Raw genomic sequence first — 104676 nt, forward strand, 5'->3', positions numbered from 1 at the left:
GATCATACGACCATTCTCAAGGTGTGGACCTTCGAGGTCAACGCTCTCTGAGTTGGGTTCAATGATATTGGCTGCCACATCGCCGGTGATGTCGAGAATCTGTTTGTAGTTCTCGATGGCATCGTTGTAATCGACGGGTGCGTCCTCGAACTTGGCTTTGTCTTCGTAGTTTTTCTCCTTGAGTTCTACGATACGCTCCATCAACGGGTGGTTGAGGTGGAACGCGATTTCGGGGTGATCACTATAATAGTTTGCCATATTTTTTTGTTTTGTGGGAATTAAGGGGAAGTTAAGGGGAAGTTATCACTCCCTACGGTCGTTCGGGAAGTTAAGGGACAACACCTTTCTTCCTTGATCTACTATTTATAACTACATTCCTTCTTTCTTAAGAGCATTATTGTTAACGAAAGCTTCGCAATATGAATTGAGAAATTTACTTGTCGTTACAAGGCCAGTATGGAGTTCTTCAAATTCAATTTGCGAGATGTAATCTAAATCTCTAGATAAGATAATGTAATCTCTACATTCCTCAAGACTTCCTTGCGAAATGTTGAAGAAACGGAGTTTGTCAGCTTTGCTAAGTTTCTTATAGCCTTCTGCAATGTTTGCTTCGATAGACACAGCTGCTCTTCTGAACTGAGATGTCAGTCCAAAAATCTCATCTTTTGGAAAATGTCTCGTTACTCGATAAACGAACAAAACAAAAGCATGAGCCTTCTGCCAAGCTATGATATTTTCAAAACTATACGCCATAAAAGCTATTGTCTCTTAACTTCTCTAACTTCCCTTAACTTCTTTAAATTCCCAAATTATTTATTTCGAATTTTGCTTGTAATACTTAATGAGCTTCGGCACTACCTCCTCGACATTGCCCACGATGACGTAGTCGGCAATCTTGTTGATGGGTGCGTCTGGGTCGTTGTTGACGCTGATGATGATGCCTGAATCCTGCATACCAGCGATGTGCTGGATCTGACCAGAGATACCACAGGCAATATATACCTTGGGGTGTACGGTGACACCGGTCTGACCGATCTGACGGTCGTGGTCTATCCATCCGGCATCGACAGCGGCACGTGATCCTCCTACTTCGCCATGGAGTACTTTTGCCAACTGGAAGAGTTGGTCGAAGCCTTCCTTAGATCCTACGCCATATCCTCCGGCTACTACGATAGGTGCGCCTTTGAGGTTGTGCTTGGCTGCCTCTACGTGGTGGTCGAGCACCTTTACGACGAAGGCTTCTGGAGCTACGTATTTTGATACTTCAGGATATACGACCTCGTTCTTGGCCTGTCCGTCGTAGAGGGCTTTCTGCATCACACCGCTACGAACGGTTGCCATCTGTGGACGGTGTTCGGGGTTGACGATGGTGGCTACGATGTTACCACCGAAAGCGGGACGAATCTGATAGAGCAGGTTGTCGAAGGTCTTGCCAGACTTTTTGTCTTCAAACGAACCGATTTCCAGTTCGGTACAGTCGGCAGTCAGTCCGCTGGTGAGTGATGATGACACGCGGGGACCGAGGTCGCGACCGATGACTGTTGCACCCATGAGGCAAATCTGCGGCTGTTCCTCTTTGAAGAGGTTGACCATGATATCGGTGTGGGGAGCTGAGGTGTAGGGGAAGAGTCCTTCGCCATCGAACACGAACAGCTTGTCAACACCATAGGGGAGGATCTGGTCCTCTACCTTACCCTTGATACCGGTGCCGGCAACCACAGCGTGGAGCTCTACACCGAGTTCATTGGCGAGCTTGCGACCTTTGGTCAGCAGTTCCTGAGATACTTCCTGTACCTGCGTACCTTCTATCTCAACATATACAAATACATTATTCATATCTCTTATCCAATAATCTTTTCGTCCAACAATTCCTTGATCATTCCTTCGATGTCGGCATCTGAAGCGGTCAGGGTCTTTGACTCTTTGGCTTGGAACACGATGTTCTTCACTGCCTTCACCTTGGTGGGTGATCCTGAAAGACCACACTGCTCTACGTCGCCGTCAACATCTGCCACACCCCACTGGTTGAGGTTGAGGTAGGGGCGCTCTTCATAGAGGTAGTCGTAGGGAGTGCCTTCCTTGGGGCGCTCCATAGGACAGGTGGCGCGTTTGTACTTCATCACCAGTTTGGCATTCTGCGGACGGCAGGGTGCTGCACTTCCGTTGACGGTGATGACAACAGGCAGGGGAGCTTCTACGGTCTCCACACCTCCGTCGATGATGCGGCGGATGGTGGCCTTTCCATTTTCTACTTTCAGAATCTCTTCAGCGTAGGTGACTTGGTTGAGTCCCAGTTTCTGGGCAACCTGCGGGCCTACCTGTGCGGTGTCGCCATCGATAGCCTGACGACCACCGAGTACGATATCCACATCGCCAATCTTCTTGATGGCGGTGGCCAAAGCGTAAGAAGTAGCAAGGGTATCGGCACCAGCGAAGAGGCGGTCGGTGAGAACCCAACCGGTATCGGCGCCACGGTAAAGTCCCTGACGGACAATTTCTCCTGCACGTGGAGGACCCATGGTGAGGATTCCAACTGTTGAGCCTGGGTTTTGTTCCTTCAGACGAAGGGCTTGTTCCAGGGCGTTCAAATCTTCGGGATTGAAGATAGCAGGCAAGGCGGCGCGGTTTACGGTACCTTCTGCGGTCATTGCGTCCTTACCCACATTTCGGGTGTCTGGCACTTGTTTTGCCAGAACGACAATCTTTAAAGCCATATAAATTTTGAGTTATTGAAATTTCGAAATCGGGTGCAAAGGTAATCTTTTTTTGGTATGTAGCCAAATAAAATGCACAAAAACCGACGTTTTGTGCACAAATGGCGATTTTTGTGCAATGTCTGTGATTTTTCGAGTTGGTATATATAAATAGGTGTGGGATATTAAAAAAGGTAGGTTCTGGGAGAACCTACCTTGTGGATATAATGATTGACTATCATGTTGCTATTACAAAGAGAACTTGTAGCCAACGGTAATCTGGAATACGCTATGCTTTGAATCGACATCGTCAACAATCTTTGTAACACCCCAGTTGTAGCGAGCGTCAAACACGATATTCTGATACTGATAAGAGAGGCCTACAGGAATAGAAAGGTCAACGCTTTTGACACCATCCTCAACTTCTACCTCTTTTGATCCTCCAGATCCTTTAAATTTCGCCTTTGAAGAGAGCTTGAAACCAGGCTGTACACCGAGTTTCACAGCAAATCCTTTTGCTACATAGAAATTGGCAAGGATAGGAACGTTCAGGAAATCGAGTTTCCAAGTGCAATCATCATCAATAATGGTAGTTTTAACACCCTGCATGGAATAAAGGACACCAGCGCTCAAGCCGATATTGTCTGTTAGTCCATACTCAAATTCTGCACCGGCAGCCAAACCAATACGGGGGTCGGCATCGTCGGCATCTGTGATGTTGGCGATGTTGACACCAACCTTAGGCTGGATAGTGAGCTGACCTACTTCATTTTGTGCAAAGGTAGCTGCTGATACCATCATTGCTACTACGGCTAAAAATAACTTCTTCATAATTGTACTGAAATTAAATTAATAATAGGGTTTATTATTTGGCTTGTTACACTGTTTCATGTCTTATCACGGAACAAAAGTATGAAAAAATGTCAATATATCCAAGGAAAAAAAATATGAAAAACAAAGAAATAGCGAAAAAATGTGGCGATTCGACGATTTTGTCGGGACATCGGAACATCGGGTCATCGGAATTTAAACGGAATTTATACGGAAACATAATCTTTAACTAAAATCTCAAACAAAATGCGCTCGAGTACCTCGCAATCCGTGTGCGGCATTACTTTTTTGGTATGTAGCCAAATAAAATGCACAAAAACCGACGTTTTGTGCACAAATGGCGATTTTTGTGCAATGTCTGTGATTTTTCGAGTTGGTATATATAAATAGGTGTGGGATATTAAAAAAGGTAGGTTCTGGGAGAACCTACCTTGTGGATATAATGATTGACTATCATGTTGCTATTACAAAGAGAACTTGTAGCCAACGGTAATCTGGAATACGCTATGCTTTGAATCGGCATCTTCAATAATCTTTGTAACACCCCAGTTGTAGCGAGCGTCAAACACGATATTCTGATACTGATAAGAGAGGCCTACAGGAATAGAAAGGTCAACGCTTTTGACACCATCAACATCTACCTCTTTTGATGCTCCAGGTTCTTTAAATTTCGCCTTTGAAGAGAGCTTGAAACCAGGCTGTACACCGAGTTTTAGAGCCAATCCTTTAGCTACATAGAAATTGGCAAGGATAGGAACGTTCAAATAATCGAGTTTCCAAGTGCAATCAGCATCAACAATGGTAGTTTTAAGACCCTGCATGGAATAAAGGACACCAGCGCTCAAACCGATATTGTCTGTTATTCCATACTCAAATTCTGCACCGGCAGCCAAACCAATACGGGGATCGGCGTCGTCGGCATCTGTGATGTTGGCGATGTTGACACCAACCTTAGGCTGGATAGTGAGCTGACCTACTTCATTTTGTGCAAAGGTAGCTGCTGATATCATCATTGCTACTACGGCTAAAAATAACTTCTTCATAATTGTACTGAAATTAAATTAATAATAGGGTTTATTATTTGGCTTGTTACACTGTTTCATGTCTTATCACGGAACAAAAGTATGAAAAAATGTCAATATATCCAAGGAAAAAAATATGAAAAACAAAGAAATAGCGAAAAAATGTGGTGATTCGACGATTTTGTCGGGTCATCGGAACATCGGATCATCGGAATTTAGACGGAATTTATACGGATGTTTTTGGGGGATTGCGCGAGCGCAAGAAATCTTTGAAGGAAATCTTTAATGAAATATGGTCTTTGGCCAGAAATAATAATCTTTAAATAAAAATCGTTGACCAAAATGCGCTCGAGTACCTCGCAATCCGTGTGCGGCATTAAAAAATGTGGGGTTTTGTTTTGTACTTCGCTGTTTTATTCGTAATTTCGCATTTTGAAGGTTATGATAGACAGAGCGACGATAGACAAAATCATGGACGCCACCAATATTGTGGATGTGGTGAGCGAGTTTGTTAGCTTGCGCAAAGCGGGAGTTAACTATAAGGGATTGTGTCCCTTCCACGACGATAAGACACCGTCGTTTATGGTGTCGCCATCGAAACAGATTTGCCATTGCTTTGCCTGCGGAGAGGGCGGTAACGCGATCAACTTCCTGATGAAGCATGAGCAGATCACCTATCCTGAAGCGTTGCGGTGGCTTGCCAAGAAATATAATATCGAGGTGGAGGAACGCGAACTGACTGCCGAGGAACAGAAAGAGCAGGGTGACCGCGAGTCGATGTTCATCGTCAATGAATGGGCATGTCAGTATTTCCATACCATCCTGCAACAGGATGTGGATGGCATGGCTATCGGTAAACAGTATTTCCGCAGCCGTGGCATCCGCGACGATATCATCAGTAAGTTTAAGTTGGGCTTTGCCCTCACCAAGCGTGATGCGCTGTTGGAGGAGGCACGCCGCAAAGGTTATAAGGATGAGTATCTGGTGAAGACCGGCCTGTGCTACACTGGTGAACATGGCACCTACGACCGCTTTGCGGGTCGCGCCATCTTCCCTTGGTTTAATGTGAGTGGTAAGGTGGTGGCTTTTGGCGGTCGCAAGCTCGATGCAGCCACCAAGGGTGTGCAACAGAAATATGTGAACTCACCCGATTCGGAAATCTACCATAAAGACCACGAGCTCTATGGCATCTATCAAGCCAAGAAAGCCATTGTCAAGTGTGACTGCGTCTATATGGTGGAAGGCTATACCGACGTGATTGCCATGCACCAATGTGGATTGGAGAATGTGGTGGCCAACTCCGGTACGGCACTCTCCATCTATCAGATTCGTATGTTGCACCGCTTCACGCAGAATATCGTACTGCTCTACGACGGTGATGCTGCCGGAATCCATGCAGCCATGCGCGGTACGGATATGTTGTTGCAGGAAGGCATGAATGTGAAGGTGTTGCTGTTGCCCGATGGCGACGACCCCGATTCGTTCTCGCGCAAACATACTGCCGAGGAGTTTCGCAAGTATATCGACGACCACCAGACCGACTTCATACAGTTTAAGACCGACCTGTTGCTGAAAGGAGTGAACGACCCCTTGCGCCGTGCAGAAGCCATCAACTCCATCGTGCGTTCGGTGAGTGTGATACCCGATTCCATTGTGCGTTCCACGTATCTGACCGATTGTTCGCGCCGCTTGGGTGTGGATGAGCGTACGCTGATCACGCAAACCAATAAGTTTATAGCGCAAGAGCGCGAGAAACCCACGACGGAACGCCCGCAGGATGTGCTGGCGCCTGATGCGCAGACCACCTCAGCCAATGATGTAGCCTTTGCCGTTCAGGTGAACGCCACAGCCGAGGTGGAGCGTCTGTTGATACAACAGGTGGTGCGCCACGGTGAAGAGATTATCTTCGATGACCTGGAGACAGAAGACGGTCAGACGGTCAGCATGAATGTGGCGCAATATGTGGATTATGAGTTTGGCTGCGACGAACTCTCGTTTGCCGAACCCCTCTATAATACGATACTGCACGAAGCCGTAGAGCACTCAGCCAATGCCGGTTTTCGTGCCGAAGCCTATTTCACCCAGCATCCCGATGTGAACATCAGCCAGTTGGCAACGCGTCTTGCTATCGACAACTATCAGTTGGGTCGGGGTTTTGAGATGAAACACAGCGGACATACCTTGCGCCAACGGGTGCAGCATCTGATGCTCGACTACCGTTATATCATCGTGGGTGAGCGGTTGAAAACCATCAACCAGCAACTCAAGACCTCGGCAGGCGATATGGAGAAGATGCGCGAACTGATGAAGGCGTATATGGACACCAGCAAGATCTACCAGGAACTGGGGCGGCAGTTGGGACGCAACTAAAAGAGACACGGGCATGATGACATTCTCCATCTTCTATCTGACATTGATGCTGCTGCTGACGATAGCCGTTATCGCAGCAGGCTTTATCGCTATCTTCCATGTATTGCTCGACAACCGTCAGCCGGTGAAGACCATGGCATGGATTATGGTAATCATCTTCTTGCCAGTAGTGGGATTGCTGTTTTATGTATTCTTCGGTGTGAACCATCGGCGTGCAAGGGTCATCAGTCAACGGTCAATGAATCAGTTGACGAAACGTTCGATGCTGGAGTTTGTAGGTCAGCAGAATCTGCGTGTTGCCGACCGCCATAAACAGTTGGTCGATCTGTTTGTCAACCAGTCGTTCTCATTGCCCTTCAAAGACAACCGCATCGACATCATCACCGAGGGCGAAGCCTTCTTCCGCCAGTTGATTGACGATATCAACCGTGCCACCCATCATATTCATATCTGCATGTATATCTTCGAAGACGACAGTCTCGGCAGACAGATCCTCGACGCCCTGCGAGCAAGAGCCAAGGCAGGTGTGAAGGTGCGTGTCATCTATGATGATGTAGGGTGTTGGCGCGTGAAGAATCGGTTCTATGAGGAGATGCGCGAGTCGGGCATAGAAGTCGTTTCGTTCCTTCCCGTTCGCTTCCCGTTGTTCACCAGTAAGGTCAACTACCGCAACCACCGTAAGATAGTGGTGATAGACGGACGGGTGGGGTATATCGGCGGCATGAATATTGCCGAACGCTATGTGAAAGGCATCCACGGTATGGCTTGGCGCGACACGATGTTGCGCATTGTGGGAAGTGGCGTCTATGCCTTGCAACGAGCATTTCTGGTGGATTGGTATTTTGTAGATCGCACCCTTATCAGCGACCGCAGCTATTATCCCTCGCTGGACGATGCCAGTCTGTCCAACAACTGTTTGATGCAGGTGGTGACGAGTGCGCCCACCTCTCTCTATCCAGAGATTATGCAGGGTTATGTGCGTATCATCCTGGCAGCCCGTCGCTATGTTTATATCGAGACTCCTTATTTCATGCCCAACGAACCCGTGCTCTTTGCGCTCAAGACCGCAGCCACGGCAGGTGTCGATGTGCGTTTGCTGTGTCCGTATAAAGCCGATGCGAGGTTAGTGGAGTGGGCATCACGATCCTATCTGCGTGAAGTGGAAGAAGCCGGTGTGAAGGTCAGTCTCTATCAAGGCGGTTTCCTGCACGCCAAGATGTTGGTGTGTGATGATGCGTTGACATCGTGCGGTTCCACCAATGTTGACTTCCGGTCTTTTGAAAACAATTTCGAAGCCAATGCCTTCATCTATGACGAAGGCACCGCCTTGCGCATGAAGCGTATCTTCCTGCGTGATGAAGAGCAGTCGGTGGCATGGGCAGACCTCCCCAGGCGCGTACATCCAAAGTTTGGCGTGCGTTTGTGGGAGAGTATCACTCGGTTGTTTTCGCCGTTGCTCTGAACAGTGTGAAATTGACGCTGCCGTACTGTCGGTGTTCAATGAAGTTGGGGTGTTCGGAAAAGTCATGGTCTTTGCCATGTTCAAAGACGAAGATGCCATCCTCTTTCAGTATGCCTTTCTGCAAGACGAGGTCAGGAATCTGTGGCAGTTCCTTGAGTGCATAAGGAGGATCGGCAAAGATGAAATCATACTGTTGGCGGCATGATTTCACGAAGCGGAACACATCGCCACGGATGGGAATACATGCCTTGGTATTGAGTTTCTTCAGGCACTCCTGTATGAAACGATGGTGGTCACGATCCATTTCCACGCTGACCACCGTCTGGCAGCCACGCGACACGAGTTCGAGGGAAATGCTTCCTGTGCCCGAAAAGAGGTCGAGTGCCTCCGCCCCATCGAAATCAACATACTGCGTGAGTACGTTGAAGATATTCTCTTTGGCAAAATCGGTAGTGGGTCGCGCTTTAAACGAGCGCGGAATGTCGAAGTGACGTCCCTTGTATATTCCTGTAATAATTCTCATCTTCCTTTTACGAATAATGTCATGAGGTCATAAGGCATTCCTTCTATCTGCGTCACGGCAGAACGGTTGAAATCGCCAGTGGGTAGGATGACATAGGCGCGCTGCACATATTTCTTCAGTTCCTCAATCAGCCATTGTTGTTCGGGAATATCGCCTACGAGAAATATTTCGTCGTGGCCCACCTTCATGCCCAGTTGTTTCCAAACGGAGAGCAGGTAGTAAAGGGCATCGTGCGCATCGCGTCCGTCGAAGGCATTGCAGAACTTAAAGCGGTTTTGTCCATAGCAGAACACATCCATGCGCTGGTCGTGGAAGTAGCAGTAGAGTTTAGCTTTCGTGCCCATGTAACTCCTTTGGTGCAGGTGTCTCCATACGGGAGCCACCGCCGCCATGTATCTTGCTTCGGGGTAGTGGTCGGCGATGACGCTCTTCAGATTTCTGTTGATGGCAAAGAGCACCACGCAGTTGAGGTCGTCCATCACCGTATATCCCACACAATCCTGTTCGTGATTGGTGAAGGCGTGTCGGAACAATATTTCCTTTTCCTGTTCTTTAAACTGTTCGGTAGGAACGGTGAGTGTCGGTGCCACCACCGATACCAGTACGTGTTGGTATTTATCGTTTAGAATTTCTTCATCGCGGAACGCCTCACGAAGGTTTGCCGATAGTGAGATGCCGCTTTTCAGTGGGTAGGGGCTGAAAGAAATCTGTCCGTTGCCGCTGTCTAAAACAGAGAACGACAATGACTTACGGCTCACTCTGATGATGAGTCGTTTACGTGAAACGGGTTGGCTATAGTCGTGCATCTTGCCAGTGGTTTTAGTTGCTGACGATGCTTAGCAGGCATAGTATTGCCAGTATCAGGGCTGCCAAGCCCAGTATTGCATTCGTCGATCTATTAGACATATTCATTGCAAAGGTAGTGCAAACCGAGCGAAATGCAAAAGAAAAACCCGTTTTTCTTTTCATTTCCGAGGTGCCGCCTACCTACGGGCTTTACCCAAAGGTACGATTAAGTGAGAGAAAAACCAAATAAATTTTGTTTTTTCCGAGCGTGAGTACCTTTGGATGGTTGACGTCAAAGGTGCGGATTATTGGATTTGTTTGGTTGCCTACGGCAAGAAATCTTTGGAGGAAATCTTTTTTTAAGATGTTGCTTCGCAAGAAATATTTTAGGGAGATAGCAATCTTAAATAGATTTCTGGACCGTTTAGGTCCTTAGATTTTACATAAAGATTTCCTCCAAGATTTCTTGCCGACAGGCAACACCAAATATAATCTTTAACTAAAATCCTTACTAAAATACACTCGATACAATGCTTTAGTGAAGATGTAACGGCCGTGCATCATCTGCACTTCTATCCAATTTTGCAAACTATCTGGCTGCATATCTTGTAATCTATAACATAATAGAGACAAAAAATGTCCCCTTTGGCTTCTCTGATGCAAAATTATATGAATTCTACGTATCTACAGCATACAGAACGAATTTTTTATAGGAATTTAACTTGTACACCGCGTGATGCAAGGAAAAAACACTTTTGCCAACGTTAATCATCCCAAAATGCTTTTCTATTTCTGCAATATTTCGTAACTTTGACCACCGTATGATCATCGACGAACTGATTTACCGCATCAGACATAACTTCTGTCATGTGCCAACCGCCGAACAAGAGCAAGCCATAGGGCAGTTTGCTTCCTTCATGACCAACCGTCGTGAAGAGGCTGTCATGGTGTTGCGCGGTTCGGCAGGAACAGGTAAGACCACTCTTGCCGCAGCCATTGTGAAGACCATGGCAGAACTGCAACAGCGGATGGTGTTGCTTGCTCCAACAGGTCGTGCCGCCAAGGTTTTCTCGCTCTATTCGGGCCATTCAGCCTATACCATCCATCGTCGCATCTATCGGCAGCAGTCGTTGGAAGGGGCATTCTGCCTCAATTACAATAACACACAAGATACGCTGTTCATCGTGGATGAGGCTTCGATGATAGCCAACGCATCGACCTATGGCGATACACCCTTTGCACAAGGTCAACTGTTGGACGACTTGATTCGCTTCGTCTATAACGGGCGCAACTGTCGGTTGATGCTCATCGGCGACCGCGCCCAGTTGCCACCAGTGGGCGAAGACGAGAGTCCAGCACTGGTGGGCGATATCCTGCGAGGCTACGGACTGCATGTCAGCGAGTGTGATCTCAACGAAGTGTTGCGACAGAGTCAGGATTCAGGCATCCTCTACAATGCCACAACCATCCGTCGGATGTTTGATGCCATGGAGGAATATGGCGACGTATCGTTGCCGAAGGTACGCTTCGAAGGCTTTGACGATATCCGCTTGGTGATGGGCGACGAACTCATAGAAACATTGGCAGGAAGCTATTCGGAGGTAGGACTCGACGAGACCATGGTCATCACCCGATCCAACAAGCGTGCCAATATCTACAACCAAGGCATTCGCAATATGGTGCTCGGACGGGAGGATGAACTGACCACTGGCGACCAGTTGATGATTGTGAAAAACAATTATTACTGGAAACTGCCCACCACCGGACAGGCTACCGATGCCAGCGAAACCTTTATTGCCAATGGCGACAGGGCAGAGGTGCGTCGTGTGCGCAACATCCGAAAGCTCTATGGCTTTCGCTTTGCTGATGTGACGTTGGCATTTCCCGATTATGACGATGCCGAAGTGACAGCCACCATACTGCTCGACACGCTGACATCAGAAGCTCCCGCACTGACCCGCGACCAACAGGAACAACTCTTCCAACAGGTGATGGCAGACTATGCCGACATTCCCACCAAGCAGGAACGCTTCAAGCAGCTCAAGCAAGACCCTTATTATAATGCGCTACAGGTGAAGTTTGCCTATGCCGCCACCTGCCATAAGGCACAGGGAGGACAGTGGGCACACGTCTATGTGGATCAGGGATATATGACCGATGAGATGCTCACTCCCGATTATATCCACTGGCTCTATACCGCCTTTACCCGTGCGTCGGAGCGCCTCTATTTAGTCAACTGGCCCAAGACGCAGACCGACAATACGCATCAAAACCCTCAAGAAACAGCCCCATGATATATCTCAACGACCATTTAGACCAACTCGATGTGGAGCACGCCCTGTCACTCCTGTCGGAACAGCGCCGCCAACAGGTTTTAGCTTTCAAGCACGACCTTGGACGTCGCACTTGTGTGGCAGCCTATCTGCTGTTGTGCGAGGGACTGCAACGGGAGTTTGGCATCATGGAGCCGCCCGTGTTCTCTTATGGCGAACACGGCAAACCGTTTATCGTGGGGCATCCAGACATCTGTTTCAATATGAGTCATTGTCGTGAGGCAGCCATCTGTGTGATCGATTCCCGTCCTGTGGGCGTCGATATCGAGTCGATGCGCGGCTATCGTGAGGCATTGGTGCGCCACACCATGAGTGATGACGAGCTGCTGCAGATCGGACAATCAGCCAATCCGGAACTGGAGTTTGTGCGCCTGTGGACGATGAAAGAGGCGGTGCAGAAGCGTTCGGGCGAAGGCATCCGCAGCGATATGAAGTCTGTGCTCGATGGTGCGGGCAGGGTAGATACCGTGGTTAGCGCTGACCTGCGCTATGTGTATTCGGTGGCGTATAGTGATCAGTGAAAACAATATTATAGATAAAGATATGAAGACAATGAAACAATTATTATTGGCGGTGATGGTGATGATGACCGCTTCGGTACAAGCACAACAGACAGAAGAGGGAGACCTCGATGCCAAGTATGCCACAGAATTGGTGAAGGTGGGTAGTGTGGCACCCGATTTCACGATGCAGACCATCGATGGAAAACCGTTCTCCCTGTCGGAACTGAAGGGTCGTGTGGTAGTGCTCGACTTCTGGGCATCATGGTGTCCCGACTGTAGAAAGGAAGCTCCTGCCGTTGTAGAACTCTATAAGAAATATAGCGACAAGGGTGTTGCTTTTGTCGGTGTGTCGATGGATACCAATGTTGAGGCGTGGCGTGCAGCGTGCGAGAAATACGGCATTACGTATCCTCAGGTGTCGGAGTTGAAGAAGTTTCATGATACCGATATCTCTAAGGCTTATGGTGTGAAGTGGATTCCTTCTATTGTCGTGATTGATCAAGATGGTAAAGTGGCGCTTGCTACTGTTGTGACGGAACGACTCGCCAGTTATCTGGAGGCGCTCCGGTAACTTTTTATCACACGGAAATCACGGAAAGATTTTATCCACGGAAGACACGGAGAACACGGAAATCACAGAAAAAAGGATTTTGGTTAAAGATTATTTTTAAGATTTTCGTTAAGATTTACACCATAGGTTATTTTTGTCGTGACTCAGCATAGTGAAAGCGCGCTCTCACTCTGTCTTCGCTACTCCAAAAATTCGAGCATCTCCGATGCGATCCCTATAAAAATTCTTCCCAAAAGCGAGGTATTCGAGCGCATTTTGTTTAAGATTTTCGTTAAAGATTTTATTTGGCGCCAACAAGGTTTCTACTTTTGTCCTTACAGGACGTAGGTTAGGAATGTGCATTGTGTCCGCAGGGCGTTGCCCTGGGCTAAGGAAACCATTGGGCTTTCAGCCCGTTGTCCTTTGCCTTCGATGCTTCAGAATTGCTGTGTGAATTTCATTCGTGCAATACATGGGATATAACAACGAGCGACGCACCGTGAGTCAACTACTCGCGGCGCGTCGCTTTATGATGTGGATGGAAACAGGCAATTAGAGTTTTGCCAATTCCACAACCTTGTCGATAGCAGCATTCAGACCGTCGGTATTCTTACCACCGGCAGAAGCGAAGTGAGGCTGGCCGCCACCGCCACCCTGTATGAGTTTGGCAGCTTCGCGAATCATCTGTCCAGCGTGGAGACCCTGCTCCTTCACCATATCGTCGCTCATCATGATGCTCAGCATGGGTTTGTCGGCACTGATGGTACCAATGACACAAAGCAGATGTGAGGGAACGGCTTCACGAATCTTGAATACCAAGTCTTTGGCAGACTGAGCGTCGAGAGGCAATACTGCCTTGATGAGCGTCACTCCGTTGAGCACCTGAGCCTTCTCCACGAGTTTGTCTTTGGTGCGCTCTACGGCTTGTGCCTTAAACTGCTCGATATCCTTCTTCATGGTGTCGTGCTCATCAATATACTTCTTGATGACACCCTGCAGATCCTTTGCATTGTTGAAGAATGCACGTACAGCCTTCAGTGTGTCTTCCAACTGATAGAGCATTTCCTCGCAGTCCTTACCAGTCTTAGCCTCGATACGACGGATGCCGGCAGCCACGCTGCTCTCGGTCAGTATCTTGAAGAAGCCGATGCGACCTGTTGAAGTGGCGTGGATACCACCGCAGAACTCGCATGAAGGACCGAAGCGCACTACGCGAACCTTGTCGCCATACTTCTCGCCGAAGAGGGCGATGGCACCCAGTTGCTTGGCTTCCTCAAACGGAACGTCGCGATGCTCATCGATATGGATGTCCTGACGAATCATGTCGTTGACGATACGCTCCACCTGACGCAGTTCTTCATCGGTCACTTTCTGGAAGTGAGAGAAGTCGAAGCGCAGGGTATCGGCGCTGACATACGATCCCTTCTGCTCTACATGGTCGCCCAATACCTGGCGGAGGGCATAGTCGAGCAAGTGGGTTGCCGTATGGTTGGCAGCAGAAGCGTCGCGCTTGTCGGTATCTACACAAGCCATAAATTCGGCAGTGGGATCCTTAGGCAACTGCTTCACGATATGGATGCTCTGGTTGTTTTCGCGCTTGGTATCGATGATTTCGATGGTTTCAGCCTCGTTGACGAGTACACCGCAGTCACCTACCTGTCCACCCATCTCTCCGTAGAAAGGAGTGTAGTCGAGCACGAGTTCATAGAATTCGTTTTTCTTCTGTGTCACCTTGCGGTAGCGCAGGATATGACAGTTGTATTCGGTATAGTCGTAGCCCACAAACTGCTGTTCGCCAGCCATGAGTTCGGTCCAGTCGGAGTTTTCCACAGCGGCAGCGTTGCGTGCGCGATCTTTCTGTTTCTGCATTTCAGCGTTAAACTGTTCCTCATCCACCGAGAATCCGTTTTCGCGGCAAATCAGTTCGGTGAGGTCGAGTGGGAATCCGTAGGTGTCGAACAGTCGGAATGCCTGAACGCCATCCAATTGATTTTTACCCTCAGCCTTGAGTTTCTCCATAGCATCGCCAATCATCGAGATGCCCTTTTCCAGTGTGCGCAGGAAAGAGTCTTCCTCCTCCTTGATCACCTTGGTGATGAGTTGTTGCTGGGCTTTCAGTTCGGGGAAAGCGTCACCCATTTCGTGCACCAGTGTAGGCACGAGCTTGTAGATGAATCCCTCTTTCTGTCCCAGGAAGGTGTATGCATAGCGCACGGCACGGCGCAGGATGCGGCGGATGACATATCCTGCCTTTGCATTGGAGGGCAGTTGACCGTCGGCTATAGAGAATGCCACGGCGCGCAGATGGTCTGCACAGACGCGCATGGCGATGTTGATTTCGTTCTGCTCCTTGCTGATGGGGTTGGCAGTCTCTTCCTCAAAGGTGAAATATTTCAGTCCTGTCAGGTCTTGCTCAGCCTTGATGATGGGCTGGAACACGTCGGTATCGTAGTTAGAGTGCTTGCCCTGCATCATGCGCACCAGTCGCTCAAAGCCCATACCCGTATCGATCACGTTCATGGAGAGCTTTTCGAGTGAACCGTCAGCCTTGCGGTTGAACTGCATGAACACGAGATTCCATATTTCAATCACCTGTGGATCGTCCTGATTGACCAGTTCGCGACCAGTTTTTCCGCTGGCAGCTTTCTGTTCTGGAGTTCGCGAGTCAACGTGGATTTCCGAGCATGGACCACATGGTCCCGTATCGCCCATCTCCCAGAAGTTGTCGTGCTTATTACCATTGATGATATGGTCTTCTGGCACGTGCTTCGCCCAATATTTTGCTGCTTCTTCGTCGCGTGGGATATTCTCCTCAGGTGAACCTTCAAACACGGTCACATAGAGGTCTTCTGGATTCAGTTTGAGCACACTGACAAGGTATTCCCATGCCATATCGATAGCGCCTTCTTTGAAATAGTCGCCAAACGACCAGTTACCAAGCATTTCAAACATGGTGTGGTGGTAGGTGTCGTGACCCACTTCCTCAAGGTCGTTATGCTTTCCGCTGACGCGCAGACACTTCTGAGTATCGGCACGGCGGCGTGGTTCGGGCTCTCTTGTGCCCAGGATAATGTCTTTCCACTGGTTCATTCCAGCATTGGTGAACATCAGTGTGGGGTCATCCTTGATGACCATCGGAGCCGATGGCACGATGGTATGTCCGTGCTGTTCGAAGAATTTCTTGTACGACTCTCTGATTTCGTTCGCTGTCATCATTGTCTTTTCTACAAAGTTTATCCCCCATCTGCCACATAGTGGCGGATGGAGGCATTGGTTATGTTTTGTTATTATATATTCTTCATCGTTGTCTTATAACTTGCCATCGGTTCAATGGGCAAATTCCCCGTTGTATGGCCTTGCACAGGTTGAAGCCTTTGCCTACCGATGCCACATGGCTATGAGCCACATGGTTATATATTATGCAAAATTACGGAATTTTTCTCCAACTGAAAGTTGGTGCAATACAAAATTATATATAATTAACAGTTACGCACGTTCATTTTTTCGTGTTAATTAAGGTTAATGGTGTGGAAATTTTCAACAATGGCAGATATCCCCCTCGTTTGTCCGCAGAAAAGCCATGATTGTCTTCTTGTTTGCGGACTATTGTTGACGGTGTTGCGGTCGTCGGTATAATATGTTGAGAAACAGATGTTTCATATAAACATGCAGCAGATGCGAATGCAAAGTAAATTGATTTGCTCAGTAAAACAAATTGATTTCCTTTGCAAAGTAAATTGATTTGCTCGGCAAAACAAATTGATTTGCTGAGAAGAGCAACTTTCGTTTGAGACGTGAAGCAGTTCTTTAGTGCACGAAAATCATCGTGACAGTAGGGCAAAATCATTGAAATTGCCGAGTAAATTCATTGAATTTGCTGACCAAATTCAATGAGATTGCTGACCAAATTCAATGAATTTGCAAAACAGCGCACTATCCTTTTGACTATCATGCACTTGCAACGGCCTTGTTTTGCTGGTCACGAAACAGCGATGGCGATACGCCATATTTGCGCTTGAAGGCAGTGCAGAAGTGGCTTTGGTGCTCGTAACCCAGTTGATAGCCGATGGTAGAAACGGGTTCGTCGGTATTGCACAGCAGTTGCACAGCCATTTCCATGCGCAGATTAAACAGGTAGCCGAACACGGTAGTGCCAAACGACTGCTTGAAACATTTCTTCAGCGTACATTCGTTGGTGCCCACGAGAAGTGCCAAGCGGTGGAGACTGGGCATGCGCTGATAGTTGTGATGGATGAAAGTGCGGGCGTTGTCCATTTGGATTTGAAGTGTTGAGGTCATCATTGTTGCTTTTGGAATTAATGGTTTGTTGTTTTCTTAGACGTTGTCCCTCCATCGGTTGGAAGAACACGCTGCAAAGTTATGTCAACTCCGAAAACCAAGCAACAATGCGGCGCGACGGGTCTGTGACCTGCCTTGCAGTCACGCAATAGTCACGTTGTTTGCCATGAAAATCCTCTATGTCACAGCAATTTTTCTCTTGTTGCAAAAGCATTATGATGGTCGGTTGTTGGTCAGTTGGTGGTCGAATGGTGGTCGAAACGCGTCAGGATAAAGTCATCGAACACCCATTAAGTCACTGTTTCTCTGTCGGTTAAGCGGTATTGGTGGTCGAGTGGTCGATTTTTTCGACATCGCGTGTGCCTGTATGCGCACGTGTGCGCGTATGTGTGCGAGAAATAATAAGGTCTTTATCTCTCTCCGCTCCTATAGATTTCCGCCAACTGCCACAACGAAAATGCGCCAACTGTCACAACGAAAATGCGCCAACTGCCACAACGAAAAAGCGCCAACTGCCACAATATGGAGGTAAAATAACAAGATTTAACGATTATATGGTGCTGATATACAATTAAATATCGTATATTTGCATCAGAATATATAAAAGCTATAAAAATGAAAGAATATAAGGCGAGAATTGCAGACAAAATATTAGCAGAAAAGTTGGAAGCGATGGGTGCAGTGCTTATCGAAGGACCCAAGTATTGCGGTAAGACGACATTAGCATCTCAGCAAGCTAACAGTATATTGTCTATGTCTGATCCCGACACCCTACAACAGAATATGGCCATGGCAGAAACCAATATCAAACTGTTGCTCCGTGGCGACACTCCACGACTTATTGACGAATGGCAGATAGCACCAAGGTTTTGGGATGCGGTGAGAAATGAAGTGGATCAGCGTGATGAAGATGGGCAGTTTATCCTGACAGGGTCTGCTGTGCCTCCAAACTTCGATGAGATATTTCATACTGGTACAGGACGTTTTGCTTGGCTCAAACTTCGTACCATGAGTCTTTGGGAGTCTGGTGACTCTACTGGTGAGGTAAGTCTTGCAAGACTGTTTGCCAACGATGCGGAAGATTATTTTGTGGAAGGCATCAATCAGATAGATTTAGAGCGTTTGGCTTATCTTACATGTCGTGGCGGTTGGCCAAAGGCACTGAATAAGAAGACAGAAAAGGCAGCACTCCAGCAGGCAATCGAATATTTTGAGGCTGTTACAAGCTTTGATATTTCTCGTGTCGATGATGTCAATCGCGACAGTGAATTGGCACGACGGATTATGCGATCGTATGCACGGAACCAAGGCAGTCAGGCTACTGCAGGAACTATATTGGCTGATATTATAAGTAATGAAAGTTCTGAGATCAGTGAGAATACCATCTATTCATATCTGAAGGCCTTGAAGAAAATTTTTGTGATAGAAGATTCTGTTGCGTGGAATCCTAATCTGCGAAGTAAGGCTGCTATTCGTACATCCGATACCAAGTATTTCACAGACCCTTCGATAGCTACTGCTGCATTAGGTCTTGGCCCCAACGATTTGGTGAATGACTTGAATACATTTGGTTTGATCTTTGAGACATTGTGTGTCAGAGATCTGCGTGTCTATGCCGATGCCATTGGCGGCACAGTATTTCATTATAGAGATAAAAATGGTTTGGAGTGTGATGCTGTCATCCATTTGCGTAATGGAAAGTATGGATTGGTAGAGATAAAGCTTGGTGGCGACAAGTTGATAGAAGAGGGTGCGAAGACCCTTACTGCTCTTGCAGACAAGATTGATACGACAAAGATGAAAATACCTTCGTTTAAGATGGTGCTGACAGGAGTGGGGCAATATGCCTTTCAGCGTCCGCAAGACGGGGTGTATGTAGTGCCAATAGGCTGTTTGAAGGATTGACAAAACCTGATCGGTCTTTGGAGTAAATTCAAAGCGGGACATTCCTAAAGGTAGTAGGAGTGTCCCGCTTTGTATGATATGGGTTCAAAACAGCCATTTGATAGACAAGGAAACAAAGTTGTTTCCTTCAAATGCAAAGGATGAATAAAAACAAAAAAAGTGGACGGGCACATGCCTCGTCGGCATCTCCCGTCCACCAATCATAGTGAGAGTGTGTTTTGTTAGGTGTTTATATTCTATCCATTTATTTCAGTGGTCTTAGAATATTCTTCAATACTGCAGGACGTGCATACTCGCCGTTAGGCAGCTGAATGGCACAACCATTCTTATTCGCATACTTGGCAGTGTTGCCCTCAGGATTACTCATCAAGTAAGGCTTGCCGAATGCAAGCAGAGAACCAAGATTGTTGGCAGTGGTAAATGCATTAGCTTTCATGACCTGGAACAACCAAGTGTCGATCTGGTGAGTGACGTTATTGTAGGTCCAGGTACCAGCCCAGTCGATGATGGTTACTACATCACCTGATTTCTGCTTTTTTGCATAAACAGTACCCGTCGATGCAGCGTCGGTAACTGTAGCAGTTGACCAAATCATATGGTCTCCTCCGAAGGAGTTACCCCATGCCAGATACAGGTAGAGAGTTGTTCCTCCGGCACCCCATTCTCCCAGATAGGTACCGCAGTTGGCTGTTTGCACAGTTCTGGCAGTCTTGTTGACGGTCAGAGGAATAGTATAGGCACCGAAGTTAGTGAATGGTTTGATGATGATACCCTTATCGGTGACAAGGGCAGGTAAATAGTACCATCCTTCCTTTTCTACGTCGTAGAACAGGAATTTGTATGTTCCTGGGAACTGATCGGCAAAGTCGAGCTGGCTCACATAGAGTGTCTTCTCTGATTTACCTGACTTCACGGCAACCTCACCTACACGGCGCTTAGTAGCGTTGGCAGCAACCGAAACCTTGATCACATTGCCGGTGATGCTGGCGGTAATCCAGTCAGCCTTGCTCTCCACGGTGACAGGTTTGCTGTGGGAAACGGTAACAGTCTTGCTGCCGGCAGCGTTGCTCAGTATGCTGGCAACATTGGTGGAGAGGCTGAACTTCATGGCAGCCTGGTTTACGAAGAGGGTATCTTCCAGTACACCGCTGGTCACCAAGATCTTACCCTGACGGGCAACGGCATAGTCGTTTGATGCAACTTCAACCTTGATAGAATCGCTCTTTGCGTTAACCGAAGCCTTAACCCAGTCGGACAGGCTCTTTACCGTAACTGAACCGACAGCCTTTGCGATAGCTACATTGTAAGAAGCGTCGAGGTCGGTGGCTGCGAGTTCATTGCTTTCCAGTGCGAGCATACCGCCAGTCTGTACGATACTTACCAGATAGGTGTCACCGTTGGCAGCCTTTACATCAATGTGTGAGGCACGTGACTCGCGGGTAGGGTTGGCTGTTGCACTTGCAGTCAGCACGTTGCCGTTGATAGTGGCGGTGAGCCAGTCAGCAGCCGAAGCAACTGTCAGTCCTTCGCCAGTGAGGGTAATATCTACCGAACCGCCAGCGGCAGGAATAGTCGTTTCCGATTTTTCCACCTGAATGGTGTTGACTTTCTCTGTGAAGTCGTCGTCGCCGCAGGAAGCCAGCGTGAGGCTTCCTATGGCAAAGACGATCAGACTATATATCTTTTTCATACGCTTATAAGTCTATATTATGTGATTTAATATTAATGCTTTCCCGGATAGAGCACAGGGTCCTTCACCAGTTTGATGACATTCTTCGCATTGTTCTGGTCAGTCAATGTCATTACGGTAGGATTGTTAACATCGTCAGTACTCAGCTTGAAAGTAGAGAGGAATGGTGTGTAAGCATCTTTGAAGTTACAGTGGAGATCATAGTATATACTGTAACCTACGTAACCGTTGAGATCGAAGGTGATGACATCTGGTTCGTTTATTGGAGCATCAACAGCGAATGCTGCAACACCGTAGTATGTACCTCCGCTGAGGAAATAGAAACCATAGTTTCCTTTATAGGTTCCGATGTAGCAGTAGTTCACGTCTTCACCTTCGCTATCCTTACAACCATCAATGAATGACTGCAAACCAGGACCAGCTACTTCACCTATATTGCTCAGAGCAAGATACCAGTTGCCTCTCTGGAAGATATCGCTCAGATCCTTTGATAAGCTAAAGGTCTTCGACTCGTCGTTGGAGACTACGATGGTGTTGGCTGTCAGTACATCGTTGACGGTAGCAGTATCTTTTGCGTTGATGCCTTTGAGTGTATCGCCAAAGAGTTCGATAGGTTCGCTGAAGAGAACACCCTTGTCGGTAGAAGTATAGGGAACAGTCAGTGAGGCTACTTCGCCCTTATCATCTACATATTTCACTGAGTATTCGCTTGAACCAGGATAGAACTTAGCCCTTTTGTCGCCAACAGTATAGGCAAGAATACCTGCGTTGGTCAGACTCTCAGCTATCTTAGATGCAGCATCGAAGTATTCAGCTACGGGACGGGTCAGACGCTCAAGAACGATGGTGTTGTTGAACTTCTTACCTTTGAGGGTAATGGTGTTCTGATCCTCGCTGATGTTCATGATGACAAACTCATAGTCGGCTTCCCATCCGTCAACATCTGTTGGAGCGCCGCTTCCAGCGGGGTCACCATAGATATGGAGCAGATCATTGTAGGTATCGAAAGCGAGTACAGGACCCTGGTCGCGCGTAATCTTATAAGTAGAAACTACTGACTTGTAGGAACCGTCTTTGTTTGTTGCAGTTTCGTTGTACATCTGTACCTTACCGTCGGTAAACTTCATGGCAAGGTTCAAACCGCCATAAGCATATTCCCGACCAGCATAGTAGTGCATGACCCAACCTTCCTGTGAGCTGGTCAACACTTCCTTGGCATTGGCAACTGCTTCGTTGATACGCTCTGCAGCCGACTTGTCGAAAATCTCGTCGTCATCGTGCAGACAAGACTGAAGTGACAGTCCTGCTACGGCAAACATGATATAGAAAAATATTTTCTTCATAGCGTTGTCTTTACTTTAAGTGTTCGAAATCAAGTTTCTTGTATTCCACAGCACGACGCTGAACTACGGCACGCAACTCTTCAAGGTCGATGTTCCAGTTCTGGCGCATATAGGTGCGGATGTGAGCCAGTTTCTGTTCGATGATGGCCTGTCCTTCTTCGCCGGCTTTCACCATCTTGGAATTCCATAGCGCATCATTGTTGGTCAGATACTGTGAGTAGAGCTCTGCATAGTCTTCAGCAGGTTCACTCATCGCATAGTTGCGGATGAAACCGAGTGGCAGTGCCTGTATGTCGGTGTTGTACTGATACCAGTCACCGCTGACATAGTTACCTTCTGAGATGAGGTCAAACGAAGTATCGTATGGCTTCTTCTGGTTCAGAATGTGCTGGAACTCATGGTGCAGAGTGGTGAAGTACCACTGGTTCAGTGCTTCATAGTCGTCAAGCTTGATTGCAGAACCCAGGTTGTTCACATTGTAGAGGGTAATTTTGTAACCGCCCTCGGCAGTACCCATCACAACGGTTCCGTTGTTTTCAATGGCAAGTGAACCGATGAACTGCAGTACACGTGGGGTGTTGGCCTTCACAAAGTCAGGACCTGCTACCTCAGCGTATGCGTCATACCAAAGGTATTTCACAATCATGGCCAGCTTAGCACACTTGGCAGAGTCTGCTGGGGTCAGTGTGTATTTGTGGTCAATCTCGGTATCCTTCATGCGGTAGAGCACCTCTACGTTGTAAGGATAGGTGAAGTTTTCCAGCAACCACTGCTCAAAGGCATCGGGCTTGGCTTCGTCGTTCACAAAGATGCTGTTGCCGGAAGGCTGGTCACCGTCTGAACATGCCGTGAAGCTGAGTGCTGCAACAACGGCAAACAGGATGAAATATATCTTTTTCATTGTGTTCTTGATTTAGTGTGTCGTTACTTTTTAATCTCGTAGATAAAACCAGAGTCCTGCATCATGTTACCGCCCTGGTCTTTCACTGTAATACGGTCGTTAGGCTCCAAACCAGAGGTGATTACATCCTGAGGCAGCTGGATGGCACGACGTGGATCGTCAACAGTGAGTGAGTCGGTTACAGCAGAGATAGTGTAACTTGTGTTGGTCTGGCGACGGTAAATCACAATACCGTAACGTTTCACGTCCTGCATACGGTATCCTTCGCCGACTTCCATGATACGACGCAAGTGAAGAATGGCCTGAAGCAGTGCTTCCTGGTCTGAACCCTCGGCATCGATGGTATAGACGGGTTTTACGAAGTGCTTCTTAACGGTGGCTTTCTTTGGAGTGTAATAGTCAACACCATTGTAGAAGTCAACGATTTGCTTCAAGGTGAAGGTCTTCGGATAGTTCTGATAAATCTTCATGATGGTGTTGTAGTCATCAACGGCTTTCTGCAGTTCGCCACTCAGCGCATAAGCCTCGGCGCGCTCTAACAGAAGTTGCTCAGTGGTGAATACGGCATACTCAGCATGGGCAAATCCGATACCAGCCTGAAGGTCGGTGTATTCAAACTCATAGGGCACCTTGCGATGGAATAGGTTTGCCAATGCGGTGTTACTCCATACACGCTGTTTGAAAGTAGAGTTGGCTGCGCCGAACGGACCCTTAGAGGCAATATCCTCATCGTAGGTGATACGGTAGCTATGAGCATATTTCTCACCGTATAAGTAAGGACCAGAGATGGCTCCCCATTCTGAATATACGGTCTGGAGCAGGAAGTTACACTTCTCGTCGGCAGATACCCAAGCCTCAGGACGAATCTGTTGGTTCATGTTAAGAGCTGCGTAGGCATCCCAATCGCGAGCTTTGGCAGTAGGATCGGCGCCCAATACTTCTGTTGCATAGGTGATGGCCTTGGCGAAGTCGCCCTTGTAAAGATAGAAACGAGCGGCAAATGCTTTGGCGGCATCGGTATTGAAGTGGAACTTAGGTTTGCTGTAGTTGCTGCTAACCAAAGGAAGACCACGCTGCAAATCCTTATCAATCTGACCATAGAGATCCTCCATAGTGCCACGAGTATATACTGTTCCTACTACCTTTTCTGGATGTGTAGGATAAGGCAGACCCAAATCTGTTGAAGCAGTAGCAGGATTGTAAGCCTTACAGAAAACGGTAGAGAGCTGGAACATGGCATAAGCACGGCAGAGCAGAGCCTCACCCAACTGTTCGCTATACTCAGCAGGGCTGCCCTTTCCCTCAATCAGGTCAATGGCAGCATTGGCAGAAGCAATGGCGAGGTAATGACGGTTCCAAAGTTCCTGAGGTGATTCATCTTCACCTGTTTCAGTGATGTCTTCCCATTTGTAAGCCTGAGCCTGAAAACGTGATGCTTCTGACCATGAAGGGTTGACACAGTCATCGGTATTGTCTGAATACATCTCCAGCAGATAGGCAGGGTGTGAGCTGGGGTAAGCACTTACCAATAGATTGCTGACATCGCTTGGAGTCTGAAGCTCCATACGGTTGTCGGGTAACTTGTCGAGCCAATCGTCACACGATGTCAAGGTAAGGCCCAGTGCAATGATTGAAAATCCTATATATTTTTTCATATTGTTGTTCTTTTGTTTGTTTCGTTATTCCATTACCTTGATTAGAAGCCAACTTTAAGAGTTGCAGTGAACTGCTTGGGCACAGGAGCTGATACACCACCAGAGCGGAAGAACTCAGGATCCTGACCGTTCAACTTCTTGTCGGCATAGATGAGGAAGAGGTTGGTGGCCTGCAACTTCAGAGAGAGGTTGGTCAGAGGCTTAATCCAATTCTTGGGGAAATCATACTGCAGAGAGATTTCCTTCATGCGGATGAAGTCACCCTTGGCAATGCGTACATCTGAGTAGTTGTAGGCATTGTAACCATAACGCAACTGTGAGTTGTTGGTGTACTGTGCATAACTCAAGATGACAGGTACGTTGGTCTTCTTCTCGTCGCCAGGAACCATCCAGCGGTTTTTGAACTCCTTGGTCATAGAACTCAGGTCGTTATAAGTGGCTGAGAATACAGGATCGAGGCGAACTACATTACCAAATGAGTAGGTGATGAAGAGGTTCAGGGTGAAACCTTTATATTTGAAGAGGTTGCCCAAAGAACCCTGTACGGTAGGATCGGTAGGACCTTCATACTTCAGGTAATCAACCTTGTCGCGCTCCTGGAAGTTGATGTTGTCGGTGGTGATTTCTCCTGCTTCGTTGTAGAAAGTAGGAAGACCGTTTTCATCAAGTCCTGCGAAGGGGATAGAGAACAGTGAACGTACGGGATAACCTACGCGGCGTCCACCGAAGTTGGTGATCATATCAATCACACGGTCCTGGCTTGCCAAATTGGTAATTTTGGTCTTGGTGTGAGAATAAACCAAAGAGGTGATCCAGCTGAAGTCCTTCAACTTGATGTTGGTAGAAGAAATAGAGAGTTCCTCACCATGTGATTTCATGTCGGCTGCGTTGGCCCAGCGGATAATCTGACCACCGATACCCTGTGTGGCAACAGGACCGATTTCATCATAGTTCTTACGAGTATAGATATCAAACGATACGTTGATGCGGTCGTTTAAGAAACCTGCTTCAACACCGAAGTTGAACTCGTTCTTCTTCTCATAAGTCAATTCGCTGTTCTCAAGGTCTGAAAGCTGGATACCAGTTTCCTTATCGCTGGTGAAGATGCGGTAGGGGTTGAAAGCCTTGAATACGTTGGTTGAACTTGTATAAGATGTGGGAGGAGGTGTGGCGGTCAGAGAGTAGCTGGCCTTCAGTTTCAAGTGGGAAATGGTTGGCTCCCATGCTTTGAAGAATTTCTCCTGGTCAACATTCCATGAACCTGCAATGTTCCAAGTCGGTGTCCAACGAGCAGAACGGCTCTTACCCATGGCGTTTGAACCTTCATAACGAACGGTTCCGTTCAACACATAACGGTTGTCGTAACCATAGGTGGCGTTGGCGAAGAAGGCTGCCGAACGTGAGTTGGTGTTTGAAAGTGAATAGTAGTCGGTGTTCTCTTCCAAGCTCTTCTTGAAGAACTGATAGGTGTAGTAAGGAATTTCACCCTTAGCATACTGCATACCCCAACCGTTGAACCATGATCTTGAACGCTGGATTTCGGTTGTCTCCATACCACCGAACAGGTTTACGTAGTGGATGTCGGCAAAGGTATGTACGTAGTTGGCTGTTGCACGGAAGTTGTAGTCGCGCATGCGGTTGTCGGTGCGCTTGTACATACCACCTTCGGGCAGTACAGAAATAGGGCGAGAGTATAGTACGTCTTTATCAGTATAGAGGTACTTGTTGGCATCGCGGATGATGGTGTTGTCCATAGCGCGATAAGCCTCTGCCTGGTTTGAGTTGTCGAGAATCTTATATTCCTGTGAAGTGGTGGTGTATTTCAAAGCACCAAGTACAGCAATCTCCAAATCCTTGATGGGCTTGTATTTCAACTCTGCCTGGAACTTAGCATCGAGGAAGTTGACATCGATGAAGTTGGTTTCCAATTCGTGCAGAATGTTGAAAGCTGCATAGTTACTATGATAATAGGTGTCGGGATCGAGTGCACGTGAAGTGTTCAACGCATAAGAGTATGGGTTGATATCGAAGTCACGCTTTACATTACCTGATACAACATCGACGTCCTGACTCAGAGTACCAGGAGCGCGCTGACTACGGTAACTACCGCTACCGATGATGTTCAGTGACAGGTTGTCGAGAATCTTGTGGTTCACGTTCATGTTCAAGGTGTAGCGGTCAACCTTTGACTGCTTGTACCATCCTGGGTCGGTCATGGCACTGACTGAAGCATAGTAGTTTGACTTGGCTGTACCACCGCTCATGCTGACAGAGTGGTTCTGCTGGATGCTGGTAGAGAAAAGCTCGTCAAACCAGTCGGTGTTGCGGAACTCTGCATTTGCCAAATAGGCATTCTTGGCCTCTGTAGTATTAGCCAAAGCGAAAGCGCCGGTTGATGGATTGTAGGTGTTGATCAACTCATACATCTTACCATATACACCATAGTCGCTACCATTCAGTGTGTTGCTGAGGTTCAACCATCCTTTATCGTACAACTCACGATAGATACCCATCTGATCCTGAGAGTTCAGAATGTTGAAGTTACCATAGGTAGGTTTCAAACGCATGGTGAATTCACCAGTATAGTTGATGTGTGCTGTACCTGCCTTACCTTTCTTGGTGGTTACTACAATCACACCGGCCATGGCACGTGCACCATAAATAGAGGTGGCAGAACCGTCTTTCAGAATCTGGAACGACTCGATATCATCTGAGTTCAAACCAGCAATGGCTGAAGAAATAAGGGTTTCTGGGTCACCTGATGACAATGCATCAGAGTCAATGTCGGTTACGTCTTCCATGATAACACCGTCAACTACCCACAGTGGCTTTGAGGAACCGTAGATAGAGGTGGCACCACGTACACGTATCTTTGGTGCTGTACCGAAGGTACCACTGACGTTCTGTACAGATACACCAGCAGAACGACCTTCCAGTGAACGCGAGATATCGGCGATACCATTAAGAATGGCATCCTCGGCATTCACACGGTCGGTAGCACCAGTAAACAGACGACGGTCGGTCTTCTGCATACCAGTTACAACCACTTCTTCCAGCTCTGCACTGGGGCGAAGGCTGATAGACATCTTGGCTTTAGGAGCCAGTGTCTGTGTTTCCATACCAATGTAACTGACACTAATCTTTTTACCTGCAGGTACTGAAAGACTGAACTTACCATCAGCATCGGTCACTGTTCCTGAGCGCTGGCCCTGAATAATGATCGAAGCACCGATGATTGGTTCTCCGTCTTCCTGAGATACTACGGTACCTGTTACTTTTGTCTGTGCCAACACTCCTCCACATAGAAGGAAGATATTGACCAACAAGATAAGCAGTTTCTTTTCCATAAAAACTCTCATTTTGATTAAAAATTAAACATATCACTAAATTATACTCTGAATAACTATTTTGTGTTGTCTCGAATGACAAGCGTTGTGTGATCGTGAATAACTATTTTTGTTCCTATTTAAGTTCTTTTCACAAATTAACATGGTGCAAAAGTACAGTAAATTGTTCTAATTACCAAATATTATATGATGTTTTTTATATAAAGCATGAAAAATTCCACGAATAAGGTAGAAAATCAATGGTGAAAGCATGAAATCGTAAGATAAAACATGAAATTAACAAAAAAGTGTCAGTTTGCAAAGATTGGTTAAAACCGTGTGCCGTTTTTTACATATTTTAGGTATCATAATATTAGAATGGCATGGAAATTTGATTTTTTGTTCACTTAATCGTATCTTTGAGGCGTTGCCTCTTAGATACTCACGTTCGGAAAACCTCAAATAAATTTGGTTTTTCGCTCACTTAATCGTATCTCTGCAACATAGTTGCGAAGATACTCACGTTCGGAAAACCTCAAATAAATTTGGTTTTTCGCTCACTTAATCGTATCTTTGCAAAGAAATAAACCGATACGATTATGGCACTCAACTTGAACAAGAATCTGAAGATGTATTATTCTATCCGCGAAGTGGCGGCTATGTTTGACGTTAACGAAAGCACATTGCGCTACTGGGAAACTGAATTTCCTACGCTCAAACCAAAAACTTCGGGACCGGCAAAGATACGACAGTATCAGCAAAGTGACATCGATCTGTTGCGCACAATACATAATCTGGTGAAGGTGCGCGGTTTTAAGATTGCTGCAGCCAAGAAAATTCTCAATTCCAACAAACGAGGTACTGCCAACAAAACTGATGTATTAAGTAGGTTGATTGATATCCGAACGGAATTGCAAGCACTGAAAAAACAAATGGACTATCTTGTTTGAGATGGTCCTTTTGTTTGAATATAAATCCTCATGAACAATTCTTTTTGTTTGAATACAAATCTATTCAAGTTTCGCAACTGAGGGAATTGATTGAAGTTAAAGAACGTTTTCGTTAAGCCAAATGAGCAGAATAAAGCTCGCTTTAATTCTGTCATGGCGAGAAAAGGTGCCATAAAATGGAAGTTATCACTTCCTACGGTCGTTCGGGAAGTTAAGAGACAATAGCCTTTTGCCGTAAGACGTAGGACATTTGTCCCTTAACTTCTCTCTAACTTCCCTAACTTCCCTTAACTTCCCCCACATGCGAAAGTTCAGTAAATCTATAGATTGAGCCCTAATGGTCGAATGGGGTGAACTCAATATGATGACGACCGGTTGAAATTGAAAAACGCCCCAATCCATAGAGGAGTTGGGGCGTTTTATATATTTATAGGTATTTGTGGATGGAATCCTACAATCCTGCTTGACGCATCATCTCACGAACAGCAGTTTCCAACTGTGGGTCGCGACCGTTGATGAAATCTTCGGGGGTGTTGTAAACCTCGATGTCGGGCAAGAGCTCTTGGTTTTCCATATAGTTGCCACGCATATCCTTCTTGCCAATCTGCGGAATACCGAAAACGAGGGTGGGGTCCATCTGGGTTTCCCACCATACACTGGTAGCTGTACCTGCCACAGGTGTACCGATGAGTTTGCCAATGCCCAGTTCGCGATATACCCAAGGGAATCCCGAACCGTTACTATAGCAGTCTTCATCCATCAAGATGCAAGAGGGAGCTACCCATTTGTTGAGTGGGTCACGTCCCACATATTTGCCACGTGGTACGAAGTTGTGATAGAGTTTTCCGCTGAGCAGGGTGCAGAGGTCGTCGTGAAGCCAACCTCCACCATTGTGGCGCTCGTCAACAACTACGGCCTTGCGGTTGCGGTTCTTGTCGTTGAGCAATTTGCTATATACCTTGCGGAAGTTTTCGCTGTCCATAGATTCTACATGCACGTAAGCAACCTGTCCACCGGAAATGCTATCTACCAAGTGTTCATTGTGTTCTACCCAACGTTTGTAGAGCAGAGACTGGAGTTGGCCTTGGCTAATCGCTTTCACATTGATGGTCTTACGCTGTCCGTTACGGGGATTGTAGATGCTGAGGCGGACAGACTTTCCTGCTTTGCCGTCGAGCATCCAGAAGTAGTCGGCACCTGCTTTGATTTCATGACCATCGATGCTCTCGATGATGCATCCTGCCTTTACTTCAGAACCATGAAGTGCTAATGGGCTGCGTTTGATGACTTCTTCGATGCGCAGTCCGTCGCCATCATATTGCTGGTCGATGAACACTCCGAGACTTGCAGTCTTCAATGTGGCACCAGCAGTGCGGTAACGTGCACCAGTATGTGAACCATTGAGTTCACCGAGCATCTCGCTCAACATATCACGGAAGTCGTAGTTGTTGTTGATATGTGGGAGAAAACGTGCATAGATGTCACGATAGCCTTCCCAGTCAACACCATGCAGTTCGGGATCGTAGAATTTCTCTTTGACTTGTCTCCAAGTGTGGTCGAACAGATATTGGCGTTCCTCATAGCCACGATAGTTGGATGGTGCATCAAACTCGACAGTCTCTTTCTTGTTTTTCGCAAGGTCGAGTTTCTTGATGCCTCTTGACAACAGATAGATGTGCTTGAATGAAGCGTCAGCCTGCATATTGCCATAGCCCACATTCTTCATCACCAGTTCGGTCTTTTCTTCAAGGAGGTTATGACACCAGAGGTCGTAACCGTCTTCGAAGCGTGACTGATAATAGAGCGTGTCACCCTTAGGACTGAGTATGGCGTCGCCCAGATGACTTGAGTTGACGGTGAGACGGATGATACGGTCCTGACAGTTGTCAAGGTCGAATACCAATGGTTTGACGGCAGGCTTTTGAGTGCCCTTGTCGGTTTTGCTATTCTTGTTGTTTTTGCTGTTTGCTTTTGCAGATTTGCTCTGGCTGTTGTTTGCCTTGCGAGCTTCTGCCTGCTTCTTATCGTAGATTTCCTTCTCCTCTTTGCTCATTAGGAAGCGCTCGTAGGCTTCTTGGTCGAGGAACATGATGTATTCATCGCTTTCAGCTCCCCAACTGCCATGACTTCTATAACCGGCACGGTCGCTCTGGTAGATGATGGCTTTACCACCCAATGCCCACCGAGCATTGTCGTCGCTATAACCGCTGTTGGTCAGGTTGAATACGGGTTTCTGACCTGAAGCATCAACCAGTGCTACATCGGGACTATGCCATCCACCGTTGCCAATATAGCTTGCCAACAACCAACGGCTATCGGGACTCCATTCAAACCATAGGTCGCCATCGGTATAGCTGCACTGATATTTTCCATCGAGCACGGTGCGTACCGAACGACTGGCGATGTCGAGTACACGCAGGTCGCCACGGTCTTCGAAGAATGCCAGTTGTTTACCATCGGGACTGTACTTTGGCTGTTGTGAAATATGTTGTCCGTCGGTGAGACGTTCTTCTGTCAGATTGCTGCTATAGGCAAACTGTGACTCTGATTTCTCTGTCAGTGTAGTGCGGTAGATCTGCCATACTCCATTGCGCTCAGAAGAATAAGCAATGCTGCGTCCATCAGGTGAGAACGAGAGGTCGCGCTCCTGTTCTGGAGTATCTGTAATCTGACGAGTAGTGCTGTAGTCGATGGCTGTTACATAGACATCGCCATGGAGAATGAAGGCAATCTCCTTGTTGTTGGGAGAAAGACAAATCTCTGTTGCACCAGAATGTAGTATTCTGCGCACTACGCTACGGTCGTTGTTGTCGGTTGTGATATTGATATTGACCTTACGTTCCTGTCCGTTCTGCATGACATAGATTTCGCCGTCATAAGCATAGCACAAAGTGCCCTTCTTGTCAGCAGTAAGGAATCGTACGGGGTTCTTGGTATGATGGGTCAGTTGCTGTTCGCCACTGCCATCGGTATTGCGCTTCCATACGTTGAAAGTGCCGTCTTTCTCACTCAGATAATAGAATGAACGACCATCGGGAGCCCATACCGGATTGCGGTCTTCGCCACGGAAGGAAGTCAACTTGGTGTATTGTCCTTTGCTGAGCAACCAGATGTCGCGAGTAATAGCCGACACATGGTGTTTGCGGAATGGGTCTTCATATCCTTTCACGTCATGATAGAGCACATCGCCATTGGCATTGATGCTTGGCTGTTCCATGGTGATGGTGGAGTAGAGTCGTGGACGTCCGCCAGTAGTACTGACCTCATAAACCTGAGGGAAGGTGCTGCTGGCGAGTTGGCTCGACAAAACGGCAGGCATCATATTGGCACTAAAGAGTACGTGTTGTGCATCGCTAAATACCAATGGAATCTCATTGCCACTATGTGTGGTGAGTCGGGTAGGCGTTCCGCCGGTAGCCGGCATGATATAGACATCGAGACTACCTTCGCGTGCAGAGGCGAAGGCAATGTTTGTTCCGTCAGGACTCCATACCGGATAAGCATCATAGGCACTGTTGGTCGTTAGCTGACGGGCATTGCCACCATTAATTCCCACTGTAAAAATGTCGCCTTTATAGGAAAAGGCGATGGTCTGTCCGTCTGGTGACAGGGCGCAGAAACGCAACCATAACGGTGTTTCAGCACGTGATGACAGAGGCATGGCCATTAAGAACAAGGCCATGAACAAGCGGCAAGCCGCTGAAAACACGTTGTGCATAGTCATAGTTTTTTTTGATAAGTAATTGATATTGATAGTAATGATTATTACGGAAAAGCTCGGACTCTGTCACACTATCCCTCCGTTAGCTTTAGGGTAGGGGCGTCCAGTTGTCGTTGCGAGCAAAGACATTAGCCACTGTGATTTTCTGTGCTTCCTTCTTGGTGAGTTGTTTGCTCCATGTGGCACGCTTGCCGGTGGCAGCACCTTCACCTTGGTTGTTGTATTCCATGTAACGTGCGGTCTGTTTAGCCTCTTCGCGCCAATGATGCCAACCCTCTGGACGTATCTGTTGAGGTAACTGGCAGTTCATGAAGAGTGTATAGCCATAGTCTCTCCAAGGACGTCCGAGATATACTTTTGTTACATCGGGTGCTGTAGTGATGCGACAGTTGTTGAAGATGTAACCGTAGGTCACTTCTTTTGGCGTTGAAGCCGCTGTGATATATGAATTAGCTTTGCAGTAGATGTCGCAGTTTTCAAACCATGCTGTTGAAGGACCGAAGATAAAGTCGGTAGTACCTTCTATATAGCATCCGGAAAAATAGAGGCGTGTGCTGGCATTACCTGTATAGATGGTGTCTTGATGTCCCAAGAATCGGCAGTTGACAAAAAGCAGGCAGTCACCTTCGGTATGTAGGGCTACAGCCTGTCCGAGTCGTGCAGAATTGTTCTCGATGGTAATGTTCTTCAAAGTGATATGACTACCTCCTATGCGCAAGGTATAGGTACGGAAAGTTCCCATGCCTTTACCGATTTCTGGTAGATATACGTTGGCATGGTCATCCCATGTGATGATGGTATTGTCTCGGTCTTCTCCACATATTTCTATATTGGTGAGCCACTGTGGAACGGTGAGCTTCTCTTTATAGATGCCCTTTTTGACATAAATCACTTTGTGATAGTCCATAAAGGCGCGGCACACCTCGATAGCTTCTGCTACATTGCGGAAGCGTCCTGTACCATCACGTGCCACTACGATGGTGTCTGGGTTGTCAAAATTCTCTTTGGCCTCCATACCGACTACGGCACATAAGGCATAAATCATGCAGATTAGTTTTTTCATGTTGTATAGCAGTTTGATGTTCAGTTATAGTCCATACCGACGATCACATAATCTGTGACACGTCTTTGACGTCCTCAATCTTCCTTAGTTTATCCATGATAATCTTGGCATCTTCTCTGTCGTGGACGCGCAGTTCGATAGATCCGTCGAAGAGACCTTCCTCGCTGGTAATAGAGAATTTATGGATATTGACATTGAGTTGTGAGGATATGATGCTTGTGATATCCATAACGATACCGACACGGTCGATACCTTGTATGCGGATGCATGCGTCGAAGAACAGTTTCTTGTGCATATCCCATTTGGCATCGAGTATGCGGTTGCCATAGCTGGTCTTGAGCTTTGCAGCCACAGGACAGGCACGCTTATGTATTTCGATACGGTGCTTGTTGTCGATGAATCCCAGGATATCGTCACCAGGAATAGGGTGGCAGCAATGTCGGAACTTATATTGTCCGATATTGTCGTCGGTGATATAGATTGGTTTCTTGCGGTTGAAGTTTTCTGGAACCACAAAGAATTCCTGTTGTGTGGTATCCTCTTTCTTCTGTTGCTTGCTACGTCCGAGGAACGGTACGAGTCGTCGCCAACCTTTTATAGTGCTTGGATTGTTCTTGCCGTGCAGTTCGTCGAGGTCTTTTTCTCCCAGCAGAATAGTCTTCTCTCCCAGTGCTTGAAGCAGTTCCTCGCGGTTTTTCACTTCATGGAACGCAGCGAGTTTATCAATGGTAGCAGCGGTATTCTCTATCTCGTTCTTGGTCAGGAAGGCATTGAGTATTTCTTCGCCTTGTTTCTGCATCTCTCTGCCGTCACGTCTGAGTATGGCTTGTATCTTAGCTCTTGCCTTGGCGGTAGATACAAAGTTGATCCACGAAGGTTGTACGTGTTGTGATTTCGATGTCAGGATCTCCACTTGGTCACCACTGTTGAGTTTATGGCTCAGCGGTACCAGTTTATGATTTACCTTTGCGCCAATACAGTGAGAGCCCAAGAAGGTGTGTATGCTGAATGCAAAGTCGAGTGCTGTACATCCTGCAGGCATCGTTTTGATTTCGCCTTTCGGTGTAAACACAAAGATTTCCGATGCGAAGAGATTGAGTTTGATAGCATCGAGGAAATCCATAGCATCGGGTTGCGGGTCGTCAAGAATTTCCTTGATGGTACGCAACCATTCATTGAGTTCGCTCTCATCTTCAGTGTATTCGTTCTCTTCGCCCTCTTTGTATTTCCAGTGTGCGGCAAATCCCTGTTCTGCAATTTCGTCCATACGGTCGGAGCGAATCTGCACCTCAATCCATCGTCCTTGTTTTGACATCAGGGTGACATGGAGTGCTTGGTATCCGTTGGCCTTTGGGTGGTTGAGCCAGTCGCGCAATCGGTCTGGGTGCGACTTGTATATCTTAGAGATAGCAACATAGATGTTGAAACATTCGTTGACCTCCTCCTCACGTTTCTCAGGTGTGAAGATGATGCGCACTGCCAGTATGTCGTAGATTTCGTCGAAGGTCACATGTTTATTCTGCATCTTATTCCAGATGGAATATGGTGTTTTGACGCGTTCTTTGATTTCATACTTGATACCCATCTTCTTGAGTGCCTCTTCGATAGGAGCTGTAAACTGGTCGAAGAGTTCTCGGCGTGATGCTTCTGTAGATGCGAGTTTAGCCTTGATGCTATTGTATTCGTCGGGATGTTCATACTGGAAACTCAGATTTTCCAGTTCCGATTTGATTTTGTTCAGTCCCAAACGGTTCGCCAATGGTGCGTAGATATACAGTGTTTCTCCTGCAATCTTGTATTGTTTGTTGGCAGGTTGCGACTGCAGTGTGCGCATATTGTGCAGTCGGTCGCATATTTTGATGAGTATGACCCGGATGTCATTGCTCATAGTGAGCAAGAGTTTCTTGAAGTTTTCAGCTTGTGCCGAAGCCTGTTCACCGAATATACCTCCACTGATTTTTGTCAGTCCATCAACAATTTGTGCAATCTTCGAGCCGAAGATGTTTTCTATATCTTCGGTGGTGTAGTCTGTATCTTCCACCACATCATGCAGCAATGCAGCACATATACTTGTAGAACCGAGTCCCACTTCTTCGCATGCGATTTGTGCTACGGCGATAGGGTGCATGATATAGGGTTCCCCCGACAGTCGGCGGACACCTTTATGTGCTTGTCTTGCAAAGTTGAAAGCCTTCGTGATGATGTCCACTTTCTTGCGGTGACGTGATGCCAAATACGTATCCAACAAGTGTTGGAAGGCTCCGTTAATCAATTCATTGTCGGCTGTTTCCTTGTTTTTGATGTCCTCGTCCATTGTCGTTTGCCAATTATAGGTGAATACTATACCTTATTTATATATATAGGGAAGAATCGTTATTGGTGCAGTGTCTTATCTGCGTCTTCTGCTGCGTGCCTTGCTGCGTTTCTTGCTGTGCCTTGCCTTGCCACGTCGTGCTTTTGATTTTGAACCGCGATGCATATGGGAGCGTCTTGTGACGCGCCACTTTCGGCTCTTCACATAGCGTTTGCTCTTATGATAGTAGGTAGGCACATCATCGTTAACCTCCACCTGCATGCGGTTAGTCAGCAGTTCGCTTGCCCTATAGTTGCTGATAGAGTCTTCCATTTCGATGAATCGGTTGACGTCAGCCAGTGGCAGTCTGATGGCGTATGGCTGTGTGGCACCGGGTACCACGTCGCGTCGATACATCGGGTTGAGTGCTCGAAGCTGTTCGATGTCTATTCCCAACACCCCAGCAATCTGTTGCAGATGGATGTTTCGCGCCACCATCACTGTATCTGTTTGTGCAGGCAATGTGCTGTGCATCGGACAGATGTTATGCTTCGAGTAGTAGGTCATCATGTAGTTGGCAGCTATGAAAGCCGGCACGTAACCTCTTGTTTCTTTTGGCAGATAGGGATAAATCTGCCAATAGTCTTTTGATCCTCCAGACCTTTGTATTGCCTTGTTGACGTTAGCCGGTCCACAGTTGTAAGCAGCGATGACGAGGTTCCAGTCGCCAAACACCTTATAGAGATCGCTCAGATAGTGTGCAGCAGCAAACGAAGCCTTGATGGGGTCGCGACGTTCGTCAACGAGTGAGTTGACCTGCAGGCCGTATGTTTTTCCTGTGGTGAGCATAAACTGCCAGAGTCCTGTTGCCCCCACTCTTGATACGGCTTTGGGGTTGAGTGCCGATTCTATGATAGGCAGATTGCGTAGTTCGAGTGGTATCTGGTAGAGATCGAGCGCCTCTTCAAAGATAGGCATATAGAAGTTGGATGCTCCAAGTGCATAGCCTATAGTGCGTCTGAGTCTGGTGCAGTATCTGTCGATAAACTGTTGCACTACCTCATTATGTGCCATTTCCATGACGGTAGGCAGTCTGTAGAGGCGTTCGACAAACACCTCTGTGGGATATGAAGGATTTTCATTTGTTGTATTACAGTCTTCGGGTGTGAGATATGTTTTCGCCATATACTCGTTGAGCAGACTGTCGAGGTCATAGGTCATTGCTTCAGGAAATTCGATAACTTCCTCTTTACCCTCTTCGTCAATAACGATGAGTTCATCCTCTTCGTCGGTATCTTCTTCGTTTGTAGTCACCACCTGTGCTTGTACGCCCATGATTAAGGCGGTCAGCAGGGTGAATATGCTAATAAGTCTTTTGTTCATTCCTTTTCTTGTTGCTTTCTTTTTAGTGAGTGTGGTGTGTGATTAGAAGTTGAGGCTGCAATTCACACCCAGCGACTGTGCCGTCAGCGGATTCCCCCCGTTATGGTTGGGAATGACTGTAGGCTTTACTTTCAGACTGAGGTCTTTTGATATATCGAACACCGATAGTTCGGCATCAACATAGGCATCGATGACCGATAGGGCATAGACACCTACCATCACAAAGAAGCTCATGTCGCGCCACCGGCGGTATTTGTCTTTACGACTTTTGAATATCTGTTTATACCTTTCTTCGTTGCTGCTGTTTATCTGCATGCCGAGGTGCAGGAATTTGTTGTAGCTGTTGGTATTTGGATCATCGTCCATGATGTCGAGGTAGGCTTGTGAGTAATCCTTGTACATCATGTTGTTCCATGTCATGGCATAGATACATCCCATGAATCCTCCATATACGATAGGTAGTTTCCAGTATTTTCGGTTGTATATCTGTCCTGCTCCCGGCAGTACCAAAGCCAGCCAAAGTGCGCGTTGTGGATCAGGTTTCCATGTTGACCAGTCGCGTTTCGCTTTGATGCGCTTGGTGGAATCCACCTGTAGTATTGATCGCTCGTCTTTATTGGCAGTCATGTTGATGATAGAGTCTGCAGTGACCAGCGAGTCGATGCGTGCCATCATCAGGTCAATGCTGTCCACTGGTGCAGTATCCTCTTTGATGGTCTTATGCTGTTGTGCATAGGCCGAGGTGCATATTGCCAGCAGTAGCGAGCATATTGCGAATTTCAGCGTTGATATGTTATTATAGTGTTTCAACTGATAGATAGCGTTGTTAGACATATTGCGTGTGCAACCCATTACAGGTTGCACACGACATATCTTTGTTTATTACTGATTGCTGTTGTCGAGTGCATTCATGATGCGTTCCAGCTGTTCTTCGTTGTCGAAGGCAATACTGATTTTTCCTTTTCCTTTTGGTGAACACGTCATCTGCACTTTAGTTTGGAAGAATTGTGAGAGTCTGTCGCGCAGCAAAGAGAACTCTTCCGGCAATTTGTTTTTTGCTGCAATTTTTCCTTTGCTGGTTTTGATATCATCGCCGTTCTTGAGCGCTTGCACCAGTTCTTCAACTTTTCTGACGGAGTATCCTTCTTTCTGGATCTCCTTGAAGAGTCTGATTTGTATAGATGGGCTGTCAATGGCAAGTAGCGCCCTTGCATGTCCCATGTCAATCTCATGCTCTTTGAGTGCCATTTGCACTTGTGCAGGCAGTTTGAGCAGTCTCATGTGGTTGGTGACATCGGTACGGCTTTTGCCCACTCGCTCTGAGATGCGTGCCTGTGTCATACCACCCTTTTCTGCCAAGTGTTGGTATGCCAGTGCAATTTCAATTGCATTGAGATCTTCGCGCTGTATGTTTTCGACGAGTGCCATTTCCATGACGTTCTCATCTTCTACTGTGACGATATAGGCAGGAATTTTAGTGAGTCCAGCCAGTTGTGATGCTCTCCAGCGTCGTTCTCCTGCAATGATTTGATATTTGTCGCCAGTTGTTTTGTGGAGAGTGATAGGCTGTATGATGCCCAACTCTCTGATGCTGCTGGCCAATTCTTGTAGTGCTTCCTGATCAAACTCGCGTCGTGGCTGGTTGGGGTTGGGTTCAATCTCAGTGATGTCAATCTCGTTGAGGTTTGACGAACCCTGTGTGTGTACGTTGCCCGTGTCGATGAGTGCATCGAGTCCTCTTCCTGCACCCATGTCATCGAGTCCTCTTCCCAGTACGCTGCGGTCGTATTTCTTTCTTACGGTCATTATCGTTTGGTCTGATTACTGTTTTTGTTGATGATTTCCTTGGCGAGAGCCAGATGGTTTTTGGATCCTGTAGAGTCGGCATCATAGAGTATGACGGGCAGTCCGTGGCTTGGACTCTCCGACAGTTTGACGTTACGCTGTATGACGGTCTTGAATACCAGCTCTTGGAAGTGGCGTTTTACTTCGTCGTAGATTTGGTTTGCCAGTCTCAGACGTGAGTCGTACATCGTCAGTAGGAATCCTTCAATCTCCAGTTTCGGATTGAGTTTGCTCTTGATGATGCGTATGGTGTTCAGCAGTTTGCTGATACCTTCCAGTGCGAAGTATTCACACTGCACGGGTATGATGACCGAGTCAGCAGCCGTAAGTGCGTTGACGGTAATCAGTCCGAGCGATGGTGAACAGTCTATGAGAATATAGTCATAGTCGTTGCGGATGGTAGCCAGCAAGTCTTTGAGCACTCGCTCACGATTGTCGAGGTTGAGCATTTCTATTTCAGCTCCCACCAAGTCGATGTGGCTTGGTATGATGTCGAGTCCGTCGATGTCGGTAGTATAGATGGCATCGCGCACGTCGGCTTTGTCGATGATACACTCATAGAGTGAGCATTCCACTTCTTTGATGTCAACGCCCAGTCCGCTGGAAGCATTGGCCTGCGGGTCTGCATCGACCACGAGAACCGACTTCTCCAGTGTAGCGAGTGATGCTGCCAGATTGATGGTGGTAGTAGTCTTTCCAACTCCGCCTTTCTGGTTTGCCAGTGCGATAATCTTTCCCATATCCAATCTCTAAATAATTTATATAGGTTGCAAAGTTACGAATTTTCTCTGAGAATCGGTCAAATATCAACCTTTTTTAGTACTTTTGCAAACAAAATCATATAACAGAGCATGGATAAAAGAAAACCACTGATACTTATTTCCAATGATGACGGCTATGCAGCCAAGGGCATCAACAGTCTTGTGGCGATGGTTCGCGACCTTGCCGACGTGCTGGTCTGTGCGCCCGATTCAGCCCGTAGCGGTTATTCGTGTGCTTTCTCTGCCACGTTACCGCTGACGTTACATCAGCAGCATCAGGAGGAAGGAGTAGAGATTTGGTCGTGCAACGGCACTCCCGTGGATTGTGTAAAGTTGGCAATGGCAGAACTTTGTCCCGACCGTCGGCCTGCTTTGGTGCTTGGCGGCATCAATCATGGCGACAATGCTTCGGTCAATTCCCACTATAGCGGCACGATGGGCGTGGTGCGTGAAGGCTGTATGAAGTCCATCCCCTCCGTAGCTTTTTCCCTTTGCGACCATCGTGATGATGCCGATTTCGAGCCTCTTCGCCCTTATGTTCGCCGCATGGTAGCACGTGTATTGACCGAAGGTTTGCCCGAAGGAGTTTGTCTCAATGTCAATTTTCCGAAGTTGCCTTCGTTTCGTGGTGTTAAGGTATGTCGCATGACCAAAGGCATCTGGTATAATGAAGTAGAGAAGTGTCATCATCCCCGCAACTACGACTATTGGTGGATGGTAGGCCATTATGCCAATCTTGAGCCCGAATCGGACGATACCGACGAATGGGCATTAGACCATGGCTATGTAGCTATTACGCCGACTCGCATTGACGTAACGGCATACGATATGTTGGACCGCATGAGCAATTGGACCGAATGAGATACTATTTGATAGCTGGCGAGGCGAGCGGTGATCTTCATGCCTCACGTCTGATGCGTTCGCTCAAGACCTTTGACGAACGGGCAGAGTTTCGCTTTTTCGGTGGCGAACAGATGCAGCAGGCTGGTGGCACGCTGGTCAAACACTATCGTGAATTGGCTTATATGGGTTTCATTCCCGTATTACTCCATCTGCCCACCATCCTCAAGAACATGCGCCGATGTAAAGCCGATATCGTAGCGTGGCACCCCGATGTGGTAATCCTTGTCGATTATCCCGGTTTCAATCTCGACATAGCAGCATGGCTCAAACGCCATACTGATATACCCGTCTTTTACTATATTGCCCCGAAGATATGGGCATGGAAGGAATATCGCATCAAGAATATCAAGCGCGATGTAGCCGAACTCTTCTCGATACTTCCCTTCGAGGTGGCATTTTTTGAGGGCAAGCACCATTACCCCATCCATTATGTGGGCAATCCCACCGCACAGGAGGTGCGCGAATACCAGAGCACCCATCATGCCGAACAGCCCTTGCGTCCGGTCATTGCCTTGTTGGCAGGATCGCGCCGCCAGGAAATCAAAGACAATCTGCCTGCCATGATAGCCGCCACGCGCCATCTGTCAGACCGTTACGATATCGTGTTGGCAGGAGCACCGGGCATCGAACCCTCTTGTTACGACCGTTTTCTGCGTGGCACGGCAGTCCGTATGGTGCGCAATCAGACCTACGATTTGTTATCCACAGCCACGGCAGCCCTTGTCACCAGTGGTACTGCCACACTTGAAACCGCCATGTTCAATGTGCCGCAAGTGGTATGTTATGAAACTCCATTGCCTTGGCTCATTGGCTATCTTCGTCGCCATCTGCTGAAGGTACGCTATGTGTCGCTGGTCAATCTGATAGCCGACCGCGAAGTCGTTACCGAATTGGTGGCAGACACTTTCAGCGTTGACAATATCCGAATGCAACTCGAAGCCATCCTGCCTGGTGGCGCTCAACGTCAGGTGATGCTTGAAGGTTACCGGCAGGTACAGCAAATACTTGGTGACAGCAAGGCTCCCGATGTGGCAGCCCGACAGATGATACAATTATTAACCCAAAAATAACAAACAATGAAAAAAGTTATTCTCAGTAGCCTTGTGGCTATTTTTGCCCTTGCCGCACAGGCACAGAACGTACAACTGCACTACGATTTTGGCCGTAATATCTATTCCGACGAGGAAGCAGGCCGTCAAAAGGTGACTCTCACCCTTGAACAGTTCAAAGCCGACCGCTTCGGTTCATGGTATTATTTTGTGGATTTCGACCTCAGCCGCAAGTTCATGGAGGCCGCTTATACCGAGATTTCGCGCGAGTTCAATCTTGGCAAGGGATCACCCCTTGCAGCCCATATAGAGTATGACGGCGGTCTCAACCGTTCGGGTAGTTTCCAGCATGCAGCCCTGTTGGGTCCCGCCTGGAACGGTCATTCTTCCGATTTCTCCAAGACCTATTCCGTACAAGTGCTCTACAAGCGCTACTTCAAGAGCTACGACTATACTCACGCTTACCATAGCATGCAGCTGACCGGTGTATGGGGCATCACTTTTGCCAACAAGGCTTGCACCTTCTCCGGCTTCATTGATTTCTGGCGTGGAGAGAAAGCTAACGGTCACGGACAACTGGTGATGCTCACCGAACCGCAGTTCTGGTACAACCTCAACACCCTGCCTGGCATGAAAGACGTTAATCTCAGCGTAGGTTCCGAGGTAGAGATCAGCCACAACTTCGTTTACAACACCTACAATGGCAAGAACTTCTTTGTCAATCCAACATTGGCAGTGAAGTGGACATTCTAATTCTTGCGTAATAGAATCACAGGAAACATTATCAGCGATGAAGCAAGTCATACTGACCCTCATCAGCCTCTGCACGGCATCAGCCACCGTTGCACAGGAAAGCCAGGAGGTATATACGTTCCTCCGCTTGCCTGTCAGTGTGCATGCTGCGGCATTGGGTGGCGACAATATCAGTATTAGCGACGACGACGCATCGCTGGTGTTTCATAATCCCGCCCTGATCAGCAATGTTTCCGACCGCACGCTCAATCTCAACTATATGACCTATATGGAAGGAGTGAAAACGGCGTCGGCAGCGTTTGTCAAGGCTTGGGGCGAACGAGCCACATGGGCTGTGAGTGCACAGTATATGGACTATGGCGACATGCGACAGATGGATGCATCGGGCACCGACCTCGGCGATTTGTCAGCCAAGGACATAGCACTCTCTGCCTCGTTGGCTTATCTCTTGGGCGATAGGTGGAGTGGTGGAGTAACCCTTCGCTATATCACTTCCGATCTTGCAGGCTACCATTCGCAGGCTATTGCTGCCGATTTAGGACTCAACTATTACGACGAAGATCACGGTATCTCCCTGTCAGCCTCTGCACGCAATCTGGGTGGACAGGTCCAAACCTATGCCGACACCCATGAAGATCTGCCCTTGGATGTGGCAGTAGGCATCTCCAAGCGCCTTTCTGCTGCTCCGTTGCGCTTCTCTGCTACGTTGTCGCGACTCAACAGTTGGGATGTGTCGCTTCTGAAACACCTCACCATCGGTGCCGATGTCTTCTTGGGCGACCATGTCTATGTAGCTGCCGGCTACCATTTCCGTCGCCCCAGCGAGATGCGTCTCAGTGATGGCGATGGTGAGAGCAGCCATGGCGCCGGCTTGTCGTGTGGTGCCGGTCTGCAGTTGGAGCGCTTCAAGTTTCATGTGGCGTATGCTCGCTACCATGTGTCAGCCTCGTCGCTGCTGTTGGGAGCGTCCTATAGTTTTTAACAACAAATTATCAAGATTACTGAACTATCGCATGTGGGGAAGTTAAGGGAAGTTAGGGAAGTTAGAGAGAAGTTAAGGGACAAATGTCCTACGTCTTACGGCAAAAGGCTATTGTCTCTTAACTTCCCGAACGACCGTAGGGAGTGATAACTTCCATTTTATGGCACCTTTTCTCGCCATGACAGAATTAAAGCGAGCTTTATTCTGCTCATTTGGCTTAACGAAAACGTTCTTTAACTTCAATCAATTCCCTCAGTTGCGAAACTTGAATCAAGATTATAATTACAAACGAAAAAAACAAACGATATGAAGAAGATAACGATAGCCATCGACGGTCATTCGTCGTGTGGTAAGAGTACCATGGCCAAGGACTTGGCACGCGAAGTGGGATACGTCTATGTTGACACGGGAGCCATGTATCGCAGTGTGACGCTCTATGCGCTGCGCAACGGACTCTTTACCGATAAAGGTATTGATGAAGAAGCCCTTCGCGAGCATATCGACCGGGGCGATGTCAACATCTCCTTCCGTTTCAATGCCGAGACAGGTCGCCCCGACACCTATCTCAACGGCGAGTTGGTAGAGCACGACATCCGCACCATGGAGGTGTCGAGTCGTGTCAGTCCCATCGCAGCCTTACCATTTGTGCGCACCGCCATGGTAGCGCAACAACAGCAGATGGGCAAGGATAAAGGAGTTGTGATGGATGGTCGCGACATCGGTACCGTAGTGTTTCCTGATGCTGAACTGAAGATTTTCGTCACCGCCTCTGCCGAAGTGCGTGCCCGCCGCCGTTATGATGAGTTGAAAGGCAAGGGTATGGAGGCTGATTACGCCGATATTTTGCGCAATGTAGAAGAACGCGACTATATCGACTCCCATCGTGAGGTGTCTCCCTTACGTCAGGCATCAGATGCAATTCTGCTCGACAATTCGCAGATGACGATTGCCGAGCAGAAAGAGTGGTTGATGAACCAGTTCCGTCAGGCATTGGCAAAAGCCTGATGCCTATAGGCTGTTACGCCAAAATGGCGTCAGCCAAAGCTTCAAGAGCCGGTATATCTGTAGGCTTCACCACGCCACGCAGTGTCACGGTGTCGCCTTTTATGGTAATATCCTTCATGGGCTCCAGCATCTGCTTCATCACACGGGCAGCTGTTGGGGCCCAACTTCCGTTTTCTATGAGTGCCACTTCGCGCTTCTGCCATGTCTTGATGGTCAGATGGTGCAGGAAGTCGTACATCGGTGGAAACAGTCCAGCGTCGTAGCTTGATGCAGCCAGCACCACTTTGCCATATTTGAACGCATCTTCTATGGCTTCTGCTTGATCTTCGCGACACAGGTCAGAGATGGCCACCTTCTTACAGCCTTTCTTTTTAAGTATCTCAGCCAGCATCTCTGCAGCAGCCTTGGTGCATCCATGGATAGAAGCGTGGGCGATAAATACACCCTCTGCTTCCACACCGTAGCTTCCCCAGATATTGTAGAGACGCACGGCTTCTGCCATTTGCTCACCTTTCAGCAGTGGACCGTGGAGAGGCAGAATCTGTTGGATATCGAGTTTTGCAGCCTTCTGCAACAGTGTTGTCACGGGGTTGCCATATTTTCCGCAGATATTAAAATAGTAGCGTCTTGCCTCGCAAGCCCAGTCATCGGGATCGGCATCCATCACGCCAAACTTACCGAAAGCATCGGCAGAGAAGAGTACTTTGTCCTTACTGTCGTAGCTCACCATCACTTCGGGCCAGTGTACCATAGGTGCCATGATGAATGTCAAGGTGTGTTCGCCCAGCGAGAGGGTGTCGCCTTCCTTCACGGCAATAGCCTTATCGGCAAGGTCTGCATCGGGGAAGTATTGTGGAATCATGGTCAGCGCACGTGCCGAACATACTATTTTAATATCGGGATAGAGTGCCAGCACTTCACCGAGTCCACTGGCGTGGTCTGGCTCCAAGTGGTGCACCACGAGATAGTCGGGCTTACGTCCGTTGAGTGCTTCAGCGAGGTTGGCTTTCCATTGTTCCATGGTGCGCTTGTCGCTGGTATCCATAATGGCAACTTTCTCATCGAGGATTACAAACGAGTTGTAGCTCATGCCTTCCGGCACTTTATACTGTGATTCAAATAGTCGTACATCAGCATCGTCGCAGCCGATATACTTAATAGTTTCTGTTACGTTCTTCATATTTCTTGCGTTTTTGTTTCTGGGTGCAAAGATAGTGCAAACCGAGAGAAGTACAAAAGAAAATTCCGATTTTCTTTTGTATTTCCGAGGTGCAGCCTATCTTCGGCGCTGTGCGCCAGGCTACAGTTGTTTTAGTTTTTAAGAAATTTCGACCACACGACCACAGAAGCGTGCAACGTATTGTTGGTTAGTATTTTATAGTGTGGTCAATGCATGAAACATCGACCACACATCGACCACACAATTTCGAAAACATATTACGAAAACTCAGATCTATCCGTCAAAATAACAATTGCCACTCAGAAATCAGCCAGAAATAAAACGGATCGACAGTCTTTTGATAACGTTTAGCAAGACTATTGTCTAATGTATGGCAAAGGTATTGTCTAATGTATGCCAAGAGTGTTGTCTAACGTTTGAAAAAGGTCTTTTCAACGTTTGAAAAAGGTGTTATCCAACGTTTGACAATGGTGTTATCCAACGTTTGATAAAGGTGTTATCTAACGTTTGATAATGGTGTTATCTAACGTTTGATAATAATATTATCAAGGCTTGAGAAAAGTCTGATAAACTCAAGCCTCCCTACTTATACTTCGATATGTATGCTCAATCAGAGTCTCCTGTTGAGGATAGCTGGCGGTTCACGTAGTCGGAGTGGTGTTCGAAGGGTGTTTGAAATCTTAAGGTTTCGAACACCACTCAAAACCGTGAACTACTGTGAGTTAGGATGTATTGGTGTTCGAGTGTTCGAAATTTATTGAAAACTGAAATAACTGAGCGCACGGTCAAACGTAATGATGGGGGTGGGGAAGTACGCGTGGCGAACCGATGCTTACAGACCAATAAATTGCGGTCGGAATGGGAGAAAGAAACATATTTTACTAAGGAAAAAGCAAAAAAATAAGTGCCGCAAACCATCGTAGTTTGCAACACTCTCACTGTGTTGGGGTACCCGGATTCGAACCAGGAAAGGCAGGACCAGAATCTGCAGTGTTACCATTACACCATACCCCAATGCCTTAATTGCGGATGCAAAGGTACGGCTTTTTTTTGAAACAACAAAAAAAAACGCGATTTTTTTCTAAAAAACTGCAAAAAAACAGCATAATAAGCACTATTATCAAGAAATAAACTTATCTTTGCAATTCAAATAGAATAAAAATGGAACAATCGACACAACTCGTAGAAACTATAATAAAAGGAATACAAGAGAAAAAAGGTAAAGACATCGTGGTGGCTGACTTGCAACACATTGAAGGCACCATCTGCAAATATTTCGTAATATGCCAAGGTGCATCACCTACACAGGTGGATGCTATTGCGGACTCGGTGGCAGAAACCGTCAGAAAGGAACTCGCAGAGAAACCTATTGCGGTGGCTGGAACGGAAGCGGCACAGTGGGTGGCTATTGACTTTGCCGATGTCATGGTGCACGTGTTTCTGCCTGACGTGAGAGAGTACTACGATTTGGAACATCTCTGGGACGATGCTGACGTGAAACATCTTCCCGACTTAGACTAACATTGAAACAATGACGGCCCCCATGCGGCGGGCCATATATTATATATAAGGTATGAACGATAATCAAAAGAAAGAACCTAACATGAATATGCCACGCTTCAATATGAGCTGGCTTTATGGACTTGTCATCATTGGCATTGCCATCGCAATGTTCACACAGGGTGGCTCTTCATCCAGCGTCAACATAAAACGAACATACACCCAGTTTCAGACTATGGTGATGAAAGGATATGCCCAGAAGATTGTGGTCAATAAAAACAAGGATGTACTTCACATGTATCCTAAAAAGGAACACCTGAGAGATGTTTTCAACGGTGGTGTGAAACAAGTGGGACAGAACCCTACTGTGGAAGTGGAAATCGGTTCTGTGGAACAAGTGGAACGCTTTGTGGAGCAGGCGCGGGCACAGAAGAAATTCAGTGGCGACTTCTCATACGACAACGAACAGGACAGTGCACTGCTTCATACTATATTCATCAATGTCTTGCCATTGGTGATTATTGTGGCTATTTGGATTTTCATCATGCGCCGTATGAGCGGTGGCAAAGGGGGAAGCGGAGGAATATTCAATGTCGGAAAGTCAAAGGCTCAGATGTATGAAAAGGGTGGTGAACTGAACATTACCTTTAAAGATGTGGCTGGTCAAGCCGGGGCAAAACAGGAAATGCAAGAGATTGTGGATTTCCTCAAAAACCCACAGAAATATACTGAACTGGGAGGAAAAATACCCAAGGGCGCACTGCTCGTAGGCCCTCCAGGAACGGGTAAGACGCTGCTTGCCAAAGCCGTGGCAGGCGAAGCTGGCGTGCCGTTCTTCTCTATGAGTGGAAGTGACTTCGTAGAGATGTTTGTGGGTGTGGGTGCCAGTCGTGTGCGCGACCTCTTCCAACAAGCTAAGCAAAAGGCTCCTTGCATCATCTTCATCGACGAGATTGACGCCGTGGGACGTGCCCGCTCGAAAAATCCATCAATGGGTGGAAACGATGAACGTGAGAATACGCTCAATGCGCTGCTCACGGAGATGGACGGATTTGGTACCAACAGCGGAATTATTACGCTGGCAGCCACCAACCGTGCGGATATGCTCGACTCGGCACTGCTGCGTGCAGGACGCTTCGATAGACAGATTCATGTGGATCTTCCCGATTTGAACGAACGCAAGGAGGTGTTTATGGTACACCTTAGACCATTGAAACTCGACGATACTGTAGATGTGGACTTCTTGGCACGTCAGACTCCAGGATTCTCTGGCGCTGACATTGCTAATGTGTGCAACGAAGCTGCCCTGATTGCAGCGCGCCACAATAGCCATAGAGTGGGCAAGCAGGATTTCCTTGATGCGGTTGACCGCATCATCGGAGGATTGGAAAAGAAAACCAAAATCATGACCAACGAGGAAAAACGCTCGATCGCTATACACGAAGCGGGGCACGCTACCATATCATGGTTTACAGAACATGCTAACCCACTCGTCAAAGTGAGCATCGTGCCACGTGGCGGAGCACTGGGCGCTGCATGGTATCTGCCCGAAGAGCGCGTAATCCAAACCAAGGAGGCTATGCTCGATGAGATGTGCTCACTGTTGGGCGGACGCGCGGCAGAGGAACTCTTCATCGGACATATCTCTACTGGAGCGATGAACGATCTGGAACGCACTACCAAACAGGCTTATGGCATGATTGCCTATGCCGGTATGGGTGACAAATTGCCCAATATCTGCTATTACAACAATAGCGAATACCAGTTCCAGCGTCCTTACTCTGAAACGACCGCTAAGGTGATGGACGATGAGGTGCTGAAGATGATCAACGAACAATATGACCGTGCCAAGCAGATTCTCAGCGAACATAAGGAAGGACATGCTCAATTGGCTCAGCTGCTGATAGAGCGTGAGGTGATATTCGCAGAGGATGTGGAGAAAATATTCGGCAAGCGCCCATGGACCAGTCGTGCGGAAGAATTGCTTGAGGCTCAGCAGCGTGCGGAAGCAGAGCGCATGGCAGAGGAACGTGGCAAGCGACTGGAGGCTGAGGCTGCACTGAAAGCACAACAAGAGAATAATGCCACACCAGTGGATGACAACGATACGGATAATCAAAACAAAGAAGAAAATCAATGAAAAACTTTATAGTAAGAGCCATTACCGGTATATTATTTGTGGCTGCCATTGTGGCAAGTTTTCTGCGCCCTGAAGCTATGGTGCTGCTCTTCGCATTCATCACCGGACTCACTATATGGGAGTTTGGAGGACTGGTAAATCAGCGCGAAGGGGTGGCCATCAATCGCTTCATCACTACTGTGGCTGGCGTGTATTTCTTCCTTGCCATGACTTTCTTCTGTAGCGATGTCTATGGAGGAATGGCAAAATCGGTGGTGTTTATCCCTTATCTTGTGACGGTCATCTATCTTATCGTTGCAGAACTCTATCTGAAACAAACTGATCCAATCAACGACTGGGCATATACGATGTTCTCACAGATGTATATTGCACTGCCGTTCTCACTACTTAATGTGTTGGCATTTAATGCAACACCAGAGGGAATCGTGATGTTTAATCCCATACTGCCACTGTCGGTATTTGTCTTCTTGTGGATGAACGACACGGGTGCCTACTGCGTGGGTTCGCTACTTGGACGTCACAAACTCTTCCCAAGAGTATCGCCAGGAAAATCATGGGAAGGAAGTATCGGTGGATGTGTCGTTGTATTGGCTGTGGCATGGGTCATTGCTAATTATGTAGATAACGGGCAGTTGTTGGGCATGACGTCGATGCTGGCCACATGGGAATGGCTCGGATTAGGACTCGTCGTTGTAGTGTTTGGTACCTGGGGCGATTTGGTGGAGAGCCTGTTTAAACGCACCATGGGCATCAAGGACAGTGGCAATATACTGCCAGGACATGGAGGAATGCTCGACCGCTTCGACTCTTCGCTCTTGGCTATTCCTGCGGCTGTGGTCTATCTCTACACCATCTCTTTGTTCTGAACCAATTTCTCCTAACAATAACAAAACAGAAAACTAATGATGAATAAACACTTTCCGGCAGCATTGAAAACGCTTTTTCTTGCTGTCGTTATGCTTATGGCAGCTGCAACAGTTAAGGCTGCAGACCCCGTAAAACAGTATGGACAGTTGCAAGTGAAAGGTGCACAACTCTGTGACCAACAAGGAAACCCTGTTATCCTGCGTGGCGTCAGTCTGGGATGGCATAATCTCTGGCCACGATTCTATAACAAACAGGTAGTGAAGACCCTCAAGACGGATTGGAATGCTTCGGTCATTCGTGCTGCTATGGGAATACTGATAGAAGACAATTACTTGGAGAATCCAGATTTCGCTATGCAGTGCATGACACCGGTCATTGAGTCGGCTATCAAGAATAATGTCTATGTCATCATCGACTGGCACAGCCATAACCTCAAAACTGCTGAGGCTAAAGACTTCTTCGGTCGTATGGCGCAGCGCTACGGCAAGTATCCGCACGTCATCTACGAGATATATAACGAACCTGTGGAAGATACATGGGCTGACCTGAAGAAGTATGCTACTGAGGTGATTTTCGAAATCAGAAAGTATGACCCTGATAATATTGTCCTCGTAGGTTGCCCACACTGGGATCAGGATATCCATTTGGTGGCTGAGAGTCCATTGCAGGGTTTCAATAATATCATGTACACCGTACATTTCTATGCAGCCACACACGGCGACTATCTGCGTGAGCGAACAGAAGAGGCTGTAAAGAAAGGAATCCCCGTGTTTATCTCTGAAAGTGGTGCTACTGAAGCCAGTGGTGATGGAAAGATTGACCCTGTGAGTGAAGAACAATGGATTCAGATGTGTGAAAGACTTGGCATCAGTTGGGTATGCTGGTCTATCAGCGACAAAAACGAGAGTTGCTCAATGCTCTTGCCACGTGCTACTGCCACCGGTCCTTGGCCCGACGATGTCATCAAGGAGTATGGCAAACTGGTGAAAGGATTGCTTTGGAAATACAATAAATAATATTCCCATTGCCAAATGAGGTGTAGTGGGATGAATCTGTTTGCTGAGGATTATTCTGTCTGAGCCGATATTCTGATTGATGATGATGAATACAAAAATAGGAAAGAGCGACGACCCCGCTGGGCTGTCGCTCTTTCTTGAATAAAAAAAGGACTAATGAATATCGCTGTCTGTTGCAATTTCGAAATGGAGAAGTCACTCACTCTTTACTTCTCCTTTCGGTTCTGTGGGTAGCAGATTCACATCTGTAAGAAACAGAACTATAATAATATCCTTTTGTGTTTTTATACTTCGCTTTTGTGCTATACCACGCTTGGTGAGAATACGAACAACGAAGGTCATCAAGTGAATGCACCGGTAACTAACAGAAAGATCAGTGCTTCATGGTGTAAAATCTTCAAAATAGTCATTCATGTAGTGTTTATGAGTCGGGTTGATTGATTCGTTATGGGAACTTCTATCCCGGCGCATCCATCCTGTTGACGATTGCAAAATTATAGTAATATACTGCAATATACAAATTTACAGCACCTTAAATATAGTCAAAAACACAATAAATTATCAAATTTTTACCTAAAAAACGGTCAATCTCAAACTTTTTTCGTAATTTTGTCAACGATATCAATGTAGTAATTACCAACCCACCCCAGACCATTATGTATAGTAACGACGATATGTCATTCAGAGCGGATTTTGAACCGTTCGTTCAAATGGCCAAGAAATTCTTCCATAGGGAGAAAAACTATCTTGACACACAACGCCAGCTGATTACCTGCTGGTACACGTTCCTACTTTCCATTGGATTGGTTGCCAATCTGATGGAACTGACTGGTCCTACAAGTGAATTTTTTAAGTATAGCAATGGAACATTGTTGGCTCTTACTTGGATCTGGTTTGTTGGATATGCACTGCAATGGTTTCGTGTCAATACAGTAGTAAGGCTCATGACACTCACCACACTGGTGGTGATGACTACAAATGCTATCTATGGAGCTATTGTGCCAGATATGCAACACATGCATGTGGTGATTCTTATACAAATGATAGTGCTATTGGGAAATATCACTTTCTCACTTGCTACGTATCAGACCATGTTTTCACTTATTAATATAGGTGTATCGATATTGGCGTATGTATTGTGTGCACTATTTACCAACGATCCGATGATGATACAGAGTCTGGCTATCGTGGTGCTGACTTTGCTCTATACAGGAGTACTTGGTGTGCATATTTCCAGCAATGCGGAACGACTGCAGAAGGAAAACACGATGATGAAACACGATGAAGCGGAATTACTGCACATCTTGCGACTCAATAAGAAACAAGTGAAATCGTATATCAGACTGGCAAGGGCTGAATACACGGAAGACCAAACACGGTTGCTGTTGGCACAGTTTGATGAAACAACGCAGCGACATATAATTGCCAATGTGACGCGATTCATACGTGCTGAGGCTTCAGTTAGCCAGCGCATTGAGAAGGCTTTCCCCGAACTGACACCTTCTGAGCGACGTATAGTACAGCTCATTCTGCGTGACAGAAAACTCAGCGATCTTTGCTCGCTACTCAATAAAACGGAGTCGAATATCAATACCCAACGTGCTAATATCCGCAGAAAGCTGGGACTTCAGCCGAAAGACAATCTCAAAGATAAACTCGAAGAACGCATGAGGGGGTATGTAGATATTCAGGATATCATGGTAAGGTGATGACAAAAAACAAATTGTAGGAGATTTATACTTTTTATGTGCGTTATGTAGTTTTTTCTGGCGATTTATTTGCAGATTAAAAGAAAATGATTACTTTTGTACCCGAATAATCATTCAAACAAAAAAATACAATGACAATATTTGTATCTACAGCATGGTGGTGGCGCAACTCAAGATTGAAAGAATCGTGAGTCGAACAGCCGTGTGGATACTTAAAGAATAAACAAGAGGCCTGTCGTTCTTACGATGGGCCTCTTTTCTTTATAGATAACAAACATAAAATGAATAATAAAAGGAGAATAACATCATGGAAATGAAAGACATTTTGAACAGAATGTTGAATCACGAGGCGCTGACTCGTGAAGAAACGAAGAACATCATTGTGGGAATCACACAAAGCGAATTTCCTGAAGAACAGATTATCGCACTGCTCACTGCACTGCAAATGCGTGGCGTGACAGTGGATGAATTGCTGGGATTTCGTGACGGTATTTTAGCAACGGGTGTACCTGCTATCCTCGATTGCGACAGATATATTGATGTGGTGGGAACTGGTGGTGACCGCAAAAATACGTTTAATATTTCAACGACTTCGTGCTTCGTTATTGCCGGTGCTGGCTATAAGGTGGCAAAACATGGTAACTTTGCAGCCACATCGGTAAGCGGCGCATCGAATGTTATCAGAAACCATGGTGTGGATTTTACCGATGATATCGATAAACTCAATCGAAGCATCAACGAGGCTGGTGTCGTATATCTACACGCCCAACTCTTTGCCAAGGCCATGAAATTTGTCGGTCCTATCCGCAAGGCATTGCAGTTTCCTACAGTATTCAACCTATTAGGTCCGTTGGTCAATCCCAGTCAGCCCAAGTGTCAGTTGCTCGGTGTTGCCAATCTCGACCAGATGCGACTCTACCGTCAGGTATATCAGAAAATTGGAATCGACTATGGTATCGTCAATAGTATTGATGGTTACGATGAAATATCACTGACTGGCGACTTTAAAGTGACTACCAACGACTATGAACGGGTGTTCCGGCCTGAAGATCTTGGCTTTGCTGTTGCAAGTCCGGAAGAACTTAAAGGTGGTGCCACAGAGGAAGAGGCGAAGGAAATATTCGATGCTGTACTTGAAAACCGTGCTTTGCCCGCACAAAAGAATATTGTACTTGCCAATGCTGCCTTTGGTATTCAAGTCATGGAAAAGGGTAGTAAGAGCATTGAGGAATGTATAGATATTGCCCGTGAGAGCATTGACAGTGGAAAAGCTCTTGCTACATTCCGTAAGTTTGTGGAACTCAACTGCAATTGATGCTATGGATATTCTGGAAGAGATCATCGCCCATAAGCGAATTGAGAATGAGCGCAACCGCCAAATTATGCCATTAAGGAAACTTGCTACTGAGGTCGATCGGCTGATGGAAAGCAAAGGACAGCAGGCAGAGGGTGGCAGTATGCGTAAAGCGCTTATAGATTCTACTTCGGGCATTATTGCCGAGTTCAAGCGTCGTTCACCATCTAAAGGTTGGATACACCAGTCGGCACTGGCAACAGAGGTTCCCCTCTCGTATCAACAGCATGGTGCTGCCGCTTTGAGTATCTTGACCGATGAGACTTATTTTGGCGGTAACGACTCGTTTATTGTTGATGCGAGACAGAGTGGGGTAACTATCCCTGTGCTTTACAAGAATTTTGTGATTGACGAATACCAGTTGTTACAAGCTCGTCGCTGTGGAGCTTCTGCCGTATTGCTAATAGCTGCAGCCATCGACCATGATACTTGCAGTCAACTGTGTCGTGAAGCTCACAATTTAGGAATGGAAGTGTTGTTGGAGATGCATGGTGAGCGCGACCTCGATTATGCCGACCTCGCTCCTGATCTTTACGGTATCAACAATCGTAATCTGGGAAGTTTTGTGACTGATGTGGAAAACAGTTTTCACATGGCAAGCCGTTTACCAAAAGAAGGATGCAAGGTCAGCGAAAGTGGACTCTCCAATCCCGAAACGGTCAATAGCCTTCGACTTGCCGGCTATCGCGGATTTCTAATGGGTGAACAGTTTATGAAACAAGAACATCCAGGACTTGCTCTTGATGCGTTTATCAAAGATTTGGCACGATGATCGTTAAAGTATGTGGTATGCGCGATGCCGATAATATCCGTCAAGTAGCCCAGTTGGGTATTCATATGATGGGATTCATCTTCTATCAGAAATCTCCCCGTTGCGTCAGTCGTCCTGTATCACGTTGTGAGGCGGATGCCGGTGTGGAGCGTATTGGTGTATTTGTTAATGATTCGGTAATGCATATTCTGCAATGTATCAATGATTACAACCTCAATGGCGTGCAACTTCATGGTCAAGAGACACCGGAATTTTGTCGTCAGCTGAAAGCGAATGGGGTGGAATTGCTACTCAAGGCTGTCAGTGTGGCATCTGTCAACGACTTGAAACAATGTGGCTCATACGATGGAATTGTAGATTACTTCGTATTCGATACAAAGACTCCAGATTATGGAGGTAGTGGAAAATGTTTTGACTGGGAGGTGTTGCGTCATTACAAGGGAACTACACCTTTCCTATTGAGTGGCGGACTTGGCATGCACAACACCGAAGAGCTACTCCGCTTCCAACATCCACGATGGTGTGGTATCGATCTCAACAGTTGTTTTGAAGTAGCACCTGGTCATAAAGATGTGGCGCTACTCAAGCAATATCTGCAAACTGTTCGCGAAATATTGTGATATACATTAATAATAAATAAGGAGTTGGTACTCCGACAACATCGACAAGAATAAAAAACAATGAACAAGATAAATCAACTTTTCCAAAATGCCAGTCAGCGCAAACTGCTATCGTTGTATTTCTGTGCAGGCTGTCCAGATATTGACAATACAGCAGATGTCATCAAGACCATGCAGCGTCGTGGCATCGATATGATAGAAGTGGGTATGCCCTTTAGTGACCCATTGGCAGATGGTCCTGTCATTCAGAGTGCTGGTACTGTAGCATTGAAAAACGGAATGACACTCGATCTGCTGTTGCGCCAGTTGGCTGCCATCAAGGATGAAGTCACAATACCCCTGGTATTGATGGGTTATCTGAATCCCGTTATGCACATGGGATATGAAACCTATTTCAGTCGTTGTGCTGAAAGTGGTATCAGTGGAACCATCATTCCTGATCTGCCTTTCGATGATTATCTGAATGTGGTCAAACCTATTGCCGACCGTTATGACATTCGAGTTATCATGATGATTACACCTGAAACCAGTGAAGAGCGCATTCGATTCATCGATGAACATACTGACGGTTTTATTTATATGGTCAGTTCGGCTGCCATTACTGGTGCGCAAAACAGTTTCGATGAGGCTAAACTTGCCTATTTCAACCGCATCAATAATATGCATTTGCGCAATCCGCGCATGATAGGGTTTGGCATCAGCAACAAACAGACCTTAGAGAGTGCGCAACAGAATGCAGCAGGAGCTATTATCGGTAGCAAGTTTGTGACGATACTCAGAGAAACTGGTAATGCCAATCAAGCACTCGATGCACTCTATGAAGCTCTTCAAAAATAAAACAGACCATTATCCATACTATAACATCTATACAATATGAAATATCAAGTTGACGAGAAAGGATTCTTCGGAAAGTTTGGCGGAGCCTACGTTCCCGAAATCTTATATAAATGTGTAACTGATTTGCAGCAGGCTTATCGCCCTATTCTGGAAAGTGAGGACTTTCGCCGCGAATACTATGCGCTGTTGCGTGATTACGTAGGACGTCCGTCACCTCTGTACTATGCTAAGCGCATGAGCGAACGATATGGTTGCCAACTCTATCTGAAACGTGAGGATTTGAACCATACTGGTGCACATAAGATTAATAATACCGTGGGACAAATTCTGATGGCTAAGCGTATGGGGAAGACGCGCATTATTGCTGAAACCGGTGCTGGACAGCATGGCGTGGCAACGGCAACGGTATGTGCCCTGATGAATATGGAGTGTGAGATATTCATGGGAGCAACTGACGTAGAGCGTCAACATACTAATGTGGAACGTATGCGCATGCTGGGCGCCAAAGTACATCCTGTACGTACTGGCAATATGACATTGAGTGATGCTTGTTCAGAAGCTATTCGCGACTGGTGTTGTCATCCGCAAGATACCTTCTATATAGTAGGTAGCACGATGGGACCACATCCTTATCCTGATATCGTTGCCCGTTTGCAGAGTGTTATCAGTGAGGAACTCAAAGTACAATTGGAAGAAAAGGTTGGTCGTGACTATCCTGACTATCTTATTGCTTGTGTGGGAGGTGGTTCAAATGCCGCAGGTACTATCTACCATTATATTGATGACGACCGCGTGCAAATCTATCTGGCTGAGGCTGCCGGACATGGTATTGATACCGACTATACTGCCGCCACAATGCACTGTGGTACCGAGGGAATCATACATGGCGCACGAACTTTGGTGATGCAGACCGATGGTGGACAGATTAAAGAGGCCTTTACCATTAGTGCCGGACTGGATTACCCTGGTATAGGACCGATGCATGCAGATTTAGCAACGCGTGGCAGAAGCCATATTTTGGCTGTCAATGATGATGAGGCCATCTATGCCGGTTATGAACTGACTCGTATGGAGGGTATTATTCCTGCTATCGAGAGTGCTCATGCTGTTGCGGCACTTGCCAAAATGAAACATTTGTTCAAACCCGATGATGTGGTGGTGCTGACCGTCAGCGGACGCGGTGATAAGGATGTGGAAACCTATCTCAGTAACAAATCAATGGCTAAAGAATATGGAAACTTTTAACTATACAACCTATTGTCGGCATATTCTGGCCGACCTGCATACACCCGTTGGGGTCTATATGCGCTTGCGAGACCTCTATCCACAGTCGGCGCTGATGGAGAGCTCTGACTATCATGGTAATGACAATGCGCGTTCGTTTATTGGTGTTCATCCTTTGGCAAGTATTGCTATAGGACATGGAGTGGTGACCTGTAAATATCCCGATGGTACCAACCAACAGAAAACGCTACCACGAACCGATGATGGAGACCGTTGCAAACTGGCTATCGCCGATGCCATTGACCGTTTTATACATTCGTTTCACGTTTGTGGAGAAGGACAGGAATACTGTGGACTCTATGGCTTTACGTCGTTTAACGCTGTGCGCTATTTTGAAAATATTGCTGTGCGTGACACAACGATGGAGAAAAATGATGCCCCAGATATCTATTATGTGCTCTTCCGCGATGTTATTGTGTTCGACCATTTTAACAATACCATGACGCTTGTCACACTTGGCGAACGACCTGATGATACTTCTGAGATGGATATGTTGCTGCGCGCCATCAACAAGGCGTCGGTCAAAGCCTATGATTTTCATCCTGTTGGTGATACAACATCTACGTTGACCGATGAGGAACATAAGGCTAACATCCGTCGATGTGTGGAACATTGTATGCGTGGAGATGTGTTTCAGATAGTGGTCAGTCGCCGTTTTGTACAGCGCTATGAGGGTGATGACTTCAAACTGTATCGCGCTTTGCGTAGCATCAATCCTTCGCCCTATTTGTTCTACTTTGATTTCGGTGGGTTTCGTATCTTCGGTTCCTCACCCGAAACCCATAACCGCATCGTGAGCAATAAGGCTTATATCGATCCTATTGCTGGCACAACCCGTCGTACAGGCAATACAGAACAGGATCGGAAGAATGCCGAGTTTCTACGTAACGACCCAAAGGAGAATGCCGAACATGTCATGTTGGTTGATCTGGCACGTAATGATCTGAGCCGCAACTGTCATGATGTCAAAGTTGATTTCTATAAGGATATGCAGTTCTACAGTCATGTCATTCATCTTGTCAGCCGTGTTAGCGGTACGCTTGACGAGGGAGCTAATACCATCCGTACCTTTATCGATACTTTTCCTGCGGGTACATTGAGTGGTGCGCCTAAGGTACGTGCCATGCAGATTATAAGCGAACTGGAGCCCCATAATCGTGGAGCCTATGGCGGATGTATAGGTAGTATATCGCTCAATGGCGACTTAAACCAAGCTATTGTCATCCGAACCTTTATCAGTCGCAATGGCGAACTGTGGTTCCAGGCTGGAAGTGGTGTGGTTGCCAAGAGTAATGACAACTATGAGTTAGAAGAATGTAATAATAAACTGGGTGCCCTTGTCAAGGCCATCCGAATGGCAGAAGAATTATGAATATAGTGATTATTGACAACTACGACTCGTTTACCTACAATCTGTCTCATCTGTTGAAGGAGTTGGGAGCAACAGTCAGCGTAGTACGTAACGACCAGTTTCAATTGGAACAACTGGAACAATACGATAAGATTATCCTCAGTCCCGGACCGGGTGTTCCCTCTGAGGCAGGTTTGTTGCTGGCAGTTATTCGTCATTATGCTGGTCGCAAACCTATACTTGGTGTGTGTCTGGGTCATCAGGCTATTGGCGAAGTGTTTGGTGGTAAGTTGGCCAATCTTTCGGAAGTGTATCATGGAATCGCCACTCCTTGCAGTATTGTGGCAGATGATCCGATATTCCGCGGATTGCCTCGTCGCATAGAAGTTGGACGTTATCATTCATGGGTGGTTGATCGTGAGAATTTTCCTGATTGCTTAGAAATAACTGCCGAGAGCGATGACGGTCAGATTATGGCACTTCGCCATAGGCAGTATGACATTCGCGGCATTCAGTTTCATCCAGAGAGTGTGCTGACTCCCGATGGACATGCTATGCTTGCCAATTGGTTAGAACTAGGTAAATAATCGGAATTCCAGTTGACTATATGCTGAAGAAAGAGCCAGTCTGAACAACATCAGACTGGCTCTTAAGTTAGATCGACCATTGTATCGAGCAACTGTTGGGATAGCTTGATTGCTAATTACGATGCTCTATTTGAATTGGATACCGTGGTCTATTGATTGTTGTGTATTATACCATTTCAACAACTACAGCGTGCTTACCTGCTGTGCAGGGGATGACGTTTCCTTCGATGGGTTGACCATCAACGGTAATCTGTTTCACACCCTTCTCGCTTCCGCGTGGGTTTTTGACTACGATGTCAAATTCGGCTCCGCGCAGAATACGTTTGATGCTATATTCCTTCATGTCTGATGGGAGACAAGGATCGATTTCAATACCATCGTATGTAGGCTTGATACCCAATAGGAACTGACTGACTGTGTACCACATCCATGCGGCAGTACCGGTCAACCATGAGTTCTTTCCTTCACCGGGTTTAGCAGCATCTTTACCTGCCACCATCTGACAGTTGACGTATGGTTCAACCTTGTGGAGGTCTTGGTCTTTGATGTACATAGGACAAATCTTGCGGAAGAGTTCCCATGCATCGTTACCGCGTCCTGCAACAGTTTCTCCGATGATAACCCATGGGTTGTTGTGACAGAAGATACCTGCATTCTCTTTATATCCTGCGGGGTATGAAGAAATCTCACCCATTTCCACATGATAGGTGGTGTATGCGGGATTGTTGAGCACCATACCGTGTTCGCAGTCGAGATATTTCTTGCAGGAGTCGATTGCTTTGTCGCACATGCCTTCTTCAAGTCCGATGCCTGCCATGGTGCAGAATCCTTGTGACTCGATAAATATCTTTCCTTCCTCGTTTTCGTGAGAACCAATCTTGTTGCCATAGAAGTCGTATGCACGCAGATACCATTCGCCATCCCATCCGTGTTCCTTTACGGCCTTCACCATATTATTAATATGTCCGAGTGCACGATCTGCTTCTTCTGGCTTGCCAATCTGTTTGCAGAGTTCTACATACTGTCTGCCGCAGAGTACAAAGAGGCCGGCAATCATGAGGGATTCTGCCTTTGAACCTTCTGTCTTGTTTTCGGTAGTTTGGAAACTCTCGTTGGGATCCCATGAGAAACAGTTCAGGTTGAGACAGTCGTTCCAATCGGCACGTCCGATGAGTGGTAGAGCGTGAGGACCGAGGTTGTTGACTACGTGGTTGAATGATATTTTCAGGTGCTCAAATAGTGTGACTTCTGTTCCAGGCTCGTTGTCCCAAGGTACCATTTCGTCGAGAATTGAGAAATCGCCCGTCTCTTTGATATAAGCAACTGTACCGAAGATGAGCCACATGGGGTCGTCGTTGAAACCGCCACCGATGTCGTTGTTGCCGCGCTTGGTGAGTGGTTGGTATTGGTGGTAGCATCCTCCGTCGGGGAATTGTGTTGATGCAATATCGATAATGCGCTGGCGTGCACGACTTGGTACTTGATGAACAAAGCCAACAAGATCTTGGTTGGAATCGCGGAATCCCATTCCACGTCCTACGCCGCTTTCGAAGAATGACGCAGAACGTGAGAAGTTGAAGGTAATCATACATTGGTACTGGTTCCAGATGTTGACCATTCTGTTCAAGTTCTCGTCGTCGCTCTTCACTACATACTTATCGAGTAGTTCGTCCCACATGGTGCGCAATTCAGCAAAAGCAGTCTCTACAGCCTCTACGGTAGCGAAGCGCTCGATGGTAGCCTTGGCTTTGGTTTTGTTGACGAGTGTCACGTCGCTATCCTGTGAAGAAATGAGTTCACCTTTTTTCTTGCGCTCGATATCTTCCTTGCAGAACTTTTCGTCTTGTTCGTTTTCTACATAGCCGAGGATGAAGATATAGTCTTTGGTCTCACCCGGTTTCAGTTCAACCTCGATATAGTGTGAGGCAATAGGGCTCCATCCGTGTGCCAGGCTGTTGCTTGGCTTGCCAGCCATGACACATTGTGGGTTTGAAAATTCGTTGTATAGTCCGATGAACGACTCACGGTCTGTATCATATCCGTCGATTTTAGAATTAGCCACAGCATAGTATGCATAGTGGTTACGGCGCTCTTTGTATTCTGTTTTATGGTAGATAACGCTACCGTCAATCTCCACTTCACCTGTTGACCAGTTGCGTTGGAAATTCTCCATGTCGGTAGCCGCATTCCACAGACACCATTCAGCAAACGAGAAGAGCTTGATACGCTTAGTTTCGTTGGTGGTATTCTTCAAGGTTACGCGCTGTACTTCAGCCCATGTCTTTAATGGAACGAAGAATAGTACGCTGGCTTCTATACCGTTCTTTGCACCAGTAATGCGTGTGTAGTTCATACCGTGCCGGCACTCGTAGAAGTCGAGTGGTGTTTTGCAAGGCTTCCATCCTGGGTTCCACACGGTATCGCCATCCTTGATGTAGAAGTAGCGTCCTCCGTTGTCCATTGGTACGCCGTTGTAGCGGTAACGTGTGATGCGGCGGAACTTAGCGTCTTTGTAGAAACTGTATCCACCTGCTGTGTTAGAGATGAGTGAGAAGAAGTCTTCGTTGCCCAGATAGTTTATCCAAGGAAACGGGGTCTTAGGGTCTGTGATGACATACTCACGTTGTTGGTCATTGTAGTGACCATAGAGCTTGTTTTCCATCGTCAATTGATTTTGATAGTTGTTAATATTATTTATTTCGTTATTTTTCTATAAGTATTCTTGCATCTACAGCCACTATATCGTCGGCGTCAGCCAGTAGTGGGTTGATGTCCATCTCTTTTATCTCTGTGGCAAAGCGCAGTAGTGTAGATAAGCGCACGATGATTTCTGCATACTTCTGCTCGTTGATGCCTTGTTGTCCACGTGTGCCTTTGATGATTTTATAGCCACGTAGCGAGCGTATCATCGAGTATGCTTCGCCGTATGATAGCGGTGCAAGTCCGCTTTGTACATCTTTCAATACTTCTACAAAGATACCGCCCAATCCGCAGAGCACTACGTGTCCGAATCGTTCTTCATACTTAGCGCCGATGAAGAGTTCGGTACCTTTCAGCATCTTCTGTACCATGACGCCTTGCGCATCTTTGATATTCATCATGCGGTCAAACTCCAATGCCAGATGTTCAGGAGTGCGGATGTTGAGTGTCACACCGCCCACATCACTCTTGTGTACGGGTCCTACTACTTTCGCCACTACTGGATATCCTGTGCGGTTGGCAAAATCGATTAGAGTTTGTTTGTCGTCGCTTACCATTTCGGGTACCATCGGTATTCCGGCACATTCCAGTAGTTGGTGGACGATGTCGGGTGACACATATCCGTTGTCGGTAATGCCGCTAATGATTTCGCGTATCTTAGGCACATCCACGCCGAAGAGTTCTATTTCAGGTGGTGCTGGCTGTGGTGTACGCATCACTTGTGAGAGGGCAGTAGCCAAAGTCACCTCGTCGCTGAAGTTTACATGACCTTTTGCCAAGAACTCAGCCACTTCTGGTCCGGCGGTATGCAGACTGGGTAGGATGGGGAAGATAGGCTTCTTACACTCGCCAATCTTTTTGTGCAGTACCTCGTAGGCCTCATAGAGTGTGGTCAGACCTGGTGTTCCGTATATCACAGCAATGGCATCGATATTGTCGAAACGTTGATCGCAATAGTCGAGTGTAATACCCAATTGCTCTGGGGTTCCTGTTGCCAATATGTCGATAGGATTGGCTACTGACGAACCTGCAAACAACTGGCTCTTGAGTTCCTCTGCTACAGGACCTTCCAACTTGGGAACTTCCAGTCCGCCTTTAGATAATGCATCGGTCAGCATTACACCTGGTCCTCCTGCGTGGGTGACGATGGCGAAGCGTTTGCCCGCCAATGGTGGCAAGGTGAAGATACATCCCACGGTGGTCAGTTCCTCACGTGAATGGCAGCGCACGATGCCTGCTTTACGGAAGAGTGCCTCTACTGCCGAGTCGCTACTTGCAATGGCACCTGTATGGCTTGATGCAGCTCTGCTTCCGCTTTCACTACTTCCAGCTTTGACAGCGGCAATGCGACATCCTTTGCGAATAAGTGATGAGGCATGGAAGAGCAGTTTGTCGGGGTTGGATATGTTTTCGATATAGAGCAGTTTGACTTTCGAGTCGGTGTTAGGGTCGAAGTGTTCGTCCATGTATTGAAGCACGTCTTCTATACCGATTTGTTTACCGTTGCCAATCGACCATACCGAGTTAAATTGTAGGCCTTTGATAACGGCACTCTCTAAGATGAATACGGCAGTAGCTCCCGAACCGCTGACGAAATCAACACCTTGTGGATTAAGCGATGGGATAGGTTTTGTAAACACACTATGATGATTTCTGTTGAGCAGTCCGATGCAGTTGGGGCCGATGAGTGCTGCCCCATATCGCTCACAGGTGTCGAGTATGCGTTGCTCTCTTGCAGCTCCAGCTTTTGTCTCTTCACCAAAGCCAGCCGATATGATGATAAAGGCTTTTGTGCCTTTTTCGCTGGCAAGCAGTTCCACACTTTCTGGGCATAGTTTTGCTGGAATCACCAGTATGGCGAGTTCTGTAGGTGGCAGTTCTTTAGCATCGTGAAACACTTTGATGCCTTGTACTTCGTCTTCCTTTGGGTTGACAATACGTAGTGTGCCCTGATAGTTGCCTTGCAGGATATTACGCACGATGGCGCCTCCTGGCTTGTGGACATTGTTTGAACCACCGATGACAACAATTGACTGTGGATGGAGCAGTTCTGGAGTAATCATAGTAGTAATATAGATTTAATTGCCTACAAAGTTACGATATAGTCGGCTAAATGCAAAGAAAAAATTGATTTTTCTTCGTGTTTTTTCTTCTTTTGATAGTACCTTTGCATGTATGAAACTTTCAAAGACAGACCAAAATATACTTCAGATAGCTCTGCCGGCTATTGTTACCAATATTACCGTCCCGCTTCTTGGCTTGGTAGATACTGCCATCGTGGGCCATATGGGGAGTGCGTCGTTTATTGGCACTATTGCGGTGGGTAGTATGATTTTTAATCTGGTTTATTGGGTGTTCGGATTTTTGCGCATGGGAATGTCTGGAATGACCGCCCAGGCTCGTGGCCGTCGTCAGGTGGAGGATATTGTCAGGTTGTTGGGCCGCTCGGTAGCAGTTTCGTTGTCTATTGCTTCGTTGTTATTGGTTTTTCAATGGCCGTTGCGTGAACTGATGTTGATGTTGATCCACCCCGGAGAAGGCGTCCGTCAACTGGCAGAAATTTATTTCAATATTGCGGTATGGGGAGCTCCTGCCGTGCTTTCGCTCTACGGATTGACGGGGTGGTTTATCGGCATGCAGAATACTCGCATTCCCATGCTGGTTTCTGTGGCTCAGAATGTTGTAAATATCTGTGCGTCATTATTCTTCGTCTATGCGCTCGACATGCAAATAGAAGGAGTGGCGTTGGGAACGGTCGTGGCACAATATGCAGGACTTATAGTGGCTGTATTGTCGTTGGCTCCGTCATTCTTTTTATATCGTGGTCGTAGGTCTTGGCGCCGACTGGGTCGTGGCTTTCGATGGCAATCGTTGCGGTCGGAATGGGGACGCTATTTCCGTGTAAATCGTGATATTTTCCTTCGTACGTTGTTCTTGGTAGGTGTCAATTTGTTCTTTACTTCGGCTGGCGCACGTCAGGGCGAAGTGGTACTTGCGGTCAATGCACTTTTGATGCAACTATTCTTACTGTTGTCATATTTTTTAGATGGATTTGCCTATGCAGGTGAAGCGCTTGGCGGCCGTTATTGGGGAGCTTCAGATGCGAATGCTTTCCATGATGTGGTGCGACGACTTTTCCGTTGGGGTGGGTCATTGGCTTTGCTCTTTTCGATTGTATATATTGTGGGTGGCGAACCGTTTTTGCATCTTCTTACGGATAATGTTTCTGTGGTGAAAGCATCCCGTTCGTATGTGGGTTGGGCTTATCTTCTACCCTTGGCAGGAGTGGCAGCTTTTGTTTGGGATGGTATTTTTATCGGAATTACCGCTACTCGAGCCATGTTGATTTCATCGGTTGTCGCAGCTATGGTGTTCTTTTTTACGGCATTATTGCTCATGCCACTATGGGGAAATCATGGCCTTTGGTGTGCGATGACCCTTTATTTGTTGACTCGTGGTTTGGTGCAGACCCTGTTGTTTTGTAACATAAGGCTAAAGTGAAGCCTCCTTTATGAGCCATTTGCTCTATGGCTCAAATAGTGTATCTATTTTCTGATTATTAATGTGCTCTGTCTTCGGGATGCCTTCGGGATGTGTTCGGGATGCGCTTGGCCTACAAAAGTATGCCGTAAATCTTAAGTAAGTCCCAAGTAAGTCCCATTTTCATGCGGAAAATAATTGGAGTTTGAAGGGAGGGTAAAGGACGGCAAAACTGATCAACGTCCGTATAGAAGTGAAACGAATTGAAACAAAAGAAATCGTCCTCATGTTGCTCGTATATTTGATAATAAAGGCAAAAAACTCGCCATTCGTGTTAAAACACTTTGTGTTTTGACTTTTTCTTTGTACTTTTGTGCTACTAATAACGCATGTGCGATGAAGAAATTAGCCTTTTTACTCCTCATAATGGTATTTTCTGTACTGACAAACGTGTCGGCGCAGACCTATCAGATGTTGTGGAAACAGGTGGAAGAAGCGCAGAAAAAAGATCTTCCGCAAACTGCCATCCGACAGCTGAAACCTATTCGTGAGAAGGCTTTGAAGGAAAAATCGTATGGCAATTTTTTGCGTTCAGCACTCCTGCAAACCAAATTGCAAACTGAAATAGCTCCCGATTCGCTCCTCTCGGAGGTGCAAAAACTGGAAAACATAGCCAGCACTACAGCCGATAAGGTGCTTCGGGCCGTTTGTAGCGTTGTACTCTGTCAAATCTACGAACAGGAAACAACCGCTTTCGGAAACGATTGGAAAGCCAAAGCCGACAGTTGTAGGCACTTGGCAATGGCAAATCCTGCACTTTTGGCGCAAACTCCAACAGCCGATTACACCCCATTTGTGCTTGATGCAAAGACAGTAGATGGCTTTGGTCACGATATGCTCAGCGTGGTGGCAGGCGAATTGGATGTGTGGACTGAGGCTCAAGCTTACTATGAACAAGCAGGTAACCGTCGTGCCGCATGTTTGGCAGCCTATTTCGCAGAACGAAGTCAGTCGGCGGACGATGTGGCTACGCTTGATTCGCTCATCAGCCGTTATGCGGAAGAGAAAGAAGTAGGATGGCTTGCGGTAGAGCGTGTCAGATGCATGATGCGCAATGAGGAGACTTCTACCATGCAGACCGTGGCTTATATCGACCAAGCCATAGAAAGATGGGGAACAGCCGACCGCTTGAAGGAGCTTCTGGTGTTTCGTCATGAACTAACAGCGCCGCAATATTCTGCCAATATTGATGAAACACTTTTCATTCCACATGTTTCACAAACCATCAGATTGCGCAATCTTCGACACCTCACATCGCTCACACTTCGGGTTTACCGCACAACTTTGCAGGGCGACAGTAAGGAGCGCATCATGGGACAAATCAACGATGAGGCCTATCGCAGAATACGCCAAGGCCTTGTAGAACAGAAGTCTGCCGCACAAACCCGTACCTTTGCGCCACGTCCTGAATACGAACTTTTCAACGATTCCGTGACGTTGGCAGGACTTCCTGCAGGCATTTATCTATTGGAATTTTCTATTCCTGAGACAAAAGAAGTGCAGCGCCATTTGTGTTGCGTCAGCAATTTGCGTACTATGATTTTTGCACAACCCGATGGAAAAATGCGTTATGTGGTGGTTAATGCCACGACCGGACAGCCCGTTGCCGGAGCTAAGTTGCGGATAGGTGACGGCAAAAAAGCCATGTTGTTGACCACCAACGCAGCAGGCGAAGCATTTCGTACAGCCACCTCCAAGGACAATTGGACTCCACTTTTTGCCTATACTGCACAGGATAAGTATTGTCCGAAACTCTATAGTGAGCGCTATCCCTATGGTGGACAATCTACAGCCGACAATATCGTAGAACTCTTCACCGACCGTGCCATCTATCGTCCAGGACAAACCGTTCATGTGGCAGCCATTGCCTATCGGGTGGAAACCGACAAGCAGGCCCATGCGCTGAATGGAAAAACCTATACCTTGAAACTTTATGATGCACGAGGCAGAAATATCGCTGAAAAGCAACTGACTACCGATGAATATGGAAAGGCATCTTCCGATTTCCTATTGCCCGAACAGATGCTCACCGGCAATTGCCGACTCAATATGGGCGGTTGCAATCAGAATATTCGTGTTGAAACCTATAAACGACCCACCTTCGATGTGGCATTTGACGAGTATAAGAAACGCTATGCTGCGGGCGACACCATTACTGTGAGTGCAAGAGCAAAAACCTATTCGGGTGTGGCTGTACAGCAGGCAAAGGTTCGTTATCAAGTGCGCCGTCAGCAGTCATGGTGGTGGCGTAGTATGGATGGCGATAATGGCGTAGTGGCAACAGGTGAAACTACAACCGATGCCGATGGACTATTGAAGGTAAATGTTCCATTAGTATTATCGAAGAAAGAGGATAAAACTCCAAGATTTTATCAGTTTGTTGTAGAAGCAGATATTACCGATTTGCAGGGAGAAACCCGCCAAGCCACTATGTCGCTTCCGTTGGGAACACGGTCCTCTGTGCTTACTACAACCTTGCCTTCGAAAATCAGAAAAGACCAAAATACCCCATGGCGCATCAATCGTTTCAATGCTGCCGGACAAGCTATCGGTGGAAAGGTGAAATACCGTATTGACCAAAACCCATGGCAGACCGTAGAAGCCAACGATACGGTTGGACAATCATGGACCGCTTATACGTCGGGCAAGCATCATCTCGAAGCCGTATGCGAAGGCGATACTTTGCAGCATGATTTTGTGTTGTTCTTACTCGACGACCACCGTCCTGCCGTCCAGACCGACGAATGGTTTTATGTGAGTCACGATCGTTTCCCAGCTGACGGTAGTCCGGTAACCCTACAAGTGGGTTCTTCTGATGCAGACGTCTATATGGCCTACGAGATCTGTGTTGCCAATAAAGTGGTGGAAAAAGGTTTCCGCCGTGAAAACGGTACATTGTGGAATCGCAAACTGACCTACAAACCGGAATATGGCGACGGTATCCAGCTCTCGTTCGTATGGGTGAAAAATGGAAAATATCATCGCCATACAACCACTTTGTATGCACCGGAACCAGACAATAAATTGACTCTGCGATGGGAAACCTTCCGCAACCGTCTGCTCCCTGGTCAGCAGGAAGAGTGGAGACTGCATGTTGCAGACAGCAAAGGACGTTCGGCAACGGCACAACTCATGGCTGTGCTATACGATAAAAGTCTTGATGCACTCGCCAAACACCAATGGTCGTTCACTCCCCGCATTTATTATCAAGTGCCGTATGGCAACTGGAGATTCTTATACAGTTCCAGCCTTTTTCTCGATTACAGTCTTCCCTGTCCCTATGTTGTAAACGATATTCGCTCAGTTGGCGTGTTCGATCATTCGGTCTATCCCTATCGCATGATGGGAATGGTGTTGCGCTCGTTCGCTACAAATGGAATAAGAATGAAGGAAATGGCCAAACAGGTGGGGAGAGTATATGAGGCTGTAGAAGAAAGTGCAGACCGCATGGAGAGTGTTGTTATGGAATCGAAAATGAAGGACTCAGGAATGACGAAAATTGACGAAAACAATACGCACAAGCCTGTTGCCCTCCGCGAGAACATGACAGAAACAGCATTCTTCTATCCAACTCTCGCTACAGATACAGCAGGTATGGTAACTATTCGTTTCACCATGCCTGAGACGCTCACCACGTGGCGCTTCATGGGAGTAGCCCATACCAAAGACATCCGTACTGGATATATTGAGAGTGAGATTGTGGCACAGAAACAACTCATGGTAGAGACCAATCTGCCACGGTTTATTCGTGAGGGCGACAATAGCCAGTGGAATGTGCGCATCGCTAATCTCAGCAATAGTGTAGAGACAGGAACGGTGCGACTTGAACTGCTTGATGCTGAAACCGAAAAAGTGGTTTATACAGAAGATACCACATTTAGTGTCGATGCTGGAAAAAACACTTCTGCGACATTCCACTATCAGGCAGACGGAAATCACCCGCTCCTCATTTGTCGCATCATCGCCAATGGACAAAACCATTCGGATGGTGAACAGCGCTATTTGGCTGTGCTTCCAGCTACCGAACGTGTCATTGTGACACAACCTATCACGCAATACGAAGCCGGAGGCATGACGCTGAATATCGACAAACTATTTGCCAAAACAGCAACACATCGCAAATTGACAATAGAATATACCAACAACCCTGTGTGGATGATGGTTCAGGCGTTAGCGGCAGCAGGACAGCCCTCAGAGAAAAGTGCTATTGGACAAGCGGCTGCCTATTATTCCAATTTCCTCGCCAAGTCACTTGTTGACCGACTGCCGCAGGTAAAGCATGTGTTTGAACTATGGCGCCGCGAAACAGAAGAAACGAACTCGCTCCAAGCGCAACTGATGAAGAATCAAGAACTCCGCGACCTGTTGCTCGATGAAACACCATGGGCGACCGAAGCAGATAATGAACGCGAACAAAAACGTCAGTTGGCAGACTTCTTCAACGACTATAATGTCAGCAACAGACTGGAGCAGAACCGACAACAATTGCAACGTCTGCAAAATGCGGATGGAGGCTTCGCGTGGTATGAAGGTATGCGCTCCAACGACTATATTACGATGGAGGTGGCACAGATGCTCGCACGTCTGTCGTTCCTGACCGGCGAAGATAGTAGAACTAATGTCTTACTGCGTAAAGCCATGGACTATATGGACAAGAGAATGCTTGAAACCGTGACAGAACTCAAACGCAGAGAGGCAAAACGTGAGCGCATTACGTTCCCTGGAGATAATGCTTTCCGTTGGCTCTATGTCAACGCTATAAGCAAGCGCCAACTTTCAACATCGGTTCGCAAGGCAAGCGACTACCTTATAACATTATTGCGCAAAGAATCGAAGCGCATAAGCATCTATGGAAAGGCAACGCAGGCCATAATCCTTCATCAGCAAGGTTTGCATACGGAGGCAGCCAACGATGTGGAGAGCATCAAGGAATATTCAGTCTATAACAAAGAGGTGGGGCGCTATTTCGATACACCACGGGCATTCAATTCGTGGTATAGTTATAAGATTCCTACGGAGGTTGCGGCTATCGAGGCCTTGCACATGGTGTCTCCCGATGACGAAACAACCATCGAAGAGATGCGACGTTGGCTACTTCAGCAGAAACGTACCCAACAGTGGGATACTCCTATCAATACGGTTAACGCCATCTATGCGTTCTTGCAAGGGAATGAACAGGTGTTGGCAACACCACAGCCGGTACAGATGGAGATTGACGGAAAACCATTGGAACTGCCTAAGGCTACTTTGGGATTGGGCTATGTGAAAACAACTATTCAACCATCGGAAGGTAAGACTCTCACCATCCGTAAGCCAGACAATAACGCTTCGTGGGGAGCGGTCTATGCACAGTCCTTACAGCCCATTAAGCAAATTACCGCAACTAATGGGGCGTTGACCATAGAGCGTCAATTGGTGGGCGGACCAAGCATGTTGCACGTGGGCGACCGTATCAAGGTGCGTATTACCATTGAAACAAAGCGCAACCTCGACTTCGTTGAGGTGGTGGATAAGCGGGCGGCATGTCTCGAACCTGTCGGTCAATTGTCAGGATACCTTCGCGGAGCTTATTGCGCACCTAAGGATGGAGCCACATATTATTTCTTTGAAAAACTGCCAAAAGGCAAACATGTGATAGAAACAGAATACTATGTTGATAGAGCGGGATGCTATGAAACGGGAACTTGTACGGCACAATGTGCCTATGCCCCCGAATACCAAGCAACTGGCGCTTCGATGACACTCAATATTGAATAATAAAAAACAAAATAATGATTTTAAACAACAAAAGAAAGACAACAAATGGATGGCGATGGCTTGCAGCCTGTTGCCTGATGACAATGCTGCCCATCGGGGCTATGGCACAGAAACTGATTGCCCAGAAAACTACAATAGATGTGGGTAAGACAGGATTCCAACAACCCGTTACTGCTGTCTTCGAGTTCAGAAACAAAAGCATAAGACGACTGAAAATCGAAAAGGTAGATCCAGATTGTAACTGTACAGTAGTAGAATATCCTAAGACCGTGGTTGGTATGGGAGAACGCTTCCAGATACGGATGACATACGATGCACGGATGCTTGGACATTTCGACAAGCAGGCGGCTATTATCAGCAATGGTACTAAGAAACCTGTATATATACGTATGAAAGGTGTCGTGCTGGCAGACTATCAAGATGTGTCGTGCAATTTCCCTATAGAGATTGGAGAATTGAGAACCGACAAAAATGAACTGGAGTTTGATAATGTCAACAAAGGAGAACATCCTATACAGCAGATACAAGTATATAATAACAGCGACAAACCATGCCGTCCTAATCTTATGCACCTGCCATCGTATCTCTCTGCAACTGTCGTCCCTGAGAAAATCAACCCAGGACGTACCGCAACCATATCGGTCACGTTACAGTCGGAAAAGGTCGGAGGATTCGGATTGACGCAATCAAGCATCTATCTCGCAACTAATCCGGGCGATAAAGCTACGGCAGACAATCTCGTTGGAGTATCTACAGTATTGCTGCCAGCATTCGAGGGAATGACATCTGAACTTAGAAAGTTTGCACCAAACATGCAATTGTCGAAAGAGAAGGTGGACGTGGTAATGGCAGGAAAATCAAAAAAGAGTGATGTCGTCAACATAACAAATACAGGACGAAGCGAATTGAAAATCTCGTCTATACAACTTTTTACCGTAGGATTGCGTGTGTCGCTCAATAAGCGAATTCTTAAACCGGGAGAAACCGCACGCTTGAAGATAACTGTATTGCGCGACCAAATCAAAAAGGCACGTACACAACCACGTATTCTGATGATTACCAACGATCCAGACCACTCGAAAGTCGTGATACCGGTTAGCGCAACTTGATAGTCAGCCTAACGGAAAAGCATGTGAGGCATTACAATGTAAAAGAAACTATTATTGACTAAAATATTCGTAACCCATAATTATCGATATATGGAACATCCCGAAAACAACGCAGAATTTGCAGGACTGCAAGTGAACGGTGGCGTAGAGCAGCCGTCTATCATCAATCCTTATCTCAAACGTAATAGATTCAAACGCCGCGAGCTGACTGCTGCCGAAATGGTGGAGGGTATCGTAAAAGGCGATGTGACTGTGCTCTCACAGGCTGTCACACTCGTAGAAAGTGTCAATCCTGATCATCAGGCTAAGGCACAGGAGGTTATCAATAAGTGTCTGCCCTATAGCGGCAATAGTATCCGTGTGGGTATAAGTGGCGTACCGGGGGCAGGAAAATCAACGTCTATCGACGAGTTTGGCATACATGTGCTGAAAGAGAAAGGTGGAAAACTCGCAGTATTGGCTATCGACCCAAGTAGCGAACGCTCTAAAGGTAGTATCCTTGGAGATAAAACGCGCATGGAGAAACTGTCTATTCATCCAGATTCTTTTATCCGTCCTAGCCCAACGGCAGGGTCTTTGGGAGGAGTGGCACGTAAAACTCGTGAGTCGATTATCCTATGTGAAGCTGCTGGATTCGACAAAATCTTTGTAGAAACGGTGGGCGTAGGACAGAGCGAAACGGCTTGTCATTCTATGGTCGATTTCTTCTTACTCATACAGTTGGCTGGTACGGGCGATGAACTTCAAGGCATCAAACGTGGTATTATGGAAATCAGCGACGGTATTGTTATCAATAAGTGTGATGGCGAAAATGTTGATAAATGTCATCTGGCTGCAACCAATTTCCGCAATGCATTACACTTCTTCCCTATGCCTGAGAGTGGTTGGCTGCCCAAGGTACTATGTTATAGTGGATTCTATGGCTTGGGTATCAAGGAAATATGGGATATGATCTATGAGTATATCGACTTTGTCAAAGACAATGGATACTTCGACTATCGCCGTAATGAGCAGGCTAAATACTGGATGTATGAAAGTATCAACGAGCATCTGCGACTCAATTTCTATAATGATGCACTCATACAGAAACGAATGCAAGAGGCAGAAAAGGAAGTCTTGGCTGGACAGCAGACATCGTTTGTGGCTGCACAAAATCTGCTCGATTTGTATTTCGAACAACTCAAAAATGGTAAATGAAGAACGAACAACCGAAAATGAACAATTCGTGTGAAACAAAGGATTCCTCTACGTCTCCCGTAAAAAGGAATGACGGAGGAATCCAAATTGAAATAGACAAAGGGAGCGGCTTTTGTTTTGGTGTGACTACTGCCATAAAAAAAGCAGAGGAGGAACTGGCTAAAGGAACGAAGTTGTATTGTTTAGGAGACATCGTTCATAATGGAATGGAATGCGAACGATTGCGACAGATGGGACTTGTCACCATCAACCATGACGACCTTAGACAGTTGCACAACGTAAAAGTGTTACTTAGAGCACATGGCGAACCGCCAGAAACCTACGTCTTGGCACAACGAAACAATATCGAAATTATAGATGCAACCTGTCCGGTAGTATTGCAGTTGCAAAGACGCATCAAAAAACAATATGAGGCTGGCGGAGGACAAATTGTCATCTTCGGAAAAAATGGACATGCAGAGGTGCTTGGATTAGTGGGACAAACTCAAGGCGAAGCTATCGTCATTGAGAAATTCGACGATGTGAAGTGTCTTGATTTCGAACGAGATATTTATCTGTACTCACAGACTACAAAATCACTCGATGAGTTTCACCGCATTATTGACTATATTCAAGAACATATTCAGCCTAATGCAGTATTCCAGAGTTTCGATACTATTTGCAGACAGGTCGCTAACCGTATGCCTAATATCTCACAGTTTGCAACACACCATGACCTCATACTGTTTGTCTGTGGACGGAAAAGCAGTAACGGAAAAGTGCTCTATAACGAATGCCTGCATATCAATCCCAATTCGCATCTCATAGAAGGACCAGAGGAAATACAACCGGAATGGCTAGAAGGCATAGGAACCGTAGGCATTTGTGGAGCTACCAGTACACCAAAATGGCTTATGGAACAATGTCGTGATGCTATTGTTGCGTTGACAGATTAGGTACTCACGTTCTGAAAAGCTCAAATGGATTTGGTTTTTCGCTCACTTAATCGTACCTTTGCACAAATGGAACAGAAAAAGATACCACAGGTTGATCTCGATCACCAGCGAACCACAGGTTTCCTGTTGGGACTAGTACTGGTGTTGGCTCTGCTGTTTGTCTCACTTGAATGGAACAGTATGCCCAATGTGGAGACAGACGAAGATATGGATATCAGCGAACTGGTCCATGAAGACGAACTGGTGCCTATGTCCATCGAACAGCAGATGGCTGAGATGCCACCGGCCAGAGCCAAAGCAGAAGAGAGTGAACAACTGCGAGTGGTGGATGACAATGTGGAACTGGCTCATGAAGAGAAAAACGAGCAAGACGATACTGATGGCGATAAAAATGGGGAAGATGATTCTTCTGTACCACAGCAGGTGGATACAGAAGACCCAAAGGTGCTAACTCCTGTGGGTATCGACCCTAACAACAATCCCTTAATGTTTCGTATTGTGGAAGATCTGCCACAGTTTCCTGGGGGTGCCGTAGAACTGATGAAGTGGCTTACACGTAATCTGACCTATCCAAAAGTTGCACAAAGTCGCAAAACACAAGGCAAGGTGGTGGCTTTCTTCTATGTGGAGAAAGATGGAAAAATCACGGGAATAACCATCCATCAGTCGTTGTCGAAAGAATGTGACGACGAAGCACTACGAGTACTAAAACAGATGCCAAGATGGAAACCTGGCATTCAGAACGGCAAGCCATGCCGCACTAAGGTGTGCATACCTATCGTCTTTAAACTATAAAAAAATCTTGAAACAATAAAAACGAATAACAATGATACTATCATCAAACGAAATCCTTCAAGCGGTCAACGATTTCTTGGAAAAACTTCCGTATGACCGTAAACCACAGTCGCTCTATGACCCAATCCGATATGTGTTGTCGCTCGGTGGCAAACGTATTCGACCTGTGCTGATGCTGATGGCATACAACCTCTACAAGGATAAACCAGAGGACATCCTTATGCCTGCATGTGGATTGGAAACGTATCACAACTACACGTTGTTGCACGATGATCTCATGGACAATGCTGACCTCAGACGTGGTCATGAGACCGTTCACAAACGTTGGAATGCCAATACAGCAATTCTGTCGGGCGACTCAATGTTGGTCTTGGCCTATCAGCGCATGGCACAGGTGCCTGCTGAAAAACTGGCGCAGGTGCTCGACTGCTTTACAGAGACTGCATTGGAAATAGGTGAAGGACAGGAATACGACATGGCATTTGAAACCCGAAATGACGTGCGCGAAGAGGAATATATCGAAATGATTCGCTTGAAAACTTCGGTGTTGTTGGCTTGTGCTACTAAGATTGGCGCTATATTGGCTGATGCACCAAAAGAAGATGTCGAAAATCTCTATCGCTTTGGTGAACGTATGGGACTCGCTTTCCAATTGCAAGATGACCTGCTTGATGTATATGGTGACTCAAAAGTATTTGGTAAGGCTATTGGTGGCGACATTACCTCTAATAAGAAAACCTATATGCTCATCAATGCTTTCAACCGAGCAACCGACAAACAACGTGCCGAACTGACTCGATGGGTTGAGGCCACTACATTCGATCGACAAGAGAAGGTTGCTGCCGTGACCAGACTCTACGATGAGATTGGCATACGTCAACTCTGTGAGGAGAAAATCAATGATTATTTCCAACAGGCAGCTGAGAGTCTTGATAAGGTTGGAGTTGATGGCGAACGAAAACAGATGCTCCGTCAGTATATGGATCAATTGCTTCATCGTAACAAATGATGCACTATACCGATACTCATACACACCTTGATGGCGAGGAATTTCTAAACGACCTTGAGGCTGTTGTACAGCGCGCAAAGGACGCTGGGTGTCATCGAGTTCTTATTCCCGCTATCGACAGATCTTCGCTTGAGAGTGTGCCGGCTCTTTGTCTGCGCTATCCTGATTATGCCTTTCCTATGATGGGACTGCATCCGGAAGAGGTGAAGGCTGATTGGCATGATGTGTTAAGCGAAATGCACGAATCACTTCTAACCAATCCATCCTATATTGCTATTGGAGAGGTGGGGCTCGATTATTATTGGAGTCGTGAATTTGAAACAGAACAACTTGAAGTGTTCGAAGAGCAGGTTAGATGGTCTGTAGAGATGCAGTTGCCTTTGGTGATACATTGTCGTAAGGCACAAAACGAAATGGTGGCTATTCTCCGTCGATATGCCGACAAACTTCCTGGTGGCATATTCCATTGCTTCACAGGAAATGAGCAAGAGGCTCGTCAGTTGTTGGATTTTCCTGGTTTTGTATTGGGAATCGGCGGTGTATCAACATTCAAGAAAAGCCATCTGCCAGAGGTTCTTCCTGCTTGTGTTCCACTTGACCGTATCGTTCTTGAAACCGACTCTCCCTATATGGCTCCTGTTCCTCTTCGCGGTCAGCGCAATGAACCGGCATTCATTCAGCATATTATTAGAAGATTGGCAGAGGCGTATGGCGTTAGTGAAGAGCAGATATGTGAAGTCACTGAATCGACAGTCTTGCGCATCTTCCCTCGTCTTGCCGTCTGTCAGTAGAAAAACAATCTATTTGTTGGTAAATAATGTGGTTGTTTCGCATGGCGAAGTTGATGTTTGCGGGATATAAATATTCTGTCTTTTTCTTGCCAATGCAAAATAAAAGTAGTAATTTTGCATCCGCTAACGCAAAGGAGAGGTGCTCGAGTGGCTGAAGAGGCACGCCTGGAAAGCGTGTAACCGGCAAAACCGGTTCGGGGGTTCGAATCCCCCTCTCTCCGCTTTTCTATCTTAAAGGGAATCAATCAGGTTCCCTTTTTGTGTGCTTGTTAGAAAACCTTTTAATAGAGTGCTGATATGGAAATATGTTTACTTGTATAAAACATCATGCCGTTACAGTATTACAGTATTACAGTTTTTGAAAAGCAAAAACGATGGGTTCGTAGCGTTTTTACCAGTTAAAAACCACAAAAAACTATCTAATGAGCCTCAAAAAACGTTTTTGAAAACTGTAAAACTGTAAAACTGTAACGATGTAAAATATCTAATTCTGATATTGTTTCTTTACATACGGATATCGTTTTGTATTGTTAAAAGCCCAAAGGAAATCTTCCTTCCCTGTGCGTGCTATTTCCTAAGTAAGTCCTAAGTAAGTCCGCTGAAACTCCTAAGTAAGTCCCAATGAACTTACGGGCAATATGGGAAATAGATGGGAGATGTTACGGTCAGAAAGGGGAAATACCGCCTACACAGTAATTCTTATGCTTGGCGTGGAATGGTTGTTCGCTATTTCCTTCTTGTTGCGGCATATCCTGCAATTACGACATAACAGAGTAGGGGAATGATGAATGATGTAGCCATGCAGCCGGTTGTGTCGGCAATATATCCCATCAGTATTGGGGCAACGGCACCACCCACAATGGTCATAATGAGCAGCGATGAGGCTATCTTGGTATGGGTTCCTGCATCTCTTAATGCCAAGGAAAAAATGGTAGGGAACATGATGCTCTCACCAAAATATAAAGCGAAGAAGGCTGCAAGCGATACCAAACCGTTACAAGTGACAATGACAAGAGTGGAGAATATGGTGAGCATGGCACATACCATTAATATATATTTGGGTTTGATATAGTTCATCAACACTCCTCCTATCAGGCGTCCTGCAAAAAACAATCCCATGCCGCCAAAACCAAGATACATACTGGCTTCTTGTTTTTCGATGTGGATACACTCTACGGCGTAATTGATGAAAAAACTGTTTACGCCAGTTTGAGCGGCTACATAGAGAAACAAAGTGAGCATGCCGAAAGTAAAGGCGACAACGTTGATCGGTATGTCTTTTCTCGTTTCTTGCGTTTCCGCTTCATGGGTTTTGCGAGGGTCAGGTAGTTTGACACGAGAGAATATAAATGCCACGACAAGTACAAGTATGCCAACGATAGCATAGGGAACGGCGATGCTTACTCCAGTGAACAACAGCTGACCGCCCACCAACGGTCCCACAATCCATCCTATGCCGTTGAGCGATTGTGATAGGTTGATGCGACTCTCTGCCTTGTCGGGATGTCCGAGAACGGTAGTATATGGGTTTGCACTTGTTTCAAGACATGTCAGTCCACAACCAATGACGAATAGTGACAACACATAATAGTAGAAGCTATTAACCAGTAATCCAGGTATGAACATCAGTGCACCGATGCCGAATAACATGAGTCCAGTCGTTACCCCTTTGCGGTATCCCCATTTCTGAATAATCCATCCTGCGGGTAGTGCCATGAGGAAATAGGCTCCATAGACAGCAGCCTGTGTCAGTGCCGACATGGCTTTGCTGATATGGAATGATTCCTGGAAGTGGGGGTTTAACACTTCCAATATACCATGTGCAAAGCCCCACATAAAAAACAGGGAGCTGATGAGCAAGAAGGGGATAAGGTAATTATGCCCTTCGTATTTGAAGATTGATGGCTTCATGGTGAGCATTTGTAAATTTTTTACTGTCCTTTACTACCAAGGCGAGATATCCTCCTCCACCTGCACCAGGCATTTTCCAAGCCAGTACATCGTCCATGGCACTGTATTGGTCTATTGTGGGTTGTACGCTTGCTTCGTGGAGCTTCTCGCCGTTGATGGAGGGGGTGACCATGCCAGGGAACATGGCAATTTGTGCTTCAAACGATGCTTTGTAAGCTGCGGCAAAATCGTCAATATTGTGTGCGAGGATGGCAGTCCAGCAGGCATCAGCAGCATCAGCCAAAGCTTTCACCTTGTCGGGGGTGATGTCTTTATCCTCTACCACGCTACATCCTGGTCGTCTGGGAGCCATCGGTATCATTACGAGATGGTCTTCAAGGAATCGGAGCGTCATTTCGTCCTGTGTTGTCTCTATCTTTTCCGGCCAGAAATTGTGGTCGTAATAGTGTCGGCAGAGTCCTGGAATACAGATGCCGATTGAGTCTTGTGCGCCTGATATGATTCCATCGTGGCGTTCAGGATTGTTTTCAAAACAGAATACCAGTCGCGCCAAAATTTCCGGATCCATCTTAGGGAGCTTCACAGGCCATATCTTCTGTATCATTTTTCGTGTTGATGTTGATAGTCCGCAACGGTCTCTTACTTCAAATGTTGGTTCGAGTGAGATGGTGATGGCCCATCCGGGATGGTGCATGCTCACGTATGGTTGGTCTATCCATGTGCCTGCCAAGTCCAGTCGGGTGGGGATAGATTCACCGTTTGTGCTTCCAGCCTGTGTCGTATCTGTTTCTTGTTGCCCTTTGGCAAGTTCAGCCTTTAGTGATGATGACGAACGTGCTTGGAGTCCTTCGTGTGGTGTGCGTTGCAATTCCACATATTCTATACCTCTTTCTTTGCAGAGTTTACGTTTCTCGTCAGAACCACCTTCTGCATTGACCACAAAGACGTCGGGCTTCACCAAGTCGAGTGTGGGCAGAAAGTCAATCACTCCGCTTCCTTGGTTGATATAGGCTTCTTTTACCGCCTTGATGTTTTTCACCATGAAGAGGCGTTCTTCTTGCGGAAACATAGGTTTGCGGTGTTTATATTCCAAATAGGTGGCATCGGATCCGATGCCCACGTATAGGTCGCCATATTGTGCTGCTTGCTGAAAGAACTCCACATGTCCGGAATGTAGTAGGTCGTAACAGCCGCTTACAAATACTTTTTTCTTCATGTTTTTTTGTTGTAATAGGTGGACACAACGTTACAAGTGCATCCTGTTTATGAGTTTTGGGTTGTATTTCTATAGTGGTAATGGCGTCAGCGTGTCTCTGATTCAATATATAGATTTGTATTTATATTGAACGGACTATCGAAGTTGGCCAACATCTGGTGTTTGGTGTCTTTTTCCGACAGTAGGGCTTGGTCGGTGGGTATTTTCCAGTTGATGCCCAGCGATTGGTCCATGATAGAGATGCCGCCGTCAGCCTCTGGATGGTAGAATTCGTCGCACTTATACTGGAAAACTGCCGTTTCCGATAGTACGGCGAAACCATGTGCAAATCCTTTGGAGATGAAAAGCTGTCGGTGGTTGTCTTCTGTCAGTTCTACGGCAACGTGTTGACCAAATGTAGGTGATCCTTTACGTATATCTACTGCAACGTCGAGTACAGCTCCCTTGACACACCGCACGAGTTTACTTTGTGTAAATGGTGGTCGTTGGAAATGCAGTCCGCGCATGACTCCATAGCTTGACATCGACTCGTTGTCTTGTACGAAGCGTATAGTGTGGCCCAGTATTGGTTTGACCTTCTCGTCGAATTCGCGCTGTGAGAAGGATTCGAAGAAATAGCCGCGTGCATCGTTGAACACTTTTGGTTCAAGAATCAGTACGCCTTCGATATTTGTTTTTATTACATTCATAATGACCCTGTTCTATAGGGGTTGATAGGAAATAGCGATGTATTCGCTAACGATATGATATTATTGTATCATGCAAAGTTAGCGTATAATTGTGACATTGCAAAATTTATTGTTGCATTTGTTAAAAAAACGTTTTATACCTTATAGAAGTGCTTCGGCTTTTTTCACGCTACCGGCTTTTAATATGAGTTTTTTAACTTCATCATAGTCTTTGTATTTGGGATTGCGCTCCATGAAAATTCTCACAGCACGGTCGATGAGCTTTGCGTTGATGAGTTTTGCATTCACCATTTTGTTGCCTTCAACACGTCCGAGACGTATCTGTACTGTGGTGCTTATCATGTCGAATATCAGTTTCTGTGAGCTGCCGGCTTTCATTCGGGTACTTCCCGAGACGAACTCGGGTCCTGTTATAACCTCCACTTTATAGTCGGCTTGGCTGGCTATGGGTGAGTTGGGGTTGTTGACGATGCATCCTGTTGTGATGCCGTTAGCACGACAGTGTTGCAATGCTGCAAGTACGAACGGAGTGGTTCCGCTGGCTGAGATGCCTACAACGATGTCGGCAGTGGAAATGTTTTTGTCGATCAGTTGTTGCCAACTGTTTTTTGTGTCATCTTCACGCGACTCACGTGTTTGTGTCAGACACTCCGTTCCGCCAGGGAATATAGCTTGTATTTGTGTGCCGTCAGTGCCGTATGTGTTTTGCACTTCTATGGTGTCGAGTGTTGCAAGTCGTCCGCCAGTTCCACATCCCACATAGAATAGCCTTCCGCCACACTTCAGTTTTTGTTCTATCGCAGCGATGAGTTTGTTGATTGCCGGTAGTGCATTGCCTATGGCAACGGGAACTTTCATGTTCTCGCAGTTTATATCAGCTGTGATTTGTGCTATGGTCATTTGTTCGAGATGGTCATAGTGTGATGGTTGCTCTGTAATTCGTTTGTCCATTGTGTGATGCTTTTTTGGATGTTAGGTGCAAAAATACAATAAATTATTGAACCATGTTCATATTAGGATGTTTTTTTTGATCGTTTTCGTTAAGCCAGATGAGCAGAGTTAACTTTCCGTTTAAGTGAGCGAAAAATCAAGCTCGCTTGAAGTTTTCCGAACGTGAGGAAAGTCAACGAAGTTAAGTACACTTAAACTCTGCCATGGCGAGAAAAGTATTATAAGGTTCCTTGCAGAAAAACAAAAGAGGGATACATCACTTTTGATGCACCCTCTTAGTAATATATCGGGAGATTTTATGTTTCAAATTTGCAGTTTGTTTCAGATTACATCATTAACTGAGCCCTTTTTCAAAGTGGGCTCAGTTAATGATGTAATACTATTTCAGCACACCAAGTTCCTTGCCCACCTTGATAAATGCAGCGATAGCCTTGTCAAGTTGTTCACGTGTATGACCGGCAGAGAGCTGAACGCGGATGCGAGCCTCACCTTTCGGAACTACGGGGTAATAGAATCCCGTAACATAGATGCCTTCCTCAAGCAGGCGGTTTGCATAGCGCTGAGACAGCGGAGCATCGTAGAGCATTACAGCACAGATAGCGCTCTGAGTAGGTTTGATGTCAAAGCCGGCAGCGAGCATCTTGTCGCGGAAGTAGTTTACATTCTCTACGAGGCGATCGTGAATGGTGTTATCCTCCTTCAGCATCTTGAACACCTCAAGGCTTGCACCGATGATTGATGGAGCCAACGAATTGGAGAAGAGATACGGACGACTGCTCTGGCGCAGCATGTCGATAATCTCCTTACGACCAGTAGTGAATCCACCGAGAGCACCACCGAAGGCTTTGCCCAAAGTGCCGGTATAGATATCTACACGACCGTATGTCTTGCAAAGTTCACTCACACCATGACCCGTTGCACCCACAACACCTGCAGAGTGAGACTCGTCAACCATGACAAGAGCATCATATTTCTCTGCCAAGTCACAGATTTTATCAATAGGTGCCACATTGCCGTCCATAGAGAACACACCATCGGTGCAAATGATACGGAAGCGCTGAGCCTGGGCATCCTGCAAGCACTTCTCCAATTCCTCCATGTTTGCATTAGCATAGCGGTAGCGCTTTGCCTTACACAAACGCACACCGTCGATGATAGAAGCGTGGTTGAGTGCATCAGAGATGATAGCATCCTCCTCAGAGAGGAACGAGCCAAACAAGCCACCATTGGCATCGAAGCATGCTGCATATAAGATAGTATCTTCTGTTTGGAAATACTCTGAGATGGCTGCCTCAAGTTCCTTATGGATATCCTGTGTACCACAAATGAATCTTACCGACGACATACCGAAACCACGGCGATCCATCATTTTCTTTGCACCCTCAATGAGGCGTGGGTTATTAGCCAAACCAAGATAGTTGTTTGCACAGAAGTTGAGCACTTCCTTGCCCTTTACCTGAATAGCTGCCTGCTGTGGGCTTTCAATGATACGCTCCTCTTTATAGAGGCCTGCTTGCTTCAGATTCTCCAAAGCGCTTGCGAGATGTTCTTTTACTTTTCCGTACATAATAGGATTATTTAAAAGTTTTAGTTATTGAAATGCAAAATAACTCATTTTTTTTCAAACAAAAAAAGGTTTTTGTGTTTTTTTTCAATAGAACAAAAAAATGAGCGGTTTTGTATTGCTATTTGGAAAAAAATGCTTTCCTTTGTACCTATAAACGCTAAAATACATAATACTATGAACATTATCTTGGTTATAGGCTCAACAGGCCAGATTGGCTCAGAGCTTACAAGGAAGTTAAGAAGCATTTACGGAAACGCAAATGTTGTAGCTGGTTACATAAAAGGCGCTGAGCCTAAAGGGGAACTTGCAGAGGCAGGACCAATGGCAGAATGCGATGTAACAAATCCTCAGATGATTGCCGATGTAGTGAAAAAGTACAACATCGACACCATCTACAACCTCGCAGCATTACTGTCTGTTGTTGCAGAGTCGAAGCCACGCCTGGCATGGAAAATCGGTATTGACGGCCTATGGAACATCCTCGAAGTAGCTCGCGAGTGCGGTTGCGCTGTATTCACTCCGAGTTCAATCGGTTCGTTTGGTTTGAGCACGCCAAAGATGCTCACACCGCAGGACACCATCCAGCGTCCGCGCACCATCTACGGCGTATCAAAGGTAACAACAGAGCTTCTCAGCGATTACTACTTCAACAAGTATGGTGTAGATACTCGCGCTGTGCGCTATCCTGGTGTTATCTCATACATGACACCTCCAGGCGGCGGCACTACAGACTACGCTGTTGACATCTACTACTCAGCCGTTCGTGGCGAGAAGTTTGTCTGTCCGATTAAGGAGGGCACACTCATGGACATGATCTACATGCCAGATGCATTGAAGGCTGCCATCAACATTATGGAGGCAGACCCCACACGCCTTGTTCACCGCAACGCGTTCAACATCGCTTCGCTCAGCTTTGGACCAGAGACCGTCTTTGCTGCAATCAAGAAGTACAAACCTGAGTTTGAAATGGTTTACGATGTAGATCCGTTGAAACAGAGCATCGCAGAGAGCTGGCCCGATCGCATGGATGACTCTTGCGCTCGAAATGAATGGGACTGGTGTCCGACCTACGACCTCGACACCATGACAAAGGATATGCTTGAGAAACTTACCATAAAGCTCAAAGGATAAACATATCGAAAGCACATACAAGTGGAGAACGTTTTCGTTAAGCCAAATGAGCAGAATAAAGCTCGCTTTAATTCTGCCATGGCGAGAAAACGAAGGATGAAATCCAACGTTTTCGTTAAGCCAAATGAGCAGAATAAAGCTCGCTTTAATTCTGCCATGGCGAGAAAACGAAGGATGAAATCCAACACTTCTTCATCTCCATAGCTCTTCTGCTGGAGGTCAGACCAGTCGAACATGTTGTCATTTTCGATAAGCAGATTGTCTGCAAGTTTCCATCCGTCGTTTCTCGAAGTCCACGGTTGAGGCTGATAACCGGCTATCATTCTCAGAATGGAATCGTTCATCTGATTATGGTCCCCTTCGTTCCATAGACGTAAAACAACAATACATCCTCGGCGGGCAGCCTCTTGGGCAAATGTTATTACTTCGTCGATGTACTGTTGAGGATTGTCTGTGTTGTTTCCTTCGCGCGAATGGAGTGAAATTTGCAGTTTGTGGGGTAGGGCATCCAGCATGTCAGAGCGTTGTGAAAGGAGAGTACCGTTGTGGTAACCACTGGTATGAAGCCTTTGTTGCGCGCCTTGTGTATAAACTGTGTTCAAGATAACATCGGGTGATGTCGTATTTCGTATTCATAGTCCATAGGTTGTTTGAAGTGATAAAGGTAATGAAAAAACTTTGGAAACAAAAATAAAAAAGTAATGAAATAAAATTTTTATTACCGATAGTATTGTTATTCCTGTTTTTCCCCCTAATTTTGCATCATGATGAATGTAAACAGATAGATTGCAGAAAAACAATAATAATTAAAAAACACAGAAAACTATGAAAATTAAAGGTTTAATGACTTTTGCCCTCCTCGCCATGGCGATGTCAGCGTCAGCACAGGTGCAACTGCTGTTTTTTGACGGCGGTCGCCACGTTATCGAACGTAATAAAAACTCTACTGGATGGATGCCGGTGACGAGGATCCCTGTTTCGATATTGTGAACTATAAAAAGGCTGGCAATAAGGAAACATTTACCCTGAAACGCAAGGAAAAAGAAAATGATGGAAGCCCCGCAACCTATAATGCCACACTTATTGTGGATGGTGACAAAACCGTGGAACTGAACGTTTCGGGCAAGGGATCCTATGGTGTGCAGAAGTTTTCGGGTAAGGTAAGAAACACTTCGAGAGATGATTATGAAGACGATCGACTGAAAAAATATTTCAATGGATTGGCTGGCAATCCCACTACCGACGCATCTATGCCTGTCGGCAAAGGCAAAATGAATGCTCCTACCAGCGTGAAAGATGTGAAGGAACAAGGTGCCAAAGGAACTGCCGATAAAGTGAAAGATGCGGCTAAAGGTGCATTTGGAAAAGTCAAAGGCGTGTTTGGCAAGAAGAAAAAGTAATATGTTTCGTCATATTACATTTGTATGATGTGAAAGATAGGGCTGGTTTCCCAATGTGGAATCCAACCCTATTCGCTTCTCTTAGTATTGATTCCATAATGCAAGGCGTGGCGCAATGTTCGCATACAGTAAAATCAGTTTTCAAGAACATTTCGACCACTCGACCATACCTATAGTATAACATGCAGTAGCTTAGAGATTTAAGTGGTGGTCGAAGCCTAAAATATTCGATCGCCATCGACCACCATTGACCACGCGAATTTTTTCATCTATCGCAAACATGATATACTAAGTGGGCCATGGTGTCGATGTCTAATTGGGGTTGCTGATGTTTGTCAACGCTTTTTCAAACCTTGATAATATTTTTATCAAACGTTGGATAATACCTTTATCAAACGTTGGATAATACTTTTATCAAACGTTGGATAATACTTTTGTCAAACGTTGGATAATACTTTTGTCAAACGTTGAAAAAAACTTTGCCAAACGTTAGACAATACTCTTGCCAAACGTTGGACGATACCCTTGCCAAACGTTAGACAATACCCTTGCCAAACGTTGGACGATACCCTTGTCAAGACTAACAAACACAATAATATAGGCAACAGGTCCGATCTCAATTCTGTCATTCCCGTTACTACCGGCGCTATGGCGTCAGGAAACGGATGGCAGAGTGTGAAGTTTGGCAAACTGGCAACGGGCAGATACATCGCTCTACAGTGTTTCGATACACAAGACGGTACTCCGCTCTCTGTTGCTGAGATATATCTGAGAGATGTCAACGGGCAACGCATTGCTCGCGACCAATGGCAGGTGAAATATGCTAATAGCGAGAACGAAAATGGAAATCACACTGGAGACAAAGCTTTTGACCTGCAAGAGTCAACGTATTGGCAAACGGAAGAGTCGGCAGAAATGCCACATCTCTTGGTGATTTCTCTGATGTTTTCTTATTCTGAAGAGGAATTGTAAAATGCATAATGAAGAAAAGTATCTGTTATAGGTATGTTTTTGAACAACATTCGATTTTTTTTTCGTAATTTTGTGGCATAAAATCAAGTAAATATAAGATATGAAAACGATTACATCTGAAACCGGAGAGAAAATAAAAATTGTTGTAGGTGACATAACTAAGTTAGAAGTAGATGCCATCGTTAATGCTGCCAACAAGACTCTGCTGGGTGGAGGTGGCGTGGACGGCGCTATTCATAAAGCCGCTGGTATTGGACTTCTGAAAGAGTGTAGAACCTTAGGTGGCTGTAATGTGGGTCAAAGTAAAATGACAGAAGCATATCAACTGCCTTGTAAGAAAGTCATTCATACCGTTGGACCTATATGGTATGGTGGCTCTGACAATGAACGCAAAATGCTGGAATCTTGTTATGATACCGCGATGCAACTTGCAGAGGAACATCATTTGAAGAGTATTGCTTTTTCATGTATCAGTACCGGAGTATTTGGCTTTCCGAAAGCTGAAGCAGCACAAATTGCAAAACGTGTTATCTGCGAACATATCCGAAACGGCTACGATGGAGAGGTTATCATTTGTTGCTTCTCTGAAGATGATGCCCGGTATTATCTGTAGGGGAACTGGGCCTTATAGCTCAGCTCTTTAAATATCACTCATCCTGCATCGCAAAGTCTGGCTTGATACTAGAAAAAACATAATTACTCATGTATCGTTCTATTATTGGAAAGGAATAACTAAAAAGAAAATCCGCATAACTCACCTGAGCTATGCGGATTTATCTATCTATACCTTTTGGTAGTTATCTATACTTACTTCACCTCCTCAAATATAAACGCTATTGTGTATCATGCGATTACAAATACGCGTAAACGATAAGAGAATGTAAAAGGGGCTGTAAAGCCAAACAAAAATAGAAATCCCAAGTAAGGGACTATTTGTTCTATAAATCCAAACTATCCTCTTTGAGTAAGAAGTCGAAAAGACCGATTGTGAGTATTCCCTCCTCGTTTCGACGAGGCATAATGTGGTCTTTCACAATGATAACCTTCTTGAAAGAGTCATTGATGTTGGTCAGAGAACGAGACTCCTGTATTTCTTTTTCTTTGTCAGGTATAGACAATGCCGACTGTACGTAATATTTCTTGCTTCCAAGACTGGCGATGAAGTCCACTTCCAGTTGAATACGAACCCACTTACCATCCTTGTCCTGCTTCTTTATCTCCACCATTCCAACGTCCACACTATAACCACGTGTGATAAGTTCGTTGTAGATGATGTTCTCCATGATATGCGTCTCTTCCTGTTGGCGCATATCAAGGATAGCATTTCTCAAACCAATATCAGAGAAATAGTATTTGGATAGTGTGTTGATGTATTTCTTACCTTTTATATCGTAACGTATAGCTTTGTTCAGCAGGAACGATTCGGACAGGAAGGTAAGGTAATTGGAAATCGTCTGACTGCCTATGCTTACATTCTTAACACTTTTGAAAGTATTCGACAATTTAGTCGGATTGCATGGAGCACCTATAGACGATGCCAAAATAAGCACCAGTTCACGCAGTTCATTATCGTTTTTGATTCTGTGCCTTTCGATAATATCAGCCAAATAAACTGTTTCGAACAGTTCCTTCAGATAGTTTATCTTCTTCTCTTCTGTTTCAAAAGATTGAATGAGCGGTAAACCACCGTAAGTATAGTATTCGCGCCATGCATCCTGCTTGTCACCGCCAACGGCAGAATAAAACTCCGCAAAAGACAATGGATTAACATGAATAGTCTCTCCTCGACCACGAAATTCCGTAGGAATGTCTGATGATAGGAAGTGAGAGTTACTGCCTGTCACGTATGTGTCGGCATTATCAATATGACGGAAACTATTCAACACATCCACAAACTCGTCCATCAGTTGTACCTCATCTATGATGATGTAATACAGTTCTTTGTCCTTGATTCTGTCATGAACATAGTGAAGCATAGTGTCTGGATTTCTCAGTTCCTTGTTCATGCGATCTTCAAGGTCTATGCGGATGATGTGGTCATCAGCCACTCCATTATCTAATAGGTAGTGATAGAACAAGACGTTCAGCAGATATGATTTGCCACATCTGCGGATTCCTGTTACCACTTTGATAAAGCCATTCTGACGGCTTTCTACCAACTGCTTTAGATACCTGTCTCTTTTTATCTCCATCATTTGCATTATATTTTTGCCAGTATTGGCAACTTTTTATGATGCGAAGGTACTTCTTTTTATTCTACTACACAAGTTTTATATTAAAAAACTGCCAATCTTGACATAATTTTAATGCAGAGATAGCAAGAGTGACCAAAATTTAGTTTCAAATTGAGGCAAACTCAAAGCATTTGGAGAAACGAACTTTTTATGATTTTCTCTGAACTTTTCTCTGAACCAAACACATCTTTCTCCGAACTATCATTGCCTCCATATATGAATGCGATTTCCGCGGAGAAAACCATATGGTTGTCAGTCATTTCAAAAGATATTTCAAATACACATTATATTTAATAATAAGCATGAATATTTTCATGTACTCATCAAAAGATTGGTCTTTTAATCAAATTTTGGCTTATTTATGGAGTTTTTTGAGCATATCAGCATTTGTCTCGATTATTTTTTGTAACTTTGCCGTCAAACAACAGAAATCTATCATGGCAAAGTTAAATCGTATAAGAGTCGTTCTCGCAGAACGTGACCTAAACAACAAGTGGCTATCCGACAAACTCGGTAAGGATCCTGCTACAGTGTCCAAATGGGTCACCAATACCACTCAGCCCAGCCTTGAAGCCCTCATTGCAATAGCCAATGCGCTTGAAGTGCCTGTGCAGGAGTTGGTGAGACAGGAAGAATTCAATCAAGAGAAATAAGTCGAAATGACGTACGAAGCAAGAGCAGAGCTAAAGTTTGTTTTGGCTATGCCTTGCAAGAAGGAAGAAGACGAAGTCAAATGATAACAAAAGACGAAATACAAGAACTGCTGCATAGCACGGAAACCTATCGTGTGGAGCGAACCACGTCAACAGGTGACATGGATAAGTTCCAAGAGGCTATCTGTGCCTTTGCTAACGATCTGCCCAATTCGCGCAAGAATGGCTACCTGATATTGGGCGCTTACGACAACGGAGAGTTGTCGGGGTTGAAGGTCACTGATGAATTACTGAAGAAGATTGCAGCCATACGCAGCAACGGAAACATCCTGCCTATACCTGTTATGAGTGTTGACCGTTTCCAGTTCCCGGAAGGTGACTTATTGGTTGCTGAAGTTAGTCCGTCTGACCTACCTCCTGTACGCTATCGTGGACGAACCTTTATTCGTATCGGTCCTCGTCGTGACATAGCTACGGAGGCAGAAGAACGCATCCTTGCAGAACGAAGAATGTCTTTCATGGCCACCTTTGACACCATGCCTTGTTTGGCTGCCAAACTGAATGATATCAATACGGACTTGTTGCGCACAAAATATCTGATACCGCTATTAGGTAATGAGTTGGTGGAATCTGACACTCGTCCCATCGAGGAACAGATGGCCGCTGTGGGTATGTATGACACGGAGCACAAATGCCCCACATACGCAGCAGTTGTTCTATTTGGCTACAAGCCGCGCCGTTTTATGCCAGGTCTTTATGTGCAGTATGTGTGTTTCAAGGGTGAGGACGTGACCAGTGAGGTAGAGAACGAAATGCAGTTGGAAGGCAACTATTGCGAACTGTTACCACGCCTGGAATCACTTTTGGAGTTGTCAGTCATCAAGAAGAAACCCGTTTTTGTTTCTATCCTTCGCGAGGAAATGGTCAGCAACTACCCCTATCAGGCTATCCGAGAACTTCTTCTCAACGCCTGTATGCACCGCGATATGCAGAGTAATACCCCACTTCGCTTCTATGAGTTTGCCAGCCATCTGGAGATTCTGAATGCTGGTGGCTTGTATGGAAATGCCCGTCCTGAGAATTTCCCAAGTGTGAACGACTATCGCAATCCACTTGTAGCCAGTGCCATGAAGACGCTGGGCTATGTCAATATGTTCAATCGAGGTGTAGGTCAAGTCCAGACTGACCTGAAGGAAAATGGCAACCAACCCGCAGAGTTCAACGTCAATCTTATCACGGCATTCAAGGTTGATGTGAGAGTCTCACAGAGTTATACCAAAGAGGATGGCGGTAAAACTGGCGGTAAAGTTGGCGGTGATGTGGCGCTAATAGAAATGACTGATATTCAGAAAAGTATAATAGATTTGATTGGGGCTGATGCTTCAATTTCTATCGACCTAATGGCGGTAAAGATGGCGGTAAAGAAACGCACGTTGGAGAGAGAAATTGCTAAAATGAAACAGAAAGGCTATATCTCTCGAACAGGTTCCCCTCGTTCTGGCAAATGGGAGGTTATTATCCCTTACAATTGCGTTATTGAGATTGTGTAGCTATATCGAACTGAGGGTGAGAAGTAAACAAGAATAAAAAGAAGAAAGAATAATTGTAATGAACGTGATATCATTCTTTGCTGGTTGCGGAGGTCTTGACCTTGGTTTTGAAAAGGCTGGATTCCGTGTGGTTTGGGCTAATGAGTTCGAACCAGGCGTTCATGCGACCTATGAAAAGAATCATCCTAATACGATTCTCTGCAAAGAAGATATAATTAGTGTTGACCCCAAAGATGTGCCAGATTGTGACGGTTTCATTGGTGGTCCTCCTTGTCAGTCTTGGAGCGTAGCAGGTAAGCAACAGGGACTTGATGATAAGCGAGGCCAGTTGTTTCTCACCTACATCGGCATGATTAGGGCAAAGATGCCCAAGTTCTTTGTAATTGAGAATGTCAAGGGATTGCTCGATGAAAAGTTCAAGGATGTCTTTGAAACCTTCCTTGCTCAACTGGACGAGATTGGTTATGATGTGAAATATCGTTTGCTCGATGCCGTTGACTATGAGGTTCCCCAGAATCGTGAACGTGTGTTCCTAATTGGTTTCCGTCACGACTTGGGAATTGACTACCATTTCCCTCTGCCTTCTACTAATAAGCCATTGACGCTAAAAGATGCCATAGGCGACATTACGGCAACACCCATTCCATGTGAAGAGGTCGAGGTGATGACTGATTGCAACATCTATTACAACGGCAAGTTTGGGCCACATTATTATCGCGGAAATCGCCGCCGCAGTTGGGATAAGCCATCATTCACTATCCATGCTACAGGTTACAACATACCCCTGCATCCATCCTCGCCAAGCATGATTTATAATGCTCATGAGGATTGGTCGTTTATCAAGGGACGGTATCGTGAATACAGGCGTTTGACTGTGCGCGAATGTGCCAGAATACAAACCTTCCCTGATAGTTTTGAGATAGATTGTCCCAACATCATTGATGCCTATAAGATGATAGGCAATGCTGTGCCTGTAAGGATGGCAGAGATTCTGGCAACTTCTATCAAAGAGGCTATCGAGAAAGTTACCTCTGAACGCAAACAGCAGCGTGGTGACATCAAGCCAGAAGACCGTGTACTGGTAGGCTTCTACAAGGGCTATCCCCATTGGAAAATCATCACTCACCAAGGCTTCTATTACGTCAGAGCTGATGGACGTAAAGGTTCAATGAGTGTTGAGGATTTGCAACCCCTCCCTAGATTGCTTCTGCTTCATTCTAATGGACGGATGCAGTTGTACGAACTGACAGATTCTGAGCCTAAATATTTTGGAAAGGATTATATAATACGCTTAGGATTCCAGCCATCAGGAGATACATACATCGGTGTTGGCTTTGATGTTTCGTCAAAATACAAACTGAAGTCTGTAGGAATCAACAAAGATACTATTAGGCTCAAACAGCGTTATGCACCATATTTAACAACGATTGAAGAATTGATTAATAAGAAATAATATGCCATTAAAGTTCATAGATTTATTTGCCGGCTTAGGAGGCTTCCATTTCGCTCTTAGTGAATTAGGGCATGAATGCGTATTTGCGTCAGAATTACGTGAAGATTTAAGAAAACTATACGCTATAAATTTCCCTGGTACTAGGATAGAGGGAGATATAACGAGCATTAGACCAGAAGACATTCCTGCCCACGATATACTTTGTGCTGGTTTTCCTTGTCAACCATTCAGTCAGGCTGGTAAGCGACAAGGATTTAACGATGAGAAAAACAGAGGTAATTTGTTTACATATATCTGCAAAATAATAGAATATCATCGCCCGCGATACGTTTTTCTTGAAAATGTTTCTAACTTGAAAGGACATGATGGGGGGAGTACATGGCAAACCATCCATAGGATGCTTGACAAAGAATTGAACTATGAAGTGGCTGAACCTGCGATATTATCACCTCATCAATGGGGAATACCACAACACCGCCGACGTATATACATAGTATGTGAAAATAGGGAAATGGGAAATCTGAAAAATTTCAGGTTCCCTATTCCACCAAAGTCATGGCCTAGCAATATAAAGCAGATTATTGACGAAGACGATTCTGATTTTATTAAACTCAAAGCTGATACACGTCAACAACTGGCACTATGGCAGGAATTTATAGATTTGACCATAGCTCATGGTCAGAAGATTCCTCGTTTCCCAATATGGGCGATGGAGTTTGGCGCTGACTACGAATTTAAAAAGAAGGCACCTGCGTTTCAATCTTTAAAAGAATTGAAAGGGAAGCATGGTCATTTAGGCAGGCCCATAGATGGTGTTGGTAAGGCCCAGTGTTTAGGGTGTCTTCCAATCTATTCACAAACAGATAAGGCTGAGTTTTTTCCAGACTGGAAAATTAGATACATAGAACAGAATCGAGAATTCTACAAAAAAAACAAAGAATGGCTCGATCCTTGGATATCTAAGATTCAGCATTTAGAGAACAGCCATCTTAAATTAGAATGGAATTGTGGTGATGATGCAAAACCCATATTGGAGGACAAAATTATACAGTTCCGTGCATCTGGTATACGAGTTAAATTACCAACTTTCTCTCCCGCATTGAATCTGGTTGGCACGCAAATTCCGATTTTTCTATGGATAGATTTACCCAAAGGTTCTTATAAACCAGGAGAGCCCTCTAAAGGACGATATATGACCAGAAAAGAGGCAGCCAAATTGCAGGGAATGATGAAACTCAAGTTTGGTGATGAGAGTTTCCAATTGTCGGTAGCTCGTTCATATGCAGCTCTTGGTAATGCAGTGAATGTAACTATAGTTAAACATATTGCAAAAAACCTTCTGAGTTTATGACAAATCAAAACATTTCATCCGTTGACATAACAATCGGTGCAAACATGTACGGACGCATTCCCGATCTGCCCAACACACCTTCACATGTGCTGGCTGAGTTTGTGGATAATGCCCTACAGTCGTCACGTGATAAGAAGGAGAAACTTCTTGCGGTTGATTCAGAGTATCGGCTTCGAATTGATATTGACTTTGAGTGGGATGGAAACACCAATCAGGCAACGGCAATCATAATCACAGATAATGCAGGCGGAATTGATGCTTCAAACTACACCAAAGCATTCAAACTTGCCAATACCCCAGAAAACAATGAGGGATTGAATGAGTTTGGTATGGGCTTGAAGACTGCTGCGCTTTGGCTTGGCAACGAATGGAGTCTGAAAACTTCTGCACTAGGTGAAGTGGTTTCCCGTTCAATCACATTCGACCTTAATAAGGTGCTAGCCGACAGTCTCACCAAACTTGTAGTCAAAGAAGAGGAAGCTGAGACTGCAGAACATTACACCTCTATTCGGATAACTTCGCCAACGCCTAAGGCACCGACCAAGAAGGCTTTGGATAAGATAAGAACAGAACTAAGCAGTATTTATCGCAAATCTTTGCGTATGAATGAGGCCGACATCTATGTTGATGGCATAAAATTGGCATTTGAAGAGTCTGAAATACTCACAGCACCATCGGTAAAGAACCCAAATGCTCCTGCAATCTATTGGCGCAAGGATATTGATTTCAAGTTTGGCAAATACCGAGCTACGGGTTTCATTGGAATCCTGAAGGACATCAATAGTACGAAGAACGGTTTCGTCCTGTTGCGTCGTGGACGTGTTGTCTATGGCGCAGAAACTGATGGACGATACTTTCCAAAGAGCCTTTCGGGTTCTACTGGTACATTCCGTTACAAGCGTATCTTCGGAGAGTTGGAGTTGGAGGGCTTTGCAGTATCCTTCAATAAGAATGATCTTCAGGACAAAGAGAATCTTGAAGCTCTGATGGAGATGCTTCGTGGTGAAATACACACCAAGGAGTTTGACCTTTACAATCAGGCAGAAGATTATCGTCTTGACGAACGCCAGAAGAAAGTAAACAAACTGGTAAAGTCGCACAACAACCACAAGAAAAAGAACGAGAAGGTTGAAGTGGTTACAAAGCCACAGCCAGTAACTACAACCACCACGACAACCTACACCACCGGCACAACTCCTCAACCATCAATCGTGAGTGAAACCGTAGAGGACACACCACTTGTAATGGGACACTTTGATGATACTTACAACATCAATGGGAAGGATTACAAACTACGTGTTGAGATGGTTGATAAGGGAAGTGAACTTGTATGGCTTGATACCATGCAGCAGGACGAAAATGTGGTTACTTGCAAAATAAACATGAACCATGTTTTCTTCCAGCATTTCCAGAACTCAGAGAAAGCCATTGTTGCCATCCTCAAAACCATGGCTCTTGCAAAGTTCATGGCTAAGGAAGAAGGTAACGACTCAACGGCTGAACTCTTCGACTCATTCAACGCTTACATCAAAAAGACCAAAGTATAAAGTATGCAGCATATTATTATAAACGACACGCCAACAGGTGCGAATGCGGTTGACGCAACAAACAGTTCTGTCTTAAACGAGGTGGAACTGGGTGCGCATTTCAACTCATTTGTATTTTCGCAGATGATAGGTCCTAAACCTGATGGCTCATACAAGAAGAAAGGTATTACACCAGTTGGAGCAGCAACTTTACGCGAAGAAACTGCTCACATTCTTGCGCATTGCAATCCTCATAATGCTGTGCATAATCCAGAAACAACGCATCTTGTTGTCGGTTATGTGCAGAGTGGTAAGACCATGTCGTTTACAGGCCTTACGGCACTTGCTCTCGACAATCACTATCGAGTGGTTGTTTATCTGGCAGGCTCTAAGACAAACCTTCTAGATCAGACATCAAAACGATTGAAGAAGGACTTGATAAAGGAGAGTGGAGTCAACAATCGTGAAGTCTTCAAGATACACAAAGACCCAAAGATTGATGACCTTGACCAGATTGTGGGCAACCTCTACATGGACAACACCATTCTGCTCATACCTATCCTCAAACATCATAAGCACATTGACGCTTTGACTTCCATCTTCAAGTCAAACGACTTTATTGAAGCCATGGAGGATGAAACTGTTCTTATCATTGACGATGAGGCAGATCAGGCTTCTCTCAATAGCTATGGCCGTAAAAATAGTAAGAAGGCAGAGGATGAGGAAGAAGAAAAGTCAGCGACCTATGATTCTATTATCAAGATGCGTAATGCGCTTCCAGGTAATACTTACATCCAATACACAGCTACTCCACAAGCCAACATCCTTATCAGTATGAAGGACATGCTGTCTCCTAAGAGTCACACTCTGCTGACTCCGGGGGAAGGTTACATTGGAGGCAAATTGTATTTCGGACGTGGAGCAAACCATGAATTGTATAGAGGCAGGTTGATTCAGCAGATTCCAAACGAGGAGGTTTTCCATAAAACAAAGAATCCGCTTGACCGCATGCCAAAATCCTTGAAGGATGCTTTACTTATGCACATTCTTGCCGTAGCAATTGTGGTTAAGTACCTACGAAGAGATGGAGTAAACTATCTTTCGATGATGGTTCACCCTGCTACAGAGAAGAAGTACAACTCGAAGTTCAAGAAGTGGATTGACGCGCAGTTGAAATCATGGCGTAAGTCAATACGCAAAGATGAAGGCAACGATGATAAACGTAGTTTGATTAAACGTCTGCGCGAATTGTTCCCGGCTGCAATAGAGTTCTATAACGTAGAGGAACGACCTGAATTTGAAGAGTTGCTCCCTCTGATTCAAAATGTGCTGTGTAGTTGGAAAGTTTATCTTGTGAACACCGATAAGGATGCCCAAACAGAAATAGAATGGGATGAGTACGCCATGCATGTATTAGTTGGTGCTGAAATGCTCAATCGTGGATTCACCGTTGAGAACCTTGCAACAACCTACATGCCTCGATACTCTACAGGACCAGCTAATGCGGACACCATCCAGCAGCGTTGCCGTTTCTTTGGTTATAAGCGTGATTACATCGAATCTTGTCGCGTTTATCTGCCAAGTTGGACAATGAACGACTACAAGGCTTACGTTGACCACGAAGAAGAATTGCGTTCTGTTCTTGCTACATGCGATAACCTTGCAGCAGCTGAGCGTAAGATACTTCTTTCTCCAAAGATGAGAGCTACACGCGCAAATGTGTTGCCAATCAGTATTGTCAATAGCCAATTGAAGGGCGTAAAGGAAATGCAAGCATACGAGAGCAAAGAGCGTATTGAGCAAAACAGACGAGTGGCAGAGGCGTTTATTGAAAGGCATATCGAAGACTTTAACATCGAAGAAGATTATCATACAGATGACCGCTGTCATCGTGGCTTTCGAATGCCCGTTGATGAGGCAATAGAGTTCCTTGATGATTTCCAGTTTGGGAATTATAAGGATGCCACTAGAAAGGCTGCGACGATACGCTACTTACGCTATTTGGCTGATAAAGAAGATGAACCATTACAGTTCGTTTATTTCTACCAGATGGCATACAAGCGAATTGGCGCAAACCTTCGTTCCCGTAATTTTGATTACAATGCTTTGAGGATAACCGTTCCTCTGGCGACTGGTCGATCTACAAGTGGTGCAGACGTTTACCCTGGTGATTTGGCGATTGTCGGCTCTGATTCTATTACCATTCAACTATACCACATTAAGTTGGATGGAGTAAAGCCCGTAGATTACCCCGATGATGCTTACTCGCTTGCAATCAGCTACCCAGAGTCATTTGCAACAAATTATGTCCTCTCAGAACAAGCTAATCAAGAGGACGAGGATGTTGAAGACGATGATTAAAATAAGGAATGACTATGCAAAATAAAGTTTTATTTGAGCAGTTCAAAGCTCTGGCCAAAATCACAACAGAAGACAAAAACTTTGCGGTTATTCCAATCATGGATACTAACCACAAATTGGGAATCTCGAAGGAGGGGTACCCTAAGTTCTTCGTATGTACTAACGATACAGTATCGTCCATCCCGAATACGACACTTGATATTCTGTCCGTTGAGTATAATCTATCATGCACTTTTGTTGATGACAATGATACGAAAACGCCGCACCATTACACCATCTTAACCCTCCGTTCTGTTGATCAGATACTACAGGAGGACTTTTTCGACATTGTTATAATGATGTTTGACAGAATGCCAGAGATTCCTTCAAAGCGCGAAATCGCCATTGAGGTTGAGAATCTAATCTCTATTTTTTCTTCTATGACGTGTCCGCCACGCAAGAAAATTCAAGGATTATGGACAGAACTACTGGTAATAGAACAAAGCTACATGCCAGAGGTATTGATAAAAGCATGGCACGAGTCGCCTACGGCTAAGTATGATTTTTCAATGGGACGCGACAAGGTGGAAGTTAAGAGCACAAGCAGCGAAACACGCATTCATCACTTCTCTTTGGATCAATTGTGTCCTTCCGCACATTCTCGTGTTGTCGTGGCTTCTGCAATAGTCAGAGAATCGGCACAGAGCAAGGATGGCTTGTCTGTCCGAGACCTTTACGATAAGATTTGTAGTAGAGTTAATTCTGTTGATGCACGAATGCACATGATGAGAGTGATTGCAGAAACCATTGGTACAGACATGCATCGGCTCAATGAGGTTTTCTTTGATTACGTTGAAGCATGTGATACGCTTCGATACTATGATTCCAAAGATGTGCCTGGAGTTGACAAGGATGGTGTTCACCCTGGAGTTACAGGCGTTGGGTTCAACAGCAATCTTTCAGGTATTCTGGATATTCAATCACCTGATTCAGAATTCAAACGTGGTGAAAGCCCATTGTATAAAAGTTTGTTCAAATAAAACTATAGTAAATATGGACGAAGTAAATAAAATACTGGAACCAGAGCAGCAAACGCCCATTCAGCGTAAGAATCTTACATCATCTGAGTTACTAAACATATTTGTATCAGAGATGAATGCCTCTGCTACCTTCAAATTTATTGATGGTCAGAAAAATCCTTGTCATATAATGTTCGAGGGCGTAGAGTATTACATCTATATTAAGAATCTTTCATCTGCTTATTTTAGCAACCCTGATGTCTCACGAGCCCAGTTGACTGGTGTTGACACATTGCTTCAGATAAAAGAGACAGAGGCTTTGTTTATCTTGCTTGGTTATGATTCGGACAACCGAGTATTTGCAGCATGGAATCCTCATGTAGCTAAGCAACGTATTGGTACTGCGTCAAGTCCTTCTCTTTATTCTCGTTTCTCATGGCAGAAGGAGGCGGTTGAACAGGGAGACTTCATCACACGTGAGTTAAAGAATGATGGTTCCGTTCTTTTATTCCCTCAAGAATATATCAGTCTATTCCTTGCCAATATTGAAATGTTTTTCCCTGATACATCTGAATATGTTGCTATGGGATCGAAACGCAGAAGTGAAGCCAATGCAGCTTATCGCGAGTTAACGAACACACAACATCTGGGTGATTTTGCCAGATACTTAAATGCTGCTGGTTACGACCAACCAACGGTACAGGAGTATGTGCGTGCAATAAAGCAACTTATTAGCACTTCGCTCATTTCTAACAACAGAAGGATTTTTCTCGCTTGTGACACGCTGGAGGAATATCGTAATGCTGTCAATGAATTCCTTTCATTGGATGAAATAAAACAGTTGGATGCCGAGATGGATAATACATTCTCATATGCCCTGCCTGCATACATCGACTTCCTGATAGACGAATATAGTGAAAGCGAAAAGGACGCGGGAAATGGTAGTGATGAATTGCCTGAGCCAACAGAGGAGGAACTGGGATTGACCCCAGAAGATGAGAATAGTGCTGAAGCAGAGGAGGTTGACTATGAAACACCTTTTACTGACGCTCACGGTATTCTGACTTGCATTGCTAATCCTACTTTAATAGACCTATTACGTGAAGATTTAGATTCTGAATATCCGCGTCCAATGTCTGCCTATGCTACAGTAGAAGATTTCTATGGCGATTTATTCCCAAATATGGAAATGTTCCATTGGCAGGCACTATTTAAGAAAATAGACTGGAACAACCCTTATCCCACTTTGGATAGCATCCATATGTCATCGGAAAGAAGACGTTCCGTTAGACAAAAGATTCGCATAGTGTTTGATGATGGTAGAGAGATTTGCGAAAAACAAGTTGTGAATACCCTAATCGAGGTAATCAAGTATGCAGGCGTTGATAATGTTCGAGCACTCAATATTACAATGGGCAAGAATGGCGGTTCCCCTCTAATTGATACAGTGGTTAATCCGAAATATGCAAACGCATTCAAGGAATTAGGAAATGGACTTTACGCTAACACGTGCTCAGATACAGTGACAAAATACTTGCAAATTCAAAAGATAAATACAGCTCTAGGGCTTAATATGCAAATTTCTTTGGAATAAATAGTATCAGAATGGATGGTTTATTTCATTGAGATAATCAGAATGTTTTACAGTTAAGAACATAAAAGGCTGCAATATATGGAACTTCAATTTGATAAAAAAGGCAATATAGTTCGCTTAAAAGACATGTGCGAACATGTTATAGGGTCTGGTGTTTTGTATTACGAGGAATACCTGGGTGGAAGACTCTATGCATTGACAGCAGCTCATAACCTATATGAAGATGGCGATCTTTTTGGAGTTCTCCGAAAGAGTATCTATGTAGAGGTCTACTCATACACTCATCAATGCTATGAACCTATAACTATTAGAAACCTCTCCGATTCTGTAGCATGTTCACCAAAGAAAGATGCAGATTTTGCTATAATTGTATTGAACAAAGTCGATGTTGATTCTATAAATCCAAACTTATCAACAATACAAATTGTTAACAATTGCGCAGAAACCAAAAGCATGCTTTTATTGGGTTTCCCAAAAGCGAACAATCACAAAGAAGTATTGTCAAGTAATGTTACAAGAATAGAAGAGCGCATAGGGGAACAGCAATTTCTCCTAAATATGGAACAAGGCATTGCAAACTTTTATGTGGAGGGTTATTCGGGAGGCGGTATTTTCGTTGAGAATGAAGCCAATGAAAATGTTCTCCTTGGTTTGTTTGTGAGGGTGCAGGCAAATGAAGAACGTGGACATTTGGGTTATGGCCAATATCTTAAAGGCATTAATACCATTTTAGAAGATAAAAGGTTACCAACTATTCATTTTGGATATTTTGGTGTAAACGGACTGACTCATAATAAATTATCGAACCTTTGTAGTAAATCGAAGAAGAATTTAGGTCCTGATTTTGGTATTGATGTTAAAACATCGATTCAACCATATTTAGATGCAGTTTGTCGTAATGACAGTTTTCTCAAGGTCTTTACAGAGTCTCTTGAAAAATGGTTTCGTGATATACATTTTTATGGAAATGAGTCGACATCTCCTACAGGATTGCTGGAAACGGAATTCATGGAGATTAAAGATCATATTTCTCATATTATTAGTTGTCTTGAATTACAACTCCCTTGTGAAATAGATTTCTCCAAATGTAGTTCATTAATAAATAACTTTATGTCAAAAGTTAAGTCCTTAATGAATTCTATTTATGGGCAGTTAAGGGAACTTCATGGGGAATCATGCAGACAAGACAAGGAGTCTCTAAATGCTTATTTGTCAAGATTGTACACATTAGAGCGATACTGCGATGGTTTTAGTTATGCAATTAGAAGCACAAATTACCTATTTACAAATACTCCAATTGCAATCATAGAAGGTGAGGCTGGATGTGGAAAGTCATATATCTTGGGGCATTTGTCTGATTCCTTAATTAAATCTCATACGCCTGTAGTGTTCTTATTAGGTAGAGATTTTGATCAAAAAGAATCAATAGAATGTAATTTTAAGAAACTAATAGGTATCAATTGCGACTTAGATGTGTTTCTGAATAATTGCAACTGTATTGGCATTGAGCGTAATCAACGCTTCATGATACTTATCGATGCAATCAACGAAACAGAAGGTCGTCATTATTGGAAAAATAATCTTAGAGCTTTTGTTGATCTTATTAAGAGATATCCTGCTGTAGGATTAATCCTGTCGATTAGGTCCACATATATCAAAGATGAAATCCCAGATAATTTCACTAAGGATGATAGCATACATCTTATTCATCACGGTGGTTTAAGAGGGAATGAGGAAGAGGCTATTCATAAGTTCTGCAATTATTATAAAATTGCGGCTCCAACACTTCCATTACTTAATCCAGAGTATAGTAATCCTTTGATGTTGCATATATCATGCGAGGTCGCTCAAAAGGAAGGTCATGGCCGTTTCATTATGGCTCATACGGGAGCATCTTCTCTCTTTGATGCCTATCGAAAGGTGTACGATAGTAAGTTTGATGATAAGAATGATATATATGATGGAAAACATATTGTTTCTAAATCCATCAAAGCTATTGCAAAAGAGTTTGTAGATATAGGGGCAGATCGTATCAGTTTTGACCATTGTGACAGACTGTTGTCAGAGAAAGTGGGAGTAAAATACCCAACACTTTTGAAAGACCTAATCACTTCGTGCATTTTGTCAAAGGATTATGTTCCTGGTGAAGAGGTGGAATATATAAGATTCACCTATCAAAGATTGTCTGACTATTTCATGGCAGAAGCGTTAATTAACGATTGCCCTAATCGTGATGAAATTATAGAGCAATTTGCTGATGCAGAGTTCAAGAAACGTCTTTATAAAAATACAAATATTTCAGGCATTATAGAGCAATTTGCAATTTTACTACCAGAGAAATATAATCTTGATTTTTGGGAGGTGATCAATTTATCAGAAGTGGATTATTTATATAAATCTGGTGCAGAAATTTTATTAGAAAGCTTGGCATGGAGGTCAAAAGAACATATTGATGTCGATAAAATTGTAAAATACTTAAAAACAGAGAACTTCTCGCATTTTGAATATCTAAACACATTAATTCTACTTGCTCCTATTCCTGGTCATCCATTTAATAGTAATCGTTGGCATAATACTATGAAGCAAATGGATTTGCCTCATAGGGAACAAGTGCTCCAGAGGTTCTTGCTAGATTATTCAGATGTTGACAATAATTACTCTTGTCCACATATCGACAGACTCATAGAATGGGCATGGAGATTGGGGGTATCTGCAGAAGTGGATGATGAAGTGGCTCGATTGACAGGTCAATTGATGGCATGGTTTCTATGTTCTACTAAAAATGCACTTAGAGACAGAACAACCAAGGCAATGGTCAATCTGCTTCAAGGTCATGTTTTATCTCTTATTTCAATATTGAAATCTTTCGAAGGAATAGATGATCCTTATATTTTGGAACGATTATATGCAGTCGCTTATGGTTGTATTTTGCGTACGCCCAATGTTAGCGATAAAAGGCTAATTGGTGAATATGTATATCATTATGTATTTGTTGATTCAAATCTTCCTAAGCATCTATTAACAAGAGACTATATGTGTAATCACTAGTGTCCACTAAATAAATTTAAGACTTAATTCTCTTACAGTTTGTAACTTCTCGGCAGGTTCGCTTTTGCCGAGCAAATCTACGAGAGGGGTTCTGTCCAACAATGAGACAGATAAAATTCTT

At 45.6% G+C, this 104676-nt stretch carries 79 protein-coding genes and 2 tRNA genes (1 of these 81 cut by a window edge); 48 read left to right on the forward strand and 33 right to left on the reverse strand.

The genetic code is table 11. The features are described 5' to 3' along the window. The 6 genes from CIK93_RS08875 to CIK93_RS08900 all read right to left on the reverse strand — a co-directional run. A protein-coding gene (locus CIK93_RS08875; RefSeq protein WP_094447129.1) for an acyl-CoA dehydrogenase family protein crosses the window boundary here: on the reverse strand, window positions 1-258 show its 5' end (the start). Its footprint begins 1470 nt before the window's first position; the window shows 258 of its 1728 coding nt (coding positions 1-258); it begins with the start codon at window positions 256-258; its stop codon lies beyond the left edge, outside the window. Between the two features lie 111 nt (window positions 259-369). Further along, window positions 370-753 (reverse strand): four helix bundle protein, encoded by a 384-nt coding sequence (locus CIK93_RS08880; protein WP_094447130.1) that lies wholly within the window; start codon window positions 751-753, stop codon window positions 370-372. A 60-nt stretch (window positions 754-813) separates the two neighbouring features. Continuing rightward, window positions 814-1836, reverse strand: coding sequence for an electron transfer flavoprotein subunit alpha/FixB family protein (locus CIK93_RS08885; RefSeq protein ID WP_094391320.1), 1023 nt, complete (start codon window positions 1834-1836; stop codon window positions 814-816). 5 nt (window positions 1837-1841) lie between these two features. Continuing rightward, window positions 1842-2714 (reverse strand): electron transfer flavoprotein subunit beta/FixA family protein, encoded by an 873-nt coding sequence (locus tag CIK93_RS08890; protein ID WP_094391319.1) that lies wholly within the window; start codon window positions 2712-2714, stop codon window positions 1842-1844. A 228-nt stretch (window positions 2715-2942) separates the two neighbouring features. Beyond that, complete coding sequence (locus tag CIK93_RS08895) at window positions 2943-3524, reverse strand: porin family protein (protein WP_094447131.1); 582 nt, start codon at window positions 3522-3524, stop codon at window positions 2943-2945. Window positions 3525-3988: 464 nt separating this feature from the next. Further along, on the reverse strand, window positions 3989-4567 hold the full coding sequence (locus tag CIK93_RS08900; protein WP_094447132.1) for a porin family protein: 579 nt from the start codon (window positions 4565-4567) through the stop codon (window positions 3989-3991). 115 nt (window positions 4568-4682) lie between these two features. Between CIK93_RS08900 and CIK93_RS13690 the strand changes: the two genes are divergently transcribed. The 3 genes from CIK93_RS13690 to cls all read left to right on the forward strand — a co-directional run bounded on the left by CIK93_RS13690 (window position 4683) and on the right by cls (window position 8378). Beyond that, the gene (locus CIK93_RS13690; protein WP_158215505.1) at window positions 4683-4832 is read left to right on the forward strand and encodes a hypothetical protein; all 150 of its coding nucleotides are present in this window, start codon (window positions 4683-4685) and stop codon (window positions 4830-4832) included. Between the two features lie 155 nt (window positions 4833-4987). Further along, window positions 4988-6916: a DNA primase gene (gene dnaG, locus CIK93_RS08905; RefSeq protein WP_094447133.1), complete on the forward strand. Its 1929-nt coding sequence runs from the start codon at window positions 4988-4990 to the stop codon at window positions 6914-6916. A 13-nt stretch (window positions 6917-6929) separates the two neighbouring features. Beyond that, window positions 6930-8378, forward strand: a complete 1449-nt coding sequence (gene cls / locus CIK93_RS08910) for a cardiolipin synthase (protein ID WP_094434240.1) — start codon at window positions 6930-6932, stop codon at window positions 8376-8378. On the opposite strand, the gene rsmD is transcribed toward cls, so the two are convergent. Both rsmD and CIK93_RS08920 read right to left on the reverse strand, forming a co-directional pair. Beyond that, window positions 8350-8901, reverse strand: a complete 552-nt coding sequence (rsmD, locus tag CIK93_RS08915) for a 16S rRNA (guanine(966)-N(2))-methyltransferase RsmD (protein WP_094447134.1) — start codon at window positions 8899-8901, stop codon at window positions 8350-8352. The two genes, cls and rsmD, sit on opposite strands and share 29 nt — an antisense overlap. Continuing rightward, window positions 8898-9707: a DUF3822 family protein gene (locus CIK93_RS08920; RefSeq protein WP_094434236.1), complete on the reverse strand. Its 810-nt coding sequence runs from the start codon at window positions 9705-9707 to the stop codon at window positions 8898-8900. The genes rsmD and CIK93_RS08920 overlap by 4 nt, the downstream gene beginning before the upstream one ends. 801 nt (window positions 9708-10508) lie before the next feature. Between CIK93_RS08920 and CIK93_RS08930 the strand changes: the two genes are divergently transcribed. From CIK93_RS08930 to CIK93_RS08940, 3 genes are read left to right on the forward strand one after another with little or no spacing between them, the layout of a single operon-like run. Then, the gene (locus CIK93_RS08930) at window positions 10509-11981 is read left to right on the forward strand and encodes an ATP-dependent RecD-like DNA helicase (protein ID WP_094447136.1); all 1473 of its coding nucleotides are present in this window, start codon (window positions 10509-10511) and stop codon (window positions 11979-11981) included. Further along, on the forward strand, window positions 11978-12541 hold the full coding sequence (locus tag CIK93_RS08935) for a 4'-phosphopantetheinyl transferase superfamily protein (RefSeq protein WP_094447137.1): 564 nt from the start codon (window positions 11978-11980) through the stop codon (window positions 12539-12541). The genes CIK93_RS08930 and CIK93_RS08935 overlap by 4 nt, the downstream gene beginning before the upstream one ends. A 31-nt stretch (window positions 12542-12572) precedes the next feature. Next, a complete protein-coding gene (locus CIK93_RS08940) occupies window positions 12573-13094 on the forward strand; it encodes a peroxiredoxin family protein (protein ID WP_371327162.1) in 522 nt (173 codons plus the stop codon). A gap of 531 nt (window positions 13095-13625) precedes the next feature. Here CIK93_RS08940 and alaS read toward each other — a convergent pair. Continuing rightward, window positions 13626-16289 carry an alanine--tRNA ligase gene (alaS, locus tag CIK93_RS08945; RefSeq protein WP_094390546.1) on the reverse strand — a complete coding sequence of 888 codons (2664 nt, stop codon included), beginning with the start codon at window positions 16287-16289 and terminating at the stop codon, window positions 13626-13628. 732 nt (window positions 16290-17021) lie between these two features. Continuing rightward, a complete protein-coding gene (locus tag CIK93_RS08950) occupies window positions 17022-17375 on the reverse strand; it encodes a helix-turn-helix transcriptional regulator (RefSeq protein ID WP_094447138.1) in 354 nt (117 codons plus the stop codon). A 612-nt stretch (window positions 17376-17987) separates the two neighbouring features. Here CIK93_RS08950 and CIK93_RS08955 point away from each other — a divergent pair. Continuing rightward, window positions 17988-19277, forward strand: a complete 1290-nt coding sequence (locus CIK93_RS08955) for an ATP-binding protein (protein ID WP_094447139.1) — start codon at window positions 17988-17990, stop codon at window positions 19275-19277. A gap of 244 nt (window positions 19278-19521) precedes the next feature. Here CIK93_RS08955 and CIK93_RS08960 read toward each other — a convergent pair whose 3' ends face one another. The 5 genes from CIK93_RS08960 to CIK93_RS08980 are packed head-to-tail and all read right to left on the reverse strand — an operon-like array spanning window position 19522 to window position 28213. After that, on the reverse strand, window positions 19522-20967 hold the full coding sequence (locus CIK93_RS08960) for a BACON domain-containing protein (RefSeq protein WP_094447140.1): 1446 nt from the start codon (window positions 20965-20967) through the stop codon (window positions 19522-19524). Between the two features lie 32 nt (window positions 20968-20999). Next, on the reverse strand, window positions 21000-22310 hold the full coding sequence (locus tag CIK93_RS08965; protein WP_094447141.1) for a DUF4302 domain-containing protein: 1311 nt from the start codon (window positions 22308-22310) through the stop codon (window positions 21000-21002). Window positions 22311-22320: 10 nt separating this feature from the next. Continuing rightward, window positions 22321-23211 carry a putative zinc-binding metallopeptidase gene (locus CIK93_RS08970; protein ID WP_094447142.1) on the reverse strand — a complete coding sequence of 297 codons (891 nt, stop codon included), beginning with the start codon at window positions 23209-23211 and terminating at the stop codon, window positions 22321-22323. Between the two features lie 23 nt (window positions 23212-23234). Beyond that, window positions 23235-24866 (reverse strand): RagB/SusD family nutrient uptake outer membrane protein, encoded by a 1632-nt coding sequence (locus CIK93_RS08975; RefSeq protein WP_094447143.1) that lies wholly within the window; start codon window positions 24864-24866, stop codon window positions 23235-23237. Window positions 24867-24907: 41 nt separating this feature from the next. Continuing rightward, window positions 24908-28213 (reverse strand): SusC/RagA family TonB-linked outer membrane protein, encoded by a 3306-nt coding sequence (locus tag CIK93_RS08980; RefSeq protein WP_094390539.1) that lies wholly within the window; start codon window positions 28211-28213, stop codon window positions 24908-24910. A gap of 578 nt (window positions 28214-28791) precedes the next feature. Here CIK93_RS08980 and CIK93_RS08985 point away from each other — a divergent pair. Continuing rightward, on the forward strand, window positions 28792-29142 hold the full coding sequence (locus tag CIK93_RS08985) for a MerR family transcriptional regulator (RefSeq protein ID WP_094434214.1): 351 nt from the start codon (window positions 28792-28794) through the stop codon (window positions 29140-29142). A 451-nt stretch (window positions 29143-29593) separates the two neighbouring features. Here CIK93_RS08985 and CIK93_RS08990 read toward each other — a convergent pair whose 3' ends face one another. The 7 genes from CIK93_RS08990 to CIK93_RS09020 all read right to left on the reverse strand — a co-directional run bounded on the left by CIK93_RS08990 (window position 29594) and on the right by CIK93_RS09020 (window position 40187). Beyond that, window positions 29594-32866 carry a S41 family peptidase gene (locus CIK93_RS08990; RefSeq protein WP_254046771.1) on the reverse strand — a complete coding sequence of 1091 codons (3273 nt, stop codon included), beginning with the start codon at window positions 32864-32866 and terminating at the stop codon, window positions 29594-29596. An 85-nt stretch (window positions 32867-32951) separates the two neighbouring features. Continuing rightward, on the reverse strand, window positions 32952-33926 hold the full coding sequence (locus CIK93_RS08995; protein ID WP_094434210.1) for a pectinesterase family protein: 975 nt from the start codon (window positions 33924-33926) through the stop codon (window positions 32952-32954). A gap of 43 nt (window positions 33927-33969) precedes the next feature. Continuing rightward, window positions 33970-36240, reverse strand: a complete 2271-nt coding sequence (locus tag CIK93_RS09000) for a bifunctional (p)ppGpp synthetase/guanosine-3',5'-bis(diphosphate) 3'-pyrophosphohydrolase (RefSeq protein ID WP_094447145.1) — start codon at window positions 36238-36240, stop codon at window positions 33970-33972. A gap of 75 nt (window positions 36241-36315) precedes the next feature. After that, window positions 36316-37602 carry a lytic transglycosylase domain-containing protein gene (locus CIK93_RS09005; protein WP_094440189.1) on the reverse strand — a complete coding sequence of 429 codons (1287 nt, stop codon included), beginning with the start codon at window positions 37600-37602 and terminating at the stop codon, window positions 36316-36318. A 42-nt stretch (window positions 37603-37644) separates the two neighbouring features. Next, entirely contained in the window at window positions 37645-38436 is a 792-nt protein-coding gene (locus CIK93_RS09010; RefSeq protein WP_254046772.1) for a DUF5683 domain-containing protein, read from the reverse strand. Between the two features lie 48 nt (window positions 38437-38484). Next, a complete protein-coding gene (locus tag CIK93_RS09015) occupies window positions 38485-39408 on the reverse strand; it encodes a ParB/RepB/Spo0J family partition protein (protein WP_094390533.1) in 924 nt (307 codons plus the stop codon). Then, the gene (locus CIK93_RS09020; protein WP_094447146.1) at window positions 39408-40187 is read right to left on the reverse strand and encodes a ParA family protein; all 780 of its coding nucleotides are present in this window, start codon (window positions 40185-40187) and stop codon (window positions 39408-39410) included. The genes CIK93_RS09015 and CIK93_RS09020 overlap by 1 nt, the downstream gene beginning before the upstream one ends. Before the next feature lie 111 nt (window positions 40188-40298). Here CIK93_RS09020 and surE point away from each other — a divergent pair, with 111 nt between their 5' ends. The 5 genes from surE to cmk all read left to right on the forward strand — a co-directional run bounded on the left by surE (window position 40299) and on the right by cmk (window position 44900). Then, complete coding sequence (gene surE / locus CIK93_RS09025) at window positions 40299-41069, forward strand: 5'/3'-nucleotidase SurE (RefSeq protein WP_094434206.1); 771 nt, start codon at window positions 40299-40301, stop codon at window positions 41067-41069. Continuing rightward, window positions 41066-42181 carry a lipid-A-disaccharide synthase gene (gene lpxB, locus CIK93_RS09030; protein WP_094434204.1) on the forward strand — a complete coding sequence of 372 codons (1116 nt, stop codon included), beginning with the start codon at window positions 41066-41068 and terminating at the stop codon, window positions 42179-42181. Before surE ends, lpxB begins: the two co-directional genes overlap by 4 nt. A gap of 6 nt (window positions 42182-42187) precedes the next feature. Next, complete coding sequence (locus CIK93_RS09035) at window positions 42188-42913, forward strand: DUF5020 family protein (RefSeq protein ID WP_094390529.1); 726 nt, start codon at window positions 42188-42190, stop codon at window positions 42911-42913. 37 nt (window positions 42914-42950) lie between these two features. Continuing rightward, window positions 42951-43895, forward strand: a complete 945-nt coding sequence (porQ, locus tag CIK93_RS09040) for a type IX secretion system protein PorQ (protein ID WP_094434202.1) — start codon at window positions 42951-42953, stop codon at window positions 43893-43895. A 306-nt stretch (window positions 43896-44201) separates the two neighbouring features. After that, a complete protein-coding gene (gene cmk, locus CIK93_RS09045; protein ID WP_094390527.1) occupies window positions 44202-44900 on the forward strand; it encodes a (d)CMP kinase in 699 nt (232 codons plus the stop codon). A 13-nt stretch (window positions 44901-44913) separates the two neighbouring features. Here the strand turns inward: cmk and CIK93_RS09050 are convergent, their stop codons facing one another. Further along, a complete protein-coding gene (locus CIK93_RS09050) occupies window positions 44914-46080 on the reverse strand; it encodes an FprA family A-type flavoprotein (RefSeq protein WP_094434200.1) in 1167 nt (388 codons plus the stop codon). A gap of 943 nt (window positions 46081-47023) precedes the next feature. After that, window positions 47024-47094: transfer RNA gene (locus CIK93_RS09055), tRNA-Gln, on the reverse strand. Between the two features lie 147 nt (window positions 47095-47241). On the opposite strand from CIK93_RS09055, the gene rsfS reads away from it, so the two are divergent. From rsfS to CIK93_RS09115, 12 genes are all read left to right on the forward strand, one after another. Next, window positions 47242-47601, forward strand: coding sequence for a ribosome silencing factor (rsfS, locus tag CIK93_RS09060; protein ID WP_094390525.1), 360 nt, complete (start codon window positions 47242-47244; stop codon window positions 47599-47601). Window positions 47602-47653: 52 nt separating this feature from the next. Next, complete coding sequence (gene ftsH, locus CIK93_RS09065; RefSeq protein ID WP_094440177.1) at window positions 47654-49720, forward strand: ATP-dependent zinc metalloprotease FtsH; 2067 nt, start codon at window positions 47654-47656, stop codon at window positions 49718-49720. After that, on the forward strand, window positions 49717-50586 hold the full coding sequence (locus tag CIK93_RS09070; RefSeq protein ID WP_094434194.1) for a phosphatidate cytidylyltransferase: 870 nt from the start codon (window positions 49717-49719) through the stop codon (window positions 50584-50586). The genes ftsH and CIK93_RS09070 overlap by 4 nt, the downstream gene beginning before the upstream one ends. Before the next feature lie 63 nt (window positions 50587-50649). Further along, window positions 50650-51603, forward strand: coding sequence for a glycoside hydrolase family 5 protein (locus CIK93_RS09075; protein WP_094390551.1), 954 nt, complete (start codon window positions 50650-50652; stop codon window positions 51601-51603). Window positions 51604-52259: 656 nt separating this feature from the next. Further along, on the forward strand, window positions 52260-53312 hold the full coding sequence (locus CIK93_RS09080) for a hypothetical protein (RefSeq protein ID WP_144007363.1): 1053 nt from the start codon (window positions 52260-52262) through the stop codon (window positions 53310-53312). Between the two features lie 313 nt (window positions 53313-53625). Then, complete coding sequence (gene trpD / locus CIK93_RS09085; protein WP_094390550.1) at window positions 53626-54627, forward strand: anthranilate phosphoribosyltransferase; 1002 nt, start codon at window positions 53626-53628, stop codon at window positions 54625-54627. A 4-nt stretch (window positions 54628-54631) separates the two neighbouring features. Continuing rightward, window positions 54632-55438 carry an indole-3-glycerol phosphate synthase TrpC gene (locus tag CIK93_RS09090; RefSeq protein ID WP_094390521.1) on the forward strand — a complete coding sequence of 269 codons (807 nt, stop codon included), beginning with the start codon at window positions 54632-54634 and terminating at the stop codon, window positions 55436-55438. After that, the gene (locus CIK93_RS09095; RefSeq protein WP_094447147.1) at window positions 55435-56058 is read left to right on the forward strand and encodes a phosphoribosylanthranilate isomerase; all 624 of its coding nucleotides are present in this window, start codon (window positions 55435-55437) and stop codon (window positions 56056-56058) included. Before CIK93_RS09090 ends, CIK93_RS09095 begins: the two co-directional genes overlap by 4 nt. A gap of 60 nt (window positions 56059-56118) precedes the next feature. Next, entirely contained in the window at window positions 56119-56895 is a 777-nt protein-coding gene (trpA, locus tag CIK93_RS09100; protein ID WP_094447148.1) for a tryptophan synthase subunit alpha, read from the forward strand. Between the two features lie 36 nt (window positions 56896-56931). Then, complete coding sequence (gene trpB / locus CIK93_RS09105) at window positions 56932-58140, forward strand: tryptophan synthase subunit beta (RefSeq protein ID WP_094440174.1); 1209 nt, start codon at window positions 56932-56934, stop codon at window positions 58138-58140. Beyond that, a complete protein-coding gene (locus CIK93_RS09110) occupies window positions 58127-59551 on the forward strand; it encodes an anthranilate synthase component I family protein (protein WP_094447149.1) in 1425 nt (474 codons plus the stop codon). The genes trpB and CIK93_RS09110 overlap by 14 nt, the downstream gene beginning before the upstream one ends. Beyond that, window positions 59548-60117 carry an aminodeoxychorismate/anthranilate synthase component II gene (locus tag CIK93_RS09115; RefSeq protein WP_094390516.1) on the forward strand — a complete coding sequence of 190 codons (570 nt, stop codon included), beginning with the start codon at window positions 59548-59550 and terminating at the stop codon, window positions 60115-60117. Before CIK93_RS09110 ends, CIK93_RS09115 begins: the two co-directional genes overlap by 4 nt. 166 nt (window positions 60118-60283) lie before the next feature. On the opposite strand, the gene CIK93_RS09120 is transcribed toward CIK93_RS09115, so the two are convergent. Beyond that, on the reverse strand, window positions 60284-62779 hold the full coding sequence (locus tag CIK93_RS09120; protein WP_094447150.1) for a GH36-type glycosyl hydrolase domain-containing protein: 2496 nt from the start codon (window positions 62777-62779) through the stop codon (window positions 60284-60286). A 40-nt stretch (window positions 62780-62819) separates the two neighbouring features. Then, a complete protein-coding gene (locus tag CIK93_RS09125; protein WP_094390514.1) occupies window positions 62820-64880 on the reverse strand; it encodes an acetate--CoA ligase family protein in 2061 nt (686 codons plus the stop codon). Window positions 64881-64992: 112 nt separating this feature from the next. Here CIK93_RS09125 and CIK93_RS09130 point away from each other — a divergent pair, with 112 nt between their 5' ends. The 9 genes from CIK93_RS09130 to CIK93_RS09170 all read left to right on the forward strand — a co-directional run bounded on the left by CIK93_RS09130 (window position 64993) and on the right by CIK93_RS09170 (window position 78171). Next, window positions 64993-66318, forward strand: coding sequence for an MATE family efflux transporter (locus tag CIK93_RS09130; RefSeq protein ID WP_094447151.1), 1326 nt, complete (start codon window positions 64993-64995; stop codon window positions 66316-66318). Between the two features lie 375 nt (window positions 66319-66693). Then, window positions 66694-72114: an alpha-2-macroglobulin family protein gene (locus CIK93_RS09135; protein WP_094447152.1), complete on the forward strand. Its 5421-nt coding sequence runs from the start codon at window positions 66694-66696 to the stop codon at window positions 72112-72114. Between the two features lie 14 nt (window positions 72115-72128). Further along, window positions 72129-73223 carry a DUF1573 domain-containing protein gene (locus CIK93_RS09140; protein WP_094390511.1) on the forward strand — a complete coding sequence of 365 codons (1095 nt, stop codon included), beginning with the start codon at window positions 72129-72131 and terminating at the stop codon, window positions 73221-73223. A 90-nt stretch (window positions 73224-73313) separates the two neighbouring features. Then, a complete protein-coding gene (gene meaB, locus CIK93_RS09145) occupies window positions 73314-74420 on the forward strand; it encodes a methylmalonyl Co-A mutase-associated GTPase MeaB (protein WP_094390510.1) in 1107 nt (368 codons plus the stop codon). Beyond that, on the forward strand, window positions 74417-75355 hold the full coding sequence (locus CIK93_RS09150) for a 4-hydroxy-3-methylbut-2-enyl diphosphate reductase (RefSeq protein WP_254046305.1): 939 nt from the start codon (window positions 74417-74419) through the stop codon (window positions 75353-75355). Before meaB ends, CIK93_RS09150 begins: the two co-directional genes overlap by 4 nt. 66 nt (window positions 75356-75421) lie before the next feature. Further along, on the forward strand, window positions 75422-76150 hold the full coding sequence (locus CIK93_RS09155) for an energy transducer TonB (RefSeq protein WP_158214624.1): 729 nt from the start codon (window positions 75422-75424) through the stop codon (window positions 76148-76150). A gap of 31 nt (window positions 76151-76181) precedes the next feature. Further along, on the forward strand, window positions 76182-77159 hold the full coding sequence (locus CIK93_RS09160) for a polyprenyl synthetase family protein (protein ID WP_371327163.1): 978 nt from the start codon (window positions 76182-76184) through the stop codon (window positions 77157-77159). Then, entirely contained in the window at window positions 77159-77950 is a 792-nt protein-coding gene (locus CIK93_RS09165; protein WP_094447170.1) for a TatD family hydrolase, read from the forward strand. Before CIK93_RS09160 ends, CIK93_RS09165 begins: the two co-directional genes overlap by 1 nt. 133 nt (window positions 77951-78083) lie before the next feature. Continuing rightward, window positions 78084-78171 (forward strand) — tRNA-Ser (locus CIK93_RS09170). A gap of 505 nt (window positions 78172-78676) precedes the next feature. Here CIK93_RS09170 and CIK93_RS09175 read toward each other — a convergent pair. The 5 genes from CIK93_RS09175 to kbl form a co-directional block, all read right to left on the reverse strand. Next, window positions 78677-79861: a sugar MFS transporter gene (locus CIK93_RS09175; protein ID WP_094447171.1), complete on the reverse strand. Its 1185-nt coding sequence runs from the start codon at window positions 79859-79861 to the stop codon at window positions 78677-78679. Then, a complete protein-coding gene (locus tag CIK93_RS09180) occupies window positions 79827-81077 on the reverse strand; it encodes an adenylyltransferase/cytidyltransferase family protein (protein WP_094447153.1) in 1251 nt (416 codons plus the stop codon). Before CIK93_RS09180 ends, CIK93_RS09175 begins: the two co-directional genes overlap by 35 nt. An 86-nt stretch (window positions 81078-81163) precedes the next feature. Continuing rightward, on the reverse strand, window positions 81164-81766 hold the full coding sequence (rfbC, locus tag CIK93_RS09185) for a dTDP-4-dehydrorhamnose 3,5-epimerase (protein ID WP_094447154.1): 603 nt from the start codon (window positions 81764-81766) through the stop codon (window positions 81164-81166). 141 nt (window positions 81767-81907) lie between these two features. Next, the gene (locus CIK93_RS09190) at window positions 81908-82717 is read right to left on the reverse strand and encodes an N-acetylmuramic acid 6-phosphate etherase (RefSeq protein WP_094447155.1); all 810 of its coding nucleotides are present in this window, start codon (window positions 82715-82717) and stop codon (window positions 81908-81910) included. A 379-nt stretch (window positions 82718-83096) separates the two neighbouring features. Further along, on the reverse strand, window positions 83097-84284 hold the full coding sequence (gene kbl, locus CIK93_RS09195; protein ID WP_094390869.1) for a glycine C-acetyltransferase: 1188 nt from the start codon (window positions 84282-84284) through the stop codon (window positions 83097-83099). Window positions 84285-84458: 174 nt separating this feature from the next. Between kbl and CIK93_RS09200 the strand changes: the two genes are divergently transcribed. Then, on the forward strand, window positions 84459-85415 hold the full coding sequence (locus CIK93_RS09200) for an NAD-dependent epimerase/dehydratase family protein (protein WP_094440827.1): 957 nt from the start codon (window positions 84459-84461) through the stop codon (window positions 85413-85415). On the opposite strand, the gene CIK93_RS13480 is transcribed toward CIK93_RS09200, so the two are convergent. After that, the gene (locus tag CIK93_RS13480) at window positions 85352-86017 is read right to left on the reverse strand and encodes a hypothetical protein (protein WP_144269541.1); all 666 of its coding nucleotides are present in this window, start codon (window positions 86015-86017) and stop codon (window positions 85352-85354) included. The genes CIK93_RS09200 and CIK93_RS13480 overlap by 64 nt on opposite strands. 223 nt (window positions 86018-86240) lie before the next feature. Here CIK93_RS13480 and CIK93_RS13695 point away from each other — a divergent pair, with 223 nt between their 5' ends. The 4 genes from CIK93_RS13695 (at window position 86241) to CIK93_RS09215 (ending at window position 88400) form a co-directional block, all read left to right on the forward strand. Continuing rightward, window positions 86241-86405, forward strand: a complete 165-nt coding sequence (locus CIK93_RS13695; RefSeq protein WP_158215506.1) for a hypothetical protein — start codon at window positions 86241-86243, stop codon at window positions 86403-86405. Continuing rightward, window positions 86366-86815 carry a hypothetical protein gene (locus CIK93_RS09205; protein WP_094447156.1) on the forward strand — a complete coding sequence of 150 codons (450 nt, stop codon included), beginning with the start codon at window positions 86366-86368 and terminating at the stop codon, window positions 86813-86815. Before CIK93_RS13695 ends, CIK93_RS09205 begins: the two co-directional genes overlap by 40 nt. Before the next feature lie 558 nt (window positions 86816-87373). Further along, window positions 87374-87787: a hypothetical protein gene (locus CIK93_RS09210; protein ID WP_094447157.1), complete on the forward strand. Its 414-nt coding sequence runs from the start codon at window positions 87374-87376 to the stop codon at window positions 87785-87787. Between the two features lie 100 nt (window positions 87788-87887). After that, on the forward strand, window positions 87888-88400 hold the full coding sequence (locus tag CIK93_RS09215; RefSeq protein WP_094434159.1) for a macro domain-containing protein: 513 nt from the start codon (window positions 87888-87890) through the stop codon (window positions 88398-88400). 325 nt (window positions 88401-88725) lie between these two features. Here the strand turns inward: CIK93_RS09215 and CIK93_RS09220 are convergent, their stop codons facing one another. After that, window positions 88726-89982, reverse strand: coding sequence for an ATP-binding protein (locus CIK93_RS09220; protein WP_094447172.1), 1257 nt, complete (start codon window positions 89980-89982; stop codon window positions 88726-88728). Between the two features lie 476 nt (window positions 89983-90458). Between CIK93_RS09220 and CIK93_RS09225 the strand changes: the two genes are divergently transcribed. From CIK93_RS09225 to CIK93_RS09265, 9 genes are all read left to right on the forward strand, one after another. Continuing rightward, complete coding sequence (locus tag CIK93_RS09225; protein WP_094390873.1) at window positions 90459-90674, forward strand: helix-turn-helix transcriptional regulator; 216 nt, start codon at window positions 90459-90461, stop codon at window positions 90672-90674. 80 nt (window positions 90675-90754) lie between these two features. Further along, a complete protein-coding gene (locus CIK93_RS09230; protein ID WP_094447158.1) occupies window positions 90755-92224 on the forward strand; it encodes an RNA-binding domain-containing protein in 1470 nt (489 codons plus the stop codon). Between the two features lie 58 nt (window positions 92225-92282). Next, window positions 92283-93677, forward strand: a complete 1395-nt coding sequence (locus CIK93_RS09235) for a DNA cytosine methyltransferase (protein WP_094447159.1) — start codon at window positions 92283-92285, stop codon at window positions 93675-93677. A gap of 1 nt (window position 93678) precedes the next feature. Beyond that, window positions 93679-95028 (forward strand): DNA cytosine methyltransferase, encoded by a 1350-nt coding sequence (locus tag CIK93_RS09240; RefSeq protein ID WP_094447160.1) that lies wholly within the window; start codon window positions 93679-93681, stop codon window positions 95026-95028. After that, window positions 95025-96575, forward strand: a complete 1551-nt coding sequence (locus tag CIK93_RS09245) for an ATP-binding protein (protein WP_094447161.1) — start codon at window positions 95025-95027, stop codon at window positions 96573-96575. The genes CIK93_RS09240 and CIK93_RS09245 overlap by 4 nt, the downstream gene beginning before the upstream one ends. 3 nt (window positions 96576-96578) lie before the next feature. Next, complete coding sequence (locus CIK93_RS09250) at window positions 96579-98915, forward strand: Z1 domain-containing protein (protein WP_094447162.1); 2337 nt, start codon at window positions 96579-96581, stop codon at window positions 98913-98915. Between the two features lie 14 nt (window positions 98916-98929). Further along, entirely contained in the window at window positions 98930-99934 is a 1005-nt protein-coding gene (locus tag CIK93_RS09255) for a PD-(D/E)XK motif protein (protein ID WP_158215000.1), read from the forward strand. Window positions 99935-99947: 13 nt separating this feature from the next. After that, on the forward strand, window positions 99948-101507 hold the full coding sequence (locus CIK93_RS09260) for a hypothetical protein (RefSeq protein ID WP_094390859.1): 1560 nt from the start codon (window positions 99948-99950) through the stop codon (window positions 101505-101507). Window positions 101508-101585: 78 nt separating this feature from the next. Further along, entirely contained in the window at window positions 101586-104555 is a 2970-nt protein-coding gene (locus CIK93_RS09265) for an NACHT domain-containing protein (protein WP_094447163.1), read from the forward strand. The last annotated feature ends 121 nt before the right edge of the window (window positions 104556-104676 follow it).

Origin of the sequence: Prevotella sp. P3-92 (assembly GCF_002251205.1) — a bacterium.
Classification (GTDB): domain Bacteria; phylum Bacteroidota; class Bacteroidia; order Bacteroidales; family Bacteroidaceae; genus Prevotella.

Excerpts from the sequence above, each read along its gene's own strand:
- CIK93_RS08935 (WP_094447137.1), top strand. The coding sequence starts at position 11,978 with ATGATATATCTCAACGACCATTTAGACCAACTCGATGTGGAGCACGCC.
- CIK93_RS08960 (WP_094447140.1), bottom strand. The coding sequence starts at position 20,967 with ATGAAAAAGATATATAGTCTGATCGTCTTTGCCATAGGAAGCCTCACG.
- CIK93_RS09095 (WP_094447147.1), top strand. The coding sequence starts at position 55,435 with ATGATCGTTAAAGTATGTGGTATGCGCGATGCCGATAATATCCGTCAA.
- CIK93_RS09070 (WP_094434194.1), top strand. The coding sequence starts at position 49,717 with ATGAAAAACTTTATAGTAAGAGCCATTACCGGTATATTATTTGTGGCT.
- CIK93_RS08940 (WP_371327162.1), top strand. The coding sequence starts at position 12,573 with ATGAAACAATTATTATTGGCGGTGATGGTGATGATGACCGCTTCGGTA.
- CIK93_RS08900 (WP_094447132.1), bottom strand. The coding sequence starts at position 4,567 with ATGAAGAAGTTATTTTTAGCCGTAGTAGCAATGATGATATCAGCAGCT.
- CIK93_RS09250 (WP_094447162.1), top strand. The coding sequence starts at position 96,579 with ATGCAGCATATTATTATAAACGACACGCCAACAGGTGCGAATGCGGTT.
- CIK93_RS08985 (WP_094434214.1), top strand. The coding sequence starts at position 28,792 with ATGGCACTCAACTTGAACAAGAATCTGAAGATGTATTATTCTATCCGC.
- rsfS (WP_094390525.1), top strand. The coding sequence starts at position 47,242 with ATGGAACAATCGACACAACTCGTAGAAACTATAATAAAAGGAATACAA.
- CIK93_RS09110 (WP_094447149.1), top strand. The coding sequence starts at position 58,127 with ATGGAAACTTTTAACTATACAACCTATTGTCGGCATATTCTGGCCGAC.
- CIK93_RS09205 (WP_094447156.1), top strand. The coding sequence starts at position 86,366 with ATGGATGCCGGTGACGAGGATCCCTGTTTCGATATTGTGAACTATAAA.
- CIK93_RS09155 (WP_158214624.1), top strand. The coding sequence starts at position 75,422 with ATGGAACAGAAAAAGATACCACAGGTTGATCTCGATCACCAGCGAACC.
- CIK93_RS09050 (WP_094434200.1), bottom strand. The coding sequence starts at position 46,080 with ATGAAGAACGTAACAGAAACTATTAAGTATATCGGCTGCGACGATGCT.
- CIK93_RS09140 (WP_094390511.1), top strand. The coding sequence starts at position 72,129 with ATGATTTTAAACAACAAAAGAAAGACAACAAATGGATGGCGATGGCTT.
- CIK93_RS08950 (WP_094447138.1), bottom strand. The coding sequence starts at position 17,375 with ATGATGACCTCAACACTTCAAATCCAAATGGACAACGCCCGCACTTTC.
- CIK93_RS09260 (WP_094390859.1), top strand. The coding sequence starts at position 99,948 with ATGGACGAAGTAAATAAAATACTGGAACCAGAGCAGCAAACGCCCATT.
- CIK93_RS09090 (WP_094390521.1), top strand. The coding sequence starts at position 54,632 with ATGGATATTCTGGAAGAGATCATCGCCCATAAGCGAATTGAGAATGAG.
- CIK93_RS09115 (WP_094390516.1), top strand. The coding sequence starts at position 59,548 with ATGAATATAGTGATTATTGACAACTACGACTCGTTTACCTACAATCTG.
- CIK93_RS08970 (WP_094447142.1), bottom strand. The coding sequence starts at position 23,211 with ATGAAAAAGATATATTTCATCCTGTTTGCCGTTGTTGCAGCACTCAGC.
- rfbC (WP_094447154.1), bottom strand. The coding sequence starts at position 81,766 with ATGAATGTAATAAAAACAAATATCGAAGGCGTACTGATTCTTGAACCA.
- CIK93_RS09005 (WP_094440189.1), bottom strand. The coding sequence starts at position 37,602 with ATGAACAAAAGACTTATTAGCATATTCACCCTGCTGACCGCCTTAATC.
- CIK93_RS09120 (WP_094447150.1), bottom strand. The coding sequence starts at position 62,779 with ATGGAAAACAAGCTCTATGGTCACTACAATGACCAACAACGTGAGTAT.
- CIK93_RS09200 (WP_094440827.1), top strand. The coding sequence starts at position 84,459 with ATGAACATTATCTTGGTTATAGGCTCAACAGGCCAGATTGGCTCAGAG.
- CIK93_RS08965 (WP_094447141.1), bottom strand. The coding sequence starts at position 22,310 with ATGAAGAAAATATTTTTCTATATCATGTTTGCCGTAGCAGGACTGTCA.
- CIK93_RS09010 (WP_254046772.1), bottom strand. The coding sequence starts at position 38,436 with ATGTCTAACAACGCTATCTATCAGTTGAAACACTATAATAACATATCA.
- CIK93_RS09035 (WP_094390529.1), top strand. The coding sequence starts at position 42,188 with ATGAAAAAAGTTATTCTCAGTAGCCTTGTGGCTATTTTTGCCCTTGCC.
- ftsH (WP_094440177.1), top strand. The coding sequence starts at position 47,654 with ATGAACGATAATCAAAAGAAAGAACCTAACATGAATATGCCACGCTTC.
- CIK93_RS08975 (WP_094447143.1), bottom strand. The coding sequence starts at position 24,866 with ATGAAAAAATATATAGGATTTTCAATCATTGCACTGGGCCTTACCTTG.
- CIK93_RS09125 (WP_094390514.1), bottom strand. The coding sequence starts at position 64,880 with ATGATTACTCCAGAACTGCTCCATCCACAGTCAATTGTTGTCATCGGT.
- cmk (WP_094390527.1), top strand. The coding sequence starts at position 44,202 with ATGAAGAAGATAACGATAGCCATCGACGGTCATTCGTCGTGTGGTAAG.
- CIK93_RS09220 (WP_094447172.1), bottom strand. The coding sequence starts at position 89,982 with ATGATGGAGATAAAAAGAGACAGGTATCTAAAGCAGTTGGTAGAAAGC.
- CIK93_RS09165 (WP_094447170.1), top strand. The coding sequence starts at position 77,159 with ATGCACTATACCGATACTCATACACACCTTGATGGCGAGGAATTTCTA.
- CIK93_RS08930 (WP_094447136.1), top strand. The coding sequence starts at position 10,509 with ATGATCATCGACGAACTGATTTACCGCATCAGACATAACTTCTGTCAT.
- CIK93_RS09215 (WP_094434159.1), top strand. The coding sequence starts at position 87,888 with ATGAAAACGATTACATCTGAAACCGGAGAGAAAATAAAAATTGTTGTA.
- CIK93_RS09130 (WP_094447151.1), top strand. The coding sequence starts at position 64,993 with ATGAAACTTTCAAAGACAGACCAAAATATACTTCAGATAGCTCTGCCG.
- CIK93_RS09180 (WP_094447153.1), bottom strand. The coding sequence starts at position 81,077 with ATGAAGAAAAAAGTATTTGTAAGCGGCTGTTACGACCTACTACATTCC.
- CIK93_RS09160 (WP_371327163.1), top strand. The coding sequence starts at position 76,182 with ATGATACTATCATCAAACGAAATCCTTCAAGCGGTCAACGATTTCTTG.
- CIK93_RS08995 (WP_094434210.1), bottom strand. The coding sequence starts at position 33,926 with ATGAAAAAACTAATCTGCATGATTTATGCCTTATGTGCCGTAGTCGGT.
- CIK93_RS09255 (WP_158215000.1), top strand. The coding sequence starts at position 98,930 with ATGCAAAATAAAGTTTTATTTGAGCAGTTCAAAGCTCTGGCCAAAATC.
- CIK93_RS09150 (WP_254046305.1), top strand. The coding sequence starts at position 74,417 with ATGAAGAACGAACAACCGAAAATGAACAATTCGTGTGAAACAAAGGAT.
- CIK93_RS09000 (WP_094447145.1), bottom strand. The coding sequence starts at position 36,240 with ATGGACGAGGACATCAAAAACAAGGAAACAGCCGACAATGAATTGATT.
- CIK93_RS08955 (WP_094447139.1), top strand. The coding sequence starts at position 17,988 with ATGAAAGAATATAAGGCGAGAATTGCAGACAAAATATTAGCAGAAAAG.
- CIK93_RS08890 (WP_094391319.1), bottom strand. The coding sequence starts at position 2,714 with ATGGCTTTAAAGATTGTCGTTCTGGCAAAACAAGTGCCAGACACCCGA.
- CIK93_RS08880 (WP_094447130.1), bottom strand. The coding sequence starts at position 753 with ATGGCGTATAGTTTTGAAAATATCATAGCTTGGCAGAAGGCTCATGCT.
- CIK93_RS09015 (WP_094390533.1), bottom strand. The coding sequence starts at position 39,408 with ATGACCGTAAGAAAGAAATACGACCGCAGCGTACTGGGAAGAGGACTC.
- CIK93_RS08980 (WP_094390539.1), bottom strand. The coding sequence starts at position 28,213 with ATGGAAAAGAAACTGCTTATCTTGTTGGTCAATATCTTCCTTCTATGT.
- lpxB (WP_094434204.1), top strand. The coding sequence starts at position 41,066 with ATGAGATACTATTTGATAGCTGGCGAGGCGAGCGGTGATCTTCATGCC.
- CIK93_RS09235 (WP_094447159.1), top strand. The coding sequence starts at position 92,283 with ATGAACGTGATATCATTCTTTGCTGGTTGCGGAGGTCTTGACCTTGGT.
- CIK93_RS09175 (WP_094447171.1), bottom strand. The coding sequence starts at position 79,861 with ATGAAGCCATCAATCTTCAAATACGAAGGGCATAATTACCTTATCCCC.
- CIK93_RS09230 (WP_094447158.1), top strand. The coding sequence starts at position 90,755 with ATGATAACAAAAGACGAAATACAAGAACTGCTGCATAGCACGGAAACC.
- CIK93_RS08990 (WP_254046771.1), bottom strand. The coding sequence starts at position 32,866 with ATGACTATGCACAACGTGTTTTCAGCGGCTTGCCGCTTGTTCATGGCC.
- rsmD (WP_094447134.1), bottom strand. The coding sequence starts at position 8,901 with ATGAGAATTATTACAGGAATATACAAGGGACGTCACTTCGACATTCCG.
- CIK93_RS13695 (WP_158215506.1), top strand. The coding sequence starts at position 86,241 with ATGAAAATTAAAGGTTTAATGACTTTTGCCCTCCTCGCCATGGCGATG.
- CIK93_RS09135 (WP_094447152.1), top strand. The coding sequence starts at position 66,694 with ATGAAGAAATTAGCCTTTTTACTCCTCATAATGGTATTTTCTGTACTG.
- dnaG (WP_094447133.1), top strand. The coding sequence starts at position 4,988 with ATGATAGACAGAGCGACGATAGACAAAATCATGGACGCCACCAATATT.
- kbl (WP_094390869.1), bottom strand. The coding sequence starts at position 84,284 with ATGTACGGAAAAGTAAAAGAACATCTCGCAAGCGCTTTGGAGAATCTG.
- trpD (WP_094390550.1), top strand. The coding sequence starts at position 53,626 with ATGAAAGACATTTTGAACAGAATGTTGAATCACGAGGCGCTGACTCGT.
- CIK93_RS08895 (WP_094447131.1), bottom strand. The coding sequence starts at position 3,524 with ATGAAGAAGTTATTTTTAGCCGTAGTAGCAATGATGGTATCAGCAGCT.
- CIK93_RS09190 (WP_094447155.1), bottom strand. The coding sequence starts at position 82,717 with ATGGACAAACGAATTACAGAGCAACCATCACACTATGACCATCTCGAA.
- trpB (WP_094440174.1), top strand. The coding sequence starts at position 56,932 with ATGAAATATCAAGTTGACGAGAAAGGATTCTTCGGAAAGTTTGGCGGA.
- CIK93_RS08920 (WP_094434236.1), bottom strand. The coding sequence starts at position 9,707 with ATGCACGACTATAGCCAACCCGTTTCACGTAAACGACTCATCATCAGA.
- CIK93_RS09265 (WP_094447163.1), top strand. The coding sequence starts at position 101,586 with ATGGAACTTCAATTTGATAAAAAAGGCAATATAGTTCGCTTAAAAGAC.
- trpA (WP_094447148.1), top strand. The coding sequence starts at position 56,119 with ATGAACAAGATAAATCAACTTTTCCAAAATGCCAGTCAGCGCAAACTG.
- porQ (WP_094434202.1), top strand. The coding sequence starts at position 42,951 with ATGAAGCAAGTCATACTGACCCTCATCAGCCTCTGCACGGCATCAGCC.
- CIK93_RS13690 (WP_158215505.1), top strand. The coding sequence starts at position 4,683 with ATGAAAAACAAAGAAATAGCGAAAAAATGTGGTGATTCGACGATTTTG.
- CIK93_RS09020 (WP_094447146.1), bottom strand. The coding sequence starts at position 40,187 with ATGGGAAAGATTATCGCACTGGCAAACCAGAAAGGCGGAGTTGGAAAG.
- CIK93_RS09240 (WP_094447160.1), top strand. The coding sequence starts at position 93,679 with ATGCCATTAAAGTTCATAGATTTATTTGCCGGCTTAGGAGGCTTCCAT.
- CIK93_RS09245 (WP_094447161.1), top strand. The coding sequence starts at position 95,025 with ATGACAAATCAAAACATTTCATCCGTTGACATAACAATCGGTGCAAAC.
- surE (WP_094434206.1), top strand. The coding sequence starts at position 40,299 with ATGGATAAAAGAAAACCACTGATACTTATTTCCAATGATGACGGCTAT.
- alaS (WP_094390546.1), bottom strand. The coding sequence starts at position 16,289 with ATGATGACAGCGAACGAAATCAGAGAGTCGTACAAGAAATTCTTCGAA.
- CIK93_RS09080 (WP_144007363.1), top strand. The coding sequence starts at position 52,260 with ATGTATAGTAACGACGATATGTCATTCAGAGCGGATTTTGAACCGTTC.
- CIK93_RS08885 (WP_094391320.1), bottom strand. The coding sequence starts at position 1,836 with ATGAATAATGTATTTGTATATGTTGAGATAGAAGGTACGCAGGTACAG.
- CIK93_RS09225 (WP_094390873.1), top strand. The coding sequence starts at position 90,459 with ATGGCAAAGTTAAATCGTATAAGAGTCGTTCTCGCAGAACGTGACCTA.
- meaB (WP_094390510.1), top strand. The coding sequence starts at position 73,314 with ATGGAACATCCCGAAAACAACGCAGAATTTGCAGGACTGCAAGTGAAC.
- cls (WP_094434240.1), top strand. The coding sequence starts at position 6,930 with ATGATGACATTCTCCATCTTCTATCTGACATTGATGCTGCTGCTGACG.